This is a genomic window from Synechococcus sp. BIOS-U3-1 (assembly GCF_014279975.1).
Lineage (GTDB): Bacteria > Cyanobacteriota > Cyanobacteriia > PCC-6307 > Cyanobiaceae > Synechococcus_C.
On record NZ_CP047936.1, the window covers coordinates 1 to 113,182 of the forward strand.

At 56.8% G+C, this 113,182-nt stretch carries 104 protein-coding genes and 2 tRNA genes (1 of these 106 cut by a window edge); 51 read left to right on the forward strand and 55 right to left on the reverse strand.

Going from position 1 to position 113,182, the window contains the following annotated elements; genetic code table 11:
- Positions 1 to 173: 173 nt before the first annotated feature.
- The 4 genes from dnaN (at position 174) to purF (ending at position 6,101) form a co-directional block, all read left to right on the forward strand.
- Complete coding sequence (gene dnaN, locus SynBIOSU31_RS00005) at positions 174 to 1,340, forward strand: DNA polymerase III subunit beta (protein WP_186492723.1); 1,167 nt, start codon at positions 174 to 176, stop codon at positions 1,338 to 1,340.
- A 2-nt stretch (positions 1,341 to 1,342) separates the two neighbouring features.
- Positions 1,343 to 2,113 (forward strand): RNA methyltransferase, encoded by a 771-nt coding sequence (locus SynBIOSU31_RS00010; protein WP_186491178.1) that lies wholly within the window; start codon positions 1,343 to 1,345, stop codon positions 2,111 to 2,113.
- Between the two features lie 51 nt (positions 2,114 to 2,164).
- Entirely contained in the window at positions 2,165 to 4,507 is a 2,343-nt protein-coding gene (purL, locus tag SynBIOSU31_RS00015) for a phosphoribosylformylglycinamidine synthase subunit PurL (RefSeq protein ID WP_186492724.1), read from the forward strand.
- Between the two features lie 136 nt (positions 4,508 to 4,643).
- Entirely contained in the window at positions 4,644 to 6,101 is a 1,458-nt protein-coding gene (gene purF / locus SynBIOSU31_RS00020; RefSeq protein ID WP_186491179.1) for an amidophosphoribosyltransferase, read from the forward strand.
- A 30-nt stretch (positions 6,102 to 6,131) separates the two neighbouring features.
- On the opposite strand, the gene SynBIOSU31_RS00025 is transcribed toward purF, so the two are convergent.
- The 3 genes from SynBIOSU31_RS00025 to queG are packed head-to-tail and all read right to left on the reverse strand — an operon-like array spanning position 6,132 to position 10,565.
- Positions 6,132 to 8,633 carry a DNA gyrase/topoisomerase IV subunit A gene (locus SynBIOSU31_RS00025; RefSeq protein WP_186491180.1) on the reverse strand — a complete coding sequence of 834 codons (2,502 nt, stop codon included), beginning with the start codon at positions 8,631 to 8,633 and terminating at the stop codon, positions 6,132 to 6,134.
- Between the two features lie 55 nt (positions 8,634 to 8,688).
- Positions 8,689 to 9,543, reverse strand: a complete 855-nt coding sequence (locus SynBIOSU31_RS00030) for a tetratricopeptide repeat protein (protein ID WP_370593723.1) — start codon at positions 9,541 to 9,543, stop codon at positions 8,689 to 8,691.
- A 59-nt stretch (positions 9,544 to 9,602) separates the two neighbouring features.
- The gene (queG, locus tag SynBIOSU31_RS00035; protein WP_186491184.1) at positions 9,603 to 10,565 is read right to left on the reverse strand and encodes a tRNA epoxyqueuosine(34) reductase QueG; all 963 of its coding nucleotides are present in this window, start codon (positions 10,563 to 10,565) and stop codon (positions 9,603 to 9,605) included.
- Positions 10,566 to 10,606: 41 nt separating this feature from the next.
- Between queG and SynBIOSU31_RS00040 the strand changes: the two genes are divergently transcribed.
- The 7 genes from SynBIOSU31_RS00040 (at position 10,607) to SynBIOSU31_RS00070 (ending at position 17,970) form a co-directional block, all read left to right on the forward strand.
- Positions 10,607 to 11,266: an HpsJ family protein gene (locus SynBIOSU31_RS00040; protein WP_186491186.1), complete on the forward strand. Its 660-nt coding sequence runs from the start codon at positions 10,607 to 10,609 to the stop codon at positions 11,264 to 11,266.
- 49 nt (positions 11,267 to 11,315) lie between these two features.
- The gene (locus tag SynBIOSU31_RS00045; protein ID WP_186492725.1) at positions 11,316 to 12,053 is read left to right on the forward strand and encodes a DUF502 domain-containing protein; all 738 of its coding nucleotides are present in this window, start codon (positions 11,316 to 11,318) and stop codon (positions 12,051 to 12,053) included.
- 28 nt (positions 12,054 to 12,081) lie between these two features.
- Entirely contained in the window at positions 12,082 to 12,708 is a 627-nt protein-coding gene (gene nusB, locus SynBIOSU31_RS00050) for a transcription antitermination factor NusB (protein ID WP_186491188.1), read from the forward strand.
- 17 nt (positions 12,709 to 12,725) lie between these two features.
- The gene (gene ftsY / locus SynBIOSU31_RS00055) at positions 12,726 to 14,345 is read left to right on the forward strand and encodes a signal recognition particle-docking protein FtsY (protein WP_186491190.1); all 1,620 of its coding nucleotides are present in this window, start codon (positions 12,726 to 12,728) and stop codon (positions 14,343 to 14,345) included.
- Positions 14,346 to 14,426: 81 nt separating this feature from the next.
- A complete protein-coding gene (locus SynBIOSU31_RS00060) occupies positions 14,427 to 15,836 on the forward strand; it encodes a PP2C family protein-serine/threonine phosphatase (RefSeq protein ID WP_186491191.1) in 1,410 nt (469 codons plus the stop codon).
- Positions 15,837 to 15,868: 32 nt separating this feature from the next.
- Complete coding sequence (gene argH, locus SynBIOSU31_RS00065; RefSeq protein WP_186491192.1) at positions 15,869 to 17,281, forward strand: argininosuccinate lyase; 1,413 nt, start codon at positions 15,869 to 15,871, stop codon at positions 17,279 to 17,281.
- 119 nt (positions 17,282 to 17,400) lie between these two features.
- Positions 17,401 to 17,970, forward strand: a complete 570-nt coding sequence (locus SynBIOSU31_RS00070) for an RNA recognition motif domain-containing protein (RefSeq protein WP_186491193.1) — start codon at positions 17,401 to 17,403, stop codon at positions 17,968 to 17,970.
- Between the two features lie 24 nt (positions 17,971 to 17,994).
- Here the strand turns inward: SynBIOSU31_RS00070 and dusA are convergent, their stop codons facing one another.
- Positions 17,995 to 18,999 carry a tRNA dihydrouridine(20/20a) synthase DusA gene (dusA, locus tag SynBIOSU31_RS00075; RefSeq protein ID WP_186491194.1) on the reverse strand — a complete coding sequence of 335 codons (1,005 nt, stop codon included), beginning with the start codon at positions 18,997 to 18,999 and terminating at the stop codon, positions 17,995 to 17,997.
- A 111-nt stretch (positions 19,000 to 19,110) separates the two neighbouring features.
- On the opposite strand from dusA, the gene msrB reads away from it, so the two are divergent.
- Both msrB and SynBIOSU31_RS00085 read left to right on the forward strand, forming a co-directional pair.
- Entirely contained in the window at positions 19,111 to 19,578 is a 468-nt protein-coding gene (gene msrB / locus SynBIOSU31_RS00080) for a peptide-methionine (R)-S-oxide reductase MsrB (RefSeq protein WP_186491195.1), read from the forward strand.
- Positions 19,508 to 20,836 carry an NAD(P)/FAD-dependent oxidoreductase gene (locus SynBIOSU31_RS00085; RefSeq protein WP_186491196.1) on the forward strand — a complete coding sequence of 443 codons (1,329 nt, stop codon included), beginning with the start codon at positions 19,508 to 19,510 and terminating at the stop codon, positions 20,834 to 20,836. The genes msrB and SynBIOSU31_RS00085 overlap by 71 nt, the downstream gene beginning before the upstream one ends.
- Here SynBIOSU31_RS00085 and SynBIOSU31_RS00090 read toward each other — a convergent pair.
- The 3 genes from SynBIOSU31_RS00090 to SynBIOSU31_RS00100 are packed head-to-tail and all read right to left on the reverse strand — an operon-like array spanning position 20,811 to position 24,847.
- On the reverse strand, positions 20,811 to 22,088 hold the full coding sequence (locus SynBIOSU31_RS00090; RefSeq protein ID WP_186491197.1) for a type II secretion system F family protein: 1,278 nt from the start codon (positions 22,086 to 22,088) through the stop codon (positions 20,811 to 20,813). The two genes, SynBIOSU31_RS00085 and SynBIOSU31_RS00090, sit on opposite strands and share 26 nt — an antisense overlap.
- A gap of 16 nt (positions 22,089 to 22,104) precedes the next feature.
- A complete protein-coding gene (locus SynBIOSU31_RS00095) occupies positions 22,105 to 23,178 on the reverse strand; it encodes a type IV pilus twitching motility protein PilT (protein ID WP_186491199.1) in 1,074 nt (357 codons plus the stop codon).
- A 10-nt stretch (positions 23,179 to 23,188) separates the two neighbouring features.
- A complete protein-coding gene (locus tag SynBIOSU31_RS00100; RefSeq protein WP_255477284.1) occupies positions 23,189 to 24,847 on the reverse strand; it encodes a GspE/PulE family protein in 1,659 nt (552 codons plus the stop codon).
- Positions 24,848 to 24,942: 95 nt separating this feature from the next.
- Between SynBIOSU31_RS00100 and grpE the strand changes: the two genes are divergently transcribed.
- The 4 genes from grpE to rsgA are packed head-to-tail and all read left to right on the forward strand — an operon-like array spanning position 24,943 to position 27,999.
- Entirely contained in the window at positions 24,943 to 25,680 is a 738-nt protein-coding gene (gene grpE / locus SynBIOSU31_RS00105) for a nucleotide exchange factor GrpE (protein ID WP_186492726.1), read from the forward strand.
- Between the two features lie 42 nt (positions 25,681 to 25,722).
- A complete protein-coding gene (gene dnaJ / locus SynBIOSU31_RS00110) occupies positions 25,723 to 26,853 on the forward strand; it encodes a molecular chaperone DnaJ (protein WP_186491202.1) in 1,131 nt (376 codons plus the stop codon).
- Between the two features lie 2 nt (positions 26,854 to 26,855).
- On the forward strand, positions 26,856 to 27,098 hold the full coding sequence (locus tag SynBIOSU31_RS00115) for a sulfurtransferase TusA family protein (RefSeq protein ID WP_186491207.1): 243 nt from the start codon (positions 26,856 to 26,858) through the stop codon (positions 27,096 to 27,098).
- Between the two features lie 19 nt (positions 27,099 to 27,117).
- Positions 27,118 to 27,999, forward strand: a complete 882-nt coding sequence (rsgA, locus tag SynBIOSU31_RS00120) for a ribosome small subunit-dependent GTPase A (protein ID WP_186491212.1) — start codon at positions 27,118 to 27,120, stop codon at positions 27,997 to 27,999.
- Here rsgA and SynBIOSU31_RS00125 read toward each other — a convergent pair.
- From SynBIOSU31_RS00125 to murC, 3 genes are read right to left on the reverse strand one after another with little or no spacing between them, the layout of a single operon-like run.
- On the reverse strand, positions 27,974 to 28,315 hold the full coding sequence (locus tag SynBIOSU31_RS00125) for a YbaB/EbfC family nucleoid-associated protein (protein WP_066908605.1): 342 nt from the start codon (positions 28,313 to 28,315) through the stop codon (positions 27,974 to 27,976). The genes rsgA and SynBIOSU31_RS00125 overlap by 26 nt on opposite strands.
- A 24-nt stretch (positions 28,316 to 28,339) precedes the next feature.
- The gene (gene murB / locus SynBIOSU31_RS00130; RefSeq protein ID WP_186491214.1) at positions 28,340 to 29,272 is read right to left on the reverse strand and encodes a UDP-N-acetylmuramate dehydrogenase; all 933 of its coding nucleotides are present in this window, start codon (positions 29,270 to 29,272) and stop codon (positions 28,340 to 28,342) included.
- Positions 29,248 to 30,699, reverse strand: coding sequence for a UDP-N-acetylmuramate--L-alanine ligase (gene murC / locus SynBIOSU31_RS00135; RefSeq protein WP_186491215.1), 1,452 nt, complete (start codon positions 30,697 to 30,699; stop codon positions 29,248 to 29,250). The genes murB and murC overlap by 25 nt, the downstream gene beginning before the upstream one ends.
- A 169-nt stretch (positions 30,700 to 30,868) precedes the next feature.
- Between murC and gap the strand changes: the two genes are divergently transcribed.
- Positions 30,869 to 31,894 carry a type I glyceraldehyde-3-phosphate dehydrogenase gene (gene gap, locus SynBIOSU31_RS00140; RefSeq protein ID WP_186491218.1) on the forward strand — a complete coding sequence of 342 codons (1,026 nt, stop codon included), beginning with the start codon at positions 30,869 to 30,871 and terminating at the stop codon, positions 31,892 to 31,894.
- A 63-nt stretch (positions 31,895 to 31,957) separates the two neighbouring features.
- On the opposite strand, the gene thiL is transcribed toward gap, so the two are convergent.
- Positions 31,958 to 32,947 (reverse strand): thiamine-phosphate kinase, encoded by a 990-nt coding sequence (gene thiL, locus SynBIOSU31_RS00145; protein WP_186491220.1) that lies wholly within the window; start codon positions 32,945 to 32,947, stop codon positions 31,958 to 31,960.
- 5 nt (positions 32,948 to 32,952) lie between these two features.
- Positions 32,953 to 34,026, reverse strand: a complete 1,074-nt coding sequence (locus SynBIOSU31_RS00150; RefSeq protein WP_255477462.1) for a peptidylprolyl isomerase — start codon at positions 34,024 to 34,026, stop codon at positions 32,953 to 32,955.
- A 77-nt stretch (positions 34,027 to 34,103) separates the two neighbouring features.
- On the opposite strand from SynBIOSU31_RS00150, the gene efp reads away from it, so the two are divergent.
- Together efp and accB are read left to right on the forward strand one after the other, a co-directional pair.
- Entirely contained in the window at positions 34,104 to 34,667 is a 564-nt protein-coding gene (efp, locus tag SynBIOSU31_RS00155; protein ID WP_186492727.1) for an elongation factor P, read from the forward strand.
- Positions 34,668 to 34,669: 2 nt separating this feature from the next.
- Positions 34,670 to 35,155 (forward strand): acetyl-CoA carboxylase biotin carboxyl carrier protein, encoded by a 486-nt coding sequence (gene accB, locus SynBIOSU31_RS00160; RefSeq protein ID WP_186491221.1) that lies wholly within the window; start codon positions 34,670 to 34,672, stop codon positions 35,153 to 35,155.
- Here accB and pdxA read toward each other — a convergent pair.
- Positions 35,142 to 36,176 (reverse strand): 4-hydroxythreonine-4-phosphate dehydrogenase PdxA, encoded by a 1,035-nt coding sequence (gene pdxA / locus SynBIOSU31_RS00165; protein WP_186491222.1) that lies wholly within the window; start codon positions 36,174 to 36,176, stop codon positions 35,142 to 35,144. The genes accB and pdxA overlap by 14 nt on opposite strands.
- 113 nt (positions 36,177 to 36,289) lie before the next feature.
- Positions 36,290 to 37,216 (reverse strand): SDR family oxidoreductase, encoded by a 927-nt coding sequence (locus SynBIOSU31_RS00170; protein ID WP_186491223.1) that lies wholly within the window; start codon positions 37,214 to 37,216, stop codon positions 36,290 to 36,292.
- Positions 37,217 to 37,246: 30 nt separating this feature from the next.
- On the opposite strand from SynBIOSU31_RS00170, the gene SynBIOSU31_RS14625 reads away from it, so the two are divergent.
- Entirely contained in the window at positions 37,247 to 37,483 is a 237-nt protein-coding gene (locus tag SynBIOSU31_RS14625; RefSeq protein WP_255477285.1) for a serine protease inhibitor, read from the forward strand.
- A gap of 22 nt (positions 37,484 to 37,505) precedes the next feature.
- Here SynBIOSU31_RS14625 and SynBIOSU31_RS00180 read toward each other — a convergent pair whose 3' ends face one another.
- On the reverse strand, positions 37,506 to 37,952 hold the full coding sequence (locus SynBIOSU31_RS00180; protein ID WP_186491226.1) for an HNH endonuclease: 447 nt from the start codon (positions 37,950 to 37,952) through the stop codon (positions 37,506 to 37,508).
- Positions 37,953 to 38,202: 250 nt separating this feature from the next.
- Between SynBIOSU31_RS00180 and SynBIOSU31_RS00185 the strand changes: the two genes are divergently transcribed.
- Positions 38,203 to 39,711, forward strand: coding sequence for a DEAD/DEAH box helicase (locus SynBIOSU31_RS00185; protein WP_186492730.1), 1,509 nt, complete (start codon positions 38,203 to 38,205; stop codon positions 39,709 to 39,711).
- Here the strand turns inward: SynBIOSU31_RS00185 and SynBIOSU31_RS00190 are convergent.
- The 3 genes from SynBIOSU31_RS00190 to SynBIOSU31_RS00200 all read right to left on the reverse strand — a co-directional run bounded on the left by SynBIOSU31_RS00190 (position 39,666) and on the right by SynBIOSU31_RS00200 (position 41,092).
- Positions 39,666 to 40,037 (reverse strand): hypothetical protein, encoded by a 372-nt coding sequence (locus tag SynBIOSU31_RS00190; RefSeq protein ID WP_255477286.1) that lies wholly within the window; start codon positions 40,035 to 40,037, stop codon positions 39,666 to 39,668. The genes SynBIOSU31_RS00185 and SynBIOSU31_RS00190 overlap by 46 nt on opposite strands.
- A gap of 59 nt (positions 40,038 to 40,096) precedes the next feature.
- Positions 40,097 to 40,513 (reverse strand): DUF6554 family protein, encoded by a 417-nt coding sequence (locus SynBIOSU31_RS00195; protein ID WP_186491227.1) that lies wholly within the window; start codon positions 40,511 to 40,513, stop codon positions 40,097 to 40,099.
- Positions 40,514 to 40,576: 63 nt separating this feature from the next.
- The gene (locus SynBIOSU31_RS00200) at positions 40,577 to 41,092 is read right to left on the reverse strand and encodes an AbrB family transcriptional regulator (RefSeq protein ID WP_186492732.1); all 516 of its coding nucleotides are present in this window, start codon (positions 41,090 to 41,092) and stop codon (positions 40,577 to 40,579) included.
- A gap of 117 nt (positions 41,093 to 41,209) precedes the next feature.
- Between SynBIOSU31_RS00200 and SynBIOSU31_RS00205 the strand changes: the two genes are divergently transcribed.
- Positions 41,210 to 41,527, forward strand: a complete 318-nt coding sequence (locus SynBIOSU31_RS00205; RefSeq protein ID WP_255477287.1) for a chemotaxis protein — start codon at positions 41,210 to 41,212, stop codon at positions 41,525 to 41,527.
- A gap of 38 nt (positions 41,528 to 41,565) precedes the next feature.
- The gene (locus tag SynBIOSU31_RS00210) at positions 41,566 to 41,811 is read left to right on the forward strand and encodes a hypothetical protein (protein WP_186493189.1); all 246 of its coding nucleotides are present in this window, start codon (positions 41,566 to 41,568) and stop codon (positions 41,809 to 41,811) included.
- Between the two features lie 419 nt (positions 41,812 to 42,230).
- Here the strand turns inward: SynBIOSU31_RS00210 and SynBIOSU31_RS00215 are convergent.
- Both SynBIOSU31_RS00215 and SynBIOSU31_RS00220 read right to left on the reverse strand, forming a co-directional pair.
- Positions 42,231 to 42,302 (reverse strand) — tRNA-Gly (locus SynBIOSU31_RS00215).
- Positions 42,303 to 42,356: 54 nt separating this feature from the next.
- Entirely contained in the window at positions 42,357 to 43,508 is a 1,152-nt protein-coding gene (locus SynBIOSU31_RS00220) for a pyridoxal-phosphate-dependent aminotransferase family protein (protein WP_186491228.1), read from the reverse strand.
- A gap of 53 nt (positions 43,509 to 43,561) precedes the next feature.
- On the opposite strand from SynBIOSU31_RS00220, the gene cbiD reads away from it, so the two are divergent.
- Positions 43,562 to 44,734, forward strand: coding sequence for a cobalt-precorrin-5B (C(1))-methyltransferase CbiD (gene cbiD, locus SynBIOSU31_RS00225; protein WP_186492733.1), 1,173 nt, complete (start codon positions 43,562 to 43,564; stop codon positions 44,732 to 44,734).
- A 51-nt stretch (positions 44,735 to 44,785) separates the two neighbouring features.
- On the forward strand, positions 44,786 to 46,372 hold the full coding sequence (gene guaA, locus SynBIOSU31_RS00230; RefSeq protein WP_186491229.1) for a glutamine-hydrolyzing GMP synthase: 1,587 nt from the start codon (positions 44,786 to 44,788) through the stop codon (positions 46,370 to 46,372).
- A 53-nt stretch (positions 46,373 to 46,425) separates the two neighbouring features.
- On the opposite strand, the gene SynBIOSU31_RS00235 is transcribed toward guaA, so the two are convergent.
- Complete coding sequence (locus tag SynBIOSU31_RS00235) at positions 46,426 to 46,623, reverse strand: hypothetical protein (RefSeq protein ID WP_186491230.1); 198 nt, start codon at positions 46,621 to 46,623, stop codon at positions 46,426 to 46,428.
- Between the two features lie 158 nt (positions 46,624 to 46,781).
- Between SynBIOSU31_RS00235 and SynBIOSU31_RS00240 the strand changes: the two genes are divergently transcribed.
- Positions 46,782 to 48,092, forward strand: a complete 1,311-nt coding sequence (locus tag SynBIOSU31_RS00240; RefSeq protein ID WP_186491231.1) for a tyrosine-type recombinase/integrase — start codon at positions 46,782 to 46,784, stop codon at positions 48,090 to 48,092.
- 454 nt (positions 48,093 to 48,546) lie between these two features.
- Here SynBIOSU31_RS00240 and SynBIOSU31_RS00245 read toward each other — a convergent pair whose 3' ends face one another.
- From SynBIOSU31_RS00245 to SynBIOSU31_RS00250, 3 genes are all read right to left on the reverse strand, one after another.
- A complete protein-coding gene (locus SynBIOSU31_RS00245) occupies positions 48,547 to 48,753 on the reverse strand; it encodes a hypothetical protein (protein WP_186491232.1) in 207 nt (68 codons plus the stop codon).
- Positions 48,743 to 49,351, reverse strand: coding sequence for a rolling circle replication-associated protein (locus SynBIOSU31_RS14960; protein ID WP_441351415.1), 609 nt, complete (start codon positions 49,349 to 49,351; stop codon positions 48,743 to 48,745). The genes SynBIOSU31_RS00245 and SynBIOSU31_RS14960 overlap by 11 nt, the downstream gene beginning before the upstream one ends.
- 210 nt (positions 49,352 to 49,561) lie before the next feature.
- Positions 49,562 to 50,494 carry a hypothetical protein gene (locus SynBIOSU31_RS00250; protein WP_186491234.1) on the reverse strand — a complete coding sequence of 311 codons (933 nt, stop codon included), beginning with the start codon at positions 50,492 to 50,494 and terminating at the stop codon, positions 49,562 to 49,564.
- 253 nt (positions 50,495 to 50,747) lie between these two features.
- Here SynBIOSU31_RS00250 and SynBIOSU31_RS00255 point away from each other — a divergent pair, with 253 nt between their 5' ends.
- On the forward strand, positions 50,748 to 52,070 hold the full coding sequence (locus SynBIOSU31_RS00255) for an MBL fold metallo-hydrolase (protein ID WP_186491235.1): 1,323 nt from the start codon (positions 50,748 to 50,750) through the stop codon (positions 52,068 to 52,070).
- Between the two features lie 376 nt (positions 52,071 to 52,446).
- On the opposite strand, the gene SynBIOSU31_RS00260 is transcribed toward SynBIOSU31_RS00255, so the two are convergent.
- Positions 52,447 to 53,109, reverse strand: a complete 663-nt coding sequence (locus tag SynBIOSU31_RS00260) for a recombinase family protein (protein WP_186491236.1) — start codon at positions 53,107 to 53,109, stop codon at positions 52,447 to 52,449.
- Between the two features lie 567 nt (positions 53,110 to 53,676).
- On the opposite strand from SynBIOSU31_RS00260, the gene SynBIOSU31_RS00265 reads away from it, so the two are divergent.
- Genes SynBIOSU31_RS00265 through mrdA form a run of 3 tightly spaced genes read left to right on the forward strand, consistent with a single transcriptional unit; the run spans position 53,677 to position 56,498 of the window.
- Positions 53,677 to 54,288: a hypothetical protein gene (locus SynBIOSU31_RS00265; RefSeq protein ID WP_186491237.1), complete on the forward strand. Its 612-nt coding sequence runs from the start codon at positions 53,677 to 53,679 to the stop codon at positions 54,286 to 54,288.
- An 18-nt stretch (positions 54,289 to 54,306) separates the two neighbouring features.
- On the forward strand, positions 54,307 to 54,687 hold the full coding sequence (locus SynBIOSU31_RS00270) for a hypothetical protein (protein WP_186491238.1): 381 nt from the start codon (positions 54,307 to 54,309) through the stop codon (positions 54,685 to 54,687).
- A gap of 5 nt (positions 54,688 to 54,692) precedes the next feature.
- Positions 54,693 to 56,498: a penicillin-binding protein 2 gene (gene mrdA, locus SynBIOSU31_RS00275; RefSeq protein WP_186491239.1), complete on the forward strand. Its 1,806-nt coding sequence runs from the start codon at positions 54,693 to 54,695 to the stop codon at positions 56,496 to 56,498.
- 1 nt (position 56,499) lies between these two features.
- Here the strand turns inward: mrdA and SynBIOSU31_RS00280 are convergent, their stop codons facing one another.
- The 4 genes from SynBIOSU31_RS00280 to SynBIOSU31_RS00295 all read right to left on the reverse strand — a co-directional run bounded on the left by SynBIOSU31_RS00280 (position 56,500) and on the right by SynBIOSU31_RS00295 (position 59,981).
- Positions 56,500 to 57,648, reverse strand: a complete 1,149-nt coding sequence (locus tag SynBIOSU31_RS00280) for a glycosyltransferase family 4 protein (RefSeq protein WP_186491240.1) — start codon at positions 57,646 to 57,648, stop codon at positions 56,500 to 56,502.
- Positions 57,649 to 57,661: 13 nt separating this feature from the next.
- A complete protein-coding gene (locus SynBIOSU31_RS00285; RefSeq protein WP_186492734.1) occupies positions 57,662 to 58,858 on the reverse strand; it encodes an NAD-dependent epimerase/dehydratase family protein in 1,197 nt (398 codons plus the stop codon).
- Between the two features lie 58 nt (positions 58,859 to 58,916).
- Positions 58,917 to 59,084, reverse strand: coding sequence for a photosystem II assembly protein Psb34 (psb34, locus tag SynBIOSU31_RS00290; RefSeq protein WP_186491241.1), 168 nt, complete (start codon positions 59,082 to 59,084; stop codon positions 58,917 to 58,919).
- Positions 59,085 to 59,171: 87 nt separating this feature from the next.
- Positions 59,172 to 59,981, reverse strand: coding sequence for a thiazole synthase (locus SynBIOSU31_RS00295; RefSeq protein ID WP_186491243.1), 810 nt, complete (start codon positions 59,979 to 59,981; stop codon positions 59,172 to 59,174).
- Here SynBIOSU31_RS00295 and SynBIOSU31_RS00300 point away from each other — a divergent pair.
- A complete protein-coding gene (locus SynBIOSU31_RS00300; RefSeq protein WP_370593643.1) occupies positions 59,959 to 60,594 on the forward strand; it encodes a hypothetical protein in 636 nt (211 codons plus the stop codon). The genes SynBIOSU31_RS00295 and SynBIOSU31_RS00300 overlap by 23 nt on opposite strands.
- Here SynBIOSU31_RS00300 and SynBIOSU31_RS00305 read toward each other — a convergent pair.
- The 4 genes from SynBIOSU31_RS00305 to SynBIOSU31_RS14630 all read right to left on the reverse strand — a co-directional run bounded on the left by SynBIOSU31_RS00305 (position 60,562) and on the right by SynBIOSU31_RS14630 (position 62,045).
- Positions 60,562 to 61,152 carry a hypothetical protein gene (locus tag SynBIOSU31_RS00305; protein ID WP_186491247.1) on the reverse strand — a complete coding sequence of 197 codons (591 nt, stop codon included), beginning with the start codon at positions 61,150 to 61,152 and terminating at the stop codon, positions 60,562 to 60,564. The genes SynBIOSU31_RS00300 and SynBIOSU31_RS00305 overlap by 33 nt on opposite strands.
- A gap of 34 nt (positions 61,153 to 61,186) precedes the next feature.
- Positions 61,187 to 61,534 carry a 50S ribosomal protein L20 gene (gene rplT / locus SynBIOSU31_RS00310; protein ID WP_186491248.1) on the reverse strand — a complete coding sequence of 116 codons (348 nt, stop codon included), beginning with the start codon at positions 61,532 to 61,534 and terminating at the stop codon, positions 61,187 to 61,189.
- 69 nt (positions 61,535 to 61,603) lie between these two features.
- Positions 61,604 to 61,801: a 50S ribosomal protein L35 gene (rpmI, locus tag SynBIOSU31_RS00315; RefSeq protein ID WP_066908876.1), complete on the reverse strand. Its 198-nt coding sequence runs from the start codon at positions 61,799 to 61,801 to the stop codon at positions 61,604 to 61,606.
- 85 nt (positions 61,802 to 61,886) lie between these two features.
- A complete protein-coding gene (locus SynBIOSU31_RS14630) occupies positions 61,887 to 62,045 on the reverse strand; it encodes a hypothetical protein (protein WP_255477472.1) in 159 nt (52 codons plus the stop codon).
- Positions 62,046 to 62,051: 6 nt separating this feature from the next.
- Here SynBIOSU31_RS14630 and SynBIOSU31_RS00320 point away from each other — a divergent pair, with 6 nt between their 5' ends.
- Both SynBIOSU31_RS00320 and SynBIOSU31_RS00325 read left to right on the forward strand, forming a co-directional pair.
- On the forward strand, positions 62,052 to 63,500 hold the full coding sequence (locus SynBIOSU31_RS00320; RefSeq protein WP_370593644.1) for a SpoIID/LytB domain-containing protein: 1,449 nt from the start codon (positions 62,052 to 62,054) through the stop codon (positions 63,498 to 63,500).
- Positions 63,501 to 63,531: 31 nt separating this feature from the next.
- On the forward strand, positions 63,532 to 64,872 hold the full coding sequence (locus tag SynBIOSU31_RS00325; protein WP_186491249.1) for a glycosyltransferase: 1,341 nt from the start codon (positions 63,532 to 63,534) through the stop codon (positions 64,870 to 64,872).
- Here the strand turns inward: SynBIOSU31_RS00325 and SynBIOSU31_RS00330 are convergent.
- The 5 genes from SynBIOSU31_RS00330 to tig form a co-directional block, all read right to left on the reverse strand.
- Entirely contained in the window at positions 64,869 to 66,812 is a 1,944-nt protein-coding gene (locus SynBIOSU31_RS00330) for a DNA polymerase III subunit gamma/tau (RefSeq protein WP_186491250.1), read from the reverse strand. The two genes, SynBIOSU31_RS00325 and SynBIOSU31_RS00330, sit on opposite strands and share 4 nt — an antisense overlap.
- 23 nt (positions 66,813 to 66,835) lie before the next feature.
- Positions 66,836 to 67,540 carry a lecithin retinol acyltransferase family protein gene (locus tag SynBIOSU31_RS00335; RefSeq protein ID WP_186491252.1) on the reverse strand — a complete coding sequence of 235 codons (705 nt, stop codon included), beginning with the start codon at positions 67,538 to 67,540 and terminating at the stop codon, positions 66,836 to 66,838.
- A 98-nt stretch (positions 67,541 to 67,638) separates the two neighbouring features.
- Complete coding sequence (gene clpX, locus SynBIOSU31_RS00340) at positions 67,639 to 68,994, reverse strand: ATP-dependent protease ATP-binding subunit ClpX (protein ID WP_186491254.1); 1,356 nt, start codon at positions 68,992 to 68,994, stop codon at positions 67,639 to 67,641.
- Positions 68,995 to 69,082: 88 nt separating this feature from the next.
- The gene (clpP, locus tag SynBIOSU31_RS00345; RefSeq protein ID WP_186492737.1) at positions 69,083 to 69,772 is read right to left on the reverse strand and encodes an ATP-dependent Clp endopeptidase proteolytic subunit ClpP; all 690 of its coding nucleotides are present in this window, start codon (positions 69,770 to 69,772) and stop codon (positions 69,083 to 69,085) included.
- Positions 69,773 to 69,813: 41 nt separating this feature from the next.
- A complete protein-coding gene (gene tig / locus SynBIOSU31_RS00350) occupies positions 69,814 to 71,259 on the reverse strand; it encodes a trigger factor (protein WP_186491255.1) in 1,446 nt (481 codons plus the stop codon).
- Positions 71,260 to 71,425: 166 nt separating this feature from the next.
- Between tig and SynBIOSU31_RS00355 the strand changes: the two genes are divergently transcribed.
- The 3 genes from SynBIOSU31_RS00355 (at position 71,426) to SynBIOSU31_RS00365 (ending at position 75,505) form a co-directional block, all read left to right on the forward strand.
- Positions 71,426 to 72,457 carry an aspartate-semialdehyde dehydrogenase gene (locus SynBIOSU31_RS00355; protein ID WP_186491256.1) on the forward strand — a complete coding sequence of 344 codons (1,032 nt, stop codon included), beginning with the start codon at positions 71,426 to 71,428 and terminating at the stop codon, positions 72,455 to 72,457.
- Positions 72,458 to 72,462: 5 nt separating this feature from the next.
- On the forward strand, positions 72,463 to 73,371 hold the full coding sequence (dapA, locus tag SynBIOSU31_RS00360) for a 4-hydroxy-tetrahydrodipicolinate synthase (protein WP_186491258.1): 909 nt from the start codon (positions 72,463 to 72,465) through the stop codon (positions 73,369 to 73,371).
- Positions 73,372 to 73,438: 67 nt separating this feature from the next.
- Complete coding sequence (locus SynBIOSU31_RS00365) at positions 73,439 to 75,505, forward strand: ribonuclease J (RefSeq protein WP_186491259.1); 2,067 nt, start codon at positions 73,439 to 73,441, stop codon at positions 75,503 to 75,505.
- On the opposite strand, the gene SynBIOSU31_RS00370 is transcribed toward SynBIOSU31_RS00365, so the two are convergent.
- Together SynBIOSU31_RS00370 and tilS are read right to left on the reverse strand one after the other, a co-directional pair.
- The gene (locus tag SynBIOSU31_RS00370; protein ID WP_186491260.1) at positions 75,491 to 76,321 is read right to left on the reverse strand and encodes a hypothetical protein; all 831 of its coding nucleotides are present in this window, start codon (positions 76,319 to 76,321) and stop codon (positions 75,491 to 75,493) included. The genes SynBIOSU31_RS00365 and SynBIOSU31_RS00370 overlap by 15 nt on opposite strands.
- Before the next feature lie 6 nt (positions 76,322 to 76,327).
- Positions 76,328 to 77,347: a tRNA lysidine(34) synthetase TilS gene (gene tilS, locus SynBIOSU31_RS00375; protein ID WP_186491261.1), complete on the reverse strand. Its 1,020-nt coding sequence runs from the start codon at positions 77,345 to 77,347 to the stop codon at positions 76,328 to 76,330.
- 75 nt (positions 77,348 to 77,422) lie between these two features.
- On the opposite strand from tilS, the gene SynBIOSU31_RS00380 reads away from it, so the two are divergent.
- Both SynBIOSU31_RS00380 and uvrB read left to right on the forward strand, forming a co-directional pair.
- Entirely contained in the window at positions 77,423 to 78,196 is a 774-nt protein-coding gene (locus SynBIOSU31_RS00380) for a DUF561 domain-containing protein (protein ID WP_186491262.1), read from the forward strand.
- Positions 78,197 to 78,269: 73 nt separating this feature from the next.
- Positions 78,270 to 80,306 (forward strand): excinuclease ABC subunit UvrB, encoded by a 2,037-nt coding sequence (gene uvrB / locus SynBIOSU31_RS00385; RefSeq protein WP_186491263.1) that lies wholly within the window; start codon positions 78,270 to 78,272, stop codon positions 80,304 to 80,306.
- 15 nt (positions 80,307 to 80,321) lie between these two features.
- On the opposite strand, the gene SynBIOSU31_RS00390 is transcribed toward uvrB, so the two are convergent.
- Positions 80,322 to 82,124 carry an aspartate kinase gene (locus tag SynBIOSU31_RS00390; protein WP_186491264.1) on the reverse strand — a complete coding sequence of 601 codons (1,803 nt, stop codon included), beginning with the start codon at positions 82,122 to 82,124 and terminating at the stop codon, positions 80,322 to 80,324.
- Positions 82,125 to 82,154: 30 nt separating this feature from the next.
- A complete protein-coding gene (gene holA, locus SynBIOSU31_RS00395) occupies positions 82,155 to 83,144 on the reverse strand; it encodes a DNA polymerase III subunit delta (RefSeq protein WP_186491265.1) in 990 nt (329 codons plus the stop codon).
- 69 nt (positions 83,145 to 83,213) lie between these two features.
- Between holA and SynBIOSU31_RS00400 the strand changes: the two genes are divergently transcribed.
- A complete protein-coding gene (locus SynBIOSU31_RS00400; RefSeq protein WP_186492738.1) occupies positions 83,214 to 83,855 on the forward strand; it encodes a precorrin-8X methylmutase in 642 nt (213 codons plus the stop codon).
- 3 nt (positions 83,856 to 83,858) lie between these two features.
- On the opposite strand, the gene SynBIOSU31_RS00405 is transcribed toward SynBIOSU31_RS00400, so the two are convergent.
- Positions 83,859 to 85,592 carry a hypothetical protein gene (locus tag SynBIOSU31_RS00405; RefSeq protein ID WP_186491267.1) on the reverse strand — a complete coding sequence of 578 codons (1,734 nt, stop codon included), beginning with the start codon at positions 85,590 to 85,592 and terminating at the stop codon, positions 83,859 to 83,861.
- Between the two features lie 223 nt (positions 85,593 to 85,815).
- Positions 85,816 to 88,557, reverse strand: coding sequence for a DNA mismatch repair protein MutS (gene mutS, locus SynBIOSU31_RS00410; RefSeq protein WP_186491268.1), 2,742 nt, complete (start codon positions 88,555 to 88,557; stop codon positions 85,816 to 85,818).
- Between the two features lie 134 nt (positions 88,558 to 88,691).
- Here mutS and psbZ point away from each other — a divergent pair, with 134 nt between their 5' ends.
- From psbZ to SynBIOSU31_RS00425, 3 genes are all read left to right on the forward strand, one after another.
- The gene (psbZ, locus tag SynBIOSU31_RS00415; protein WP_011932021.1) at positions 88,692 to 88,880 is read left to right on the forward strand and encodes a photosystem II reaction center protein PsbZ; all 189 of its coding nucleotides are present in this window, start codon (positions 88,692 to 88,694) and stop codon (positions 88,878 to 88,880) included.
- Between the two features lie 77 nt (positions 88,881 to 88,957).
- Positions 88,958 to 89,440, forward strand: a complete 483-nt coding sequence (ribH, locus tag SynBIOSU31_RS00420; RefSeq protein ID WP_186491269.1) for a 6,7-dimethyl-8-ribityllumazine synthase — start codon at positions 88,958 to 88,960, stop codon at positions 89,438 to 89,440.
- A 73-nt stretch (positions 89,441 to 89,513) separates the two neighbouring features.
- Positions 89,514 to 89,585, forward strand: a tRNA-Gly gene (locus tag SynBIOSU31_RS00425).
- A 7-nt stretch (positions 89,586 to 89,592) separates the two neighbouring features.
- On the opposite strand, the gene SynBIOSU31_RS00430 is transcribed toward SynBIOSU31_RS00425, so the two are convergent.
- A complete protein-coding gene (locus SynBIOSU31_RS00430; protein WP_186492739.1) occupies positions 89,593 to 90,048 on the reverse strand; it encodes a GNAT family N-acetyltransferase in 456 nt (151 codons plus the stop codon).
- Positions 90,049 to 90,145: 97 nt separating this feature from the next.
- Between SynBIOSU31_RS00430 and SynBIOSU31_RS00435 the strand changes: the two genes are divergently transcribed.
- The 3 genes from SynBIOSU31_RS00435 to SynBIOSU31_RS00445 are packed head-to-tail and all read left to right on the forward strand — an operon-like array spanning position 90,146 to position 95,599.
- Entirely contained in the window at positions 90,146 to 91,342 is a 1,197-nt protein-coding gene (locus SynBIOSU31_RS00435; protein WP_186491270.1) for a glycosyltransferase family 4 protein, read from the forward strand.
- Positions 91,343 to 91,353: 11 nt separating this feature from the next.
- A complete protein-coding gene (gene secA, locus SynBIOSU31_RS00440; RefSeq protein WP_186491271.1) occupies positions 91,354 to 94,209 on the forward strand; it encodes a preprotein translocase subunit SecA in 2,856 nt (951 codons plus the stop codon).
- 43 nt (positions 94,210 to 94,252) lie between these two features.
- On the forward strand, positions 94,253 to 95,599 hold the full coding sequence (locus SynBIOSU31_RS00445; RefSeq protein WP_186491272.1) for a sugar transferase: 1,347 nt from the start codon (positions 94,253 to 94,255) through the stop codon (positions 95,597 to 95,599).
- Here the strand turns inward: SynBIOSU31_RS00445 and SynBIOSU31_RS00450 are convergent.
- From SynBIOSU31_RS00450 to SynBIOSU31_RS00490, 9 genes are all read right to left on the reverse strand, one after another.
- The gene (locus SynBIOSU31_RS00450) at positions 95,596 to 96,237 is read right to left on the reverse strand and encodes a hypothetical protein (protein WP_186491273.1); all 642 of its coding nucleotides are present in this window, start codon (positions 96,235 to 96,237) and stop codon (positions 95,596 to 95,598) included. The genes SynBIOSU31_RS00445 and SynBIOSU31_RS00450 overlap by 4 nt on opposite strands.
- Before the next feature lie 250 nt (positions 96,238 to 96,487).
- Entirely contained in the window at positions 96,488 to 97,771 is a 1,284-nt protein-coding gene (locus SynBIOSU31_RS00455; protein ID WP_186491274.1) for a beta strand repeat-containing protein, read from the reverse strand.
- 244 nt (positions 97,772 to 98,015) lie between these two features.
- Positions 98,016 to 99,299 (reverse strand): beta strand repeat-containing protein, encoded by a 1,284-nt coding sequence (locus SynBIOSU31_RS00460; RefSeq protein ID WP_186491275.1) that lies wholly within the window; start codon positions 99,297 to 99,299, stop codon positions 98,016 to 98,018.
- A gap of 98 nt (positions 99,300 to 99,397) precedes the next feature.
- Entirely contained in the window at positions 99,398 to 100,348 is a 951-nt protein-coding gene (locus SynBIOSU31_RS00465; protein ID WP_441351416.1) for an HlyD family secretion protein, read from the reverse strand.
- A gap of 286 nt (positions 100,349 to 100,634) precedes the next feature.
- Positions 100,635 to 103,583 (reverse strand): peptidase domain-containing ABC transporter, encoded by a 2,949-nt coding sequence (locus tag SynBIOSU31_RS00470; RefSeq protein ID WP_186491278.1) that lies wholly within the window; start codon positions 103,581 to 103,583, stop codon positions 100,635 to 100,637.
- Between the two features lie 23 nt (positions 103,584 to 103,606).
- Entirely contained in the window at positions 103,607 to 104,317 is a 711-nt protein-coding gene (locus SynBIOSU31_RS00475; RefSeq protein WP_186491280.1) for a peptidylprolyl isomerase, read from the reverse strand.
- Positions 104,318 to 104,336: 19 nt separating this feature from the next.
- Positions 104,337 to 105,701 (reverse strand): ABC transporter ATP-binding protein, encoded by a 1,365-nt coding sequence (locus SynBIOSU31_RS00480; protein ID WP_186491282.1) that lies wholly within the window; start codon positions 105,699 to 105,701, stop codon positions 104,337 to 104,339.
- Positions 105,702 to 105,704: 3 nt separating this feature from the next.
- On the reverse strand, positions 105,705 to 106,526 hold the full coding sequence (locus tag SynBIOSU31_RS00485) for an ABC transporter permease (protein WP_186491284.1): 822 nt from the start codon (positions 106,524 to 106,526) through the stop codon (positions 105,705 to 105,707).
- Positions 106,523 to 107,449: a hypothetical protein gene (locus SynBIOSU31_RS00490; RefSeq protein WP_186491286.1), complete on the reverse strand. Its 927-nt coding sequence runs from the start codon at positions 107,447 to 107,449 to the stop codon at positions 106,523 to 106,525. The genes SynBIOSU31_RS00485 and SynBIOSU31_RS00490 overlap by 4 nt, the downstream gene beginning before the upstream one ends.
- A gap of 95 nt (positions 107,450 to 107,544) precedes the next feature.
- Here SynBIOSU31_RS00490 and rfbA point away from each other — a divergent pair, with 95 nt between their 5' ends.
- The 3 genes from rfbA to rfbD are packed head-to-tail and all read left to right on the forward strand — an operon-like array spanning position 107,545 to position 109,896.
- Positions 107,545 to 108,447, forward strand: a complete 903-nt coding sequence (gene rfbA / locus SynBIOSU31_RS00495) for a glucose-1-phosphate thymidylyltransferase RfbA (protein ID WP_255477288.1) — start codon at positions 107,545 to 107,547, stop codon at positions 108,445 to 108,447.
- Positions 108,437 to 109,033, forward strand: coding sequence for a dTDP-4-dehydrorhamnose 3,5-epimerase (gene rfbC, locus SynBIOSU31_RS00500; protein ID WP_186491288.1), 597 nt, complete (start codon positions 108,437 to 108,439; stop codon positions 109,031 to 109,033). The genes rfbA and rfbC overlap by 11 nt, the downstream gene beginning before the upstream one ends.
- Positions 109,021 to 109,896, forward strand: coding sequence for a dTDP-4-dehydrorhamnose reductase (rfbD, locus tag SynBIOSU31_RS00505; RefSeq protein WP_186491290.1), 876 nt, complete (start codon positions 109,021 to 109,023; stop codon positions 109,894 to 109,896). Before rfbC ends, rfbD begins: the two co-directional genes overlap by 13 nt.
- Before the next feature lie 2 nt (positions 109,897 to 109,898).
- On the opposite strand, the gene SynBIOSU31_RS00510 is transcribed toward rfbD, so the two are convergent.
- Entirely contained in the window at positions 109,899 to 111,149 is a 1,251-nt protein-coding gene (locus SynBIOSU31_RS00510; protein ID WP_186491292.1) for a glycosyltransferase, read from the reverse strand.
- A gap of 100 nt (positions 111,150 to 111,249) precedes the next feature.
- On the opposite strand from SynBIOSU31_RS00510, the gene rfbB reads away from it, so the two are divergent.
- Together rfbB and SynBIOSU31_RS14635 are read left to right on the forward strand one after the other, a co-directional pair.
- Positions 111,250 to 112,365 (forward strand): dTDP-glucose 4,6-dehydratase, encoded by a 1,116-nt coding sequence (gene rfbB / locus SynBIOSU31_RS00515; protein WP_186491293.1) that lies wholly within the window; start codon positions 111,250 to 111,252, stop codon positions 112,363 to 112,365.
- Positions 112,362 to 113,182: the 5' portion of a glycosyltransferase family 2 protein gene (locus SynBIOSU31_RS14635; RefSeq protein ID WP_255477289.1), read on the forward strand. Its footprint extends 442 nt past the window's final position; the window shows 821 of its 1,263 coding nt (coding positions 1–821); it begins with the start codon at positions 112,362 to 112,364; the stop codon falls past the right edge of the window. The genes rfbB and SynBIOSU31_RS14635 overlap by 4 nt, the downstream gene beginning before the upstream one ends.

Below are 113,182 nucleotides of genomic sequence, written 5' to 3' on the forward strand. Positions count from 1 at the left end.
TGATGGTTTTCCACGGTTTCCACAGTCCCTACTACGGCTGTTTTAGTTGTTTCTTCTAAAAGACTTAAACAGCCAGTAAGCAGCAAGAACAGAACGTTCGTTTTGACCATTGCGCTTCGTGCGTCCCTGTGAAACCGTGGGTGACCTCAGGCCTTGCAGCGGACAACGTCGCCATGAAACTGGTTTGTTCCCAAACGGAACTCAACGCTGCGCTGCAACTGGTCAGCAGGGCAGTTGCAGCAAGACCGACCCATCCGGTGCTTGCCAACGTGTTGCTGACCGCGGATGCCGGTACTGATCGATTGAGCCTTACGGGTTTTGACCTCAACCTGGGCATTCAGACGTCTCTCGCAGCGACTGTTGAAACCAGTGGTGCGGTAACGCTGCCGGCGCGCCTTTTTGGTGAGATCGTTTCCCGCCTTTCCAGCGATTCACCCATCACCCTTGTCACAGACGAAGCCGGGGAACAGGTTGAACTCACCAGCCTGAGTGGTAGCTATCAGATGCGAGGCATGCCCGCGGATGATTATCCGGAGCTGCCTTTGGTCGAGAACGGCACAGCGCTCAAACTGGATCCAGCAGCTCTCGTGAAAGCACTGCGCAGCACCTTGTTTGCCAGCAGTTCTGACGAAGCCAAGCAGCTGCTCACCGGGGTGCATCTGCGTTTTGATCGGACCAGCCTTGAGGCTGCTTCCACGGATGGTCATCGTCTGGCGGTGCTCAGCGTCGATGATGCATTGCAGGATCCTCTTGCTCATTCTGATCAGGACGATTCGGAAGAGGCTGGTCTCGCTGTCACCCTGCCGGCCCGCTCCCTGCGTGAAGTTGAACGTCTGATGGCGGGATGGAAAGGAACAGACGCAGTGAGTCTGTTTTGCGAAAGCGGTCAAGTGGTGGTTCTAGCCGCTGATCAGATGGTGACCAGTCGCACGCTCGAGGGCACGTATCCCAATTACCGCCAGCTCATTCCTGAGTCGTTTAATCGCACGCTTGATCTTGATCGTCGGGCCTTTGTGGCTTCACTTGAACGCATCGCTGTCTTGGCAGATCAGCACAACAATGTTGTCCGCATCGGTAGTGATCCTGAAAAGGGTCTGGTTCAGATCAGTGCCGATGCTCAGGATGTTGGCAGCGGCTCCGAGTCGCTACCCGCTCAGATTGAAGGTGACCCCGTTCAGATCGCATTCAACGTGCGTTACGTGCTTGATGGTTTGAAAGCGATGGATTCGGAACGTGTTCGTCTGCAGTGCAATGCCCCGACAACCCCAGCCATCCTTTCACCGTCAGACGATGCATCGGGTCTCACCTATCTGGTGATGCCTGTTCAGATTCGTTCCTGACCTTGACGCTGCCTGATCCACTTCTGCTCAGTGATCTGCTGAGGCACCGTGTGCGTTGTGATCAAGGACTTGATCACGGCATGGGAGTGATGGCCTGGATGCATCCTCCGGTGCATCGCTTGTTGGGTTGGGTCAGTCGTCCTTCCGCTCTGCGTAACTCCCGTACGGTCTGGAGACTTGATCAGTGTCGTGGTTTCGATGATCAGCAGGTGTTTGTGAAGGGGGCTCCGTCAGAGATTGATCAGCTCACCCTTGAGCGGCTTCCCACCTTGCTTGATGCCGATTTGCTCGATGTCGCTGGGGAGCGCCTTGGCCAGGTTGCAGATCTCGCTTTTGTTCCCTCCACCGGCGAGATTCTTCATTACCTGGTGTCTCGCAGTGATCCACGTTTGCCAGGAAGCAGCCGCTGGCGGCTGACCCCTGATCGCATCGTTGATCAGCAGCCAGGCTTGGTTTCCACTGGCCTTCGTGATCTGGATGATCTTCCCGAGGCGCGCGCCAGTGTTCGTCAGGATTTCGTTCGGAGATCTCGTCACTGGAGGGAGCAGTTGCAACACCTCGGTGATCGAGCCGGCGAACGGCTTGAGGGGTGGCTGGAGGAACCTCCCTGGGATGAACAGCGGTCTCGCCGTGATCTAGAGGAGCCTGATGTTCGTCCCCAGGCCATGGATTCAGATCCTCTGGAGGATTGGCAAGACGACGATTGGATCGATCGCGAGCCTGCTATGCAGAATCGTCGGCCTTCCCAACGAGATGGAGATCCGTGGATCTGAGCGGTCACGGTCGGGCTGTCGGCAACACTGGGAGCAGATGACCTGTTGACTGTGGTCCAGTCTTCTTCTGTGGCTGAGACGTTTGATGTCGCGGCCGCCCTCCGCCAGGAAGGGCTCACGCAACAGGATTACGTCGAGATTCAACGTCGGCTTGGGCGAGACCCCAACCGGGCTGAACTCGGCATGTTTGGGGTGATGTGGTCAGAGCACTGCTGTTATCGCAACTCCAGACCCCTGCTTAGTGGTTTTCCAACAGAGGGGCCTCGCATTCTGGTGGGTCCCGGTGAGAACGCCGGTGTGGTGGATCTCGGAGGTGGTCATCGCCTCGCGTTCAAGATCGAGAGCCACAACCATCCTTCGGCAGTGGAACCTTTTCAAGGAGCTGCAACAGGTGTTGGTGGAATCCTTCGGGACATTTTCACCATGGGTGCTCGTCCGATTGCTCTGCTGAATGCCTTGCGTTTCGGTCCCCTGGAAGATCCAGCCAATGTTGGATTGATGCAGGGCGTGGTGGCTGGCATTGCCCATTACGGCAATTGCGTGGGTGTCCCCACCGTGGGCGGTGAAGTGGCATTTGATCCTTCCTACAGCGGAAATCCTCTGGTCAATGCGATGGCCCTCGGTCTGATGGAGACCGATGACATTGTGAAATCCGGTGCTTCGGGCGTTGGTAATCCCGTGATTTACGTGGGCAGCACCACGGGTCGTGATGGCATGGGTGGAGCCAGTTTTGCGAGCGCTGAGCTCAGCTCCGCTTCTCTGGATGATCGTCCTGCTGTGCAGGTCGGAGATCCTTTTTTAGAAAAAGGGTTGATAGAAGCCTGTCTGGAGGCGTTTCAGAGCGGTGATGTGGTCGCTGCTCAAGACATGGGCGCTGCCGGTCTCACTTGCAGCTGTTCGGAGATGGCAGCCAAGGGAGATCTGGGAATTGAGCTTGATCTCGACAAGGTGCCTGCTCGAGAGCTGGGTATGACCGCTTACGAATACCTGTTATCTGAATCACAGGAGCGCATGCTTTTCGTGGTGCGCGCTGGCCGCGAAGAGCCTCTGATGGAGCGTTTCCGGCGCTGGGGTTTGCAGGCGGCTGTAGTGGGTCGAGTCTTGGCTGAACCTGTGGTTCGGGTGCTTCAGGCAGGCCTTGTGGCTGCAGAGGTCCCTTCAAGGGCTTTGGCGGAAGACACGCCGATCAATCACCACGATTTGCTCAGTGAGCCTCCTGCTGAGATTCAGGAGCTGTGGCGGTGGTCGGAGGCGGATCTCTCTTTGCCGAGCCAGGGCCATGACTGGAGTCAGAGTCTTCTGCGCTTGTTGGATGATCCAACGATTGCGAGCAAACGCTGGGTGCATCGCCAGTACGACCAGCAGGTATTGGCAAACACCGTGGTGTCTTCCGGATCCGCAGATGCAGCGGTGATCCGACTTCGGCCTCAGCAGGGTGAAGGATCACTGGATGCCTCCACCAAGGGAGTGGCAGCCACGGTGGATTGTCCCAACCGTTGGGTTGCACTGGATCCTGAACGAGGTGCCCAGGCAGCTGTTGCCGAAGCCGCACGCAATCTGAGCTGCGTTGGCGCTGAACCCCTTGCCGTGACCGACAATCTCAATTTCCCTTCTCCTGAAACCCCCAAGGGTTACTGGCAGCTTGCGAAGGCATGCAGTGGTATTTCGGATGCGTGTAGAGCTCTCAACACCCCCGTGACCGGTGGCAATGTCTCGCTCTACAACGAGATCAAAGCTGATGACGGCAGCCTGCAGCCGATCCATCCCACGCCTGTGATCGGCATGGTTGGTGTTGTCAATGACATCGCGACTGTGATTGGCCTGGGATGGCGACAGGCTCAGGATTCCATCTACCTGATTGGTGTCGGCCCTGATGACGCCAAGGCACTGTCCCTAAGCCTGGCCGGTAGTGCTTATCAACAGCTGACGACAGGGACTCTTGCTGGTCGACCGCCTCTTCCGGATCTTCCGATGGAAGCCAAGGTTGGGTGCCTTGTGCGTGAGGCCATCACTCGCGCTCTGCTGGGCTCAGCCCATGACTGCAGTGATGGCGGTCTCTGCGTGGCTTTGGCGGAATCTTCGATTGCTTCGGGTTTGGGAATCGAGATCGACCTCAGTGTTCAGGGTGTGCGTTTGGATCGCGTTCTCTTTGCTGAAGGTGGGAGTCGGATCGTGGTTTCAGTGAAGGCAGATCGAGTTCGGCAATGGGAAGCGCTATTAGCTGAGCAGGACGATCTGCCAATCATTCGGATTGGTGTTGTGACCGAAAACCCTTACTTAGAGGTTCGTGTTGATCAGAACCCTTGCCTGAATCTGGAAATTGAGCAATGTCGTCATGCTTACAACAGTTCACTACCGCGAAGAATTGATGGTGTCGGGAAGGTTGGTCAATGATCACGTGTCGTTTTGCTAATGTTGAAATGATTTTGTTTTGCGCCTTGTTTATCTTTCGCGATGAACGGATTAATGATTTATCTGTGAAATCATCAATCATATCTGATTCATTTTTTAACTTTAGCGGCTCGTAATTATGTGTGGAATTATTGGAGTCTTTTCTGTTGATTCTGTTAATCAACAGATCTATGACAATCTTTTGCTGCTACAGCATCGCGGACAGGATTCTGCAGGAATCGTCACGATGGACAATTATACATTTCACATCCATAAACAACGTGGGAGGGTTCGTGAGGCATTCCGAACGCGTGATATGCGCAAACTTCACGGAAATGTTGGCATTGGTCATGTTCGCTATGCCACTAGTGGGGCCGCTGCAGCTGAAGATGAAGTCCAGCCTTTTTATGTTAACGCTCCTTATGGAATAACCTTTGTTCATAATGGGAACCTGACCAATACTAGTCAGCTCGAACAGGATCTTTTCAAGATTGATCGACGCCATACCAACTCTTCTAGTGACACGGAGATGTTGGTTAATGTTCTTGCGACTGAGATCCAATCCCACCTCACCGGTCCTGACCTTTCTCCCGATCAATTGTTTGATGCTGTGGCCTCCCTGCATTGCAGGGTTAAGGGTTCATACGCAGCGATTGCTCTGATTTCGGGCCGAGGCCTTCTTGCTTTCCGTGATCCCTTCGGCATTCGGCCGTTGATTCTTGGCCGCAGGACTGCAAAAAATGGAAAGGATGAATGGATTGTTGCGAGTGAATCGCTAGTGATTGAAAATAGTGGCTATGAAATTGTTCGGGATGTTGAACCTGGAGAAGCGATCTTTATCGACTTTGATTTCAATCTTCATCAACGTCAGTGTGCGCGGTCTTCTCAGCTTGTTCCCTGCGCTTTTGAATACGTTTATTTGGCGAGGCCAGATTCTGTTATGAACGGAATCTCTGTTTACGAAACAAGGCTTCGTATGGGTGATCTACTTGCAAAAACAATTATTGACTCATTACCAGCAGGTGATATTGATGTTGTGATGCCAATACCAGATTCAGCTAGACCTTCTGCGATGCAAGTGGCGAAACAACTTGGGATTGAATATCGAGAAGGATTTTATAAGAACCGTTATGTCGGTCGAACTTTCATCATGCCTGGTCAGGCTGAAAGGAAAAAATCAGTGCGCCAAAAACTTAATGCATTAGGCACTGAATTTACTGGCAAAAATGTTCTGATCGTTGATGACTCAATTGTTCGTGGTACGACCTCCAAGGAAATTGTGCAGATGGCGCGTGACGCTGGTGCGAATCAGGTCACATTCACATCGGCTGCACCTCCTGTGCGCTTCCCCAATGTGTATGGGATCAACATGCCCACTAGGGGAGAGCTCTTAGCTCATGGACGGTCGATCGATCAAATCGCAGATGTGCTTGCTGCGGATCATGTTGTTTATCAGAGCGTAGAAAATCTTAAGAAAAGCATCGTTCAAGGAACTGATATTGAGGATCTTGAAATGTCCTGTTTTGATGGTCAATATGTAACTGGAGATATTGATGAAAACTACTTCAAGTGGTTGGAGGGTAATTGTAGCTCTTGAAATAAAGCTCTTGCTTCAGTTTGAATAAATTCAGTTCAGAAGAGGAACAAGTTGAACCAGTGTTTCTTCTGCTTTGAATATGAGCTGTGTGGGTTGATTGCTATCCAAGCTGATTGTTGTGTTGTGGATGCGGGCATGGCGTCCCTTGTTGGTCACCACACCCACCAGATCTGCGCTTTCACAGACTGAGACAAGGTGATCGCTTTGCTTGGCATCGCCGTTCAGGTTTACAGCGATCTCTCCAAGATCTCCACGTTTGCATCGGCGTAGTTCACTGAGGGAAAGGCGAATGAGACCACCGTTGTTGGTTCCGATCAGCACTTCTCCACTGTTGATTGATTTAGAGCAGGTGCTATCGGCGGGTTGGCTGACTGCTCCCACTAGGTTTTCTCCGGGCAGCATGCGCATGGTCATTGGCCCCTGAGCCAATTTGCCCATCAAGGGCAGGCATTGCTCTTCAACTGGCAGGCAAAGAATGCGACCGATGTCACTCACAAGAGCGACCGTTCCACCTTCTTCGCAAATCACTGCTGAAAGCAGTGAGACGCCTTCCTTCAGCTTCAAGATGGTGGCGGCGCGACCCGAAAGCTCCTGAATCTCATCCAATGGAAGTCGTTTGAGGCGTCCGTCCGTGGTCAGCAGACCGAGAGACATGCGGCTGTTGCTGTTTTTGTCATCGACAGCGGGAAGTCGAAGCAGGGTGATGACCTTTTCGCCTTCTAATGCGGTCGGCAGGAAGCGCTCCAACCCGCCAGGTTGCTGGCCAGCAAACTCCCAACGCACCAGTGCGATGCGACCACTGGCGGTGAGTGCCAGCAGTCGTGGTGCAGGGTTGATCGGCAGGATTAGTCGCGCAGGAGAGGGTTCGTCACCCAGACCGACTGCTTCATTCAGATGTAATCGGCCGAGCAGCTGGGGGCTCACCACCTTCACCTGACCGTCGGTTTGGATCAGGATCCGCGATTCAGGTGGTAGAGCATCGAGCGCCTGACGGCGTTGCAGTTCTGCATTGGGTCGCTGGCTTGCAGCTCGTTCTGCCAGCAGGTGATCGCCTCCTTCCACCAGTCGAGTGCGGCGTGGGGTGGCAAAACGTTTTTTCAGTTGGCGGAGTTCCTGAACCAGGGCATCTAGCAGCTGTTCGCGATTGTCCAGCAACAGCCTCAGTCTTTGCCGTTCAGCTCGCAGTTCATCAGCTTCCTGGCGCAGGCTCTGCTGCTCTAGGCCAGTGAGCCGCCGCAATGGCATGGCCAGAACCGCATCAGCCTGCCGCTCGCTCAGATCCAGCTGCACCATCAGGCTCGCTCGGGCTGTTGATGCGTCGCGCGCCTCTTGAATCATGGCGATGACTTTCTGCAGGGAAGCCAGGGCCGTGATCAGACCTTCCACCACCTCGAGCCGGTCTTCCGTTTTGCGCAGGGCATGGCTGGTCCGGCGAATCAGGGTTAGCTCCCGATACTCCAGGAAGGTCTGCAACATTCGACGCAGCGACAGTTGCCGAGGTTGACCGTCAACCAGGGCCAGAAGGATGGCTCCGAAATTGCTCTGCAGAGACGTTCTTCGCTGTAAGTCCTTCAGAACGGTTTCTGTATCGGCGTCTCGCCTCAGTTCCACCACAATCCGCATCCCTTCGCGGTCGCTTTCATCGCGAATGTCGGCAATGCCACCGATCTTTCCGTCGTTGACTTGTTCAGCAAGCTTTTCGATCCAGCCAGCCTTGCTCAATTGATAAGGCAGCTCAGTGACAATCACCGCATTGCGCTTGTGTTTGCCCTTTCCAGGCTGTACCTCTTCGATATGGGTGACGCCCAGCATCGGAATGCTGCCGCGACCGCGGAGATAGGTGTCACGAATTCCGCTGCCCAGCAGCACTTCACCGCCTGTAGGGAAATCTGGCCCTGGGATCAGAGCTAGTAACTTCTCATCGCTTAGATCAGGTTTTCTCACCAGCGCCACCAAGCCATCCACCACTTCACCGAGGTTGTGGGGGGGGATGCTGGTGGCCATGCCGACCGCAATGCCGGCGCAGCCGTTCAGAAGCAGAAACGGCAGCTGTGCTGGCAGAACCGTCGGTTCCTGCTGGGATCCATCGAAGTTGGCAGCGAAATCGACTGTGTCGTCGCCGATCTCATCCAGCAGTGCCTCATGGGCGATCGGTGCCAGCCGCGTTTCGGTGTAACGCATTGCAGCAGGTGGGTCATCGTCCACGGAACCGAAGTTGCCGTGGCCGTCCAGCAGCGGGTGGCGGCTTGAAAAGGTCTGGACTTGCCGAACAAGGGCGTCGTAAACCGCCTGATCGCCGTGAGGGTGGTACTTACCGAGAACGTCTCCAACAACGCGGGCGCATTTGCGATAGGGGCGATCAGGGGTCAGCCCAAGTTCGTGCATCGCGTAGAGGATGCGTCTCTGAACCGGTTTGAGACCGTCGCGGACATCAGGCAAAGCCCGACCCACGATCACGCTCATCGCGTACTCGAGATAGGAGCGCTGCATCTCGTGATGCAGGGCGATCGGTTGAACGCGCTCCTCGGCCATCCGCTCCGGAATCTAGAAAGCAGAAGGCGTTAAGCCTACAGATCTTCCTCCTGAATCACTCAGCTGATTTGGGATCGGCATTGGCTTCAGCACGTTCGACGGTTCCTCTGAGGCTGGGTGTCGTCAGCAGAACGTCAGTCGCCTGGCGAAGTTTCGAGCCCCAGAGTTGATTCTGCTGATGGCCTGGAAGCACATAATTAGGATCTTCAGCGAGCGCTTTGCTAGCCAGTTCAATCGATTCAGCGTCGCCCGGAGTCTGTTGATTGAGTGCAGCGGCCAGAGCCAGCATCGGTTCAGGATTGCGTTTGATCGCCAGCACCGAGCGCCAGCGTTTGATGGCTTCGGCTATGTCGCCCATCTCGAACAGCACAAGAGCCTGGTTATTCAGAGCTTCCCAGAAGCTGGGTTTGATCGTTGTGGCCCGTTCAAAAGCCTTCAAAGCTTTCTTCAGGTCCGACTGCATGACGCGGGCATTGCCGAGATCAAAGTAGGCACCGGCATTTTTAGGGTCCAGTCGCAGGCCCTCATTGAGCAGGGAGATGGCGTCATCTGGACGCTCGTCCCGCAGTGCAATGGACGCTTCTGCAAACCAGAGTCCGGCTTTCCCCGGTTTCAGTGCTTTGGCCTTGGCCAATGATTCAGCGGCCTCTTTGAGCTGATCACTGCGCAACTGGGCTTCGGCCAGAACGGACCACAGTCGTTCGTCATTGGGCTGGAGTCTGACGGCCAGTGCAGCGAGGCTTGCGGCTTCCTCAGGTTGACCCAGGCGCAGCAACTGTGCAGCTGTACGGCCGATGCCGACGCCGGCACCTTCCAGTTCCTGGGCACTGGGTGTATACACATAGGGAGTGAGAGCCCTGACCGGTGCAGCACTGAGAGCACCGATGGTTCCGGTCAGCATCGTGATCATCAGAGCCTGATGCCAGCTCCGTCCTCTACGAGCTTGAACTCCCATCTCTGAACCAAGAATCAGTCCACACTAGGGGGGTTATCAGGTCTCGCTGCAGCGGCATTGCGTCTCCACATCCATGGTTTGATGCGGCGTAGAGCTGATCCCCGCAGCCGCTCATCCCAATCCTGATCCGTCCAGGTCTGGACCTGCTCGGCCTTGAGGTCCAATAGCCAGGATCTTGGTTGCACATCAGGATCATCGCTGGATGGAATCACGCCCTGGTTGAAAGGGCAGACGTCCTGGCAGATGTCACATCCGGCGACCCAGGGGCCCATGGCTTCGGCGATGGCTGCGGGCAGTTCCGGATTGCGGTTTTCCAGGGTGTGAAAAGCGATGCAGCGCCGCGCATCCACTACAAAAGGTTCCGTGATCGCACTGGTTGGGCAGGCGTCGATACAGGCGCGGCATTGCCCGCATCGTGCTTTGGCTGGTTGATCGGCCTGGAGTTGTTCCGTGGTGATGAGATGACCGATCACCATCCATGAGCCCCTTCTGGCGTGGATCACGTTGCTGTGTTTGCCGATCCAGCCAAGCCCTGCCTCTTCCGCCCAGGCTTTGTCGAGAAGTGGTTCAGCATCCACGCAGACGCGCCAGCGACACTGAGGTCGGATTGTTTCCAGCCAGCGGCCGACCCGTCGAAGGCGCTGATTCACGACCCTGTGGTAATCCCTTCCCCAGGCGTAGCGGGCGACCGCCAGACGGTCTGGAGGCCGCTCTGCAGCGACGTGATAATTCAAGCCCACCGCCAGGATGCTTTGAGCTCCTTCCAGCAGGCTTGCTGCTGAAAGGCGACGTGGTGCCGCCATCCATTTCATGTCTGCTTGGTGGCCCGCCTCCAACCAGCGCTGCAATGCAGCAGTCCGCAGTTGTAATCGTTGGCTGCCTGGCAACAAGGCGATGCCAACTGGGTCGAATCCCTCTTCCTTGGCCCGTTGCTTGAGGGCCAGGCTCAGCTCTGCAACGTTGGCTGGAACATTCAAAAATCCGACCTTAAAGTTGGACACCCTTTTGGCATCGTGCCGTGTCAGCTCCCTCCCAAGACTCTTCTTTGCGTGCCGCGCCCTTATTGCGCTGGTTGGGAATCACGTTGGTGCTTCTGCTCGCTTTGCAGATCGGAGTGGTGCTCAGTGCTGCGGATTGGAGCAATGGGGTATTTCAGCAACTCTTGATCGAACGCCTCGTAAGCCAGGCGCCGATGGGTTTCGTCGGTTTGCTGTTGATGCTGATTGGGTCTCGCCTGGATCACCCGCAGCAGCTCCGTACACCGATCCGCTGGGTCGTCTGCATTGTTTCCGCAGTTCTGGCTGTGCTCATGATTGCGGTGATTATCCCCGGAATTTCAGGGAATCAATCCTTGATGGGGGAGGCCGATCAGGCCCTTGAGCAAAGCCGCAATCAGCTGGCGATGGCCGAAAGGGAATCGGCTAAACCGGGAACTGCAAAAGTTTTCGGAGAGCAATTAGCTCAGGCTGGTCGGCTTCCTGCTGATGCCACCGAAGAGGACAAGATCCAGGCAGCTCAGGAGTATTTCGAGAACCAGTTGACCCAGATGCGCGAGCAGATCCAGCAGGCTGAACGCCAACGTGAACTGACGATCAATCAGCGTTTCTTCGGTGGCACCATCAGTGCTGCCGTCCTGGCTGTGGCACTGGTTTTGCTCGCTCTCGGCGCTGTCCTCTAGTCGCTGGTTAAGTTGGTGGGACTCGTTGGCTCCTGGCCCCCGGCGTTCCTTGGTTCAGTCCAATTCAAGACCTGACCTGTCGCTTAGCGCCAGGCTTCAGAATGATCTCAAGAACGATCTAATTGCGGGTCTTCTGGTGGTCATTCCGCTTGCCACCACCATCTGGCTTTCCACGGTTGTCAGCAAATTTGTGCTGGCGTTCGTTACATCGATTCCGAAACAGTTCAATCCATTCATCAACCTCAATCCCCTGCTTCAGGATTTGATCAATCTGGCGCTCGGGCTGACGGTTCCCTTAATGGGAATTCTCTTGATCGGTTTGATGGCGCGAAACATCGTTGGTCGATGGCTGTTGGAATTCGGTGAGGGAACTCTGCAGCGCATTCCTCTAGCCGGTTCTGTTTACAAAACGCTCAAACAGCTGCTGGAAACGTTTCTTCGCGATAACTCCCGCCGTTTTCGACGCGTTGTGCTGGTGGAGTACCCGCGCGAGGGTCTTTACAGCGTCGGTTTTGTGACCGGCCAAGTTGGGCCGTCTCTTCAGTCAGATCTCGGTCAGAACCTTTTGAGTGTGTTTATCCCTACGGCACCCAACCCCACCACAGGTTGGTACACCCTTGTTCCAGAGGGCTCCGTTAAAGAACTCGATATTTCTGTTGAGGATGCGTTCCGAACCATCATCTCCGCCGGCATTGTGAATCCGGACGAACGCGAAGCTCCGGTAAATCGCAGTTTTTCCAGTCTGATCGCTCAGCTCAGAGCATCTGTGGCACCCTCATCGTCATGAGTCGTTCGCTCGATACATCCCGCCGCTTATGCAAACCCGAACTCTCTCCCGTGAGCTTGCACTGTTTGTGCTCGGTCAGTGCGCTGAACGAGAGCGTTCCTCAGCGGCCCAGGACAATCTTGAGACACTGCTTCAGAAAGCGCTCGATAGCCTGATGCAGCACTGGCGCGAGGTCCTTGACCATTGCGCTGGTGATCTGGACAAGGCTCAGCAGTCTCTGCTCGATAGCGAGTTGCAGGACGGTAATGCCTCCACCGATATGGCCTCTGTTCGGACCCATCTGCGGGACACGCTCACTGGGGCTGAACAGGTGCTCAATGGTCTCTCGGCCAGTCTCGAATTGCCTCGTCTTCTGGCGCTTGCTGATCAGGAACAGGTTCGTCAGGAAGCCATGCGTCGAATCCAGTTGGTTCTGAAGTCTCGTCAGGACATCGACGCTCAACTGGATGGCGTTATGGAAGGTTGGAGACTCAGCCGGCTGCCTCGCATTGATCGCGACATCCTGCGCTTGGCAGTGGTCGATCTGCGTTCCATGAACACCCCAGCTTCCGTGGCCTGCAGTGAAGCTGTTGAGTTGGCTAACCGCTACAGCGATGAACAGGGTCGTCGCATGATCAATGGAGTTCTGCGGCGTCTTCAGAACGCCACCTCTTAGGCGCTGCTTTTATTCGAATGGTTTACGACTGGTTCAATCGAAGCCCGGAGTCTCCCCAGCCTTCCGAGCCGTCACCGAAGCCTGAGCAGGCTGTTGATCCTGCAATCGCCCCGGACAGCTCCGGGGAGATCGCATCGATCGAAGAATCCGTGCAGGAGTCATCGGAGCAGTCCGCCGAGGCTTCCGCTGAGGATGACCCGCTCGAGTGGGCACGGCAGGCCTATGCGCGACTGAAAGCGCAAAAGGAGCTTGACAAGACCACGCAGTCAGCAGCGCCGGAATCGTCGATTAGTGCTGAGCCGGTTGCAGTGGCTTCCGAGCCACCTGCGCCCGAATCTGCGGTTCCAGCTCCGCAACCCGACTCACAACAGACCTCTGCATCCCAACAGCCTTCTGCATCCCAACAGCCTTCTGCATCTCAACAGCCTTCTGCATCTCAACAGCCTTCTGCATCTCAACAGCCTTCTGCACCTGGACTGTCCCTGCTGGAGCAGGCTGCGGCGCAGCGCCAGGAACGACAGCAGCAGCTGGAGCAGGTTTCACCCCCTGTTGCTGCTGAGTCAGTAACGGCGACGCCAGTCCGGCCTCAGGAGACGGCTGATCAGTCTGACGAGCCAAGTCTTGGCGAGTTCGATGAAACCTTCACCTGGTCAGCAGAGGTCCTTGCCGCCCAGGGTCTTCGGGCTGATCAGATCACCCTTGAAGAGATCGATTGGCTCGGCCGTCTGCGTCAGGGGCTTGAAAAGACCCGTCAAGGCTTTGTCACAGGTCTGCTGGAAAACCTCGGCGATGACCCACTGACCCCGGAGGTGCTTGACGACCTCGAGTCGCTGCTTCTGAGGGCAGATGCAGGAGTTCAGGCCACAGACCAAGTGCTCGATGCTTTGCGAACGCGCATGAATGAACAGGTTGTGGATCCCACCGAGGGCATCCGCTTCCTCAAGGAACAGTTGCGTGATCTGCTCGACAAGCCCACGCGTGACAGCGGTGTGAAGTTGCTTGCTCCTCAGCGTGATCAGCTCAATGTCTGGCTGATGGTCGGTGTGAACGGCGTCGGCAAGACCACAACCCTTGGCAAACTCGCGAATCTCGCGGTTCGAAGTGGTTATTCGGCGCTGATCGCCGCAGCCGACACCTTCAGGGCCGCGGCCGTTCAGCAGGTGCAGGTCTGGGGAGACCGCAGTGATGTGGCGGTGATTTCGAACCCTTCATCGAATGCTGACCCAGCGGCAGTGGTCTTCGATGCCATCGGAGCAGCCCGAGCCAAGGGCACTGATCTTGTGTTGGTTGACACGGCCGGTCGCCTTCAGACGAAGCACAACTTGATGGAGGAATTGGAGAAGATTCGTCGCGTCGTGGATCGTCTGGCTCCTGAAGCTCATGTGGAATCCCTGCTCGTTCTCGATGCCAGTCAGGGTCAGAATGGCCTCAAGCAGGCGATGGCCTTTGCCAAAACTGTTGGACTCACCGGTGTGGTGATCACCAAGCTCGATGGAACGGCCCGAGGTGGAGTGGCTCTGGCTGTGGCCTCCGAGGCCGGGCTGCCGATCCGCTTTATCGGTGCCGGTGAGGGAATCCGGGATCTGCGGCCGTTCAACAGTTTCGAGTTTGTTGAAGCACTGCTGGCTGGTCGCTGAAGGTTGTCCTCAAGGCGGATCTGAAGCAATCAGCTTTCTCCGTTCAGAGTTGCTACCTTGCGGTTCCTGCCAGGGGCTGCCGTGAGCAGCAATTCATCACGGCGCCATCCGGCCTCTTCGCTTCGCTCAGGGCCTTCGTCCCTGACGGCGACAACGTCGCTGCGACAGTTGCTCGACAGTCTTTCCAAGGAACAGCGTGCCAATCAGGAGCTGCTGGTTTCGATCGGTTTTGCGCTGCGCAGTTTCACCAACCTCAATCGTTTCCTTGAGCTTGTGCCGGTTGTGGCTTCTCGTCTGGTGGGAGTCGATGGGGCACTGCTCATCCCTTTTCAGGCTGACGGACGTCTGTGGACAGATCAGTTGCAGCTGCTGTCGGTTTTGCGTTCGGAGACGTTGTTGCAGGCGGTGATCAACCATGAGCCTGGACGTTCGGCCGGCTTTGGTTCTGATGATGCCCTCGTGCTTGGCCTGGATCGACTGGTGCAAAGTCACCTCGGATCGGCCGGCGTGTTCGCAACCTCTCTGGTGGCCAGAGGTCGTCAGCGCGGACGCCTCTATGTGTTCAACACGACCGGCCCGCTGGTCTGGAGCGATGCCCATCGCCGAAATGTGCAGCTGGTGGCTGATCTCACCGGTGTTGCGATCGAAAACGATCAGATGCTCCAAGAGGCCCGGCTGCATGAGCGCATGGATCGCCAGCTCAGCATCGGTGCCGAGATTCAGGCCCAGTTGCTGCCGGATCATTGTCCGGTGATTGAGGGTGTCGAACTGGCGGCTCGTTGCCGTCCGGCTTTTCAGGTGGGTGGTGACTACTACGACTTCATCCCCACACGTCCAGAGTTGATTGGTCGTCGGCGAGAGCGTGGTCGCTGGTCGCTGGTGATGGGCGATGTGATGGGTAAGGGCGTTCCAGCCGGTCTGCTGATGACCATGCTGCGTGGCATGTTGCGTGCGGAAGTGCTGAGCGGATTACCGCCTGACCGCATCCTTCATGACCTCAACCAGCTCGCGCTTGAGGATCTGTCCCAGTCGCATCGCTTTGTGACGCTGTTTTATTCGGATTTTGATCCGAGAACGCGTCGACTTCGCTTTGCTAATGCTGCGCATAATCCGCCTTTGATCTGGCGGGCTCAGCAACGCTGCATCAGTCGTTTGGATGCACCGGGTTTGTTGATCGGTCTGCAGCCCGAGGCGGAATATGGAAGTGGTTCCACGGTTCTCGAACCCGGCGACGTGCTGCTGTACTACACCGATGGCGTCACCGAGGCACCGGGGTTGACCGGTGATCGCTTCGATGAGGCGCGCCTGATTCGCAACCTCGAGACCGCCTGTCGTTCGGGTACCGGTTCGCAGGGAATTCTTGATCAGTTGTTCAGTCGTCTTGATCGCTTTGTGGGGGCGGATCGACAGCTCGAAGATGATGCCTCGATGGTGGTTCTCAAGGTTCGGGAGGAGGTGATGTTGCCATCGGTTCCAAGGTCTCCGGCCTGACAAGCTGAATGAATCTGTGTTGAGGGCGGACCATGGCAGGTGGAGTGACGGGCGGAGGCTCCTCCACCTGGAGTGACCGGTTCGAACAGGGACTGCATCCGGCGATTGAACGGTTCAATGCCTCGATCGGCTTCGACATCCATCTCCTTCAGGAGGATCTGGATGGTTCAGTCGCCCATGCCCGCATGTTGGCCGAGTGCGGCGTAATTGCCTCGGTGGAGGCTGATCAGCTCTGCAGCGGTCTGGAACAGATCCGCGCAGAAGCGGCTGCCGGCAGCTTCAATCCCGGCCTTGACGATGAGGATGTGCACTTCGCTGTCGAGCGCAGGTTGATTGCCCTGCTGGGGCCGGTGGGAAAAAAGTTGCACACCGGACGCAGTCGCAATGATCAGGTGGGCACCGATCTGCGTCTGTGGCTTCGTCGTCGAATTGATGAGCTTGACCCGCAGGTGCGGATGTTTCAGACCGCTCTGCTGCGTCAGGCGCTTGATCACCGCAACACGCTGATTCCCGGTTACACCCACTTACAGAGGGCGCAGCCCGTTTGTTTGGCACACCACCTGCTCGCTTATGTAGAGATGCTCGAGCGGGATCGTCAGCGGTTTCAGGATGTGCGTAAGCGCGTCAACTGCTCACCGCTGGGTGCCGCAGCACTGGCTGGAACGCCCGTGCCGATTGATCGGCGCAGCACCGCTGCAGCCCTGGGATTCGAAGATATTTATGCCAACAGCCTTGATGCTGTGAGTGATCGCGATTTCGCTGTGGAGTTTTCAGCTGCTGCATCGTTGTTGATGGTGCACCTCAGCCGTCTTGCTGAGGAGGTGATCTTCTGGGCTTCAGAGGAATGTGGATTTGTGCGCCTGAGTGATCGTTGCGCCACTGGCAGCAGCTTGATGCCGCAAAAGAAGAATCCTGATGTTCCTGAACTGGTCCGTGGCAAATGCGGTCGGGTCTTCGGTCATCTGCAGGGGCTGCTCACCATGATCAAGGGGCTGCCGCTGGCGTACAACAAGGATTTTCAGGAAGACAAGGAAGCGCTGTTTGATGTGGTGAACACCAGTGTCCAGTGCATCGAGGCGATGACGATTCTGATCGAGGAAGGGCTGAGCTTTCGTCCTGATCGTCTGGAAGCTGCTGTCGGTTCAGATTTCTCCAATGCCACCGATGTGGCCGACTATCTGGTGGCCCGACAGGTCCCTTTCCGCGAGGCATATCAGATTGTTGGTTCTGTGGTGAAGCAGTGTCTGAGCGATGGACTATTGCTGCGTGATCTGAGCCTTGAACGTTGGCAGCAGTTTCATCCCTCGATTGACGCCGACCTGTTTGATGCTCTCGCGCCCCGACAGGTTGTTGCCGCTCGCATTAGCGAGGGCGGTACTGGGTTTGAGCGGGTCGAGGAGCAGTTGGCGCTCTGGAGCGACCGGCTCGAATTAACGAATCACTGATCATTTCGCGAGACCGGGTCTACGCTGAATGAGCCAGAGGTTATTGATCCTTTCTTGGATCCTGAACCGATGGCTTGTCTGATCCGATTGGGTCCTTTCTCTTCAGGTCCAGCAGTCAAGTGAGCATTTTTGTCGGCAATCTGCCCTTCCGCGCTGAGCAGGAAGACGTGATCGAACTGTTTGCCGCTCATGGAGAGGTCACGAACTGTGCCCTTCCTCTTGAGCGTGACACCGGTCGCAAGCGTGGTTTCGCCTTCGTGGAGATGGTCGATGAAGCGGCGGAGGCCGCGGCGATCGAAGCTCTCCAGGGAGCTGAGCTAATGGGTCGTCCCCTGCGCATCAACAAGGCTGAGCCCCGCGGCAGTGCACCTCGCCGTGGTGGTGGTGGTGGCAACTACGGCGGCGGTGGTGGCGATCGTCGCTCCGGTGCCCGTGGCTGGGAAGATCGCAGCTATGGAGGGGGTTCCTCAGCCGGCGGTTCTTCAGGCGGCGGTTACAGCGGTGGTGGAGCTGCTGCTGGCGGTGGCGACCAGTCAGGTTCTCCTTACGGTGGCGGTATTGAAGACGGTCGCCGCAGTCGTCGTCGTGGTGGTGCTTCCCAGACCGATGGTGGTGGCAGCGGCTACGGCGGTGGCGGCGGTGATGGCGGTGGAGATGACTACGGCGGTTATGGCGGAGCCGAAGGCTGAGCACTGAGTTGTTCAGTTCGCCTTTTAAAGCCCGGCATCTTTGAGTTGCTGGGCCGACCCTTCCAGAACGTTGAGGTCTGCCCCTTTGAGCTGGGCTTGATGACCTAGATCTCGCCGCCAGTGGCGGGCACCTGGCACTCCTTCCACCAGTTGTACAAGGTGGCGGCAGAGATCCCACAAACGTCCACCCCGTTTCAGGTGGCGTTCGGCATGGGGCATCAGGCCTGTGATCACGTCCGAAGCTTTCACAATCCTTGGAGCTTCGCCATAGATCAGAGCATCCATCGGTGCCCAGCGCAGAGGATGTGCGTAGGCAGCCCGGCCAACCATCGCGCCATCGCAGTGAATCAGTGCGGATAGGCATTGCTCCGGGGTGTCGAGTCCTCCGTTCAGCTCGATCATGAGTTCAGGCCTTCGTTGTTTGAGCGCGATTACCCGCTCGTGCTGCAACGGAGGGATCGTTCGATTCTGTTTGGGATCGAGGCCATCCAGCCAGGCTTTGCGTGCATGCACGCTGAAGCGGGTGGCGCCAGCCGCCGCAACCTGATCTACAAAAGCAGTCAGCAGGGTGTCGCTATCGAGATCATCAATTCCAACCCTGTGTTTCACCGTCACCGGCAGCGCACTGGCGGCCACCATCGCTTCCACGCAGCGGGCGACGCGTTCGGGTTCTGCCATCAGGCAGGCTCCAAAATTGCCGGCCTGAACTCGAGGACTTGGGCAGCCCACATTGAGGTTGATTTCGTCATAGCCCCAGTCCGCTGCCATACGCGAGGCCTCTGCGAGCAGTTGTGGCTGATCACCGCCCACTTGCAGTGCGATCGGATGCTCTTCCACATCGAAGTCGAGTAGGCGTTCTCTTCGCTTGGTGTAGTGAAGCGCCTGGGCTACCACCATTTCGCTATACAGCAGTGCATGACAGCTGATCTGGCGCATTAGCTGGCGGAAATGCCGGTCTGTGCAGTCCAGCATTGGAGCGATGCTGAAGCGCCAGCAAGGTTCCCGATCGGTTTTGGTGAGGGAATCCATCCCTCCATGCTGCCTGGTTCCTGGTTCCGAGTTGTCTAGAACAGATCAATCAATGACGCGACATCGGTGATACCCTCCACCCTCGAAAAGTGGCTCTTGAGCAGGCGCTCCATGCTGTTCGCCACGGTTTCAGGGCTAGTTGGTGTTTTCCTGGCTCCGAAGAAGGTGTCCGCTGCTTCCGATGCATCGGATGCGCAGTGGGATCTCTCCGATCAGGAATGGAAGAAACGGTTATCTACAGATTCGTATCAGGTGCTGCGAAGGGAAGGCACTGAGCCGCCATTCACCAGTGAGCTCAACAGTGAGAAGAGATCCGGTACTTATCACTGTGCAGGTTGCGATCTGTCGCTGTTCTCATCCCAGGCCAAGTTCGACAGTGGCACGGGTTGGCCAAGCTTCTGGCAGCCCCTCCCAGGTGCCATCGACACGAAAGTAGATTTCAAGCTGATTGTTCCTCGCACGGAATACCACTGCAGCCGCTGCGGCGGCCACCAGGGTCATGTGTTCAATGACGGTCCCAGGCCCACCGGCAAGCGCTACTGCAATAACGGCGTCGCTCTGCGCTTCCAGCCCGCTTGATCTGATTGTGATCGGTGGTGGTCCTGCCGGTTACATGGCAGCGATCACCGCCGCTGAGCAAGGTGTGCGTGAGGTTGTGGTTTTGGAGGCCACGCCAGAGCCACTGCAGAAGGTGCGCATCAGTGGTGGTGGTCGCTGCAATGTCACGCATGCTTGCTGGGATCCGGCGGAGCTTTCCACTCATTACCCCCGAGGCAGTCGGCCGTTGCGGGGCCCATTCAGTCGCTTTGCCTGTGGTGATGCAATCGCCTGGTTTGATGAGCGTGGCCTCACCCTTGTTGAGGAACCAGACGGACGCATGTTTCCGCAGCAGAACCGCTCGGAGGCGGTGATTCACTGCTTGCAGAAGGCTGCGACTGGGGTGGGGGTACAGCTGCGGACGAAGGTGATGGTGCAGCAGGTTGCGGCACAGAGGGATGGTGGTTTTGTGGTTGATGGGCGTGGGCTTGAGCAGCCTTTGAAGGCTCGCAACCTGATGCTGGCAACCGGTGGCCATCCCAGTGGTCGAAAACTTGCGGAGTCCCTCGGTCATCAAGTGGTGCCGCCTGTTCCCTCTTTGTTCAGCCTGTCGCTGGGCACCAAAGCACTTGCTGCTTGCAGCGGCATTGCCATTGATGACGTGAGCCTCGATCTCAAGCTCGGGGATCAGCGCTTTCGGCAAACCGGCCGGGTCTTGATTACCCACCGCGGACTCAGTGGTCCTGCAACGCTGCGACTCTCCGCTTTTGCTGCGCGAGCGCTTTATCAAAGTCACTACAAGGGCGAGCTGAAAGTGGACTGGAGTTCTGGCCTGGGTCGCCAGGGTGTGGAGCAGAGGCTGCATCAGTGGCGGTTGGACAAAGCTCGACGCACCTTGATTTCGGCCAAACCGTTTGAGCACTTGCCGCGTCGTTTGTGGCAGGCCTTTCTGTCAGAGATTGCAGTCGATGGCGACCGCCGTTGGGCGGATCTGCCGTTGAAGGCTGAGCGTCAGCTGGTCGAAATTCTCTGCGCTCAGCGTCTGCCGATTCAGGGCCGGGGCCCATTTGGAGAGGAGTTCGTTACTGCTGGTGGAGTGGCCCTGGGCGAGGTGAACCTGGCCACGATGGAAAGTCGTCGCTGTCCTGGGCTCTATGTCGCTGGGGAACTCTTGGATGTAGATGGCGTCACCGGTGGGTTCAACTTCCAGGCTTGCTGGAGTGGAGGCTGGCTTGCTGGCCAGGCCATCGCCGCCGCTGAACCCCAGCTGGCTGTTACTGAATCTGATCAAACACAGTGAACATCGGCAGATACATCGCCAGCAGGATCGAGCCAACAATGCCACCCACAACCACGATCATCGCGGGTTCCAGCATGGAGGTGAGTGCCTTCACGGACGCTGCCACCTCGTCTTCATAGAAGTCAGCCACCTTGCTAAGCATCTGGTCCATTTCCCCAGTTTCCTCGCCGATCGAGAGCATGCTCAGGGCCATGTCGGGCAACACTTTCTGTCGCGTCAACGCCGTACTCAGTAGCACTCCTTCCTGAACCAACGCTCTCGAATCGAGGATCGCGTCGGAAATGATCGAATTGCCTGCTGTTTCACTGGAGATCTCCAGTGACATCAGGATCGGTACGCCTGCTCGGCTCAGAGAGCTGAAGATCCTGCAGAACTGTGCTGTTGCAGTTTTCATGATCAGGTCCCCGAACAGGGGCAGCTTCAGGATCAATCGGTCGACCACACGTCTGCCGTTATGGGTCGTGTAGTAGCGGCTAAACAGCCATGCAGCCATCAGAAGACCTCCGGCAAACACCAGAGCTGCGGAAGAGCGCAGCAGTTCGCTCAGGTCCACCATCAGCTGGGTGAACAGTGGCAGTTCCGCGCCAAGATCCTCGAAGATCCCAGCGAACGTGGGAATGAGGAAGATGGTCATCCCCAGAAATACCAGGATTGCGATCACCAGCACCGCTACTGGATAGCCCAGGGCACCCTTGATCTGATTCTGCAGACGAGCATTGTCTTCCAGCAGCTTGGCGAGTCTTTTCAGCGATTCATCCAGTACTCCACCTGCTTCACCGGCTTCCACCATGGCTACGGTGAGCTGGTCAAACACTTTGGGCCACTGACGCATCGCAGTACCCATGGCAGTGCCCTGGTTCACTTGCATGCCCACCGCGGTCAGCGCTTGTTTGAACATCGGCAGCTTCTGCTGGGTGGTCATCAGATCGAGGCTGCGCACGATGGGCACCCCTGCATTCACGAGCGCCGCAAGCTTGCTGGCCCATACGGCTTTCTCTTTCACGCCTGGAGGTTTCTGAAAGGCCCCCCCTAAATCCATGGACAGCCAGCTTCCATTGGAAGCTCCATCTGTTTTGCCTTTCGTTTCAGGCTGGCTGCCTCTTGCGCTGCTGGTTTCGCTGGCACGCAGTTCAGTGGCCTTGATACCTCGTCGTCGTAACTGACGCTTGGCTGTTGCGAGATCGATGGCTCTGATCTTCATCGAGCGCTCCTGCCCTGTGGCGGAGGTGTAGGTGGCGGTGAAGGTGGCCATGGTGTTGCTCTGTCGGTCAGCTGCTCACAAGTCGTTCCAGCTCTGAGGGCTTGCTGGCCTTGGCCAGTGCTTCCTGCAGGTTGATATCGCCGTGAGTCACCAGATTGGCCAGAGCCTTTTCCAGGGTCTGCATCCCCAGTGCGCCTCCGGTCTGAATCTGTGAATACAGCTGAGCGGTCTTGCCCTCGCGGATCAGGTTGGCGATGGCAGGGGTGTTGATCATGATTTCCTGAGCCATCACTCGGCCGAACTGACCTGGAGACGGGTTGTTGCGTTGGCAAAGCGTCTGTGAAAACACTGCCAACAAGCTCCCTGACAGTTGCACACGGATCTGGGTCTGCTGGCCAGGCGGGAACACATCAACCATCCGATCAACCGTTTGGGCTGCGGAACTCGTGTGCAGAGTGCCGAAGACGAGGTGACCTGTCTCCGCGGCGCTGATGGCCAGCTGAATGGTTTCCAAGTCCCGCATCTCCCCAACCAGGATCACGTCTGGGTCTTCCCGCAGTGCTGCTCTGAGTGCATTCCCAAAGCTGCGGGTGTCCTCGTTGAGCTGACGCTGGTGAACCAGGCTTTGGTCGCTTTTGTAGACGAATTCGATCGGGTCCTCGATCGTGAGGATGTGCTCGGCTCGGCTGTGATTGATGTGATCCAGCAACGCGGCCAGGGTGGTGGTCTTGCCCGAGCCGGTGGGTCCAGTCACCAGCACTAGGCCCCGAGGTCGTTTGCTGGTTTCCACCACCACTGCAGGCAGGTTCAGCAATTCGATGCTTGGGATCGTGCTGCCCAGTGCCCTTAAGCAGGCCGCATAGCTCCCCTTCTGGCGATAAACGTTCACCCGGAAACGGGCCACTCCTTTGAGGCCGTAAGCGCAGTCGAGTTCCCACGTCTGCTCAAGGGTCTTGCGTTGGCTGTTGTTGAGCATCGAGAAGATCAGCCGGTTGCAGCTGTCCTCCAGCAGGGCTTCATCACGCATCGGCCGTAGTTTGCCGCTGAAACGTCCGTAGGGGGGTTGGCCGCTGGCGAGATGCAGGTCACTGCCACCGTTGTCCACCAGCTCCTGCATCAGGTCCTCGATCATCAGCTCCATCGCTTCGTCCTCATTGGCGCGGTGTCAGGCAGTAGGGACATTCCAGCCAACCTTCCTGGAGTCCGCCACCACATCCATGACAGGTCAGGGTGCTGAGGGCGCGGGCACGGCGTTCCGATTCAAGTCCGGCGTCTGTGAGAACCATTCGGCCCACTTCCTCCAGGGTTGTATGTCCTTCCCGTACTAGCTCCAGGCTGTAGCCCAGCAGGGTCTTCATCCCTCCCTCCAGAGCCAGCTGGCGCACCATGTCCGTCGTGGCGCCTTTGGCCACGGCGGCCGCCAGAGCCTCATTCATGCGCAGCACTTCATAGACCCCCACGCGGCCCTTGTAACCGCTGCCCTGACAGTGGGGACAAGGATTGACCTGGCCTTCGTGATGGTTGGCTTTCACAAAGCTCACGTTGGCTTCGTTGCTCGCCATCAGGCCGAAGCGACCCAACTCTTCGGGATCGGGGCGGTAGGCGATCTGGCAGTGGTGACAGACCCTTCGCAGAAGACGTTGCGAGACGATCCCGATCAATGAGGCACTGACCATGAAAGGTTCCACGCCCATCTCATCCAGTCGGGCAATCGCACTGGGGGCGTCATTGCAGTGCAGGGTCGTCAACACCAGGTGGCCTGTGAGCGCAGCTTCGATGGCCGTTTTCGCTGTTTCCAGATCGCGCGTTTCCCCCACCAGCAGTACATCCGGGTCCTGGCGCATGAAGGCTCTCAGTGCCTGACTGAAATCAAATCCCTTCTCCCGGTTCACCTGGCATTGGGTAATGCCGGGCAAGGTGTATTCGATGGGGTCCTCCACGGTGGAAATGTTGATGCCTGGTTCATTGCGTTCCGCCAGCAGGGAGTACAGCGTTGTGGATTTACCGGATCCAGTCGGCCCTGTGACCAGGATCATTCCGAAGGGTTTTGAGCCGAGGGCGCGGACCAGCTCCAGCGTTCGAGGATTGGAAATCAGCTTGTCGAGTCCCAGCTGGGTGGCAGAGCTGTCGAGTAGCCGCAGCACGATCTTTTCGCCGAAGCGGCTCGGCAGACTGTTGACACGGAAATCCACCGTGCGGTTCTGGAAACGGCGCCGGATACGTCCATCCTGAGCAACGCGGCGTTCGGCAATGTCCAGCTCCGCCATGATTTTGAACCGTGAAGTCACGGCGGGAATCAGTCGGCTGGGCAGGGGTTCGATGTGGCTCTGAAGCACACCGTCTTGACGGAAGCGCAGCTGAAGTCCGGCCTGCTGTGGTTCCACATGGATGTCGCTGGCCCCAAGCTCTAGAGCCTGCATTAGGATCCGGTCCACCAGATTGATCACTGGCGACTGGTCTGCATCGCTGAGGCTGGATTCGAGATCTTCAGGACCTGCGCTTTGTGCTGATGCCTCGTCGGGATCCTGAACCAGAACCGCTTCCACCGAAAAGTCCTGTAGGTAGGAGGTCGCTTTCTCTCCCAGGATGTCAGTCGTTGTAGTGGTGGTCTGAGGTGTGGGTGAGGCGTCCTCGGATGGCCTGTTCAGCAGTGCGTTAAGGCGCTCGGCAAGGGCAGCGTGACGTGCAGGTTCAAAACCCATCGCTTCCAGCTCCTGGAGCAATGAGGGTTCATCGGCGCTGACGAGCTTGCCTGGGATGGTCCGCTGCAACAGAAGTTCCAGTTCCAGATGACGGCGGTCGTCGCTCACGGATCCAATTCGCAGAAAGGTGCGGGCTTCCCCCGCTTGTGGGAGGACTGCCTCACCTATCAACATGTCTAGACGTGAATTCGCAACCGGTCAGCATGAGTGGCGATGCTTCCACCCCAGCGCAGGATCCGTCATCGGCTGGTTCCGACGGCCAGCAACCTGTCGTGACTCCAAACGAAACTCTGGACACGACGCCAGTCGTGGACGAGGCACCGTCCGCTGAAGGCGCTGCCGAATCGGAGTCAGATTCCCAGTCCGTCGATAACGAGGCCCGTCTTGAGCAGCTCGAGAAGGAGCATTCCGCGCTCAGAGAGGAGCATGAAGTGTTGCGCGGTCAGTACGTGCGCATCGCCGCGGATTTCGACAACTTCCGCAAGCGTCAGAGTCGCGACCAGGATGACCTCAAATTGCAGCTCATCTGCAGCACCCTGAGTGAAATCCTTCCAGTTGTTGATAATTTCGAGCGTGCTCGTCAGCAGCTCGATCCTCAGACGGAAGAAGCCCAGGGACTTCACCGCAGCTATCAGGGGCTCTACAAACAGCTGGTTGAGGTGCTCAAACAGCTGGGTGTTGCTCCGATGAGAGTGGTTGGCCAGGAGTTTGATCCAACCCTGCACGAAGCGGTGCTGCGTGAGCCCAGTGAAGAGCATCCAGAAGACGTGGTGATTGAGGAGCTGCAGCGCGGCTATCACCTCGACGGTCGCGTGCTGCGTCACGCCATGGTCAAGGTGTCGATGGGGCCTGGTCCGCAACAGGCTGCCGGCAGCGAGACGTCCACCTCTGATGCTGAGGTCGCATCTGAAGAGGAGGCTTCGGGTGATGCCAGCAGTTGATCAGACCCCTGCTTTTACTGTGACCTTCGGAACGTCCAGCTGATGGCCGATTATTACGAGCTGCTCGGTGTCAGCAGGGATGCTGATGCCGACACCCTCAAACGGGCCTATCGGCGACTGGCTCGCCAGTACCACCCCGATATCAACAAAGACGCCGGAGCAGAGGACCGCTTCAAGGAAATCGGTCGCGCCTACGAGGTTCTCAGCGATCCTCAGACCCGTGGTCGTTACGACCAATTCGGTGAGGCAGGGCTCGGTGGCGCTGCTGGTATGCCCGACATGGGCGACATGGGTGGCTTCGCCGATATTTTCGAAACTTTCTTCAGCGGGTTCGGGGGGGCCGCAGGTGGTGGACGTCAGCAACGCCGTCGTGGTCCTCAGCAGGGAGATGATCTGCGGTATGACCTCACGATCGATTTCGAGCAGGGGGTGTTCGGACAGGAGCGGGAGATTCGAGTCCCTCACTTGGAAACATGCACCACCTGCAGCGGCAGTGGTGCCAAGAGTGGCAGTGGACCCACCACCTGCTCCACTTGTGGAGGTGTTGGCCAGGTGCGCCGGGCAACCAGGACCCCTTTCGGCAGTTTCACCCAAGTGGCGGAATGTCCCACTTGCAACGGCAATGGTCAGGTGATTGCTGATCCCTGCAATGCCTGTGGCGGTCAGGGTGTGACTCAGGTGCGCAAGAAGCTGCGGATCAATATTCCTGCCGGTGTTGACACCGGGACTCGTCTCAGGGTGACCGGTGAGGGCAATGCTGGCTTACGCGGTGGTCCTTCTGGCGACTTGTATGTGTTCCTGACCGTTAAACCGCACCCCTCTTTGCAGAGGGATGGATTGACGGTCCATTCCGAGGTCAAGGTGAGCTATCTCCAGGCGATTCTCGGTGACACGATTGAAGTGGACACTGTCGACGGCCCGACCAGTCTTGAGATTCCTGCAGGAACTCAACCCAATGCCGTTCTCACCTTGGACAACAAGGGCATTCCCAAGCTGGGTAATCCTGTGGCCCGCGGCAATCAACGCATCACTGTCAATGTGAAACTCCCCACTCGTCTCAACAATGAGGAGAAGGGACTGCTCGAAGAGCTTGCCGGTCATCACTCCGCCAGGGGGGAGCAGCACCATCACCACAAGAGCGGCCTATTTGCGCGATTGTTCGGACAGCGCTGACCATGACGGAACGTCTCCCCGATCGTCAGCTCGATCTCTGTGGGACGCCCTGTCCGCTCAATTTCATTCGCTGTCGGCTCACTCTTGAGAGCATGAGTTCCGGTCAATGCCTTCAGGTGGACCTTGATCCCGGCGAGCCAGAAGAGATGGTGGTTCCTGGATTGCGTCGTGATGGCCATCAGGTCCATGTGGAATATCTCTCGGATGCCCAGGTGCGGCTGAAGGTGATCTGTGCCGGTCATTAGCCATGAATTGCATTCGGGCATGGTCGTTGCTCTGCAGGCCAATTACCTCGAGGTGGAGCTTGAGGCCCCGCCTCTCGATGTTCCTTCCCGACTTCTCTGCACGCGTCGCACCCGACTGACCCATCGCGGTGCGGCGGTCCATGTAGGTGATCGTGTTCGGGTGGAAGCTATTGATTGTGATCACGCCAGGGCCGTTGTTGCTGATGTGGAACCTCGGAGCAGTTTTCTGGTTCGTCCTCCGGTTGCCAACGCCTCCTGCATCTTGGTGGCGGTCGCCGTTGAGCAACCTTCTTTTGATGCCGATCAGGTCAGCAGGTTCCTGCTCACGGCTGAGAAGACCGGATTGCAAGTTTTGCTCGTGCTGACTAAGTGCGATCTGCTGGATGCCGATGCTCTCTCACAACTGCGGACACGTCTGCGGGGATGGGGGTATGAACCGATGCTTGTTTCCACCCGTTCTGGAATGGGGCTTGAGGAACTGCGCGCGCAATTGGCAACCGTTCCGATCTCGGTGCTTTGCGGCCCCTCGGGGGTGGGCAAGACTTCGTTGCTGAATGCTCTCCTGCCAGGACTGGCGTTACGGGTGGGTGCGGTGTCAGGTCGCCTGCAAAGGGGGCGCCACACCACCCGTCATGTGGAACTGCATGCGTTCTCCCCTGGCTCCAGGGTTGCTGATACTCCAGGGTTCAACCGTCCAGAATTGCCGGATGATGTCTCCAATCTGGAAGTGCTGTTTCCAGAGTTGCGTGTCCAGCTTGACCAACATCCTTGCCGTTTCCGTGACTGCCTGCACCGGGATGAACCGGGCTGTGGTGTGACACGTGACTGGGAGCGTTATCCCCTGTACCGCAAAGCTGTAGAGGAGCTCCTTGAGATCAGCCGCCCATTCCGGGCAGGTTGAGATCGAGACCGCCGGTGAGCTCCTGCATCCGCTCCTTCATGGTTCCAGTGGAACGTTCATAGGCCGACTGAAGCGCGGCGAGTGTGGCGGCTTCAGCGGCTTCCTGCCCTTCACTCAGCAGACTGGGATCCAATTTCACACGTAGGGGCTGCTGGTTGCCGGAGAGCCAGATGCAGGCTCGTCCGTCTTCGCTGCTGCCTTCAATCTCCATGGCATCGAGCTCTTCTTGCAACTTCTGAGCGTCTTGCTGGATCTGCTGTGCCTTGCGGAAGGCTTCGGTGAGCTGTCCAAAATTGGGAAGTCCGAACCCGGCCATGGCATCGCTGAAGGAACCGAAAGATTAGGCCGCCATCTCGAATCCCAGTCGTTTGACTTCAGGCTGCAGCTGTATGCCGTGGGCATCGGCCACTTCCTGTTGCACCAAGCCAATCAGATGACGGATATCTGCAGCGCAGGCTCCTCCCGTGTTCACAATGAAATTGGCGTGCAGTTCAGAGACTTGCGCTCCACCGACACGGCGGCCTTTCAGGCCAAGGCCTTCGATCAAACGTCCGGCCTTTGCCGGTTCTGGATTACGGAAGACGCTGCCGCAGCTCGGTTGCTTGTAAGGCTGGGTGCTGGTGCGATGGTTGAGATTTCCGCTGGTGCGCTGTTGCAGTTCGGCCGGATCATGACCTGCTTCAAGTTGAAATTCGGCGGCCACCACCAGGAACGGTTGGGTCTGCAGAGCACTGTGGCGGTAAGCGAAATCGAGTGATTCCCGCTCAAGCCTCCGGATCCTGAAATCATCACCTTCCAGAGGAACCACATCCACGCTGATTAATCGCTCAGCCGTACAGCCACCCTGAGCACCGGCATTCATCACAGCGGCTCCGCCGACAGTGCCAGGGATGCCCACGGCCCACTCCAGCCCTTGCAATCCTTTTCTCGCGGCACGCCTGGCCAGAGTTGGGATCGGTTCACCAGAACTTGCCCGCACTTTGCCGGTCTGAGCATTCAGATCAAGTCCCTGCAGCCGTCGCAGGCAGAGGGTGAGTCCTGGAAGACCTGCATCAGCAATCAGCAGATTGGAGCCTGCACCGATCACACGGACGGGTAACCCCTCATTTATTGCCCAATCGAGCAGGGTCGGAATCTGCTGGGCTTGATTCGGTTCGGCCAGCCATTGCGCTGGTCCTCCCACTCGCCAGGTTGTGTAGTGGGCCAGGGAAACCTGCTCCTGCAGGATTCCCTGATCCTTCAGGTCTTTCAAGCTGTCAGTGTCGACTGACATGACGTCTGCTCCTGCAATGCGTTCGGTGACAGCCGTGACCAGAGACTGTTCACATCACCGGCTCCCATCGCCAGTACGAGGTCATCGGCACAGCTGTGCTCTCGAACCAGATCAGCTAATTCGTCCATGGTGTTTGCCACCAGAACGGTCTGATCGGCACTGTGTTGCTGAATGCAGGATGCCAGGGCTTCGCTGCTGACTCCGGGGATGGGAGCTTCACCGGCTGAGAACACCGGAGCCAGAACAACGATGTCGACGTTGGAGAGCGCCATCGCGAACTCGTTCTGAAATTCCTGAGTGCGGCTGTATCGATGGGGTTGAAACACCGCTAGAAGCCGTTTCGGACTACGCGGCAGCGGGCTTCGTCCACTGGACACCATGAGAGCTGCCATCGCCAGGGTTGCAGCCACTTCACTGGGGTGATGGGCGTAGTCGTCCACCACCAGACGTCCCTGCCAGTCGCCGCGATAGTCGAAGCGGCGACCGGGACTCTTCAGTTCATGGAGATGGTTGACCAGACGCTCGAGAGGAATTCCCTCCAAACGGCAAGCAGCAAGAGCTCCCAGGGCATTGCTCAGGTTGTGCAGCCCTGGAAGCGGCAGCGTGATTCGACCGACGTACTCAGCTTGTTCATAGAGATCTGCAACGGTGTGATCGCCTTCGAGGGCGACTGGAAGAGCGGCGAAATCAACGTTGTCGCTGCGTTGCACTGACCACCAAGCATCAGCTTGGAAGTGTTCACTCAGGATCGGGTCATCTTGGTTGGCAAGCAGTCGACCACAACCGGCCGCGAAGCGCCGCATGGTAGTGATCAGATCATCTAGATCCCTGTAGTGATCGGTGTGATCCAGTTCCAGATTGGTAATCACGCCCAGGGTTGCGTTGAATTTCACCAGCGAGCCGTCGGATTCATCGGCTTCTGCCACGAGTAGACGGCCTGAACCCGCATGTCCATTGCTTCCATAGCAAGGAACGATGCCACCGATGACAGCGGTGGGATCTTCACCAGCGCTGTGAAGAAGTGATGTGACCACTGTGCTCGTGGTGGTTTTGCCGTGACTGCCCGCTACCGCGATTGAAGGCTGTTGATCGATCAGGGCAGCGAGCAGATCGGAGCGGTGCCAGACAGTCAGTTGTAATTGCCGGGCTGCGGCCAATTCAGGATTGTTGTCCGGGATAGCGCTGCTGATCACAACCAACGGCGTTGCTAAACCCCGTCGTTTCAATTCATCGAAATTATCTGCCGTCTGCGAGGCGAAAGCCACCATCCCAAGCGACTGCAGGGCTTCCATTGCGGGAGACATCCTGCGGTCGGAGCCACTCACCCTGTGACCGCGGCTGAGCAGAATTCTCGCTAGTGCGGACATGCCGATTCCGCCTGCACCGATGAAGTGCACCGAGGAAGGGCTGTCAAGCGATCTGCTCAAGAACAAATGCCATGGACGCGCACCTTAAATCAGCTTTTCTTGCTGACCACCAATTGGCGCAGACTGTCTTGTTAGGCCCCTCAAATTCGGGAGGGGAACCCATTTCATTCAAAACTAGCGATTTCTGTATGATCAGCGGCCATTCCCTGCGGATTGTCCGCTCCTGAATATGACTCTGCGCGTTGCGATCAATGGATTCGGCCGAATCGGTCGCAATGTGATGCGGGGATGGATCAGCCGTGGCGCTGACACCGACATCGAGATTGTGGGTGTGAATGCCACCTCGGACCCCAAGACCAGTGCTCACCTGCTGACCTACGACTCAATCTTGGGCAAGCTGGATCCCAGCGTAAAGATCGAAACCACTGACGACTCGATGATCGTCAATGGCAAGCAGGTGAAGTTCTTCTCCGACCGCAACCCCCTCAATTGCCCTTGGAAGGATTGGGGGGTGGATCTGGTTCTTGAGTCGACCGGTGTGTTCAACACCGACGAGAAGGCCAGCATGCACATTCAGGCCGGCGCCAAGAAGGTGATTCTCACCGCTCCCGGCAAAGGGCCCAAGGTCGGCACATTCGTGGTTGGTGTGAATGAGGACCAATACCGTCATGAAGATTTCGACATCCTCAGCAACGCCAGCTGCACCACCAATTGCCTCGCCCCCTTGGTGAAAGTGATCGATCAGTCGATCGGCATCAATCGTGGCCTGATGACCACGATTCACAGCTACACAGGCGACCAGCGGATTCTCGATAACAACCATCGCGATCTACGTCGTGCCCGTGCCGCTGCTGTGAACATGGTTCCCACCTCCACCGGTGCAGCCCAAGCTGTGGCTCTCGTTTACCCCGCTGTGAAAGGCAAGTTCACGGGTATCGCTATGCGCGTTCCCACTCCGAACGTCTCTGCTGTTGACCTGGTGTTCGAGTCCACCCGTGCCTCGTCCGTCGATGAGATCAAGTCGATCCTCAAGGCTGCTGCTGATGGCCCCATGAGCAAGATCATCAAGTACGGCGATCTGCCCTTGGTGTCTAGTGACTACGCCGGCACCAATCAGTCGACCATTTTTGACGCCGATCTGACCCTGGCCATGGGTGACAACTTCTTCAAGATCGTCGCTTGGTACGACAACGAGTGGGGCTACAGCCAAAGGGTTGTGGACCTCGCCGAGGTGGTGGCCAGGAACTGGAAGTGATCAGGATTTGATTTGATGTTCAGTCCCTCCCATCGGGAGGGATTTTTTTTGGTCACACATCCTTCAGGCAGAGTCGAAGTGATCAAATCCTGCAGCGGTAACAGGACGTCTGGTGTCACTCCACACGATCTGATTGCTCTCGGAGGTCACGCAGCCGATCCGCCGGCTTGCCGGTTGATGTTCAAGCCAGCGTTGGGCCCAGACGGCTGGGAGACTCAGCACCAGTTCAAAATCCTCTCCACCGTTGAGGCACCATTGGTCCCAGAGGTCGCCAGAAGGCCAACTCTCTGCCCGCGGGAGCCAGTCACGGTTCAGTTGAGCTCCGCATTGACTGCTGTTGCAAAGAGCCTGTACCGCCGCCAGAAGGCCGTCGCTGCTGTCGGTGCCGGCCGCTCTCCAGGGCAAGTGCTCTGGTTTGTGCTCGAGCAGCGTGGTCAAGGCATCCAGCCGGGGGCTGGGGCGGCGATGGTGACTGATGGCCTGGTGTTGAAGGGCGTCCGTCAGTGCTCTGTTGCCATCCAGAATCGGATCACCTTGAAGCAGTGCTAGCCCTAAACGGCTCAGGCCATGGGCTCCGCTGGTGACGAGCCAGTCGCCTGGATAGGCATCTGCGCGGTGTAGGCGTAAAGGCCCTAATCGGCCGAGTGCCGTGACCGAGATCAGTCTTTGCCTGCCTGAGGAGCAGTCCCCTCCCAGCAGGATGCCTCCATAGCAGTTGAGAGCTTCGCTGATCCCGCGGTACAGATCCTCTACCCAGTTCCATGGGGTGCTTCCTGGTGCCACCAGAGCCACCGTGATCCCATCCACAGCAACGGCGCCGCTGGCTGCCAGATCGGACAGGTTGGTTGCCACTGCGCGCCAGCCCACATCCGCTGGGCTTGTGGTGAGGTCACTGAAGTGAATGTCATCCACCAGGACATCTGTGTTCACAAGCAGCTGCCGGGGGTCGGGGACCAGGGTGGACGTGTCATCAGCCAGCTGACCCGGTGGAGCAAAGCAGGCCAGCCGCCTGAGCAGCTCCGCTTCACCCAGCTCCGCCAGTGTGACCGTCACGGAGCTCAGGCGTGCTGCTGCAGTCGATCTGCACCGTCGACCACTTTGATCCGTTTGATTTCATCGTTGACGCCCAGTTCTTCGAGCACATCGAATCCGTCCACGACATAACCGAAGGCTGCATTGCGCCCATCCACCAGATTCAAACCTGCTGGTGTCAACTCTGCCTCGTACAGAAACAGAAAGAACTGAGACGAGCCGTCATCGAGGGCCTGATCGGAGTGTGCCCAACCCAGTGTTCCCAGGGTGGAGAAGGGAAGCACAGGAGTGGCTTTGAACAGACCGACGTCTTCGAAGGTTTGGTTATAAATGGTTTCCGGTTCATCGGGAACACGGATTTCCAGGGGCACGTGGCGTTCCTGCTTGGTTTTTGGATCTAAGTAACCGATATCAGGTCCTTTGGGATCGCCGCTCTGCAGGATGTAGAAATCTTCTGCACGGTTAAAGGGCAGACCGTCATAGAAGCCCTTCAGGCTGAGATCAATGAATGCACCGGCAGTGAGAGGTGCGTTGTAACCATCCACCACAGCGGTGAGATCGCCCTCAGTGGTTTCGATCACCACGGTGGCTCGACCTGCCAGCCGCGGCAGGTCGTCGAATTCCGAAGGGATGTCGGGCAGTCGGTCATCAATCAGCAGTGCTTCCAGATCACCGATCTGGCTAAGGGTCTGGCGGCGTGACTGAATAAATCCCGCTTTGTCTTTCTCTTCAATGCGCTCCTGCAGGATGTTCAGGTCATTGGCCACCGAATCAAGGATCTGCTCAGCCCTTGATTGATCGTCGCTTGGCATCGCTGCGACGATTGCGCTTTTCTTGTCACTCAGCAGCGACTGAGTGCGCTTAAGGCCACGTCCGAGAGCACTCCAGCGCTTGGCGCGCAGGTCATCACTTGTGTATTCGAGCAGGTGCTGAAGATCGCGAAGATCTTCCTGATTCATGGGCAGGGAATCACGCAGGATCGCCGCCGGATCCTGTACGGCGTTCCCCTGGGGGAGTGCCGCCCAGACCGGTGGTGTCCAGGCCAAGCCAACCATCACAAGCAGGCTGATAAGCCATGCGCTCAGGCGCTGAAATCCCAACCGAATCGCCAACGAGAACCCCAGGTGCTGAAAGGACTTTGGCACAGCCGTATGATCCCCTGAACCGTTCGGCGGGAATGATCTCCAGCAACGACTTTCGCACCGGTACCACGATTGAGCTCGACGGTGCCGTTTGGCGCGTGGTCGAGTTCTTGCACGTGAAGCCTGGCAAAGGCTCGGCTTTCGTTCGCACCAAGCTCAAGGCTGTCCAAAGCGGCAGCGTTGTGGACAAAACCTTCCGCGCCGGAGAGATGCTCCCCCAGGCTTTGCTGGAGAAAACCACTCTTCAGCACACCTATATGGAAGGTGAGGACTTTGTCTTCATGGATATGTCGAGCTATGAGGAAACCCGCCTCACCGCTCAGCAGATCGGAGACAGCCGCAAATATCTCAAGGAGGGTATGGAGGTGAGTGTTGTCTCGTGGAACGAGAAGCCCCTCGAAGTTGAACTGCCCAACTCCGTTGTGTTGGAGATCACTCAGACCGATCCCGGCGTGAAAGGTGACACGGCCACTGGTGGAACCAAGCCTGCGATTCTGGAAACGGGAGCGCAGGTGATGGTTCCTCTGTTCCTCTCGATTGGCGAGAAGATCAAGGTGGATACGCGCAATGATTCCTACTTGGGTCGGGAGAACAGCTGATCATGCAACTCGATCACGATCAGCTTCATAAGCTTTTAAACGCCCTGGGTGAGAGTGATATCCAGGAGTTCCGGCTTGAAGGCGACGACTTCCGTCTTGAGGTCCGTCGCAACCTGCCGGTTACAGCTGTTGCTGCTCCGGTGCCCCCTGTTGCCCAGGTTGGAATCCCGGTTCCTGTCGTTGATGTCCCTGCTCAAGGTGAAACAGTCCCAGCGGCTCCACCGCCTGCGGCAGGTTCGCGTTCTGATCTGGTCGATGTCACCGCACCGATGGTCGGCACCTTCTACACCGCCCCTGCCCCAGGCGACCCTCCTTTCGTCGAGATCGGCAACCGGATCAATGCTGGTCAGACGATCTGCATTCTTGAAGCGATGAAGCTCATGAACGAGCTGGAAGCAGAGGTTGCAGGTGAAGTGGTGGAAATCCTTGTGGATAACGGCACCCCAGTGGAATTTGGTCAAGTGCTGATGCGCGTCAAGCCCGGCTGAGTTCCCAGGCCGCCTGGATGGCGGCCAGCATGCTGGCCCCCCTTGCCACTCCTTGACCGGCGATGTCGAAGCCAGTGCCGTGGTCGGGGGAGGTGCGCAGAAAAGACAAGCCCAGGGTTGTGTTCACGGCCTGATCGAAGGCCAGCAACTTCACAGGAATCAGGCCCTGATCGTGATAGAGGGCCAGGATTCCATCCGGTCCGACCTGACGAGCATTGTTGCTCCAGGCTTCAGCTGCACTCAACCAGCAGGTGTCTGGAGGGAGGGGGCCTCTCAGTTTCACGCAAGGATGGTCGCTCGCCCATCGCTCCAGTAGCGGCTTCAACCACTGCTGCTCCTCTCCTCCCAGCTGCCCCTGCTCTCCGGCATGCGGGTTGAGGCCCGCCACAAGCAATTGAGGAGAGGAATTGAAGCGCAGGCAGAACCCTGCTAGTTCATCAAGCTTGCGTTCAACCAGATCCGTGCTGAGAACGTCTGGAACCTGTCCAAGCGGGATGTGTGTGGTGGCTAGCAAAGTATTGAGCCTCCATCCAGTTGCTGGGGAGACAGCCGTGAACAGCATCGAGGCAGTCTTGCGTCCATCCAGCTCTGCCAGACGTTCGGTTTGACCGGGATAGCGATGTCCCGCTTGATGCCAGGCATGTTTCGCGATCGGTGCGGTCACCAGTGCCCGTGCTTGTTGCTGTTTCACCAGCTCAACAGCCCTGCTCAGCCAGCGGAAACCGGCTTCACCGCTTCTTGCTCCTGAGTTACCGGGCTCGAGAGGCCCTCCAGGTACTGGTAGATCCTCAATCGTCAGTGCATCCGGATCCACGAAGGGATCCTTTGAATGCAGTCTCAGGTGTTGAGCAGTCTTTTGCAGGCTGGCCCTGCAGCCGACAAGCAGAGGAATCTGCATGTCGGCTGGGCGCCTGGGATCAGCCAGGGCCTTCAGTGTGACTTCCATACCGATCCCAGCAGGATCACCGAGTGCGATCACAAGGCGTTGTTTCGCGTCAGGGCATTCGATGGATGAGGTCATGCTGCGTTGGCTGGTGATCGGCCTATTGCTCGATGGACTGGGGATGGCGCTTCGGGAGGCCTGAGCGTCATGGGTCCTGATCAGTCCTTCAAGTTTGATTCAGATTCCTCTGCTCAGTTCGGAGCACTCCGAGTCGGACTTCCCTTGAGGCTTTCCGTTTCCAGACAGTGGGCGAGCCCACTGCGGAAGTTGGGATGCACCATGGTGTAGCCAAGCGTCTTGCAGAGAAGATCGTTGCTCACTCTGCGGTTTTCGGCCCAGAAGCTACGGGCCATGGCGCTCATATCAGCTTCAGCATCCGCGTAATTGCGAGTCTTCGGCAGGTCGCAGTCCAATAGGTCTGCGGCATGACGCTGCATCACATGACTCGGAGCAGGCTCATGATCACAGAGGTTGACGACTGGAGGGTGCTGCCCTGCAGCAGAGCAGTGCATCAGGTGCAGGCAGGCCGCGGCGATGTCGTCGACGTGGACCCTGCAGAACACCTGGCCCGGCTTGTGTACGGGCTTCAAGGTGCCGGCCTTGATGGCGGCGAGAGGCGAGCGACCCGGACCGTAGATCCCTGGTAGCCGCAGAATCTGCACCGGCAGACCGCTGTTGAGCCACTCCTGTTCGCAGATCAGACGTCTGCGGCTGCGATCCTGGCTGGGTTGTGGTGAATCCGCCTCGCTCACCCAAGCCCCTCCAGTGTCGCCGTAGACGCCAGTGGTGGAGAGATAGCCGGCCCAGCGAAGCGGTAGTTGACTGAGCTGAGCCCCCAGTGTCCGCAATACGGGGTCGTTCTGATCAGGCCCTGGGGGAATGGTGCTTAGCAGATGGGTCACGCCATTGAGCTCTGCGTCCGTTGGCAGCACGTTTTGGGCAGTGTCAAAGCGCAGGGCTCTGCTCTCGGGATCGGGGTTTCTGCGAGTGGTGAGCACTCGGATATTCAGGGCCTCAGCCAGTGCAGCGACCCGACGTCCACTGAAGCCAGCTCCAAGGATGCACAGCGTGGATCCAGCGGGCAGTGATCTGCAACGGTTGACAAGTGTTTCTGGCATGAGTACAAACGTATTAGTGGCATTGCAGCCTTGACCAGTTCCTGTCTTCCCCTGATGTCCTCTCGGGTGTCCATGCTGCCTCGAAGTGCTGGGAATCGCAGCATCGATACCTCGATTGGCGAGAGCATTGCTCTGCGTCGCTTGGCGGCGACCCTGTTTGCCTCGGTGTTGGTGAGTGCGGCTTTTGTGCTCGCACCCGAGCAGCCTGAGCAGCAAGCCTCAATCTGTCAGCAGCATCATTCAGCAGAGGCTTGCAGGGTCTGGTGATCAGGGATGGCGTTGCATTGTTTCAGGCAGCCTCGAGGCCCCAATCTTGATGTCTCTGGCGATTGTGGGATCCATCCGGCGCGATTGATGCATCGGTGATCTGATTGAGTTCAGTTTGATTGAGTTCAGGTTGTGCCCATTGCAGAAGTCGCAGGGCAAGGCGCAAGTCACCATCCATCCAGGCACGGATCGCCATGGCTCGGCGCGGATCGTAAAAGCGTTGACGTCGATACCAATCAAAAACATCGGAATCGGATTTGTGCCCATTGCAAGAGAGGCAGGCAGGAACGCAATTTTCAGTAATGCTTAAACCGCCCTTCGCTCTTGGAAGAATATGGTCAATCGATTCAGATTGTTTTCCGCAGTAGATACAGCTTTTACCGGTATAAGTATGTAGCGATTGTCGCCATCTTCGGACTCGCAGTTTCGGGCATAAATCTTCAAGGAAAACTGCGTCCCTGTTATGCATCCGAGTAATTCGGTTGAAATAATTCTGGCGCTTTCGCTGGGTTCGTCAATGTGTTCTTCGCTGCATTTTTGGCATTTTTTCAAGTGTGATATTTGAGTTTCAAACCCCTTGTGGTAATCAGCAGAAGCAATAGAATTTCGTTTGCTGATTTGTCGTTACGGCTTCATCAACGTCCTGCTGCAGCCTCGGGCTGACCCCTTCAGGACTTGTGAGGGTCACCTATCCCTTTGATGCCGTCACCCATGCGCAGATGGGCCGGATTAGGCCTCGGGGACTCTGGAAAGGATCGCAGCATGGTTGGGAGTTTCCATTGGCCGCAGCCGAGTGCCTGCTCGACCGTTTGGGCTCACGTTTTCAGGTTGAAGAGGAACTCTTGCGTTGGCTGGACTGGCACCGTCATCCACTGCCACCACTTCCACATCACCGTGAGTTGATGGCCCGTGCCGACCTGGATCAGCCTCTTGCTGATGGGCGTACACCGCTTCCTCATCAACGGTCGGGTGCTCGCTGGTTGCTGGCACGTCGTGGAGCGTTGCTCGCTGATGAGATGGGGCTGGGAAAGACGCTCACGTCCCTGCTGGCGGCACGGGCATTGCTGCGTGTTGTGCCCCTGCGACTGATGGTGATCGCTCCTGTGGGACTGCACTCACACTGGCAGCGCGAAGTGGAGTCTCTCAATCTCGAGTGCACACTCCACAGCTGGGCCCGTTTGCCGGGCGACCTTCCCGAAGCAGGAACACTTCTGGTGGTTGATGAAGCCCATTACGCCCAGTCACTTCACGCACAGAGGACCCAGGCCCTGTTGCGCTTGGCCCGCCATCCCCGGCTGCGGGCTGTGTGGATGCTCACGGGCACACCAATCCGCAATGGTCGACCGATTCAGTTTTTCCCGCTGCTAGCGGCCATGGATCATCCACTCGCTCGCGATCAGCGTTCATTTGAGGAGATCTTCTGCCAGGGTCACTGGACTGAGCAGGGTGGTCGGCGCCGCTGGCGTGCCGATGGTGCCAGTCGTCTGGAGGAGTTGCGGCGTCTCACCCGACCATTGGTTCTGCATCGGCGCAAGCAGCAGGTGCTCGATCTGCCCGCCAAGCAGCGTTGCTTTCATGGCGTTTCACTGGCTGCTGATCAGTCCATTGGATTCGATCACCGCCTGCATCTTGTGGTGGAGGACTATCGCCGGCGGGTGCAGCTCGGTGAAGTGCGTTCGGATGCTGAAGCACTGGCCGTGCTCACCTCCCTGCGCATGATTGCGGCCGAATTCAAGCTTCCGGCGACTCAGACGCTGGTGGAGCGGTTACGTGCTGATGGTGAGGCCATCGTGCTATTCAGCTCCTTCGTATCACCGCTGCAGCTCCTGCAGGAGCGCCTGGGTGGTGAATTGCTAACCGGTCGGCAAAAACCGGAGCAGCGACAAGCTGCAGTGGATCATTTTCAGGCTGGTGGAACGGATTTGCTCCTAGCGACCTATGGCTGTGGAGGTTTGGGATTCACACTGCATCGTGCACGTCAGGTCGTGCTTCTGGAGCGGCCATGGACCCCAGGCGATGTTGATCAGGCGGAGGATCGTTGTCACCGCATCGGTATGGATGGTGGGCTGACCAGCCATTGGCTTCAGCTTGGCCTGGCCGATCAGCTCGTGGATGGTCTTGTGGCCAGCAAGGCTGACAAGATCGAGTTGCTGCTGGGCCCACGTCGTATCAGCGTGGATCGTCAGCCGTTGCCTGCCATGGTGGCTCGTTGCTTGCAGGACTGCTGACGGACGTTCAGCTCGTGCTCGAGCAGAGGATCTCTTGAACCGTTCTTGCCTTGGAGCAGGGAGGCCGCCTGGCTCACATCAGCGCAGGCTTCCGCGTCGCGCCCCATGAGTGTGTGGATCAGAGACCTGTCGGTCAGGGGCACTGGATTGTCAGGGTGACTCACCACCACCGCATTGCAATGCTCCAAGGCTCTGTCCAGCCGCTGCAGATTGAGATCTTCAAGACAGCTGGATGCTTTCACTAATGAATCCGGTAAGGCAGCTTGTGGACTCTCAGCGTTCTTGCAGGCTTGGATCGTGAGCAGCAGACCACTGATCAGGAGCACCGACTGCGGCCATGTGGACCGCCAAATGACTCGCAGAGGCCTATGCAACGACAACGGTTTCAGTAGCTGTATCGATCATCAGCATCCCAGTCTGCTGAAGACTCACTATTGGAGCTGTTGTTCGTGATTGAGCTCGTATTGGCGGCGCTTGAGGACTTCTTGGAAGTTTTGCCTCCGAACAGATCCCCGAGATAACGACCGCAATCCGGATAGCTGCCTGGTTCATCCACCACCGTTTCGGTGATCATCACGGCGGCATGCTCCGGGGATGTCTTGAACACTCCACTGCTCTGACGCTTGATCAGGGCATAGGAGGCTTCGAAGCTCACTGAGTGATCATTGCCGTTGCTGCGCATGTAGCAATAAACCTGAGCGCCTTTTTCTGACCCAGCGCTTTCAGCCCCAACAGGTGCAGCTGTGAGCAACATCCCCGTAAGAGGCAGCAGGACGGCGAGACGGGTGCGGAGGCTGGCCATTGATGGACAGAGAAGGCGATATGCGTCAACGTATCGGCTCGCGTTTGGCTGTCCAGAGGGGAATCAAGAATTACCCAGTCCAAGAGGTGTGAGCAGTTTCACCACCAGTGGAAGGACCAGAAGCACGGTGATCAGGCGCACAGCATGCAGTGCGGCAACAGCGGCCCCAACGCCGTAATCCTCTCCGACCAGGCTCATGCCGCTGATTCCGCCGGGCGCTGCTCCCAGCAAGGTGATCAACGGATCGACCCCAAACAGACGACTTGTCCAGAGGCCAACCACCAGACCTGTCATCACCAGCGTGAGAGTAATCAGCACCGCAGGCTTCCAGAGATGTTGCAGTTGCTCGAGAGAGGTTCGCGTCAGTCCGGTGCCGATCACAGTTCCGATTCCGATTTGAAGAGCGGTGCGTGTACCAGGCGGCCATTCGGCAACCTCAATGCGCCCGCTCATGCTCACGATCGCAGCACCGATCAGTGCTCCCGCAAGCGGTGCTGCTGGAATCCCTGTTCTCATTGCGAGTAGTCCCATACCAGTTCCGGCCAGGGCATACACCAGCAGGGTCATCAAAGAAGGCATGGCACCCGCAGGCAGCAGATCTCTCAGTTTGAAGCCAGAGCGGGATCGCCATGCGCAGAGCTCTTGAGAGTTGCTCACCCATGTGTTGTCATCAGGCCAGCACTCGCCTGTCTTCGGATGACTCAGTCCGTGTCCTTCCGCATCACTCGTACGGCGGAAGATGTCGCCCAGATGCTCAATGCCCTGTCGCAGCGTCTTGTCAAGCTTGAACAGCGTCTGGAGAGTCTGGAGCTGCAGATGCGTCAGCAGCGCAGTGGGGCTGAGAGCATGCCTGATGAAGAACGCCAGCGTCTGGATGATGTGGACCAACTGCTGCTCGATTGCCAGGAGTTGCTGAACAGCACTGAGTTGTGTTCGGATGCGGTATCAGATCCCGTAGGCATATCAGCTCAATCTTCACTGACTGAGTCTGACCACGAAGCTGCAGCTGCATAACGCTGGTCAGAAGTGGCAAAATGAAAAGAAAGCGGCCCATGGCACCCACCACTTTCTCAACTTCTGGTCCACGCAAAAGCGGTAAAAGCCGTTGTTCCCTTGTGCCGGGTTCATCGGGGTTGTCTTCGGTCCATTCCAGCGGTTTCTTCGAGGGTGGTCATCAGCTTGAAAAGCTTGAATTCGCCTTGGCTGTAGCAATTACCCGAGGAGATCGATCCAGATCTGATCAGTTGCGTGGTCAGATCGCAGACCTGGGTGGCAATATCGAGGAACCAGGCACCTGAGCTGAGAATTCTTCTTTAGGAATGGAACGATGCTGAGACGTGAGAAGCATGAGCTCAAGTATTTGGAATCAGCTCCTTTAGTGAATTGATATTTTCCGCGATCGTTTGATATTATCTATGCAATTATTGCACTGTCGCTTTGACGGCGTTGTTGAAATCTGCTGTACCTCTTCAATCCGTGGAGCCTGACCGAGAGCAATTGCTCATTCGCGCCCGTGAATGGTTTAATCAAGCGCGCGCGCAGGCAAGCGAAGGAAATACCGCTGAATCAGCTCAATTGATCTTGAAAGCTCTCAATCAGGAACGTCGAGCTGGGAGTGTTGGACCACAGGTTGTGCAACTCATTAAACCCAGGGCTTCAACATCCAACTGGGGTAATCGAAGTTAAATAAATATTGATCTTTTGTTCTAAAGTTTAAAGCGGGTGACCGGATTTGAACCGGCGACGTTCAGCTTGGGAAGCTGACATTCTACCACTGAATTACACCCGCAACCTTATTAATCTAGCTCACATTGGAGATATTTTCAATAATGATTTTGATGTCTCACTGAATCAGGACTTCTGAGGCTGCGCTCAATCCTGCACCCATGGATCCTTTGTGCAGGCCAAGCGATTGCAGAACGGATTCGATTGCTGCCACTGCCATCAGGACGTCTCTGTCACAGACAAATCCAAGATGTCCGATGCGGAACACCTTGCCCTTGAGATGATCCTGACCGCCGGCCAGCAGGATGTCGTAGCGCTCTTTGACAGCCTTGCGCAGCTGTTCGGCGTCGATTCCATCCGGTGCCACAGCCGTGATGGCAGGACTTCCATGCCCTTCCGCCGCGAACAGCTGCAGACCGATGGCCTTCATGGCTGCATGGGAAGCTGCGCGATGCCTGGAATGGCGAGTAAATATTGCCTCCAGGCCTTCGGCTTGCATCATCTCCAGCGCTGCTTCGAGAGCGAAGTAGAGATTCACCGCTGGTGTGAAGGGGTTGCTGTTTTTGGCGGCTGTTTTCCGGTAGGGCCCAAGGTCCAGATAGAACTTCGGAAGATCGGAACCTTCATAGGCCTTCCAGGCTCGTTCGCTCATGGCAACGAAGCTCAGGCCGGGAGGCATCATGTAGCCCTTCTGGGAGCCAGAGGCGACAACATCCAAGCCCCAGGCATCCATCGGCACGTTGGCGGCTCCAAGACTTGTGACGCAGTCAGCAATGGTGAGTGCTGTGCCATGACTTTTCACATGACCACTGATGCTCTCAAGGTCATTGATCACGCCGGTTGAGGTTTCGGAGTGAGTGAGGATCACCGCCTTGATCGCTTTGGCTGTGTCGGCTTCGAGTGCGCTGCGAAATGCGTCTGGATCGAGGGGCTGACCCCACTCAGCCGTGATCACTTGGACATCTAAGCCGTAGGCCTTGGCCACTTTCACCCAGCGTTCGCCGAACTTGCCGTTGTCACCACAGAGCACCTTGTCTCCACGGCTGAGTGTGTTGATGATGCCCGCTTCCATGGCGGCGGTTCCGCTACCGGTGATGACGAGCACATCGTTGCTGGTTTGATGCAGCCAGCGCAGCTGCGCATTGGTGCGTTCCACCACGGCCTGGAATTCGCCGCTGCGATGGCCGATTGGGTGGCGGCCCATGGCCTTGAGCACTGTTTCGGGCACCGGGGTGGGTCCCGGGATCATCAGGGTGAGCTTGTCCTGCACGGGCTCAAGGGGTGCCAATCGTTCATCCTAAAAAATGATCCGCAGGGCTTCCCATCGCTACAACGTCTGCCTTTTCAGGAACCGGGCTGACACTGCCTGTCTGGGTGGCGGCTGCGGCGCGGGCTGCGGCCCTTGTTCTGGGTGGATCTGCAGCGCCCTCGAGCGTTGACCTCAGAATTCCTTCTGAACAAGGGCTTCGTCGTGTGGAGGTGCATACGGCATCGCTGCTAGATGGTGGTCAAAAGGCCCTGGCGATCAGCATCTGCGATCCCGGAGCTGGATTGGATCTCACCCGTGGCCTGGAGATCTGGGTGCTTGTGTGCCGTAGCTCCTCCGGGGAGGGATTGCAGATCCACGCCGGCGAGGGTGTCGGCCGGCTGGAGGACGACGGTTCACTGTGTATTTCAGGTTTTGCCCGTGAGTTGCTCGAGCTCAATCTCAGCGATCTGTTGCCGGTTTTGGGCGGCCTGGACGTTGAGGTGGTGTTACCCCGCGGACGCGAGTTGGCACTGCGCACCAGCAATTCCGCTTTCGGTGTGGTTGAGGGTCTTGCGTTGATTGGCACCCAGGCGGAGGTGCAGACCAGTGCCTCTCCTGATCAGCTGCAGTTGGCTCGTGACCGGTTGCGCGAGCTCACTGCGCAGACCGGCTTCGCCGGTCGGTTGACGCTTGTCATTGGTGAAAACGGCTTGGATCTGGCTGATCAGCTGGGACTGTCTGATCAGCAGCCGCTGCTGAAGTCAGGAAACTGGATCGGACCCCTGTTGGTGGCTGCTGCCGAATCCGGAGTAAGGCAGCTGCTTGTGTTTGGGTATCACGGAAAACTGATCAAATTGGCGGGAGGGATCTTCCACACCCATCACCACCTTGCTGATGCACGTCTGGAAGTGTTGGCTGCTCTGGCCGTGCAGCAGGGCCTCAGTCTGGAATCCATTCGCGCCCTGCTTCAAACCGCCTCGATTGAACAGGCCTGGTGTTGGCTGCAAGCCCATGATCTGGAGCAGGCCATGGGTCTCTGGATGGCTGTGGCGGAGGCAGTTGAAGGCAGGAGTGAGGCGTATCTGAAGCGCTATGGCTGTACCGGTATGCGAGTTGGGGCAGCCCTGTTCAACAGGGACCGCCAGCTTCGCTGGACAGGTCCTGAAGGACGAAAGATGCTTCGGTATTGCAGCGTTCAACTGCATCCTGTGGCTTCTGATTCAGATCAAGGCCCTTCTCTACGCTGATCCATTGGCGGCCGATTTCCGCGGCCTACCGTTCCACGGCTTTCGTGCGAGATGTCCCAGGTTCCGATTGAAGGTCAGCGTCAGCCGGCCATCGTCATTCTTGATTTCGGCTCCCAGTACTCCGAACTGATTGCTCGTCGGGTGCGCGAGACCGAGGTGTTCTCCGTGGTGCTGGGCTACAGCACCTCTGTTGAAGAGCTACGCAAATTGGCGCCCAAGGGGATCATCCTCAGCGGCGGTCCAAGTTCGGTGTACGCCGATGGCGCGCCTCTCTGCGATCCACAGATCTGGTCGATGGGGATTCCGGTTCTTGGCGTCTGTTACGGCATGCAGCTGATGGTGCAGCAGCTGGGCGGACGTGTTGTGGCAGCGACCGGTAAAGCCGAGTACGGCAAAGCACCGCTCGAGGTGGACGACCCCACGGACTTGCTCACCAATGTGGACAACGGCTCCACGATGTGGATGAGTCATGGGGATTCCGTTGAGGCCCTGCCGGAGGGCTTCGTGCGTCTTGCTCATACGGCCAATACCCCTGAGGCGGCCGTCGCTCACCATCAGCGCCAGTTGTATGGGGTGCAGTTCCATCCCGAGGTGGTGCATTCCACCTGCGGTATGGCGATGATCCGCAATTTCGTCTATCACATTTGTGGCTGCGAGCCTGACTGGACGACAGCAACATTCATTGAGGAAGCCGTCAAGCAGATTCGCGATCAGGTGGGCGAGAAGAGGGTGTTGCTGGCTCTCTCAGGTGGCGTGGATTCCTCAACCCTGGCCTTTCTGCTTAAGAAGGCCATTGGTGATCAGCTCACCTGCATGTTCATTGATCAGGGCTTCATGCGGAAGGGCGAGCCTGAATTCCTGATGGACTTCTTCGACCGCAAGTTCAACATTCACGTTGAGTACATCAAGGCCCGGCAACGATTCCTGACCAAGCTCAAGGACGTCACGGATCCCGAGCAGAAGCGCAAGATCATCGGTACCGAATTCATTCGTGTGTTTGAAGAGGAGAGCAATCGCCTCGGTCCTTTTGATTACCTGGCCCAGGGCACGCTGTATCCCGATGTGATCGAGAGTGCCGGAACGAATGTCGATCCCAAGACCGGTGAGCGGGTGGCTGTGAAGATCAAGAGCCACCACAACGTGGGTGGTCTTCCCAAGGATCTTCAGTTTAAGTTGGTGGAACCGCTGCGCAAGTTGTTCAAAGACGAAGTGCGCAAAGTCGGTCGCTCGCTCGGACTGCCTGAGGAGATTGTGCGTCGTCATCCCTTCCCGGGTCCGGGTCTGGCGATTCGCATCCTTGGTGAAGTCACAGCGGAGAAACTTGATTGCCTGCGTGATGCTGACCTGATCGTGCGTGAAGAGGTGAAGGAGGCCGGTCTGTATCACGACATCTGGCAGGCCTTCGCGGTTCTGTTGCCTGTGCGGTCGGTTGGGGTCATGGGTGACAAGCGCACCTATGCCTGGCCGATTGTGCTCCGCTGCGTGTCCAGTGAAGACGGCATGACCGCTGACTGGTCGCGATTGCCTTACGACCTGATGGAGACGATTTCCAATCGCATTGTGAATGAGGTGAAAGGTGTGAATCGTGTGGTTTTAGACATCACCAGCAAACCGCCTGGCACGATTGAGTGGGAATAATTCTGGGGTACAAACCTCAGTCCCACACTCAAAAATGGCGTTTCACGTGAGTTTCACGTAGGGTTCTTCTGTAGGCGTGACAGGGCATCTCGCTTGCTCTGTTTCACGTCGGTTTCACGTGTCACCTTGTCACCTTCTCCATAGAGAAGTCGTACGGCAATAGCTTTCTCTACGAATGCTCCCTCAACGCCAGAAGCAGAAGAACGCTTTTCGGGTGCTGTGAGCAGCAGGAACCAGTTCGTCTGTCCCACGTGCGGGAAGGTTCCAGATCGGGTTCTTACTGAGGACGGACGCCCACATCAGTACTCGTTGAAGGTGCTACCACGGCACAAGCAGGAGTGCTGTGCGAAGTAGGGGGGATAACAACAAGCAGTCATACGCCCTGTACGAAGAGTTGAAGCACTTACGGGTGGCACCAGAAGCGGGCACCCCGTACATCTACAAGCGTCTGGATACTCAGGTTCATCTGCCCGTTGAAGAACGTGCGTGGCAGATACGTGTCCCAGTACCAAGCACCAAAGGCGTCAGGAAGTCCTTGAAGGTGACTGAGAAGGCGGATGCCATCTCCAAAGCAGAGGAGATGGTGCTGGAACTGAGGGTTCAGTTGAAGCAGGGCGTTGGTGTGATGCCTACTCCCGTTGAAAGCGTGGTGGAGAAGTTCCTTGAAACCAAACGTGCTCTGGTGCGTGACGCTTGGGAAAGCAAGGAAGACAGGGGACGCAAAAGCATCACAGAGGAGAGGTATGGACTGATTGCTGGAAAACTCAGGAACTACCTCACACCCTTTTTGGGAGCGAAGACGGATGCTCGCAACATCCCCTATCGCACTTGGAATGACTGGCAGGCGTGGAGGATAAAGAACAACACCAGAGCGCCTAAGCGCCCAAAGGCAATCACCATCCAAAACGAGATGGGAATGATTAGGGAGTGCTGGAAATGGGCGATGGAGAACGGGTACGTGCCGTTCTCACCCAAACTGCCGTTCCAGAACGAGAACCTCATTACCGACGACAAGGTGAAGAGGGAAACGTGGGAGGCACACGAATGGAGTTCCTTCGCTCGTTTGGTTCGGGAATGGTTGAACGCTCAGTACGAAGGAACAGAGGAACACCTGTGGGACTGCTGGATTTCGTACCAGATGCTTTTCTTCCTTGCGAACTGCGGGATGCGTGTTGGGGAACTGGTGAAGGTGAAGCGTAAGGACGTTCAGTTCTATCAACTTCAAGAACGTGCTGACGAATGGATGAACGGGAAAATCTGCTGCTTAGTCCAAGTCCATCCATCAACCAAGACAGGTGCTCGTGAAGTGAATGCGATGGGTGGTGATTTTGCCAAGAGGGCGTGGGAGAAGTCCAAGTACAAGGAAAAAGATGATTTCTTGTTCTGTCATTTGGATGGAACTCCCTTCACTACAAGTCAGTTCATGAAAAAGTTTGAAAAGATGACTGCTTTTACGAATGAGGATGAACGATGGGGCAAGCACTTCGTTCCTTATTCGCTTAGACACCTGTACGCAACGACACGACTTCAACACGGCACATCACGTACCGCTCTTTGTGAAAATATGGGTGTGACAGAAACCTACCTCAGGAAACATTATTCCAAGTACCTAACCCGACTTGCTACTGCTGATTTGATGAAGATGGATAAGGATATTGGTTTGGGTGGCAAAATCATTTCACGTGGGAATGACTTCGCTATTCCTGAGGTGACGGAGTGACATAAAAAAAGAGGGCAGGGGAAACTAATGAAAATCCCTGCCCTCTCTCTAAAACTCCTGCTGTGGTGGTGGTGAGTGTTGTACCTCTACTCCTTGCGCCATCGTTTTTGCTCTCGGTTCTGGTAGTAAAACCGAAGTGCTTCCTCCAAGACGAGTTCCTTTTTGTTGCGGAACTTGCTGCTGTCCTTGCGAAGGATAGTTTGTAGCATCCCGCTTACTTCGTCTCCTAACTTTGCGCTTACGTACATCATCACGAAACTGCTTGAAGGTTTTCTTTTCTTCCATACTGCTCCCTAATCTTATTCTTGAACCAAGCAGAGCGAGAGAGGTAATCCTTCTTCCTACCTTCATCAAGCAGGTTTAGAAGTTCAACCTCGTCTCTGCCAAATGAAAGACAGATTGTAGTGTTGCTTCTCATAATAGTATTACTCCTTATTTGGGTGACAAGGTGACATCATTCTATACCGAATAGTTTATTCATATTGGAGAAAAACTCTCGCTCTTCTTCCTTCAATAGTTCCTTCTTGTAGTATCCTATCTGTTCTTTTATGTATGTGATACATTCATAATCTTCGGGTTCTGTTTCGTCAAGTTCAAGCAACTTGTCGTAGAAGAAGTTTAGTTTCTCTTGTATGGTTTCCTTCTTGTTTTTATCTCCCATTTGTTAGTTCTCCTAAATCGCTGTTTTCGTAATCAAGGTGCTGCCACTTGTCAAAATCTACGGATGATAATGACTTATTGACGTAGTGTAATCGGTACTTGATGTTTCCTATGCTTCTCCAATCAACACTTTGCTTTCCATAACCAAGTTTGCGGATATAGCGTTGGAGATGATTAGTAAGTGCTTCTGTCATTACATCGTCCATAGAGAAATCTCTGGCAACGATGTCAAACAGAGTACGTTTGTTGATTGTAATCTTTCTGTTGTTCTTACTCAACCAACTTAGTCCATCCATGCCTTCCATAAAGATATGAAGATGTAGTGCTCCTGAGGAATGAGGTTCAGTAAAAAACCATAATCTAATCCTGTTATTCGGTTTTCTATTGGGATAGAAGAAATCAAGAATAACCTTCTTGATGTGTTGATTATCAAGGTACTGGTTCAGTACGTTTCTTTGTTGATAGGTGAATGACAGAGTTAGGAAGTACCTGAACTTTATGTTTAGAGTTTCAATCTTCCTCTCCAACCATTCTTCTGTTATTACTCTCTTAGAGTTTCTACTCTCGTACAAGTGACGAGGTGACAAATCAGTTGCCATAACTTACATTTCATTTGAACTTGTATGTCTGCTTCCGTTACATACATTTTATATATGTAAGTTATTGTCTATACAGATGTTTTTGTTAGTATTCTGTAACAAAACCCGATAATATGCTGCCTTACTCAACAACGAAGGAGGTTTGTCACGTTGTCACTTCAAAGAGATAAACAACGCAACTATATTTTTTAGTACCTTTGTTATTGTTCGCTAAATGAAACCAATCTGTTTCAGCAGAGTGTTGTTCCATACTGCCAACTCCCTTCTTTCTGCCACAACGCTTTCCAGTCGTCGTTTCAGGTTGAAGCGTTGTGCTCTGTCTTCTGTCTTGTCCATCAGGTAGTTCAGTTTCGCTACGTACGCCTGTCCGTGCTTCTCCCAGAACTCCTTCTTCCCTCCATCAGCGTTGATGAGGAACCCCGTGAAGGAGCGAAGAGGTGTCTCGTGTAGTTCTCCAATCGTTTTCAGGTTGAACTGCTTCTTCACCTCCTCTGGCATCCCCTTGAACCATTTGGATGTCAGTTCTCGTTCCAGTACCCCTCGCCAGAACACCTCTCGTTCTGCTCGCTCCTGCTGCTTCAACGTTCTGGTGCCATCTGTGTTGGCAACCCTCAGCACCACCCCGTATTCCTCACACGCCCTCCTGAGCGCCTCTTGAAGCGATTGGAGTTGCTCTGCCCCTAATGCCACCTCCTCTGGGCGATACACGCCGTAGAGGTGCTCCTGCTTCGTTCCCCAACGTCCTTTCTCTCCGTCTGCTGCTGCCAGAGCAGGGAACCTCACCTGCTTCGTGTAGTCCTTTGCCGTACGTACGGACATAGAAGGTGTGATGGCACCGCTACGTGCTCCTGTCACCAGTTCCTCTGCCGATAGAGAGCAGAGAACGTGAATGGTGGAGTACGAGGCAGGTAGTTGCTTCACGACATCTCTACGTTCCTTCTCTTGGAGGGACAGAAGTGTTTTCCCAACCACCTTCAACTTGGAAAACACCTTGTCTCCTATGCCCGTCTGCTCTGCGTAGAGACGAAATGTTGATGTATCCAGTCGGTTAGATGCTTCGGCAATCCCAAGTGACAGGGTGACAATCTGCTCTGCCGAACCGCTGTAAGGGTTCTCAGCGACAAAGCGTTGGAACGTTTCCATCGCAGCAACGATGTCTGTCACACTGTCACCCCTGCTCCCGACACACCATACACTCGCGTAGAGAAATCGTAGAGAAGAAGTTCCGTGAGGTGGTGTCCCTTTTTACGACACAGCGTAGAGAAATCGTAGGATAATACAGGGGTAATCAGGCGAGGGGAAACCTGATGCTTCTAACAAGTTGTTTAACGGTGCCTCTCAACGACCGAAATCAGTCGGTAGATGATTACAGTAAAGTTACATTTAATTTTGAGAAATGTTTAGGGTCGAATATAAATATTCTGCCTGCATCAAGATCGTCACTGATGACGTAAGAATTCTTTGCGATCCTTGGTTTGGAGGCGGTGCATATTCTGGGACTTGGCATCAATTCCCACCCGTAAAAAACAAGATGGGATTAATAGGCGACTTCGACGTAATTTATATCAGTCACATTCATCCGGATCATTATTGTAGCGAAACCATTGCGGAATTATTATCCCATTATGGAAACAAAAATATTTTGGTGGTGGATTGGGGAGAGCATCCAAATTACCTCGCCAAAAAAATTGCGTCGGACGGATTTGGAGATAATCTAACAATCTCAAATGAAGTAACTTTTGGCGATACATCTGTTAAGATTTTACCAAACAGAACCGGTTCTGCTTCGGATATTGATAGCGCATTGATTGTTTCCTCTAAGAAATCAAAAAAAGCAGTCCTAAATGTAAATGATTGCATTTACAACGACTCTTTTTATGGAAAAATCAATGACGTTAAGATTCAAGATGGTCTTGAGTTCACATTGTTTTGCTTGGGTTACACAGGCGCTGGACCTTACCCGCAAACCTATTACTCTCCAATCCTTGATGAGAGGAAAATGCTTGACTTGGCGAATAAGAAAAAACAGCAATTTTTTGATAGGTATCTCAAAGCAATATCCAAAATTGAAAGCGTAAAGAGACTCCCCTTCGCTGGGAAATACGTCTTAAAAGGCGATCTTGCCATTCTTAATCAATATCGCGGTGTGGCAGATGCTCTTGAAGTCAAGCAAATTGACAAAGATGCCATAGTTCTTGATGACGGAGGGGATTCATATTTTGATCTTGAAAGCATCAAGTGTTCCTCTGAAAGACAAGACAGATATCCCCCAGTCAATTCCCTTCCTTCGGACAATGATTACGATTGGCGTACCAATGTAGGATTTACTCCGAATCCTACGCTTTTAAAGCGTCTTCTTTATAAGAGTGTCTCCAACGCCCACCCGCGCTCGGAATGCGACCAAGATTATTTATGGTCTATATACGCTTATGATTCGCCCTCTTTTATTGTTGACTTGTGGTCGCATCAAGAACCTTGGCGACTTATTGAACCGCTGATAACCTTTAACTGCAACAAGAATTCAGATGCTCGAGTGATAGCAACCGAACCTGCGTGTCATTCTCATTTATTCATAGAAAGCAAAGCACTGTTTGCAGTTCTTACTGGCGTCTCGCATTGGAATAACTATGAGGTTGGTTCAGTCTTTCAAGTGAGAAGAGTGCCCGATATCTATGTGGGCGAGATGCAGAGATATCTGAATTTTCTCAGCGTTATCTAATGATTAAAGTTTAAGGCAGGTTTTCAGAGACTGAGTTAGTCCATTGTAGTTGTGCGCTTAATTTCTTTTTCTTTTCGTCTGGTAATCGACGCAGTTAGTGGATTGTAATTGTATTGCTGTGCCTGAACGAATATGTTTGACGTGTTTCCTTTGGTCGCACCTGTGCTCGTAAGTGATGCGAATAAATGGTGATCTTGTAGTCATTATTTAAGGTGGTGATTGATTGTGGTTTCGTCGTTTTGCTTCGTGAGTCTTCTTGTTTAAGCGATTTGCACGTTGTTCGGCAGTTCTGTAAGCATTCGGTTCGTGATGTTGTTCTTGGAACCTGTACCAATCGCCAAACTGATTTTGCCATTCAATAATCACCTTAGTCATTTCAGGAAACCTCCAAAGTAGTAAGCATTCTTGAAACCAGAGATGGATGAAAACTCCCTCCACGACTGGTTTTCATCCCACTTGCGTTCAATACTTCGCAGATGTTCCTAAGCGTTGCTCCTTGCTTTCTTAGAGGCAGGATGACGCCAGAGAACTGCTGCGCTTCTCTACGTGCTTTTGCCTGACGTGCTTTCGCCAGAGCATCAAGGTGCTGCTTTGGCGCACCAAGTTTGGTTCCTCTCTCCTTCGCTGCTCGTAGTGCTGACTTCGTTCTCTGGGAGATGAAATCCCGTTCTTGCTCTGCCAAGCAGGCATAGATGTGGAGTTGAAACTTGTCTGCGTGAGGCATCTGGGCGACTTTGAAGTCCAGCGCCCTGTCCTCCATCAGCGAAGCGATGAAGGAGACACGACGGGACAACCTATCCAGTTTGGAAACGACGAGAACTGCCTTCTCTCGCTTCGCCAAAGCGATGGCAGCGTTCAACAGGGGACGTTCGTTGTCCTTGCCTGAATGAACCTCCACAAAACGCTCCACAACGCCGTAGGGAGTTTCTGCGTAGTTCTCCAAGAAGAGTTGGATGTCCCGCTCTTGCGCCTCTAAACCCAATCCGCTCTTGCCCTGTTCTGCCGAACTGACACGTAGATAGAGCACGTACTTCCGCATAAACCTTTCTGTCCTGCTTTGAAACGCTCGTTTGACGCAGAACAAGCGCGACTTATCTACGTAGAAAAGTTTGTAACAAGATGGCAAGCGCGCACTCACTACGACTTCTCTACGGAGAGATGCCTAGAGTAAATGGAGGAAGGGCGGTATCTGAGGGATGCTTTCTCTACAAGGTTTCGTAGCAAACACCTTTCGCCCAAACACGTTTCTATGAAAGGGTTTCACTTGGTAAAATTGTCGCTGAAACCGCTTGGCAGGACTAAAACCTTGTTGAGTACCTGTATTGAGTGGGAATAATTCAGGATTGAAAGATAGAACTCGCTGGCTAATGAGACATAGTTGTTTTAAATGACTGGCCAAATCTCTTTAACTTTTCGAGAGCAGTGGCTCACTTCTGAGTCAGACATTGCGTTGATTTGATTCTTTTTAGCATTGGTTTTGTGAAAAGAACCAACGCTTTTCTGATGCCATTTCAAGTTGGACGTCGACACGAGTCTCAATCAGTCCCTTCAGGGGGCTGGTAGGCCGCTCCCGACACCGATATCCTTGGTTCCCGGCTTCAAGGATGTGACCGCTGCCCAACAGCAGGACCAGCAACTGCAGCGACGTCTCCAGCAAGACAGTATTCAGCTTGCTGGCAAGACCATTTATATCAATCCTTTTCTCTACTGGCGACGCTTCGACAGCAACACGGATCGCTGGCTGCGAGAGCCCGGACAGCTCAATGAGGATCAGATCCAGCAGAACCGCGGTCGTTTCTACCCAGAGCTGGAGTGGGCTCTGCTGGAACCCACTGATCAGGAGATCAAGGATGGTGCTGTGGAAATGTTCCTCAAAAGCCTGGAACTGATTGGGACGTTCCATCCCGACCTCACGTCGGGCCAGCTGCTTGAGGTTGAGCGCAAGATGGCGATCACTAAAAAGCGTTCCTTCGAGCGTTGGGTCGAGAAGTCGTATCGAAGGCGGACTCGGCTTCAAACCCGGGAGAAGCGGCGGTTCGCTCGTGATCGTTTCTTGCGGGGTTGGTCCGAGTGGATCTCCTTGGACACAACGCAGCATGCATTGGTACCCATCGTGGCTCTTGTCGTGTTGTCCGGTGTGGTCGGCTGGTCATTGGGATCATCCCGTTCAGCCTGTCCGACACTTGTTCTGCCTTCGGAGCAGACTGGACTTCGTTGAATCATTAGGCCCGCCTCTATGGCCGACAGCCAACCACTCGATTCACTGCGCTTGGCGCTGATGCAGGAGGTTTTGCCGATGGGTCTGGCGTTTGTTGATCGCGTCCGCACTGATGGACCTGCCAAGGCGGTGGAGTCCGTCGCCAGCGGGGATGATCCGCTTGGCGATCTGCGACAGCAGGGTGAAGCCGCGGCACGGGAGGTTCGTGAACGCTTGGATCAGATCAGTCCAGGGCTGGGAAATCCCGTGATGTCTGTGCAGGTCGAGGTAGATGAGCCTCTGGAGGATCCAGGCAGGCTGGATTCTGATCATGGTGACTCGTCTCAGTTGCAGGAGGTCTTGGCACGGATTGATGGGCGTCTGCAGCGGTTGGATGCGCTGATGAACAAGGCGAGTTGACTGGGATGGCCGGTTCTGGTTCCTCGCAACGGGATGGTCAGCGTCAGAGCGGTTTGCGTCAGCAGCCACTGGTGCTTCTGGGGTTCGTGCTGCTGGTGAGTGCGGCGATGGTCTCCCGCCTGGTTTGGCTTCAGGTACTGGAAGGGTCCCGCTACCGCGAACTGGCTGACGAGAATCGCATTCGCCTTGTCCCTCGTTCACCAACACGTGGACGGCTGCTGGATCGCAAAGGTCGTGTGCTGGCATCCAGCAAATTGACCTATTCCCTCTATGTCGAGCCTCGATTGGTGGATGAGGCCAGTTGGCCCGATCTGCGCGATCGTTTGGCTCGCTTGCTCAGCCTTGATGCGGCTGTGCTTGATCAGCGCCGCGGCAGCGGACAGGCGCGGGATGGTTACCGCATCAATCTGGCCACTGATCTGAAGCCGGAACAGGTTCTACGTTTTCGTGAGCAGTCGCAGGGATTGAAGGGGGCCCAGGTTGATGTGGACATCCTGCGCTTCTATCCCCACGGAACCCTGGCGGCCCATGCCTTGGGTTACACCCAGCCCATCACGGAGGAGGAATACAAGACCCTTGCTGAAAAGGGGTACAAAATCCGAGATCGCATTGGGCGCATTGGTGTCGAGGCCGCCTATGAAGCCCATCTTCGCGGCGCCTGGGGTGGGCAGATGCTGGAGGTGAATGCCATGGGCGAGGTGCAGCGTCATCTCGGGGATCGGCCTTCGGTTGCCGGAAAGGACCTCAAGCTCACTCTTGATTTGGATCTGCAGAAGGCTGCTGAGCAGGCTCTGGCTGACAAGCCTGGGGGCGCGATCGTTGCGATGGATCCCCGTAATGGTGCCCTTCTTGCTCTGGCCAGCAAGCCCACGTTCGATCCCAATTTCTTCTCCAAGCTCGTCACGACTCAGAAGGAGTACGACGCACTGTTTTCCAATCCGAAAAAGCCATTGCTCAGCCGGTCCATGAATGCCTATGACCCCGGCAGCACTTGGAAGGCCGTCACGGCGATGGCTGGCATGGAGTCCGGGAAGTTTCCTGCTGATACGCAACTCAACACCACCGCCTGCATCACTTACGGAAGTCATTGCTTCCCTGATCACAACGGTGCCGGCTTCGGTCGTATCGGCTATGCCGATGCGTTGCGTTTTTCCAGCAACACCTTCTTCTATCAAGTGGGTGTTGGCTCGGGATCGCTTGCGTTGAAAAAGGCGGCAGATGCGCTCGGTTTTCAGCAGAAGACCGGCATCGAGATCGGCTGGGAGGAAAGTGTGGGCCTGGTGGGCGACGAAGACTGGGCAGCGGCGGGTCGTGGCTGGGCCGACCCCGGAACGACCCCTTGGATTCCGGAGGACATGGCCAGTGCCTCCATCGGGCAGTCGGTGGTGCAGATCACTCCCCTTCAGTTGGCCAGGGCCTATTCGGTGTTCGCTAACGGAGGCTGGCTGGTCACGCCTCATCTCGCTGATCAGGGGCTGGACTGGACGGATCCTGCCCGTCGCACCAAGGTCGACATCAAACCATCTACGCTCAACAAGATCCGGGAGGGTCTGCGCAAGGTGGTATCTGATGGCACCGGTTATGGGTTGAACGGTCCTGGCATTCCAGCAGCTGGAGGCAAAACGGGCACGGCTGAAGACAGCACCGGCGGACCGGACCACGCCTGGTTTGCAACGTATGCGCCCTATCCAGAAGGGAAGATCGTGATCGTGGCGTTTGCCCAGAACACACCAGGTGGAGGGTCAGTGCACGCCCTGCCGATGGCCAAAAAAGTGATGGAGGTCTGGAACCGTCAGCGGGGCAAGCAATGATTTAAGCGGCAGTGCTCAGTTGCTGCTTCTGGAGAACGTTGCGGTAGTAACCGCGAAGCTGTTCAGTCGCGCCTGCCCAGCCCCAGCGTTCCGCTTCGTCCCTGGCGGCTCTGCGCAGTGACTGGCGTTCGATGTCATTGCCGAGCAGGCGACGCGTGGCTGTGATCAGGCTGGCAGCGCCTCCATCGTTGCCGTCGGGTTCATACAAACAGCCATTTACTCCGTCAGTGATGATGTCGGGAATGCCACCGCGGTTGGCTCCAACTACGGGGCAACCGGCTGCCATCGCTTCCAGCAGAACTAGTCCGAGAGTTTCCGTGCTGGAGGGGAAGAGGAAGGCATCACCGCTTGCATAGGCGCTTGCCAGTTCTTCACCGGCTAGATAGCCCACAAATGTGGTGGCCGTTCCTTCGAAATGCTTTTCCAGCTGCTGGCGGTGGGGACCGTCGCCGACCAGCGCCAGACGAGCATCGGGAAGGGCTTCAAGCACAGGCTTGATCCGCTCGATCTGCTTCTCGGCGGAGAGTCGGCCTACATAAAGCAGCAGAGCACCGCGGTCGTCTTGGTCGCCCATCAGGCGTTGGCGCATTACGTTGCTGCGCAGCTCAGGACGGAACAGCTCGGTGTCCACCCCTCGCTGCCAAAGATCCGTGTGCTGAATGCCCTTCTCACTCAGCTCCTGAACCATGGCGGTGGAGGTGCAAAGATTCAAAAGAGCCTGGTTGTGAGCGGCTTTTAGGAGTTCCCACAGCAGTGGCTCCAGCATGCCCATGCCGTAGTGCTCGAGGTACTTGGGCAGATGGGTGTGATAGCTGGCAACCAGCGGGATTGATTTGGTCTTGGCAAGCCAGATGCCCCCAAGCCCCAACACCGCGGGATTCACAACGTGAATGAGGTCCGGCTGGAAGCTGTCGATCGCTTCGGATACGGCCGGACGCGGCAGAGCCAGCTTCAGCTCTGGATAGAGCGGCAGAGGCATCGCGGGCACACCGATCAGGCGGGCTCCCATGTACTCCTCAGGACAGCCTTCTGGGCAGAACACCATCACCTCATCGCCAGCATCCACCAGATGCTTCACCGTTTTGGTGAGCCGGGTGACGATGCCGTCGACCTTGGGCAGGAAGGTTTCGGTGAAGAAGGCGATTTTCAAGGGAAGGGCCTGATCAGGAGGCGGAGCTGATGGCGGTTGCCTGGGTTTTAGTCCAGGCAGAGGTACAGAGGATGCGGTTGCGATCGCAGCGATCGGCGTAGCGGGTGGCGATTTCCACCACTTCCTTCAACAGACCGTCATCGAGTGTGGTGGGGTTGAGCCCCAGCTCAATGAAACATCGGTTGTCGACGATTAGATCGTTTTCAACGGCTTCGTTGCGGGGGTTGGGCAGGTTGTTCACCTTGGCCCCAGTGATGGCTGCAACTTTTTTGGCCAGTTCACCCACCTGATGGCTTTCGGTCATCTGGTTAAAGATCTTGACCCGTTCGCCTTGTTCTGGGGGGTTGTCCAGAGCCAACTGGACGCAGCGCACGGAGTCGCGGATGTGAATGAAGGCGCGGGTCTGGCCTCCTGTGCCATGCACGGTGAGTGGATAGCCAATGGCCGCCTGCATCAGAAAGCGATTGAGCACCGTTCCGTAGTCGCCGTCGTAATCAAAGCGGTTGGTCAGCCGTGGGTCGCGATCCGTCGCTTCAGTGTTCGTGCCCCAGACGATGCCCTGATGCAGGTCTGTGATGCGCACCTTGTCGTTCTTGTTGTAGTAAAGGAAGAGAAGCTGATCCAGCGTCTTGGTCATGTGATAGACGCTGCCAGGGCTGGCTGGGTGGAGGATCTCTTCTTCGAAGCGACTGCCATCGGGCTGGGGCACCTCCACTTTCAAGTAGCCCTCAGGGATCGTGGCGCCTCTGTGGGAGCCGTATCCGTAGACGCCCATTGTGCCCAGATGGACCACATGAATGTCCTGGCCGGATTCCACGATGGCGGCTAGCAGGTTGTGGGTGCCGTTGACGTTGTTGTCGACGGTGTAGCGCTTGGTCGCGCTGCTTTTCATCGAATAGGGAGCTGCGCGCTGCTCGGCGAAGTGCACCACCGCTTCTGGCTTGTCCTGGTTGAGCAGATCCACCAGGCGCTCGTACTCGTGAGCGATATCCATGTGCACGAAGCGCATGGGCTTGCCGCCTATCTCTTCCCAGGCTTTCAGGCGATCACCGATGTTTGCGATCGGTGTGAGCGATTCAACCTCCAGGTCGATGTCGATCTTGCGGCGGCTCAGGTTGTCCACAATCACAACGTCGTGGCCCTGATCCGCCAGATTCACGGCGCAGGGCCAGCCGCAGAAGCCGTCACCACCGAGAACAAGAACTTTCACCCCAAACTCCTGCTGAAGCGTGCGAGCCGCCAATGAGGTGCAAGCTACTACAGGGTTTTCAGCTGATCGCCACGGTCAGGGCCATCAGTGCCACCACCAGCACTGAGCCGCTGATGATCAAGGCTCTGGAGGCACTGCTGCGGCTGGTGTCCTTGGCCATGACCTCCATTCGGGGCTCCTTGGCGAAGGCATTCAGACGTCCACCGTCTTCGGTTGTGACCTGCATGGGTCCGTTGTGACTGGACGGACCTTATGAGTGCAATTGCTTAACGACATCCTTTATGTCGCTTGCTTCATGTCACTTCACCAGTCTTTACCTGACCAGGCCTGTGGTCGGAGAGCTGGCACTGGCTTGTTCGCGTTTGGGCAGTCGCCCAGAAAGGTAAGCAGTGCGGCCTGCTTGAACGGCCTGACCCATCGCTTCAGCCATCGCCGCAGGGTCACCTGCTAGGGCGATGGCGCTGTTCACCAAAACGGCATCGGCGCCCATTTCCAGGGCGGCGGCGGCTTCACTGGGCACTCCGATTCCCGCATCCACCACCACTGGAACACCGGCGTTCTCGATGATCAGCGCGATGTTTGATGCGTTGCGCAGCCCCTGTCCCGATCCGATCGGTGAACCAAGAGGCATCACTGTTGCGCAGCCCACCTCTTCAAGTCGTTGGGCGAGCAACGGATCGGCATTGATGTAGGGCAGCACCGTGAATCCCTCCTTCACAAGCTGTTCAGCAGCCTCAAGCGTTCCAAAGGGATCAGGCAAAAGGTGACGACTGTCGGGAATCACCTCCAGCTTGACGAACGTGTTGTCTTCCTGGCCTGCCAGTTTGGCCAGCTCACGTCCCAGCCTGGCCACACGCACGGCTTCCTCAGCATTGGCACAGCCAGCGGTGTTGGGCAGCATCCAGATGCGTTTCCAGTCGATCGCTTCCATGAGTCCGGCATGTCCAGCTGCCACGGTTTGAACCCGTCTGACGGCCACGGTCACCATGTCGCAATCGGAGCGAACGAGGCTTTGTTGCATCGCATCCAGATCCGGATATTTGCCCGTGCCGGTCAACAGCCTGCTGTTGAACTGCCGACCACCGATCAGAAGTGGGTCAGTGCTGGACGGGGTCGAAGCCATTAGAGGAGCTGCGGACTGGTGGGGAACCGGATCGGAAGTCGAACAGGCCACGGTTGAGGGACCTAGCCTGCGGCCATCATCCGTTCTCGTCATGCCCATCACTATGGACATGAACGCGCCGATCGAGATCCCGGCGACGTTCGAACCGTCCTTACCTCTGGATGCCTCTGCATTGCAGGAGCCCCTTGAGCTTGAAGGTTCGGTTCAGCGTTTTGATCCGGTCGCTAGAGCCGCCAATATCGCAACGTCGATGCCAAGAGAGTGGTGCGGCAGTTACCTGTCGTTCTCGAGCGGCAACAGCGTGGATGTGAAACTCACATTTGCGAGTGTTCTGCCCATCGGCCAGATGGTTGATTTGAGGGGAGACATGCAGATCGGCGAGATCAGTACGCCGGTGCAGGGCAATCTCAATGCCTCATCGGATCAGGTGGATTTGTTGCCGCTCGCCAGTCAGCTCACAGACGACCTCGAGGCGGGTGGCAGCTACCTCGCTCTTCAAGGCATGACGCTTTCGAGTTGGCAGGCTCCACGAATTACCAATCGCGGTGGCAGCCTCAGTCTTGCTCCAAGCTGCCCTGGTTCAGAAGCCCCTGCTGTCAGGGCTCTCTGGTGAGTCTTGCTTTGATTCGATGAATGAACTGGTCTTTCGACTCCCTGTCGCTCTCTCCAAACGTTTGAGTCGGTTTTTTGCCGTTTTGTTTGACGGCTCAAGAGCCAGCACTTTGCGGTAAAGGTCTGCGGCCTCTTCTCTATTCAGCAGTCGCTCCTGAGCAAAGGCCAGATTGTTGAGGGCCACTGGATAGTCCTGTTTCGCTTGCAACGCAAATTTGTAGTGACGCACAGCGCCAGAAAAATCTTTCTGAGCAGCAAGAGAAAATCCAAGTGCGTTCTGGATCAGAGCTCGTGCTTCCTGAGGTTCATTGTTCAGGCGTTTCACGGCCTGACGCAGTGTTGCTGTGGCTTTGGGGTAAAGACGTTTGCGTAATTGGACGCTGGCGAGCTCATACAGGTCGCCAGCATCTTTGGAAGACCCAGCTTCAGATTGCTCAAGACGGATGAGCTCTGATTCATCACGACGAACACGCAGAAGCTGCCGACCTGCAATGACGGCAGCAATAGCGAGCAAGCCGATCAGTCCAAGCAGGTAGGTCTGCGGCAGGAATGAAGTCATGAAGGCTGGTTGAGCTCCCGTGAAGGGACGCTATTCAACCCTGAGTTGCGTTTACAACACTGGCGAAGCTGGAGGGGTCCACCACAGCCATTTGTGCCAGCATTTTGCGGTTCAGGCGCACATCAGCCTTCTTGAGACCACCGATCAAACGGCTGTAGCTCACACCGTTTAAGCGAGCAGCAGCGTTGATTCTGGCAATCCACAGACGGCGGAAATCGCGCTTGCGCCGGCGCCGGTCGCGGTAGGCATTACACAGAGCCTTCATCACTCGCTGATTGGCGGTGCGGAAGAGGGTTCCGTTGCTGCCTTGGAAGCCGCGAGCCAGGCGGAGAATCTTGTTGCGACGCTTACGGGCGACGTTGCCTCTTTTAACGCGTGCCATGGGTCTTGAAAAAGGGAATTAAGGACGATGTGATCAGATCCGTCGCTGCTTCGGAAAGCAAGCTGCGGATTAGGCGTAGGGCATCATCAGGGCCACACGCTCTTCGTCGGTGCGGTCAACGACAGCTTTCGTTTTCAGGTGACGCTTCAATTTTGGACTTTTGTGATCCAGGAGGTGATTGTGGAACGCGCGACGACGCAGGAATTTGCCGGTGCCTGTTGCTTTGAACCGCTTGGCGGCTGCTTTGCGGGTCTTGAGCTTGGGCATTTCTCTGGCGGCGCATGGCACAAGCGACAAACATAGAACCTCAACCTCCCTTCAGCCAAACGTTTTTTCAAGGTTCATGCTCAGATCAACTGTCGAGCTCGTTGCGATGCCCCGTTCCGCTCCAGTTGCAGTCTTCAGGATTCTCCCCTGGATCTGTCTTCCGGTCATGGCGTCCTTGGGGTGTCAGGCCAGGGTTATCGAGCCGCCTTCGTCCCAGGCTGAGGCTGTTGCGGTTCCAACGCATCGAAGCGTGCCATTGCCGCCCTCGGCCAGGAATTCCATTCTCTGGGTGTCACTGGATGATCATCTCGGGGCAGGAACTCGATCCGATCGTTCGGCTGCTCCATTGACCTTGATCAGCGCGGGAGTTGCTCCTCTGCAACTGCGGGATCGTGCTGGAAAGCTTGTGTTGTCGGCTGACCGGCTGCACTTCAGCTGGCGAAGGGTTGCTCTTCCGGAAGCTCTCGACGTGGCCCGACGGGTTGCGGGACCCTTCGCGAGCTTCGAGTCTGCCGATCAAATCGCTCAGCGATGGCGTGCTCAGGGAGTGAAGGCGCAGGTCGCCCATCCGGGTGAATGGGAGGTTTGGGCCCCCGCTAATGCGCTGGATCTTTCTGAGGTGCGTTTGCGTGATGTCAGTGAGCGCATCAGCAGTGTTGTGATGCCTGTGCTCGAGGGCCCCTCGGGTGGTTACACCCTGCAGGGGCCCTTGCAGGTGCAGGCTTCCGATGGCCTGCGTTGGAACGGTGGTGTTCTGCGCGGACCGTTTCGTCTTCAGGCGGACGCCTACGGCACCTGGACGTTGCTGGAGAAGCTTCCGCTGGAGCGTTATCTCGAGGGAGTGGTGCCTCATGAGATTGGAGCTGGATCCCCAGCGGCGGCTTTGCAGGCCCAGGCCGTGCTTGCCCGCACCTGGGCTTTGGCCAACAGCCATCGCTTTGCTTTGGATGGATATCACCTCTGCAGTGATACCCAATGCCAGGTGTACAGCGATCCACGGCTGGCTAGCTCCAGTGTGCGACAGGCGATCCGTGCCACGTCCGGTGAGGTTTTGTTGTGGAATGACCAGCCGATTCATGCCGTCTATCACGCGACCAATGGCGGAGTCAGTGCGCACGCTGAGGAGGCCTGGGACATGGAGCCACTTCCCTACGTGAGGGTGCAGGCGGATGGTGTGGCCGCCTGGGGTCAGTCGATCTCTTTACCTCTGCGTCGTGACCAGGATGTGCAGTCTCTGCTGAACAACGGCGGTGGTGCCTATGGAGCAGGTCATCCCCGTTTTCGCTGGAGTCGTGTTTACACCGCAGGACAGTTGGTCCAGGCACTTGCCGCTGCCGGTCAAGGCGATGCTGCCCCGACATCGATGAGCGTGCAGAAGCGCGGACCTAGCGGACGGGCTCTCGCCCTTGAGATTGACCGGGATCGTGGAGCGGCACCTGTGATGTTGAAGCTGGATGCCATCCGGCGCACCCTTCGCCGATTGCCCAGCACGTTGTTCGTTGTTGAAGCTGAAGGTTCAGGCGTCTGGCGCTTCCAAGGCGGAGGGTTTGGCCATGGAGTGGGGCTGTCCCAGGCCGGTGCGATCGATCTGGCCGATCGCGGTTGGAGTGCTCAGCGGATCCTTCAGCACTATTACCCCGGAACCCAGTTGGGGCCATTCATGGTGCCTGCCGAGTCCGCTCCTGCTGAGGCCCCCTAAAGTCCTTGTGTTTCGTCGTGGTGGGAGGGCTGTGGCCGCAGGGACTGGAGATCACCGACGCGGCAAGACGGTCTTCTTCCTGGCGGCCTGTGGCTGGGCCGGCGCAGCGCCCCATTGGCTAGATCCATCCAGAAGCCTGATCCCCGCCATCACGTTGGCGATGCTGCTCGGCGGATATGCCCTGCGAACCTTGATGCGAGGTCCTGATCAGCAGAACAACAGCAGCGATCAGGATGATTCCCTGCCCACGTCAGCAGAGTTGCTCCCCACAGTGGATGTGGTGGTTGCTGCCCGTGATGAGGAAGCAGTGGTCACTCGCCTGGTGGAACGCCTCAGTGCGTTGCGCTACCCCGATGGTCGTCTGACCTTGTGTGTGGTGGATGACGGCAGCGAAGACCACACTCCCGACCGTCTCGCAGAGCTTCAGGTCCGCTTCCCTGCCTTACGGGTCATCAGCCGGCCTCGTAACGCCGGCGGAGGAAAGTCGGGTGCTCTCAACGCTGCTTTGGCTCAGACCCAAGGTGAATGGCTTCTGATTCTTGATGCGGATGCACAGCTGAGTTCGGATCAGCTGGAACGGTTGATGCCCTTCGCAACCAACGGTGATTGGTCAGCTGTTCAGATGCGCAAAGCGGTCACCAATGCCAGCAGTAATTGGTTGACGCGTGCTCAGGCCATGGAGATGGCCTTTGATGCCCAGCTTCAGGGTGGACGGCTTGCCAGTGGTGGAGTGGCCGAATTGCGAGGAAATGGTGAGCTCTTGCGCCGGGATCTGCTGGAGGCCTGCGGTGGTTTCAACGAGGACACCGTTACCGACGATCTGGATCTGAGTTTTCGCTTGATGCTGCAGGGAGCTCGGATTGGCATCCTTTGGGATCCACCCGTGCAGGAAGAGGCTGTTGAGTCGCTTCCTGCACTCTGGAAGCAGCGTCAGCGTTGGGCCGAGGGAGGCCTGCAACGTTTTCTCGACTATTGGCCGGGATTGATTTCTTCACGTCTGACCTCTGCCCAGCGCAGGGATGTGGCCTGTTTCTTTCTGCTTCAGTACGCCCTTCCCGTGGTCTCCTGGGCGGATCTGCTTACGAGTGTGATCAGCCGCACCACGCCGGCTTACTGGCCTTTGTCGATCGTTGCCTTCAGTGTCTCCGGGGTTGCCTACTGGCGAGGCTGTAGACGCCCTAGCGAAGGGCCCGCTTTGCCCTCGCCCGGTTTGTTCAATCTTCTGCTTGGCATCGCTTATCTCAGTCACTGGTTCCTCGTGATCCCCTGGGTCAGCCTGCGCATGGCGTTTCTTCCCAAACGATTGGTCTGGGCCAAGACTGCTCACAGCGGTCAAGAGGAGACGCTTCAGGCTTCAAAACCTGGGGTCTAGTTGTTGAGGTCCACGTCCAGGACCTGGCCGTTGAAGAAGTCAGCGAAGCGCTTCACCTTTTCATCCATGGCTGAAGGTTCAGGGCGGACTGGTGGGGCTGTGGTTGGTTGAGCTGAGACAGCAGCAGGGGCTGTTTGGACGAGTGGTGCCTGGCCGGTAGACATCGAGGTAACTGCAGCTGCAGGCGGGGGCTGGGCGGCAGCAGTTGCTGATGTGGTTTCTGCAGATGCTGCATTGTTCGGAACCACAGCGGCCGACTGAGGGGGGGAAGGCAGCTGAACGCCGTTGCTGGGAGCAGGCGCCGGTGGGGGTGCGGGCGGGTTCGGCATGGCTGCCATCGGTGCTGCGCCTCCATGGTTTTCGAGCACCAGCTGACGGTTGCCTCCCATGGCACTTGCAATCGCTTTTTCAAGCAGGGTTGCGCGGCTTTGCACCATGCCCATCCAGTTCCCGGAGACCTGCACGACGGCGCGGTGGTTGTCGATTCGCACCAGCCGGGCCTGCTGCGACAACAGCATGCGCGTGGAGGGAAGCTCCAGACTCGCCAGGATTTGTTGCCAGAGCTCTCCAAGGTCTTCGCTTGGGGCGGGAGTGGTTGCAGCTTCTTTTGCTGGGGGCTCGCTTGCTGAAGCTGCCTCTGAAGCTGGCGTATGGCTAACGGATGTGTCGGGAAGACTCACCGCTGGCACTGCTGGCAGAGCATCGGCTGTTGCTTCAAAAGCTCTTGAAGCAACAGCTGGTACCGGGGCAGGGGCTGGTGTTGGAACAGCTGCTGGGGCCACAGGAGCTGCAGAGCTCAATCGAACTGGTGCCGTTGAGGAGGTCGCTGCGGCTGTCGTGGCGGCTGGTTCGGCTAACAAACCGAGCAGCAGCACCTCCAGCCATAGGCGAGGTTGCACGCTCTGACGCAGCTGTTGTTCAGCGCCTCGCAGCTGGGCCTGCCACTGCAGTAATCGTGTCCGCCCAATGGATTTGGCTAGGCCGGGCAGCTGATCGCGGAATTGTGGAGAGACACCAGCGAGTTCAGGCCGATCTGGAGCAGCTGCCATCAGCACGAGATCCCGCAGGATCCCTGCCATCCCCTGCAGTACCGATCCGGCATCTCGGCCGCGGTCCAGCAGTTGCCGGCTGGCTTCCAGCAGCGTCACGGGCTCACTGGTGCTCATGGCCTTCACCAGCTCAAGTAGCTCCTGCTCAGGAACCGCTCCCAACAAATCCCACACCGCTGCGGCTTCGATCGGCCCAGGCAGCAAACTGAGCTGATCTAGCAAGCTCTCTGCATCACGCAGGCCGCCCTGGGCTCGTTGGGCCACCACATGCAGAGCCTCCGGTTGGATTGGAATCGATTCCTCTGAAGCGATCCATTGGAGGTGCTGCTCGAGTGCATCCAGGGGGATGCGCCGAAAGTCAAATCGCTGGCAGCGGCTGAGGATGGTGGGCAGAACCCTCTGTGGGTCGGTTGTGGCCAGCACGAATACCACCTGTGGTGGTGGCTCCTCCAGTGTTTTGAGAAGAGCATTGAAGGCGGCGGTGGAGAGCATGTGGCATTCGTCGACCACATAAACCTTCCAGCGCGCCTGCACCGGCGCGAATCTTGAGCGCTCGATCAGATCGCGGATGTTGTCGACGCCGGTGTTGGAGGCGGCATCAATCTCGATGACATCCAGTGCTGTTCCGGTGGCGATCGAGTTGCACAGTTCGCAGTTGCCACAGGGTTCAGGCGTCGGGCCGTCGTTGCTGAGACAGTTGAGTGAACGGGCCAGGATGCGAGCGCTGGAGGTCTTACCCGTCCCGCGAGGTCCGCTGAAGAGGTAGGCAGGTGCAATGCGTCCGGTGCGCAGGGCATGCCCAAGGGTGGCCGCAATCGCTTCCTGGCCCACCAGCTGATCAAGCCGTTGGGGCCGGTACTTGTGATGCAGTGGCTGGTACGGCTGGCTCATGCACTGCCGGCAGGATTCTGAGGCTACCGAGGTTCAGGTCTTGAGACTGTGTTTTCTCCCTGAGAGGTTTCATCCAACAGTGAATGGAGCTTCTCTTCCATGTCTTCAACGGCTGCCAGTTCATCGGCGATGCTCCTGCCGGTGAGCAACACTTGCTGACTGCGTCGATCACCCCGTCTATCAGCACCCTGGCCAGGCATGTCTTGCATCCAGGTCTCCGCCTGTTCCAGGGTGCTGTCCAGTTTCTGCATCAGTCGTACGCGCAGTTTCTGAAGTTGGTCCAGAGCTCGCCGGGCACGTTGACGTGACTGTTCATCGATGACTCCCTTGCGTAGCAACACACCCAGGCCGGTGAGCAGCGCCGCAGGCATCAGCTGGCCAAATGCCAGTGCACCGAGGCTGCCTGTATGGAGCCAGTCCTCCACCTGCCCGCTCCTGTGGCGGCCTGTTTTGCACCAGTTGGCGAAGTGCTCGCAGTTGTTGAACAGCAGGTTGTAGTTCTGTTCGCCGATCCTGTTCATTGCCCTTCTCAGGGTCACCCCAGCTGGTGATGCCTGTTTATGGCTGACCAAGCTCACCTCCTGCCCCCGGCTGAACTCTTCGAGCGAGCTGCGCAGGATTTCCCGACCCTCCAGGTAATGGGCGACCGTGCCATCGCCTAGATCGATCCCGTGGTGCAGGAACAAACCGTGCTGACGAGGAACCCTCAGATGGTCGGCGGTGGCCATGGCCTTGATCAAGGGACCGCTTGAGTCTCTCGCGAACTTCCTGATCAGACCCTCTCAGAGACTGGGGGTCTTCCGAACCGATGATTTGTTAGTTCAGTTCAGGCTGATTCTTGCTGGCGATCCTTGCCCGGCAGAGACACCACCTTGCCGCCTGTGTGCTCATCCACCATGGCGCGAGTGATCGTGAAGTCCGGAACGTTTTTGCTTGAGGGGAGCTCGTACATGAGATCGAGCATCAGCTCTTCGACAATGCCGCGCAAGGCTCTGGCACCGGTCTTGCGTCGATGGGCCTCCTGGGCAATGGCTTCGATCGCCCCTGCTTCGAAGTCAAGTTTCACGTTGTCCATGCTCAATAGCGTTCGGAACTGCTTGACCAAGGCATCCCTTGGTTCGGTGAGGATGGACTCAAGGGCATGCTCGTCGAGTGGATCGAGGACAGCGCTCACGGGCATGCGACCGATGAACTCGGGGATCAGTCCGTACTTGACCAGGTCATCCGGTTCGAGGTGACGCAGGACTTGTGATGCCTGAAGATCGCGTGTGGCCTTGCCGCGACCGCGGCCGTCGCTGGGCACGAAGCCAATGGCGTTACGACCCATGCGTTTCTGCACCACATCATCCAATCCCACGAATGCACCGGCACAGATGAACAGGATCTGGCTGGTGTCGATCTGGATGCAGTCCTGGTAGGGATGTTTGCGGCCCCCCTGAGGTGGAACATTGGCCACGGTGCCTTCCAGCATCTTGAGCAGTGCCTGCTGTACCCCTTCACCGGAGACATCCCTGGTGATCGATGGGTTTTCGCTCTTGCGGGCGATCTTGTCGATTTCATCGATGTAGATGATCCCCCGCTGGGCGAGATCCACATCCATGTCGGCCTTCTGCAGCAGCCTCAGCAGAATGTTCTCCACGTCCTCGCCGACATAGCCCGCTTCCGTGAGGGTGGTGGCGTCAGCGACGGCGAAGGGCACATCCAGCATCTCCGCGAGAGTTTGAGCGAGCAGCGTCTTGCCACAGCCTGTGGGGCCGATCAGAAGAATGTTGGATTTGTGCAGTCGGGTGGCGGTCTGTTCGGTCTCACCTTTGCCGTCGCCCTGCCAGGCCAGGCGCTTGTAATGGTTGTAAACCGCTACCGACATCACTTTCTTAGCGGCTTCCTGTCCCACAACCTGCTGGTCAAGGAACCCCTTGATCTCTTGTGGTTTAGGGATAGAGGCAAGGGTCGGAGCTGGCTTCGTGGTCTTGCGGGTCTGGGTTGCGCCGCTCTTACGTGTCGGCTCACCGCCTTGGCGTGCGCCGCCCTGGGCATCGATGAGTTCCTCATCCAAGATCTCGTTGCAGAGATCAATGCACTCATCACAGATGTAGACACCGGGGCCGGCAATCAGCTTGCGCACTTGCTCCTGGGACTTTCCGCAGAAGGAGCACTTCAGATGGGCGTCGAACTTGGCCATCGGGCGCTTCGCAGGTCAGTCGGAACACAGAGCAAGATCGGGACGATCTCAACCCAGGTACTGAGGATCGCGAGAGAACGGGCTGGTGTCAGCCCTCCGTAACGATTTCTCCGTCTCCGAAACTGTCCACAACCCGATCGATCAAGCCGTAATCAACAGCTTCAGCGGGAGACATGAAGTTGTCCCGATCCGTGTCTTCGGCGATTTTGTCCAGTGGTTGGCCCGTGTGATCAGCCATTAGACCGTTGAGCGTTTGCTTGAGGAACAGGATTTCCTTGGCCTGAATTTCAATGTCAACAGCTTGTCCTTGGGCACCACCAAGCGGCTGGTGGATCATGATCCGTGCATTAGGAAGAGCCAAACGCTTGCCCTTGGCGCCTCCTGAAAGAAGGAAGGCTCCCATTGACGCTGCAAGGCCGTAGCAGATGGTGACGATGTCGGGCGCCACCTGCTGCATGGTGTCGTAGATCGCCAGACCGGCAGTCACTGAACCGCCCGGGGAATTGATGTAGATCTGAATATCTTTTTCGGGATCCTCTGCTTCGAGGAACAGCAGCTGAGCTACGAGAGCATCGGCGACTTGGTCATCAATACCGGTACCGAGAAAAATGATTCGCTCGCGCAACAATCTCGAATAGATATCGAATGCGCGGTCTCCTCGACCGGACTGTTCGACCACCGTCGGAAGCACCCCAGGTGCGGCCTGAGGATGCTGCGAGACAGGCTGAATTCCCCGCCAACGGTTCTGAATCGGATGGTGACTGAGGTCGTCGATCACTCGGCGGCTGGCAGGCTTTGCATGCAATCTATGGCTGCGGATCAGGCTTCGGCGCCATCACCGTCGTTCTTGGTGCTTTTCGGCTTGGTTGTTTTTTTCTTGTCGGTGGTTTTGCCGCTCTTGGCCGCGGCCTGCTTGACGGCTCCTGTGTCGTCTTTCCCAGAGTCTTCAGGAGCCTTGTCAGTCACGGTGCTGTTCTCTTCCAGCCAACCCAGGAGCTTGTCCTGAAGGAGATCGTCCAGCACGGCCTGACGAAGACGCTCGGGGTCAATGTCGCGCTCGCCTGCAAGTTGTTGCTTCACCTCCTCGAGCTTGGCGTCAATGTCGCTGTCCTCGACAGTGAGCTTTTCACTCTCTGCCAGAGCTGTTAGAGCGAGGCTTCGGCGCAGGCGCTCCTCGGCTTCAGGGCGTGAGGAGTCCATCAGGTTGCGGACCAGTTCGGGAGTGAACAGAGATTTCACATCCATCCCCTGCTGAGCAAATTGTCCAGCGGTCTGTTCCACAAGATTGCGAACCTCCTGCTGGATCAGGCTTTCGGGCAGCTCAACCTCCAGCTGTTCCACCAGTGCCCCCAGCAGGGCGTCGTGCCGGTTGCTGCGTGCGCGGCGCTCGGCGTCATCCTTGAGGCGTTGTTCAAGGTCGTTGCGCAGATCGGCCAGGGACTCCTGTTCGCTGGCCTGCTTCGCGAATTCATCATTCAGTTCAGGCAACTCACGGGTCTTGAGGTCTTTCAGTTCGATCTCAAAGCTGGCCTTACGGCCGCGTGCATCCTCTTTGGGATAGTCCTCGGGAAATGTGCAGTCCACGGTCTTGCTGTCGCCGACCGCCATGCCCACCACGCCTTCAATGAAGCCCGGAATCATGCGGCCATGCTCGAGATCCACATCCATGGAATCGGCGCTGCCGCCCTCTATCTCACTGCCGTCATCGCTGTAGATGCCCTTGAATCCCACAACAGCGATATCTCCCTTCTCCGCCTTGCGTCCTTCCACAGGAACCACGGTGGCCAGCTGACGGCGTGAGTCCTCGAGCATTTCGTCGACGCGGGCCGGGTCGTAGCTGACGTTCTCAGCCTCGGCCTTCAGACCCTTCGTGCTCTTCAGCTTCGGTGTCGGAGCCACATCGGTTTCCAGCGTCACCGTGAGGCCTTCGCCCGGTTTGAAGCTCTCCAGCAGTTCATCGAAGCCGCCGCTCAGTTCAGGCTGGCCGAGAGCTTCGATCGTTTCCTGCTCGACGGCATCGCGCCAAACGCTGTCAACCAGCGTTTCCAGCGCTGTGGCGCGGATCCTTAGAGCGCCCAGCTGTTGCACCAGAACGGTGCGGGGAATCTTGCCTTTGCGGAATCCCGGCAGATTGACACTGCGACTCAGCCGCTTGATCGCTTCCTCGTAACTGGCCTCACAGCGTTCCGCAGGAACAGCGACCTCCACAGCCACTCGGCTGCCGGGACGGGAGGAGGTGGAAACCTTCAGGCTGGCGGCACTCATCGGCTGGGTCGCAGGTACAAGCAGCCCAACACATTAATTAAGTGCCTGACCATCACCCCCGCGTAAGCTGGTTTGTAGGAAAAGCCACACCCTGGCTTCAAGTGTTCAGGGTCGTTGCAGCCGGTGGTTGCACCACCTGTCCATCTGTATCTATGTCCCCGTCCGTTTGACCCCCGTTCACTCGTTACCGAATCGACCTCTGACGGTGGCCGTCCTCGGTGCCAGTGGTGCGGTGGGGCAGGAATTGCTTCAGCTGCTTGAGGAACGCAATTTTCCTGTAAGAGAGCTACGTCTGCTGGCCTCTGCCCGTTCCGCTGGGCAGGTTTGTGAATGGAACGGACAGACGATCACGGTGGAGGAAGTCTGCGAGTCTTCCTTTCAGGGCGTCGACCTGGTGCTGGCATCCGCTGGCGGTTCGGTGTCGCGGCAGTGGCGTGAAGCGATTGTTTCCGCTGGTGCTGTGATGGTGGATAACTCCAGTGCCTTCCGCATGGAAGAAGGCGTTCCCCTGGTGGTTCCTGAGGTCAATCCGCAGGCTGCTGCTGAGCACAACGGTGTGATCGCCAATCCCAACTGCACCACGATCCTGCTCACGCTGGCTCTGGCGCCACTTGCTGCGAAGCGTCCGATGCAACGGGTGGTGGTCAGCACCTATCAGTCAGCGAGTGGTGCCGGGGCCCGGGCCATGGAGGAACTTAAGGATCTCTCACGTGTGGTGCTCGAAGGCGGCACGCCCAACAGTGAGGTTCTCCCCCATTCGCTGGCCTTCAACCTTTTTCTGCACAACTCACCGTTGCAGTCCAACAGTTACTGCGAAGAGGAAATGAAGATGGTTCATGAAACACGCAAAATCATGGCTTTGCCGCAGCTTCGCTTCACAGCGACGTGTGTACGGGTGCCCGTCCTGCGCGCCCATTCAGAAGCGGTCAATGTGGAATTCACCGAGCCTTTTCCAGTGAAGGAAGCCCGCGAGCTGCTGGCATTTGCCCCGGGGGTGGAATTGCTTGAGGACCCTGCAAGCAATCGCTTTCCCATGCCGACGGACGTGACCGGTCGTGATCCGGTGGTTGTGGGGAGGATCCGACAGGACATCAGCGCAGAGAACGCACTTGAGTTCTGGCTTTGTGGAGATCAGATCCGCAAAGGTGCGGCTCTCAATGCCATCCAGATCGCTGAACTGCTGTTGCCCGCCGCCTGAACGCTATGAGCACCGCTGCAGAACTGTCTCCCACTCCTTTCGGCCGTTTGGTAACGGCCATGGTCACCCCGTTCGATACCGAGGGCGGAGTGGATCTGGCGCTTGCCGGTCGTTTGGCACGTCACCTGGTAGATGAGGGATCGGAAGGCCTCGTGGTGTGCGGCACTACGGGAGAATCACCCACCCTCAGTTGGAGCGAGCAACTGAAGATGTTCGAGGCAGTGCGGCAGGCTGTAGGCCCTGGCGTGCACGTGCTGGCGGGAACTGGCAGTAACTGCACGCGCGAGGCAGTAGAGGCCACCCGCGAGGCAGCAGCAGCTGGCGCTGATGGTGCTCTTGTGGTGGTGCCGTACTACAACAAACCCCCGCAGGACGGGATGGAAGCCCATTTCCGCGCCATTGCGGAGGCTGCGTCTGACCTGCCTCTGATGATCTACAACATTCCCGGCAGGACAGGTTGCAGCATGCAGCCAGCCGCAGTTGCCAGGTTGATGAATTGCGCCAACGTAGTGAGCTTCAAGGCCGCTAGTGGAACCACGGAAGAAGTCTCCCAATTACGACAGGCCTGCGGTCATCGTCTGGCGATCTACAGCGGTGATGACGCCCTCACACTGCCCATGCTCTCGGTGGGAGCCGTGGGCGTTGTGAGCGTGGCCAGCCATGTGGTGGGACGCCGACTACGCAACATGATCGAGGCTTATCTGGCTGGTCAAAACGCTGTCGCTCTCTCACAGCATGAGCAGTTATTGCCTCTGTTTAAAGCCCTGTTTGCGACCACCAATCCCATTCCGGTTAAGGCTGCTCTTGAGTTGAGCGGCTGGCCGGTGGGTGCTCCCCGACTTCCCCTCATTCCGCTGGAGCCCGCCATGCGCGCTGCCCTCTCCGAAGCCCTTGATGCCCTGCGTCAAACCTGACGCCAAGGCTGCTGACAGCGCTGATGTGCGCCTCACTGATTGATTTTTTTCATACGCAAGCGATCCCATGACCGTCACAACTGCCCAGACCAAGCAACCCACTCTGAGAGTGATCCCTCTTGGAGGACTGCATGAAATCGGTAAGAACACCTGCGTGTTCGAATACGGCGATGACCTGATGCTGGTTGATGCCGGTCTGGCTTTCCCCAGTGATGGCATGCATGGCGTGAACGTGGTGCTGCCCGATACCAGCTTTCTGCGCGAGAACCAGAACCGCATTCGCGGCATGATCGTTACCCATGGTCATGAAGACCACATCGGTGGCATCGCCCACCATCTCAAGCACTTCAACATCCCGGTGATCTACGGGCCTCGTCTGGCTCTTTCGATGCTCACCGGAAAGATGGATGAGGCGGGCGTTGCCGATCGCACCACTCTGCAGACCGTCGGTCCTCGCGATGTGGTGAAGCTGGGTCAGCACTTCTCAGTGGAGTTCATCCGCAACACCCACTCGATGGCGGACAGCTTTTCGCTGGCCATCTCCACTCCGGTGGGAACAATCATCTTCACAGGCGACTTCAAGTTCGATCACACCCCTGTTGACGGTGAGCACTTCGATCTGGCTCGCTTGGCTCACCACGGCGACAAGGGAGTTCTCTGCTTGTTCAGCGATTCCACTAATGCCGAGGTGCCAGGTTTCTGCCCTCCTGAGCGGTCTGTGTTCTCCAACCTTGACCGTCACATCGCCGAGTCCGAGGGGCGTGTGATCGTCACCACCTTTGCCAGTTCAATCCATCGTGTGTCGATGATTCTTGAGCTCGCCCTCAAGAACGGACGCAAAGTTGGCTTGCTGGGTCGATCCATGCTCAACGTGATCGCCAAGGCCCGTGAGCTGGGCTACATGCGTGCTCCTGATGAGCTGTTTGTGCCGATCAAGCAGATCAACAATGTCTCCGATCGCGAGACCCTGCTGCTGATGACCGGCAGCCAGGGTGAGCCTCTTGCAGCGCTGAGCCGTATCTCCCGTGGTGAACACCCGCAGGTGAGAGTCAAGAGCTCCGACACGATCATTTTCTCTGCGAGCCCGATTCCCGGAAACACCATCTCCGTGGTGAACACGATCGACCGGCTGATGATGCTGGGCGCCAAGGTGGTGTACGGCAAGGGTGAAGGCATTCACGTCTCTGGCCACGGCTTCCAGGAAGACCAGAAGCTGATGCTGGCGCTCACTCGTCCGAAGTTTTTCGTGCCCGTTCACGGTGAGCACCGCATGTTGGTGCGTCATGCCAGGACAGGGCACTCCATGGGCGTTCCAGAGGACAACACCCTGATCATTGATAACGGTGATGTTGTTGAGCTCACCGCAGACTCAATCACCAAGTCGGACCCAGTGAAGGCAGGTATCGAGCTGCTTGATCAGTCGCGCAACGGCATTGTTGATGCCCGCGTGCTCAAGGAGCGTCAGCAACTGGCGGTAGATGGCATCGTCACAATCCTGGCTGCGATCAGCACCGATGGGGCTATGGCGGCTCCGCCTCGTGTGAATCTTCGCGGTGTCGTCACGACGGCCGATGCCCGCAAGATGTCGCTGTGGACTGAACGTGAAATCAAGTGGGTGCTTGAGAATCGCTGGAAGCAGCTCACCCGCAACACCGGTGGCGCGGCTCCGGAGGTCGACTGGATGGGTGTGCAGCGGGAGGTGGAGGTCGGTCTCAGCCGCCGAATGCGCCGTGAACTTCAGGTGGAGCCCTTGATCCTCTGTCTGGTGCAGCCCGCCCCGGCAGGAACACCGGTTTACAAAGGTCGTGCGGACTCCGAACCCGATGACCGTCCAGCTCCCCGTGGACGAGGGGGTCGCCAGGTGGGTGGCAATGGAGCTGGTCGGCATGGAGGAGGCCGTGACGGTGGTGGTCGAGACCGCAGCCGGGAAGCCACTCCAGCGAGGGTGATCACCACAACCCGTTCAGCTGCTGTTGAGGCCAAGTCGGCTCCAGTCAAGGAACCTGTCGCCGCAGCTTCTAAAGCCCCCGCACCCGCACCCGCCAAAGAGCCTGCGCCCGCCGCTGCAGCACCATCAGTTGATCAGGACATGCCCGCGGGCCGCACCCGGCGCCGCCGTTCAGCTGCGGCGTAAGGCCGCTAGTAGCCATGACCATTTGCCGGTCGCTGAGAAGTTGCCGGCATCAACTTTGGTTGAAGTCTCTGATTGATCGGGCAGCTTGACGCGCAGCCTGCCCGCTTCCAGACGTTGTTTTAGTGCTTGTTGGATCATTCGATCCTCTTGGCATTCGGCCTGGGGGAGCTCCATGGGATGAATCTCCTGCGGATCCATCTCCAGCAGTTGGGATTCATCGCTACGGATGGCCAGCACCGCAACAGCGACAGAGTCCTCGACAATGGTTTCTTCCGCCTCTGTTTTGCCGAAAGCCTTGTCCTGGATGGCTGAAGTTGTGGTGACTGATTGCTTGGACGGCGACTCCATCAGCCAGGGGGTTGCTGCTGCTGCCGCTGATGGTGGTGGTGAAGCAGTCTCTGGCTGATCCGCTTGAATCGAGTCGGGAGATTGCTTCAGAAAGGGATCACGAATTAGGCCTGAAGACTCATCGACCGGCAAGGGCTCAGCGTTGATTTCAATGGTCTGGCCTTGCATGGATCGCTCAAGCCCTTGCTCAGCCAAGTCCTGCAATGTGTCCTGGGGGTTGCTGGCCAGGACCAGCTCGTAATAGCTGCGCGCTTCACCCGTTTCGTTGAGGCCATACAGGTGAATGTGGCCAGCGAGTAAAGCCACGAAGGCACGCCAGGCCAGTGCTGCGTCTTGCTCACTCTTACTTGCTGGAAGCGGCTCCAAGTGATCGAGCAGAGTCAGAACAAGGCTGCGCGCCGCCTGGAAGTCGCCTGCGGCATAGGCCTGTTCAGCGGCGAGATAGTTGTTCTGGAAGTCGCCGTTCAAGTGGGTTCAGCTCCTGTCTTCCAGTTGTACCCAGTCTCGGCACCAGCGGAGTCGCTTCTGACCCGCCAGATGACGCTCACCAGGCGGTTGGCTTGGACCGATGGCAGTGCTCAGTTCCTCCAGCTGCCGGGCTGAGAGTGCTGGCATGCCCTGGGCCTGCAGCCATCCATGCAAGAGCAGTCGTCTTGCTGAACCGGGGAGTTGGAGCAGTGGAGATCGTTTCAAGGCGCCATCTGGTCGTTTCAGGTTCTCCAGACTCAGAGTTACCAATGCGCTCTGGGTGTCCTGCACCTGGGACACTCGCTCGCTCAGCTCAGCCATGCGCCTGCTGCAGCCGGGGTGCAGTGCCTCCAGTACCGGTAGAACCTCCTGACGGATGCGGTTGCGATCGAAACGTGAATCGCTGTTGCTCGGGTCTGTCCAGATCGGCAGTTGCAGGTCCTGGCAGATGGCGGCGGTGTCGTCATGGCTGAAGTGCAGCAGTGGACGCACGAGGCGAATGTCATTCATTGCCTCGGCATTCAGGGGGCGCTGCCAACGCAGGTTGCCCAGCCCGGCCAGGTCCGTTCCTCGGCTGAGTTGCAACAGCAGCGATTCGGCTCGGTCGCTGGCGGTGTGTCCGGTCACGACCGTGTGGCAAGGGTTGGTAGTGCTGTTGAGGTTGAGCTGCTCACAGGCCTGTTGGAGCTCGGCGTAACGCCACGCACGGGCTTTGGCTTCGCTGCTGGTGGTGCTGAATGTGCTGGTGCTGATCAGCAGCGGCAGCTGTTGTGTCTGGCACCAGCTGGCCAAATCGCTGGCAATGCGTGCAGACCCTTCATGCCAGCCATGGTCTCCATGCCAAAGCTGCAGGGTCCAGTGATGTCGAGAGGACAGATCTCTCAGCAGCCCCAGCAGAGCCATCGAGTCCTGACCGCCGGAAATGGCCAGCAGAAGTGTTGCCCCCTTGGGCAGCAGCTGGGGAGTCAGCAGAAGTCGGCGGTGAAGTCTGTCGTGCCAGTTCAGCCAAGGCTCGTTGGCTGTCATTGCTCTGAGTAAATGTTGCTTCGATCCTGCCCGTTCGTGTGGTGGGAGAATGTAATCATCTGATGTCAGAGCTTGATGTCCCGCCTTTCTCTGCTGCCTGCTGCTCTCCGCCGCAGCCTGGAACAGCGTTCCTCGCTGAAGGTGATCGCTGGTCTGATGAACTTCAATGCAGACTCGGTCGCTCGCGTGTCCCGCGCCGCTGGATTGGGTGGTGCTGATCTGATTGATGTGGCCTGTGATGCCGAACTGGTGAAATTGGCGGTTGAGGCCTCCGGTGGCCTGCCGGTCTGCGTGTCGTCTGTTGAGCCCGAGCAGTTTCCGGCCGCTGTAGCGGCAGGAGCCGCAATGGTGGAGATCGGTAATTTTGATGCTTTTTATCCCCAGGGCCGCGTCTTCGGAGCTGAAGAGGTCCTAGACCTCACCCGCCGCACTCGCGCCTTGCTGCCTGAGGTTGTGCTGAGCGTCACCGTTCCGCACGTGTTGCCGATGGATCAGCAGGAACAGCTGGCGGTGGATCTGGTGGTGGCGGGTGCCGATCTGATCCAGACTGAGGGTGGCACTAGTGCCAAACCCTTCAGCGCCGGCAGCCTTGGCCTGATTGAAAAGGCTGCTCCCACTTTGGCCGCGGCTCACAGCATCAGCGCTGCTCTGCAGCACGCCGGTGAGACGGCACCGGTGCTGTGTGCATCTGGTCTTTCGGCTGTCACGGTGCCGATGGCGATCGCAGCTGGTGCTGCGGGTGTGGGCGTTGGCTCCGCGGTGAACCGCCTCGATGATGAGTTGGCCATGGTCGCTGTGGTGCGCGGATTGCGTGAAGCCATCGGCAGTGAGGTCACCAGCCGGGTCTGATCGCTGCGGACACGCGCGCCCTAATGGGCCCCGTAACGTGGGTGCCCCGTTCAGGGTTCAAAGCGCGAGGACCATGCCTGCCTACGACCTGACTGCGCCCTACACCCCCAAAGGTGATCAGCCGACGGCGATCACCCAATTGGTGGAGGGGGTGAATGGTGGCAGTCGATATCAGACCCTTCTGGGTGCGACCGGTACGGGTAAGACCTTCACGATGGCCAATGTCATCGCTGAGACGGGTCGTCCTGCTCTGGTATTGGCTCACAACAAGACCCTGGCGGCACAGCTTTGCAATGAGCTGAGGGAATTCTTTCCCAACAACGCTGTGGAGTATTTCATCTCCTATTACGACTATTACCAGCCGGAAGCGTATGTACCGGTCAGTGATACTTATATCGCCAAAACAGCATCGATCAATGAAGAGATCGACATGCTGCGTCACTCGGCCACGCGATCTTTATTTGAACGCCGCGATGTGATTGTGGTGGCTTCAATCAGTTGTATTTACGGCCTAGGGATTCCCAGCGAATACCTCAAAGCATCCGTGCAGTTTCGGGTGGGTGAGTCTCTCGATCTACGTGGCTCTTTGCGCGAGTTGGTGAATAACCAGTACAGCCGCAATGACATGGATATCACTCGCGGTCGCTTTCGCGTGAAGGGAGATGTGCTGGAAATCGGTCCTGCTTATGAAGACCGTCTGGTGCGGGTGGAGCTGTTTGGTGACGAGGTGGAAGCGATCCGCTATGTCGACCCCACCACTGGCGAAATCCTGCAGAGTCTCGAAACCATCAACATCTATCCGGCTAAGCACTTCGTGACGCCGAAGGATCGTTTGGACTCGGCCATCAAAGATATTCGGTTCGAGCTCAAGGAACGACTGGAGTTTCTGCAGACCGAAGGCAAGTTGTTGGAAGCTCAGCGCCTGGAGCAACGCACCACCTATGACCTGGAGATGCTGCAGCAGGTGGGCTACTGCAATGGTGTTGAGAACTACGCCCGTCACCTGGCCGGACGTGAACCGGGTTCAGCCCCGGAATGCCTAATCGATTACTTTCCCGACGATTGGCTGTTGATCGTGGATGAAAGCCATGTGACCTGTTCACAGCTACAGGCGATGTACAACGGCGATCAGGCCCGCAAGAAGGTGCTGATCGATCACGGTTTTCGTCTGCCCAGCGCAGCCGATAACCGGCCGCTCAAAGGCGAAGAGTTCTGGACGAAGGCTCGTCAGACCGTGTTTGTGAGTGCCACGCCCGGTGATTGGGAAGTGAAAGTGAGTGATGGCCAGGTGGCAGAGCAGGTCATCAGACCCACTGGAGTGCTCGATCCGATTGTGGAAGTGAGGCCGACGACGGGTCAGATCGATGACTTGCTGGGAGAGATCCGAACGCGGGCCGACAAGCAGCAGCGGGTGCTGGTGACCACGCTGACCAAGCGTATGGCCGAAGACCTCACGGATTATTTGGCTGAGAACAAAGTGAGGGTGCGCTATCTGCACTCGGAGATTCATTCGATTGAGCGGATCGAAATCATCCAGGACCTGCGCCTGGGCGAGTACGACGTGCTGGTGGGCGTGAACCTGCTGCGTGAAGGCCTTGATCTTCCCGAGGTGAGCCTGGTGGCGATTCTGGATGCCGACAAAGAAGGCTTTCTGCGAGCGCAGCGTTCGTTGATTCAGACCATGGGTCGTGCAGCCCGCCATGTGGAGGGCGTGGCGTTGCTCTACGCGGACAACATGACCGATTCGATGGCCAAGGCGATCGAGGAAACCGAACGCCGGCGCAAGATCCAGCATGCTCACAACGAAAAGCACGGAATTGTGCCGACGGCAGCGGGTAAAAAAGCCAGCAATTCGATTCTTTCGTTTCTGGAGCTCTCCAGGAAACTCAAGAGCGATGGCCCCGATGCCGACCTGGTGCAAGTGGCCGGTAAAGCTGTGCAGGCCTTAGAGAATGACTCCTATGGCATGGCTCTCGAGGCCTTGCCCGAGCTGATCGACCAGCTTGAAGTCAAGATGAAAGACGCGGCCAAGAAGCTCGATTTCGAGGAAGCCGCGAACCTTCGCGACCGGATTAAGAAGTTGCGGCAGAAGCTGGTGGGTCAGAGCTGAGCTAGAGAGGCACAGTTAGGCCACAACGGGTGACTCGGTTCCCTCGGCTGCATGGCGGGTGCTGCCACCCAGCTTGAAACCGGCATGCACGGCTTGAAGTGCTGCAACACCATCGGCCTCAGCGACCACGCAGCTGGTGCGGATTTCACTGGTGGCGATCATTTCGATATTCACGCCCGCTTCTGCCAGAAAACGGAACATGCGACCTGCGGTGCCCGCCGTGGCAGGCATGCCAGCGCCGACGGCACTGACCCTGGCAATGGCTGGACCGTCTTCCAGCAGGGCTCCAGGCCACTGGGCCAGCAGAGCACGCAGGGCGCGATCCGCAGCACTGCGGTCGTCGCGTTTGAGGGTGAAACTGATATCGCGGCTCCCATCGGCGTGCTGGCGTTCCGACTGGACGATGGCATCGAGGCTGATACCTGCGTCGGCTAGCGCATTGCAGAGGGCTCCAGCGGTTCCGGGTTTGTCGGGAACATGGCGGACGCTCACTTGGGCCTGGTCCCGGTCGAGGGCTACGCCGCGCACTTCTGGCTCCCCTTCGCCGCTTGCGCAGGGATTCAGGCTGATCTGATCGGCCTCCAGTTCGAAGGCCTCCTGGGTGGCGTGAAGGGCTTTGCTGCCAACGTCGGCGTTGATCACACAGCTGACCTTCACTTCACTGGTTGCGATCACACGCAGATTGATGCCCACTCGGGAGAGGGTCTGAAACAAACCGGCGGCAATGCCGGGACGGCCCATGATGCCGGCGCCGCCGATGCTCAGCTTGCTCATCCCGGACTGAGCGACCAGCTCACCGCCCAGCTTCTGGATCAGGGATTCACAGATACTGCGAGCCCTCTCCAGGTCAGTTTCAGCCACGGTGAAGGTGATGTCGTTGCTGTTGCCTTCGTGGGTGGCCTGGATGATTAGGTCCACATTCACGCCACCCTCAGACAGGCTTTCGAACAGCTGGGCGGCAACGCCGGGCTGATCGGACACATGGGAGAGAGCCAGCACGGCCTGATGTTCCACCAGTTCGGCGCCATCCACCGGCCTCCCGAGTTCCAGACCTTCGCGGCCAATGGGCCGCGAGTTGCGGCTGGTGAGCGTTGTGCCTGGTTCATCACTCCAGCTGGAGCGCACCACCATCGTGACGCCGTAATTGCGCGCGATCTCTACGGCGCGGGGGTGCAGAACGGCAGCGCCGAGGCTGGCCAGTTCGAGCATTTCGTCGCAGCTCACTCGAGGCATCAGCTGGGCGTCTTCCACCTTGCGTGGATCGGTGGTGAGCACCCCAGGTACATCGGTGTAAATCTCACAAGCAGAGGCACCAAGGGCTGCCGCTAGGGCAACGGCTGAGGTGTCGGAGCCTCCGCGCCCCAGGGTCGTGATTTCAGCGGTGCCGCCGCTGCTCTGGCTCGTGCCCTGAAAACCGGCCACCACCACGACGCGGCCCTCGGCCAGCTGGCTGCGTAGACGATCGGTGCGCACGTCGAGGATGCGTGCCTTGCCATGGGCGGATTCGGTCACGATGCCCACCTGGGGGCCAGTCATGGAGATGGCCGGGATGCCCAGCTCATGCAGCGCCATGGAGAGCAGCGCAATCGACACCTGTTCACCGGTGGCCAGCAGCATGTCCATCTCACGCTGCGGTGGATTGCTGCTGATGGCGTTGGCCTTGGCGGTGAGTTCATCGGTGGTGTGGCCCATGGCCGAGACCACGATCACCAGATCGTGACCTTCCTCCTTGCAGTTGGCGATACGCCTTGCCACGGCCTGGATGCGCTCCACGCTGCCGACGGAGGTCCCGCCGAACTTCTGCACCAGCAGGGCCATCCATGCCGCCTCATTTCGCAGGCGATTGTCTCACTGTGCTGCTCCCAGCAGTCCATCACGAAAAGCATCCCCGGGCTGGGTGCCGCGTTTGAGGGCTGCTTCTACATCCAGCAGACGGCCCAGCAAATTGAGGCAGCGCTGGGGTGAATGCCCTTGCAGCTGTTTGCGCATCACGTAGATCCGCTTGGGGTTGCCGATTCCCGCTGCCTTGGCGATGACCCCCACGTCCCGTTCTCCCTGTTGTTCCAGCAGCATTACCCAGAGCCAACCCCTGATCTGACCGGTGAGCGTGGCCACGATGCGCAGAGCCGGTTCGCCTGCTTCGTTGAGGGCATCCAGCAAGGCAATCGCCTGGCCTGGATCGCCTGCCAGCAGGGCGTCCCCCACTTGTAGAGCGTTGGTGCTGAGCCCCTCGATCAGGCTGTCAACGGAGCTGGCACTGATGCGTGCCTCGCCGCTACTTTCAGCATGGAGAGCCAGCTTCTGTAGCTCCATGGTCAGCCTTGCGCTGTCGTTGCCGATGGCCTCGATCAAGGCATCCACCGCATCAGGCTCCAGCCTCAGATTCAGCTCCTCAGCGGTGCGCTCCACCAGCTGGCGCTGGCCTGCACCGTCCCAGATCGCCGGCAGCTTGAAGCTGCGCTCACCGGCTTCTCCCGCCTTGATGCGTTTCATCAGAGCTTTGGTGGTGCGCAACCGACCGTCGGGTTTGGAGGGATGGCATAGCAGCAGCTGGGTGCTTTCAGGGATGCCATCCAGAGAGGCTTCGAAGCGATCGGCCAGTTCGCTGGGGCAGGCGTTGCAGAAGGGAGACCGCTGCAGCAGCACCACCCTGGAACCTGCACCGAAGGGTGGTGTGCGTGCTTCTTCCAGGGCCTGCCTGGCCTGTCCCGTCTCGCTGCCATCCAGCCGACTCACGTTGACGCTCGCCCAGCTCGGATCCACTGCCTTCTTGATCAAGGCCTGAATCGCCCGTTCCAGCGCGGCGGAATCATCGCCCCAGAACAACTGGATCGGCATCGAGGCGTGTCGTCGGACAATGTCGAAGTCTGCCCTGACTGGCAGTCCCCGTCAGAGGAATGTGCTGCTATGGCCGACCATCCGATTTTTACGGAAAGCATCCGTCGAATTCGGGCTTTGCTGGGGGAGACGGGACTCGATCCTTTGCAGCAGCAGGTGTTGGAGCGTCTGGTGCACAGCAGCGGAGATCCAGGCCTACAGCCGCTGCTCCGGTTCAGCGAGGGGGCCTGCGAGCAGGGCCTTGCAGCCCTGCAAGGCGGGGCATCGATTCTCACGGACACGGCCATGGCCGCGGCTGCAGTGAGGCCGATGGCCAAGCGCACACTGGGCACGTCCGTGCGCTGCCTGCTCGACTGGGCACCTGCGCTCTCACCGCCAGGTTCCACCCGATCGGCAGCGGCGATGAAGCAGGCCTGGCCTGAGCTCACGCAGGCGGCCAGCGCGAAGGGTCAGCCCATGCCGGTGCTGCTGGTGGGCAGTGCTCCCACCGCACTGGAACAGCTCCTGGATCAAGTGCAGGAGGGTGCAGCTGCACCCTCCCTGGTGATCGGTATGCCGGTGGGTTTTGTGGGTGTGCCGGAAAGCAAACGGCGCCTGGCAATCACGGCATTGGCTCAGATCCGGCTTGAGGGCACCCGCGGTGGTGCCGGTTTGGTGGCGGCAGCAGTGAATGCCTTGTTCAGAGCCTCCGCTGCTTTTGCTGCTGAATGAGCTTCAGGTGAACAAGTCCTGATTGTTCCAATACGTGGAGATGGACGTGTTTTTCAACACGGTGAGAGCCCCGGAGTTGTGAATCATATGGAGGTCATTCCCGTTCATTTCAACGCGGTAGGTGCCTGGCAATGGGACAACTTTGTCGCCTTGGTAGGGATTGAAGTCTGTGACGGTCACTGTGCCGTAATGAGAGTGAAAGGTGTCGGCCCCCTTCCCGCCGGTGTAAATGTCGTTTCCATTGTGGCCGTTAATAATTTCATCTTCGTCGGACCCACCAAGCCGCTCGTCTGTCCAGGGGTTCGCGACAGATTGCGAGATCCAATCAAGCGGTAGGAATTGTTGCTCATAAATTTGCACACGTGCTTTTTCTGGTGTGGTCTTCGAGCCTTCGCTAATTTTGTCCGCTACGCCGTTTAGGAAAGTAATCCAATCGTTGTAATCAAGAACTGAAAGACCGTCGAAACTTCCCCCATTGCTATTCACAACACTGTTATTAGTGTATTGCCCCATAAGGCTTTTGGGTTTTTTTGCGTTGTCTCCGTTAGTGCTGGAGAGATACTCAATCGAATAGGTGGGGATGCTTGCTTGTGGTGAGTCGTCTCCAAACCGATTTGTTGGATCTAAGCTACTCACTGGCCCGTAATACCCAGAGGACAAGGTTGCTGGTCTGTTCTTTCCGGTATTCACATACGTCTGATTATCAAACATCTCAACGATCGCCTCAGGATGATCTTTGTAAAAGCTGTAGACCGTGTCTACGGCTTGTGGGCTCAGGACCTCCTTTCCGTCATTATCTAGTACCCACCAATTGTAATTATTGCTGCCTCCACTAATCGGCAAGTGTGCCTCGGGACCGCCCTTTAGAACATTTGAGATGGTTGGGAGATTTAGCCATTTGCCGGGTACATTTTTATCATTTGCGTAAGGTGAGACTGCATGTATCCCCCCCGATGGGAATTTTCCAGGTTCATATTGATTTTCTCCAATCCAGTAATTTTCGCTGTAAGAATCAATTGTGCCGCCGCTTTGTTTTGCCCAGGCCGCTACCTGGTATTTAATCCATCCCCACTGATAATGGCCTTGAAAGTCATTGTTGCTCGCTTGTTCATCGGTAAAAGTCACCGATTTAGGCATATTTTGGTTCCAAATCCACTTCGCGTAGCCAATGCCGAGAGGGTCTCCATTCTTTCCTCCGTAGGGGACGTCATTTGGGATATCTCCAGCCCCTTCGCCATCGAATTGCATGTGAGTAAATTGTGCACCACCCGCCTTGGCTGAGCTCGTATTGATTTCCTTAATCAGTTTGAAGGCTTGAGCCAGATTGTCCATTGGAAATCCAGGTTCGCCATTGCCGATTTTGTTATTGCCCTTGAAGTTATTTTGATCGTACAGATTCCATACGTATTTGGTTTTTGCACCGTCGATAAATGCCCCTGCTTCAACATCCTGAGGAAGCCGATTGAGAAAGTGAGTAACAATCCATGGAGTGCCATCGGCCCCGGGCGCGTTAGGGTCGAGATAGTTGTACATGCTTTTTTTCTTATTTGAACCTTCTTTTCCGTAATAATCACCTAATAAAAAGAAGGCAGTTTTAACTCGGCTATTCGTGACAAATTCAATGAGCTGGTCGCAGTATTGCTTGAACGTTTCTTCAGTGAACTGTTCCGTCATTTTATTGAAGGGGACCCCGTTGTGAGAGAGGATCAGCTCAGGTTTTAAGGATGAAATAGTCATTAGCGCTTGTTTTATTTTCTACACAAATAGCAATTAAATAAAAATCTTGCCTGGATGTAATATTTCGATGCATTTTTTGGGTAGCGTAAATACGCACTTTTCAAGTCTTTGATTCCAAAGCGCCGCCTTGCAGGGAACCGATCGAAAGCTTTCTTCGGTTTGTTGATTTGAATTTGAAAGGCTTTGGAACTTCTTATTTGCACATCGCGAAACAATTTTGTGTTCAGGCCGCCAGCTGAGCGAGCACCTGCCGGGCACGTTGCACAACGCGGGAGGGCACCCCGGCCAGGCGCGCGGCTTCGATGCCATAACTGCGGCTGGCACCACCGATCTGCACCTGATGCAAGAACACGAGATCCTCGCCGGTTTCCTCCACCATCACCTGGAAATTGGCCACGTTGGGCCGCTCTTCCGCCAGGTTGTTGAGCTCGTGATAGTGAGTGGCGAACACCGTGCGCGCCCTGAGATCGCCGGCCAGATGTTCGCTGACAGCCCAGGCGATCGAGAGGCCATCGAAGGTGGCTGTGCCCCGCCCGATTTCATCCAAGAGCACCAGGGAGCGTTCGCTGGCGTGGTGCAGGATGTTGGCGGTTTCGGCCATTTCCACCATGAAGGTGGACTGGCCTGCGGCGAGATCATCCACGGCGCCCACCCGCGTGAAGATGCGATCGGCTAGGCCGATCTGAGCAGAGGATGCCGGCACCCAGCTGCCGATTTGGGCCAACAGCTGGATCAGACCGATCTGCCGCAAATAACAGCTTTTGCCGCTGGCATTGGGACCCGTCAGCACGATCAGGTCGGTGTCAGCTCCCAAGGCAAGGTCATTTGGGGTGAAGGGGTCTTCCACAAGCAACTGTTCCACCACTGGGTGGCGGCCAGCTGTGATCGTGAGCTCGCGATCGTCGCTCAGTTGCGGAGCACACCAACCGGATGTGGCTGCTGTGTCAGCCAGGGCGGTGAGTGCGTCCAACCCCGCCGTGGCGCGGGCAGCTTCGCGGATTGGCGTTGCCATGCTGCCCACCTGGTCGCGCAGCTTGCAGAACAGCTCGTATTCGCGCTGAAAGGCCCGTGCCCGCAGCTGGAAGATGCGGCCTTCGCGCTCCTTTAATTCGGGAGTGATGAAGCGTTCTTCATTGGCAAGGGTCTGGCGGCGGATCCAGTGGTCCGGCACGGAGGATGCCTTCGCTTTGCTGACCGCCAGGAAATATCCAAAGGTGCGGTGGTACTGCAAACGCAGGTTGCTGATGCCACTGAGCTCTCGCTCCAATCGTTCCTGCTCAGCCAGCCAGGCGTCCTGGTCATCGAGCTGATTGCGCAGGCCATCCAGAACTGGATCCACACCGTCATGGATGAGCCCGCCTTCACTGAGCGAGAGCGGCGGAGCATCCACCAAGCCATGGCGAACGGCGGCGGCCAGTTCAGCGAGCGCTGGATTGGGTGGCAGCAGCGCCTCCAGCACCTGTGGCCATGTGTCCAGGCTTCCTTCCAGGCGACTGGCCAGTCGGGGCAGGCGTTCCAGCCCATCGGCGATGGCCACCAGGTCGCGGGCGCTGGCATGACCGGCACCGGCCCGACCCGCCAGCCGTTCCAGATCACCCATCGGCCGCAGTAGTCGCCGCAGGGCTTGGCGCAGGGGCCTCCGGCTCACCAGCAGGCTCACCACGCTTTGTCGCTCCTGGATGGCGTTGAGGTCCATCAGCGGCGCTTCCAGCCAGCGGCGCAGGCAGCGCCCACCCATGGCGGTGAGGGTCTGGTCGATGGCCCACAGCAGTGAGCCCTGGAGTTGTCCGTCGCGTTGGGTGGCCGTCAGTTCGAGATTGCGGCGGGTCTGGGCATCGAGCACCAGGGCATCGCCGGCCTGCACGATCTTCGGCACATCCAGGGGCACCCGCGTCGCCTCTTCGAGCGGCTGCGTGTCATTGACGTACTGCAGCAGCCCACCAAAGGCCCTCAGGGCCAGGGGTAGTTCCTGCAGGCCAAGGCCATCCAGACCAGCCAGTCGATAGTGCGTGATCAGGGTCTGCTCGGCCTGGGGTTGGCTAAAGGGTGTGAGCGCCATCGGGCTGAGCATCAGCCGTTCAGGACACCAGGCAGGTCGCTGCGTGTTGGCGTCGTCGCTGGCTGCCCAGAGCAATTCCGAGGCCTCCAGCTGTGCCAGGTGTTGGTGCAGGGCATCGCTGCCGCTGCGTTCCATCACCTGAACGTCGCCAGTGCTCACATCGGCGCTGGCTAGGCCCCAGCGCAAGGGTTGCTTGCTGTTGGCAGGTTCCACCACCACCGCGGCCAGCCAGTTGTTGCGGCGGGCAGCGAGCATGCCTTCCTCCAGCACCGTGCCAGGGGTGAGCACCCTGGTGATTCCTCGTTTGAGCAGGGCTCCCTTGGCCGGGGTGGTCTCCAGCTGGTCGCACAGCGCCACGGAGTAACCGCGGCGAATCAGTTCAGCGCAGTAGCGCTCGGCGGCGTGATGTGGAATACCCGCCATGGGCACGCGACCGATCGCCTTGCCCCCTTCCTTGCCGGTGAGGGTGAATTCCAGTACCCGCGAGAGCTCGACGGCATCCTCGAAGAAACACTCGAAGAAATCACCGAGTCGGTAAAGCAGCACGCGCTCTGGGTGCTCCGCCTTGAGCTCCACGTAGTGACGCAACATTGGCGTCAGCAGGGTCTGATCCACCTGGCTGTGGTGGGCCCAGGGAGGGGTGTCGCTGTCCTCGTTGTCTGAGCTAGTCAGCTCGTCGGCTTGGCTGGAGGCTTGGTCAGGATCACTGTTGTTGTCCTGTCGCTGCCTGGGGCGGGCAGAGGCATCAGCGCTGAGGCTGGCGTCAGTGAGCTCAGCCAGTGCATCCGCGGCTAAGGCGTCAGAAGCCCTGGCGGATGTGGCCGTGGCTTGATCGGTGGGTTCTGGAGCCCCGAATAGATTCCCCTGCAGCGACTGCTCCTCGGGCTGGGGGCAGGTGCGGGGCATGGGACATCCGGAAGTGGCTGGATCGTACCGATGGCGTTCACCACAAGCTGTGAAGCTTGATGCGACGACGACGGAGACGACTCTCCCCCACATGTGAGAATCCCCGTGAACGACCTGGCGTCGACCGATTCACCATGCAGATCCTTAACACCCTCACCGTTCTGGCACTGGTGGTGATGTCCTTTGCGTTGATCGTGGCTGTGCCCGTTCTTTACGCCTCGAATGAAGACAGCGGCCGCTCCAACCGCTTGATTTTGCTGGGTGGCATTGCCTGGGTGGCCTTGGTGCTGGTGAACTGGGGCATGAGCTTCTTCGTGGTCTGAAGCCAGGCCGGAGAGCATCTTTTTTTTCCAGTTCACGCCGGCCGAGTGTGAACATGGACTGAACGGATCAAGGCGTCATGGCCACCTTTGAAGGACGGTTCACCGATGTGCAGGGCTTGCGCATCGCCGTTGTTGTTGCTCGATTCAACGATCTAGTGACGGCCAAGTTGTTGAGCGGTTGCCTGGACTGTCTCGGACGCCATGGGATCGATACCAGTGCCGACAGCACTCAGCTCGATACGGCTTGGGTGCCGGGGTCTTTTGAGTTGCCCCTGGTGGCTCAGCAGCTGGCTCGTAGCGGTCGCTATCAGGTGGTGATCACTCTTGGGGCTGTGATTCGCGGCGACACCCCCCATTTCGATGTAGTGGTGGCTGAGGCCAGCAAGGGGATTGCCAGCGTGTCTCGAGACACAGGTGTGCCTGTGATCTTCGGTGTGCTCACAACCGACACCATGCAACAGGCGCTCGAGCGGGCAGGGATCAAGAGCAATTTGGGATGGAGCTATGCCCTGCAGGCCCTGGAAATGGGTTCCCTTGCGAAGGCATTGCCAGCGGCTTAAACGGTGGATTGACCAACGGCCCCTTCGTGGTGCATGCTGCCCGGGTCACCAGGTGATTTTCACCGGCTGTCCTGCGGATGTAGCTCAGTGGTAGAGCATCTCCTTGCCAAGGAGAGGGTCGAGAGTTCGAATCTCTTCATCCGCTTATCGAATCATTGTTTTCGGATCAGCAGCTGCTGAGAGGGAACAGTGTTGAACCCCGTTTGTTCATAAAACCCGTTGCTGTTGGTGGTCATCAGATACACCCGTTCCACGTCGCGCAGTTTTGGTGAAGCCAGCAGCGCTTCAACAACGCGCCGCCCAAGCCCACGACCCTGAAGGTCGCCAGCTACCACCACATCCCAGAGCACGGCCCTGTAGATCCCATCGCTGCTGGCTCGGCCGAAGCCCACCATGCGCTTGCCGCGCCAGAGGCTGACCACCACCTGGCTGCCTTTGAGCATTTCACGCAGTTGTTGACGGCTGCGCCCCTGGGCCCAGAAGGCGTGTTTATTCAGTAACAGCCGTAGTTTGAGCAGACCGCGCGTCGGGCGTAGGTTTGGCCCCATCCCCATCAGGCGCAGGCCTGGGGCTCCTGGTGCATGTTCAACCAGATGGATGCGGGCCATGGTCATTTGATGCAGGCCTCATCATCCGTCTCCCTGTGTCTTCACTTGCTGTGTGCAACAAAATTCAGGTGTTCCAAGGCTTTGAAGCACCGAGGTCATGACGTCAGTGCCTGGTGAACAGCGGCCTCATCCCATCCAACAGTTGTTGCGCGAGTGGCCACCGGGCTATGGCGGCGTGGAACGGGTGGCTCATGAGTTGGCGATGGTCTGGGGCGGGGCGGTCTGGAGCCTTGATGCGCAGGGCAGCAGCCTGCGCGAACAGGACGCCATCCCTGCCCGTTACCTGCGCAGGCGGCTGGCGCGGACTCCTGCACTGGGGCGTCTGGTCTTACCGCTGCCGTCGGCTGGCTTGTGGTCGTTGTTGCGCTCGCGCCAGCCTCTACATGGCCATCTGCCCTCCATCGGGGTGCTGTTGGTGTTGTTGCTCGCCCGTTTGCTCCGCCCTCAGCGTCGTGTCACGGCCCACTGGCACTTTTTTTTCGAACCGGCTTCAGGATTCAAGGGACGCTTTTTCGGCATCTACCAGTGGTTGGCGCTGAGGGTTGTGTCTTGGCTCTCCGGGGTACTCACCACCTCACCCTCACTGAAAGCGGAATTGGTGCGATGCGGTTGCCGGTCTGAACGGGTTGCGGTGCTGCCCTGCTGCCTCAGCCATGACCAGGAAGCTGCGGCCTTGGTGGCGACGCGTTCATCGCCCCAGACGCAAGCCAACCCTGAATTGCGGGTGCTGTTCATCGGCCGCCTTGGCAGCTACAAACGACTGGATTGGTTGTTGCAGGGCCTGGCGAGTGTTGAGAGCTCCTGGTCGCTAGATGTGGTCGGCGATGGGCCGCGGCGGGCAGACTTTGAGGCGCTTAGTGATCAGCTCACGGCATCGCGCCCCAATGGTGAGGTGCGATTCCATGGCCGCTTATCGGAGGCCGACAAATTGAGCCAGCTGCTGGCGGCGGATCTACTGGTCTTGCCCTCGGAGAGTTCCAATGAGGCGTTCGGCATCGTTCAGCTCGAGGCGATGGCTGCCGGTCTGCCTGCACTGGCCTTTCAGCGTTGGCGATCGGGCATGGGTTGGGTCTGTCAGTTGGCTGATCTCGACTGGTCGCAGACGCCAGAGGATTTGCCGTTGGTGCTTCAGAAGCTTGCTGATGATCCGGTTCTGCTGCGCCATCTCGGCGTGCAGGCACGCGTTCGCTACGAGCAGCTGTTCTGCCGGAACATCTGGCTGAATCAGCTCCAAAGCTGGAGCAACCCCATGACTTGTTCCCAGACCCCGGTAGGCTTTCGGGCTCGAGGGTAGTAGTCAACACCATGCTCAAGCTCCTGCTGGGTGACCCCAATGCCCGCAAGCTGAAGCGTTATCAGCCGATTGTTTCCGATATCAATCTGCTGGAGGAGGAGATTGCTCCGCTCACTGATGACGAACTACGCGCCAAAACGGTTGCGTTTCAAGAGCGTTTGGCTGAGGCGGGAAGCCTTGAGAATCAACGCCCCATCCTTGATGAGATCCTGCCCGAGGCCTTCGCCGTGGTGCGCGAAGCCGCCAAGCGGGTGCTGGGCATGCGCCATTTCGATGTGCAGTTGATTGGTGGGATGGTCCTGCACGAGGGCCAAATCGGTGAGATGAAAACCGGTGAGGGCAAAACGCTGGTGGCCACCTTGCCCAGCTATTTGAACGCTTTAACGGGCCGTGGCGTTCACGTGGTGACCGTGAATGATTATTTGGCCCGTCGCGATGCCGAATGGATGGGCCAGGTGCACCGTTTCCTGGGCCTTTCAGTGGGATTGATTCAGCAGGATATGGCTCCTGCAGAGCGCCGCATTAATTATGGCTGCGATATCACTTATGCCACCAATTCAGAGCTCGGTTTTGATTATCTGCGCGACAACATGGCGGCAGATATCGTTGAAGTTGTTCAACGCCAGTTTCAGTATTGCGTGATCGATGAGGTCGATTCAATTCTGATCGATGAAGCCCGTACGCCTCTGATTATTTCTGGTCAGGTAGAACGTCCACAGGAGAAATATCAGAAGGCTGCCGAGGTGGCGACCACCTTGGAGCGTGCAGCTGAAATGGGCAAAGACGGTATTGATCCAGAGGGCGATTACGAGGTGGATGAGAAGCAGCGCAGCTGCACACTCACCGATGAAGGCTTTGCCAAGGCCGAGCAGATGACGGGCGTGAATGATCTTTACGACCCTCAGGATCCCTGGGCTCACTACATCACCAATGCTCTCAAGGCCAAGGAACTGTTCACCCGTGATGTGAATTACATCGTTCGCGATGGTGAAGCCGTGATCGTGGATGAGTTCACCGGTCGGGTGATGCCCGGTCGCCGTTGGAGTGATGGACAACATCAGGCGATTGAAGCCAAGGAAGAGCTGCAGATCCAGCCTGAAACGCAGACTCTGGCGTCGATCACCTACCAGAATTTCTTCTTGCTCTATCCGCGCCTGGCAGGCATGACCGGTACGGCCAAGACCGAGGAAACCGAATTCGAGAAGACTTACAAGCTGGAAACCACGATCGTGCCCACCAACCGGGTGCGCGCTCGTCAGGACTGGGTGGATCAGGTCTACAAGACAGAAGAAGCCAAGTGGCGTGCGGTCGCCCTGGAGACTGCTGAGGTGCACCAGCAGGGACGGCCGGTGTTGGTGGGGACCACCAGCGTGGAAAAGAGCGAGTTGCTCAGCTCATTGCTGGCTGAACAGAACATCCCCCACAACCTGCTCAACGCCAAGCCGGAAAACGTGGAGCGGGAGGCTGAGATCGTGGCTCAGGCTGGCCGTTCAGGCGCCGTCACCATCGCCACCAACATGGCCGGCCGCGGTACCGACATTATTCTTGGAGGCAACAGTGATTACATGGCCCGCCTGAAGTTGCGGGAGGTGTTGCTGCCCCGTTTAGTTCGTCCGGAAGAGGGACATCGCCCGCCGGTGCCGCTGCAGCGCAGCACGGATGGTGGGGATGGTTTTGCGGCCAAGGCCGCTCCAGCTTCCGGGCCCCATGGCAGTGCACCCAGTGAAGCCAAAGCCATCGGCAGCCTCTATCCCTGTCAGCTCACTGACAGCACGGATCAGGCTCTAGCTGAGCTGGCCAGGGATCTGGTCAAAGAATGGGGCGACCGTGCTCTCACGGTGATCGAACTGGAAGATCGCATCGCGACGGCGGCTGAGAAGGCGCCCACAGACGATGCCCAGATTGCAGCTTTGCGTGCCGCCATCGCCATGGTGAAAGGCGAATACGACGAGGTGGTGAAGCAGGAGGAGGGCCGGGTCAGAGAGACCGGTGGCCTGCATGTGATAGGTACCGAGCGCCACGAGTCGCGCCGAGTGGACAACCAGTTGCGTGGGCGCGCCGGACGTCAGGGCGACCCTGGTTCGACCCGCTTCTTCCTGTCTCTAGGAGACAACCTGCTGCGCATCTTCGGTGGTGAGCGGGTGGCCGGGCTGATGAATGCATTCCGCGTTGAAGAAGACATGCCGATCGAATCCGGCATGCTCACCCGCTCTTTGGAGGGGGCCCAGAAAAAAGTGGAGACCTATTACTACGACATCCGTAAGCAGGTGTTCGAGTACGACGAGGTAATGAACAATCAGCGCAAGGCGGTTTACTCCGAGCGGCGTCGTGTAATCGATGGGCGTGAACTCAAGAAGCAGGTGGTCGGCTACGGCGAGCGCACCATGAACGAGATCGTGGAGGCCTATGTGAATCCAGACCTGCCCCCAGAGGAATGGGATGTGGCTCAGCTGGTGAGCAAGGTTCAGGAGTTTGTGTACCTGCTTGAGGATCTCAAGCCCGAGCAGTTGCAGGGGCTGTCGATGGAGGAGCTCAAAGCCTTCATGCAGGAACAACTGCGCAACGCTTATGACCTCAAGGAGGGGCAGATCGAACAGCAAAGGCCTGGCCTGATGCGCGAAGCCGAGCGTTTCTTCATCCTTCAGCAGATCGATACGCTCTGGCGTGAACATCTGCAAGCCATGGATGGCCTGCGCGAGTCGGTGGGTCTGCGCGGCTACGGACAGAAGGATCCCTTGATCGAATACAAGAACGAGGGCTACGACATGTTCCTGGACATGATGACCAACATGCGGCGCAACGTGATCTACTCGATGTTCATGTTCCAGCCCTCACCGCCTGAAACGCAGCGGAGCACTGTCGCCTGAGGTTTAGCTTGATGCAACGCAAGCCAAAGCCTCGCTGAACGGAATGCCTGATCACCGGTCGCTGTTGTTGCGTGCCTTGCTGTTGGACGGTGTCGGGCAGCTGCTGATCCTTTCTCTGGTTGTTCTGTCCCCAGCCCTGACTGGCTTACCAATAGGTGACGTCGCTCTGGTCAATCAGGGTGGCTGGCTGTTGTTCATGCTGTTGCTGTATCCAGCCCTGGGCTGGTTGTTTGGCAGCTACACGGTGTTGCGCTGGCGTCGCTTGCCAATGGTTGTGCTGCTGCAGCGTTTGTTGCTGACAGCGTTTGTAACCCTGATGGTGGTGGCTATTGCTCGCTGGTTGTTCAACCCAGGTGATGAGTTTTGGCTGGTGCATCGACGGGTTCAGCTGCTTTGGATGGCAGGCGTCAGCGTCTGGGCGTTCTCCGTGAGGCTTGCGCTGCGGCGCGGATTGTTGTCAGCCGAAGCTCGCTTGTTGCTTCTTGCCAAGCCTGAAGAAGTTAACTTGATCATGCGGGCTTGGAAACGGGTTCCAGGGCGCCAAAGGTTGAGATCGATCCAACCTCAGGCCTTGATGGAACTTATCCAGCACTCTCAAGAGCCGCTGCTTGTTTGCATCACACCGGCTTTGCGACAGACCCCTGAGCTGCGTCCGTTGTTGGATCGTTCTGAGGTCAGTGATCCCCGGCAGCTTCGGGTGGTGTCGGTGATCAGCTTGTTTGAACAGCAGCAAGAGCGTTTGCCCTCTGCATTCATTTCTGAAGAGGGTCTGTCTTACGACGACCTCCCTTGGGCTGCCACATTCAGCGTGCAAGCACAGCTCAAACGATTAGCAGATCTATTTGTGGCGGGAGCGTTGTTGTTGATCACCGCGCCGTTTGTGCTGGCGGCAGCCCTTTTGATTTGGCTTGATGATCGCGGCCCGATTGTTTATGCGCAGCAGCGCAGTGGCTGGCTGGGGAGACCATTTTGGGTGCTGAAGCTGCGCACCATGAGGGTGCAGCCCAGCGATGCGCCGGCAATTTGGACCACGCCAGGTGACCAGAGGATTACGGCAGTGGGTGGATTATTGAGGCGGTTTCGAATTGATGAATTACCGCAGCTGCTCAACGTGCTCAAGGGTGAGATGAGCTTGATCGGTCCAAGGCCTGAGCGCCCGGAACTTGAGCAGAACCTTGAGCAGCAAATTCCTCATTATCGAAAACGCCACTGGATGCGACCGGGGTTAAGTGGTTGGGCTCAAGTTTGTGCGCCCTATGCCAGCAGCGTGGAAGACTCTGATTTAAAACTCTCTTATGACCTTTATTACCTGCGACACTTCGGCACTTGGCTGGATCTGGTGATTTTGTTCCGTACGATTAAAACTGTTCTGAAAGCGGGAGGTCGCTAATTCAGCTTATTTAAATTACTGAGCTTTGCTTTAAATCGGGCTAATTGATTGATACTGCTTATGGATCCGTAGATTTTGTTTTCCCAGGATGACCAGGCGGGGTTGTTCTGATGAATTCGCTTTAAATCATTTCTCCCAAAATATTTTTCAATCTTATGGCTATAATTGTTAGTATTAACCGATGGAAATTTAAGAGGTTTGGTCCCTTGGGGCAATAAAGGTAGTACTAAGCGGTTGCTATCTTTTTCTAAATGTTCCAGTCGCACTACGCGACTGCAAGATGTGGCTTTAAAATAGTGAATCCAATAATCTGCAGCGACCCAAGTTCCTCCAAGACGTAGAGAATAGAACAAACCACTTTTTACTGGATCAAATGGAAGGGTTAGACCCATCTTTTTTGTTTTGTGGTGCCAATCGCTTAACAGCCAGCTGGCCAGTTGCCGTGTTGTGATAATGGTTTCTCTGGCTTCTTCATATTGAAGGCTATTCAAGCGATTTTCGATTGACTCGTGCTTTGTATCTGATTGATCTGGATCCACGGTGATAAGAGGAATGTCTAAATCTCTGAACAACCTTGCTGTGCTTGTACCACCGGTTTTTGGCAGGTGCAGCCAGATGAAGCGATCTGAAATCAGCATAAATTTTTCTTGAATTTAGTGAGTTTGCACATCAGATCAGTTGTGTTTCAGCCGTCTTTGAATTGGCTGCAATTTATAATTGTACTAAGACGCGTCATCGGAATGAAAGCCTTAAGCATTGGAACAATATAAAAATAGGATCTATTGCAAAGGCTTATCCTTGATTTCAGAAAGTACATCTATGCTCAAAATATTTTTAGCCAAAAAAAATCCCCTCCTGTTGGAGGGGATAAATATTTAAGAGAGCAGATCAGGCAATGAAATCCAAGATGTTGGATGCAGTGATTGTGCTTGCGTCAGAAATTCCTTTGAGCGTAGTCAAAGTATTGATCACCAAGCCAGCAGAAGCACCAAAGGTCCCATTGTCGGAAACCGTTGTCGTAGAGGCAGCGAGACCAATCGTGGTATCGACGTTGTTGTCGTAGATGACGAAGAAACCGTCATTTTCAGCAACAGCTCCATTAACTGTTAACTCCAGCGATCCACCAGCTTCCAGCGCATCAGCTGCAGTGCCTGCAGTGAATGCAGTGCTGGAGTCCAAGGTCAGGATGTTTCCAGTACCTGTAGTTCCCAAGTTATAGGTACTAGAAACTTTGGTGACTGAGGCTGAATCGCCTGCGGCAATAGAAGTCGTTGACAAACCTGCAGAAATAAGATCTCCTACATCGCCGCTTCCAGTAATAGTTGTCAGATCAGCAAGACTGAAGTTGCCGAATTGGTCTGCTTCGGCGACCGAGAAGTCTTTGATCGTTTTAGCAACGACGTCAGCGGAAGTGACGAGCTCCTTCAGCAAGAAGTCGTCTGTGCCTTCGCCACCTGACATTGAGTCAGTACCAGCACCACCACTGATCACGTCGGCTCCGCCGCCGCCAAGGATGGTGTCGGCGCCAGCGCCACCAGTGAGCTTGTCAGCACCTTTGTCGCCGTACATCCACTGACCAGAACTGCCGCCAGTGACCTTGATTGTGTCAGCTTCAGAACCGCCACGAACCGTGGCAGTCGCACCGGCATTCACATAAATCTTGTCTGCGCCAACTTGACCGTTTATGAAAGCTGCGGCGCCAACGTTGATACCGTCGGAGCTTATACCAAGGGTGTCATTTTCACTGCCACCAACCAGGGTGGATTTAGCTCCAAGTTGTCCACCATCAGAGGAAGTGGCGTAGAAAGAATCCTTTCCTTGGCCACCAGCGTAATAAGAGTCGGTTGATGCGCCAGAGATGACAAACTTATCTGCTCCGCCTTGACCACCAACGGTTATTTTGCTGTCAGTTTGAGCTGAAGTGAAGGTGTCAGCAGCATCGCCGAGTGTGATATTCAGCTTGGACGCAGCACCGGTTGTGATGGTGACGGTGTCAACTCCACCTCCCATGCCAACCGTGCCAGATGTTGCGCTTCCAGACAGAGTCAGATTATCGAGTCCTTCGTAAGAACTGACTGAAAGCTTTTTGGCAGCAGCGCTGGTGATTGAATCAGCGCTGGATGTGCCAGTGAGAGTGACGTTACCCGAAAGGGTTGTAGTTGTGTAAGCCAAGGTCTTCGCAGAAAGAGCTTTTCTTGGACATCCTAAGGGTTATTTTTATATAGAAAGAAAAGTATGTGGTTTTGAACAAACAGACGCGTCATCGGAATGAAAGCCTTAAGCATTGGAACAATATAAAAATAGGATCTATTGCAAAGGCTTATCCTTGATTTCAGAAAGTACATCTATACTCAAAATATTTTTAGCCAAAAAAAATCCCCTCCTGTTGGAGGGGATAAATATTTAAGAGAGCAGATCAGGCAATGAAATCCAAGATGTTGGATGCAGTGATTGTGCTTGCGTCAGAAATTCCTTTGAGCGTAGTCAAAGTATTGACCACCAAGCCAGTAGAAGCACCAAAGGTCCCATTGTCGGAAACCGTTGTCGTAGAGGCAGCGAGACCAATCGTGGTATCGACGTTGTTGTCGTAGATGACGAAGAAACCGTCATTTTCAGCAACAGCTCCATTAACTGTTAACTCCAGCGATCCACCAGCTTCCAGCGCATCAGCTGCAGTGGCTGCAGTGAATGCAGTGCTGGAGTCCAAGGTCAGGATGTTTCCAGTACCTGTAGTTCCCAAGTTATAGGCACTAGAAACTTTGGTGACTGAGGCTGAATCGCCTGCGGCAATAGAAGTCGTTGACAAACCTGCAGAAATAAGATCTCCTACATCGCCGCTTCCAGTAATAGTTGTCAGATCAGCAAGACTGAAGTTGCCGAATTGGTCTGCTTCGGCGACCGAGAAGTCTTTGATCGTTTTAGCAACGACGTCAGCGGAAGTGACGAGCTCCTTCAGCAAGAAGTCGTCTGTGCCTTCGCCACCTGACATTGAGTCAGTACCAGCACCACCACTGATCACGTCGGCTCCGCCGCCGCCAAGGATGGTGTCGGCGCCAGCGCCACCAGTGAGCTTGTCAGCACCTTTGTCGCCGTACATCCACTGACCAGAACTGCCGCCAGTGACCTTGATTGTGTCAGCTTCAGAACCGCCACGAACCGTGGCAGTCGCACCGGCATTCACATAAATCTTGTCTGCGCCAACTTGACCGTTTATGAAAGCTGCGGCGCCAACGTTGATACCGTCGGAGCTTATACCAAGGGTGTCATTTTCACTGCCACCAACCAGGGTGGATTTAGCTCCGAGTTGTCCACCATCAGAGGAAGTGGCGTAGAAAGAATCCTTTCCTTGGCCACCAGCGTAATAAGAGTCGGTTGATGCGCCAGAGATGACAAACTTATCTGCTCCGCCTTGACCACCAACGGTTATTTTGCTGTCAGTTTGAGCTGAAGTGAAGGTGTCAGCGGCATCGCCGAGAGTGATATTCAGCTTGGACGCAGCACCGGTTGTGATGGTGACGGTGTCAACTCCACCTCCCATGCCAACTGTGCCAGATGTTGCGCTTCCAGACAGAGTCAGATTATCGAGTCCTTCGTAAGAACTGACTGAAAGCTTTTTGGCAGCAGCGCTGGTGATTGAATCAGCGCTGGATGTGCCAGTGAGAGTGACGTTACCCGAAAGGGTTGTAGTTGTGTATGCCAAGGCCTTTCAAAGATAAGGGCTACCGGAAGATTTTATTTGCAAAAGCATTGTGTTGCAACTGATTTGGACACTTGGCCGAGTGTCTTGTCGCGAATCTCTCATAACTGTCGCAGTGAATCAACTTTATCTTGAAATGTGCCTAGAAGAAGCTGTAAATAACTGACCTTACGCAGTTTGATGTTGGAAGTGAGGCTCATGCCTACTTGAAGCGGCAGTTGTTCTCCGCCCTTAAGCTTTAGCTGTTGGCGATCAAGTTTGATGGTTGCCGGGTAGCGGTATTCAGGTCGATTGTCTTGTTGGCTGGGGGGTAGTGCGTCTGATCCGATGCTTTTCACTTCACCTTCAAGAACCCCGAAATCAGTTGCAGGAAAGGAGTCGATACTCATATCTGCATCCATACCCGGCTTGACGAAGCCGATCTGGCTGCTGGGGATTTCAACCCGTGCTTCCAGGGTGTCGTAAGGAACGATTTTCATCACGGTTTCTGTGCCCTGGGCCACATAGCCTTCACCCCTTGGTTTGAGATCAAATACGATTCCATCGACTGGTGATCTTAAGAGCTGGTAGCGAAGATTCACTGATGCTTCAGTGATCCGAGCCTGTAACTCTTGGAGCTCAGCCTTGAGTTGCTGGATTTGTTGACCCAACGATGCCTTCTGACGAAGTCTCTCCACTCGTGTTTGTCTCAGTCTTCCATCTGTTTCAGCAACCTTATTGAGTTGTTCAAGGTATTGGAGTTCGGCCGTCGCGCCTTGTTCTTTGAGCATTCCATAGCGACTCAACACTTCTTTCATCAGTTCGAGATTGCGCGTGAGCGTCCTGATTTCCTCGTCGTTTAGCAAGAGGGATTGCTTGAGTTCTGTTTGCTTGAGGTAAAGCTGGTTGGTCTTTAGTTTTTGGCTTTCCTTTAATGAATCAAGTTGTTGCTGGGTGGTTTCGGCGTCCAGTTTCATCACGACTTGACCTTTCTTGACCTCATCGCCGTCTTTGACCAGGATCTTTGAGGCGATTCCACCCACTGGCATCTGAATCTCCTGAACCGAACCCAAGGGCTCCAGCTTTCCGCTCACCGTGACCACTTCATCAGTTTTTGCAAGCGCTAGCCAACCCACAGCGAATGCGGCAGTTCCAACTAAGCCCCAGGTTGTCGCCCGCATCCAACGAGGCGACTGCTGAATCGCTTCTCCTTCGGTATCGCGTTCTTTAAAAAACCCCTCCACAGCATCCTGGGCCGATTTGATCGGGTTAAGGGATTGATTGGATTTGATCTTTTTTTGATCGGCCTCAGGGTTCTTTGGGGTTGGTTTACCGATTTGATTTTGAGATTTAATCATTTCAACCTGCCTCCTGCTGGCGCAACAGCGCGTAGTAACGCCCTTTGAGTGCCATCAGTTCATCGTGAGTGCCCTCTTCAACGATCGCGCCTTGGTGCATCATCACGATTTTGTCAGCGTTGCGAACGGTAGACAGGCGGTGGGTCACGAAAAAGACCGAGCACCCCTGAAGCGACTCACGCAAGTTCTGGCAGACCCTACGTTCGGTGTCGTAGTCGAGGGCACTGGTGGCCTCATCCATCACCAGCAACTTCGGATTGGCCAGCAGAGTTCGAGCAATCGCCAACCGTTGACGCTGTCCTCCAGAGATACTGGCTCCTCGCTCTCCCAGTTCGGTGCTGTAGCCCGATGACAGCTCCATGATGAATTCATGGGCGCAAGCAATCTGAGCAGCCTTGGCAATGTCTTCGCCGCTGGCATTGGGATCAGTGAGTGCAATGTTGGCGCTGACGCTGCCAGAGAACAGCAGCGGATCCTGAGGCACGATGCCGATCTGCCTGCGCAGGGAATACAGCTCCACTTTGTCGATGTCGTATCCGTCGATAAGAATCCGGCCTTCTTCCGGCGAATAAAGGCGAGGCAGCAGTTTCATCAATGTGCTTTTACCGCTACCGCTCTGGCCCACCACACCAACAAATGTTCCCGTAGGGATGTCGAGATTGATGTTTTTGAGCACTTGAGGTTTGCCAGCGCCGAAACGGAATTGAAGATCTTCAAATGTCACCCTTCCACTGATCGGAGGCAGTGGGATCTTGCCTTGATCGAGTTCGGTGGATTCAACAGGAGTGTCCACAATGTCGGCGAGGCGTTCAAAGCTCACGCGTAGCTCCTGAATGCGCTGCCAGATCGTTGAAAGGCGCAGCAATGGCTGGGTTACGTAACCACTGATGATTCGGAACGCGATCAGCTGACCCAGCGTCAGTTGACCATCTAAAACAAGGCTGGCTCCCACCCAGAGCACCATCAATTGAGACAGCTTCTGAAGCACCTGGCCGGTTTGGCTCAGGGCCGTGCCTGTGATGGTTTTTTCGTAGGTGCGATCGATGTACTTCGAATAGCGCTCTTGCCACTTCCAGCGGCTCACCATTTCCACGTTCTGGGCTTTCACGGTTTGGATGCCGGTGAGCACTTCTACGAGGTGAGATTGAGTTCGAGCGTTTTCCTCAGCCGATTGGCGGAACTGCCTGCGGAACAGGGGAGCACCAATCAATGTGATGGCGACTTGTATCGGCACCACAATCAGCGCGATCAAGGTGAGCACCCAGCTGTAGAGGGCCATCACGGCGATGTAGATCACCGAGAAAGCCGCATCAATAACGGTTGTGAGTGCTTCACCAGTGAGGAAGTTGCGAATTTTCTCCAGCTCAGCAATTCGAGTTCCCAATTCACCCACCGGGCGGCGATCGAAATAACCCACCGGCAGGCGCAATAGATGGTCGATCACCTCGGCACCGAGGCGCATGTCGATCCGGTTGGTGGTGTCCGCAAACATGAAGGTGCGCAGGCTGCCCAGCAGGCCTTCAAAAATGGTTACTGCCACCAGAGCGATCCCCAGAACCTGCAGGGTGTCGAGGCTGCGCTGGGCAATCACTTTGTCGATGATCACCTGGATCAGTAGGGGATTCGCCAGAGTGAACAACTGGACCACAAAGGATGAACCCAGCACCAGCAAAAGGGTGGAGCGGTAGCGCTGAATGGCTGGCAAGAACCAGCCGAAGTTGAACTTGGCGTTGGGTGTGGCGCTGGTGCGATCCACCAGGATCACTTCGAAGCCTTCAGGAGCAGCTTCAGCTACCACTTCAGGGCTGAGTTCCAGCCAGCCGAGGCGGGGGTGAGCCATCAGCAGACCGTTGGCATCGCTGCGCACCACAACGCCGAAGCCATCACTCCAGTTGATCAAGCAGGGCACATTCATGCGGGTGCACAGTGACGCCGGCACTTTCGCGCCAGAGGCGTGTAGCCCCATTCCCGCCACGAGTTGGCCCATCATCGGCAAACTCGGTTGTTTGCCTCTTCGGAGTGATTCGCGAATGGTTTTTTCCAACGCGTCGCGCCGGAACGGCAGGGCCATGATCTGTGCGAGCATTCGAAAACAGGCCATGCTTTCTCGCAATGGTCCTTCGCCTCGAATCAAAGAAACGGAGTCGCGAGGATCTTTGCCGCTGAGATCCAGGCTGGATCGAGCTTGCAATTGAGCGAGCGGGTTGTCTTCGACCTCCTTGCTGGCCGTGTCCTCGGGTTCGGAAGAGTTGTCCTCGCTGCGGCCGGCCAAAATCTGATCCACTATTAGCCGAGGCAGCGTCAGCAGTCGCAGGTTGAACTGGCCCTGACTGATCGGAAGTTCGTTTTGAGGATCAAGGCTGCTGTTCAGCTCTGCCGCTGTATTGGCACTACCTACAAACAGCTGATCATCAGGATCTAGGCTGTTGAGCGCCTCGTTTGAGCCGGCTAAGGCCCGAGCTTTCGGTAGAACGTGCCGAAGAATATCAAGGAGTCCGTAAGGCGAGCGTTCACTTTGATCGACCAACGTTTCAACCAGCTTGGCCAGCTCAGCTGGGAAGACGGTGGTGTCGCACCAAGTGCGGAAGCTGGCGTTGTTGCTGTAAATCTCTGCAATCAGCTCATCGGGCAAGGCCAATGCTTCTAGGGCTGTTGAAGCGCTCACTTCTTCGCAGCCCTCAGCCCGCAAGAGGGAGGGCAGACCCACAAGGTTGCCCGGTCCAAGTAGCGCCAGGGTGTTGAGCTGGCCGTTGTGCTGACCCAGCAAGCGAGCTTTACCGTTCAGAATCAGCAGCACGCGGTCTGAAACGATGCCATTGCTACTGAGGGCGTGGCCGATCCCGAATCGCACAACGCTGCCTTTTTCGCTGAGGCGCTCGATCGTTGCTTCAGAGCATCCCTCAAACGCAGGAATTTGCTGAAGAGCGTTGGTGATTGCGGAAACGGTCATGCAGCTGCGTTTCCGCTAGCCAATCAAAGTCGAGCCAGCATACAGAGAACTTCTTCATTGATCCACTCCTGGAACAATTCCATGGTCATCTGTTGTGCCGTTGCTTCGTCGAAGCGGGCTGCCTCATAGCGCTCCAGCCGTGCCACTAACCACCACTGCTCGATGTTGAAAGGTTCCAGCAGCTGGCCTGGTTGGCTTGTCCGCAGCCGTTCACTGAGAGCAGGATGCGACTGTCGCATCGGTACCGGCCCCACAATCCCCTTGGTTTTGGCTTCTGGACCCTGGCTGTGCTCAGCAGCTAAGTCAGCGAAGTTGGCTTCTGATCCTGCGATGCGTAGATAGAGCTCCCGTGCCAGGAAACCGTCGTTGACGCGCAGAAGGCTGTACACCACGCGATCCAGCTGCTCTTTGCGGGCCAGAAAGCGTGCTTCGGCTTTGTGCTGAAAGTGCTCCTGGCTGTAACGGCGCACGCGCTCGGGCAACTCCAGTTGCCAATGCAGATCATCGGCTGATAAGCCTCGCGTTTTCAGGTGTTGGATTAGTTCAACGTCATTATTGATGGCCTGCTTGCTGAGATAACCGCTCCAGAGCTGTTCGCATTCGTCCGGCGACAAAGCAATCGATTCCACCGCCGTCGCGGTCACGTCGGCGCGGATCAGAGCTCCCAGGAGGTTGTGCCGACGCAAAAGAGCCGTCGCATCCGTGGAAAGATCGTGAATGGAGGGCTCGCTCATCCGGCTGGAAATCCGATCATTAATCTATGGCGCGGTTTTGCTCGCTCAATGCTGTGTGGATCAACTCTGGTGTGTTGCTGGTCAGATCCACCAGTCCGAATCCGAAGCTGGTGTTGCGTGGCAGCAAAATTCGTACAGCGCATCCATCCACGATGCGATGCAAATATATTTTTTCCGGGCAGTTCCACGCTCCAGCATTGAGGAAATACAGCCCAGGTTGCAGGCAACCATCGAATTTGAAGCGACAGGAAAAGCTCGCACCAGCGCTTAGCGGGGGAAGGCTCTTGCCCAGTTCAGGGAAGCGCTGGCCAGTGATCAACTGTCCGGATTTGTCGGTGATGCTGCAGGCCAGCTCCACATTCTCCACCGCTTCATCAGCGCGGTAGCTGAGGGCCACGCAGAACCCCTCTCCCTGGTGCAGCACGTTGCAGCGTTTGCCCTCGTGATCGAGGACCTGCATGGCCTCGATCCGAAGCCCCCTGCTGGGATAGGCCATCCTGCTTTCCGGCTTCAAGTTCGGGTCGTAGCCGCTGCCGTCTGCATCCAGCTTTGCCCCAGGCTTTGCTTCACGGGCGGGGTCAGGACGATCTTCGTTGGCTTCGAGTTGTTTGAAAAGGGCTTCTGCCTGAGTACGCCAGCCTTCTTCGCTGCTGTTGTTGAGGCGTTGATAAATCGTGGTGATGCTTTTGGGGCGACCGATGAACTCCAGTTGCCCGCGGTTGAGCAGCATGGCCTGGTCACAGTGCTGCAGGATCTGTCCGCAGTTGTGGGTCACCAGCAGGATGGAGGTTCCTTTGGCTTTGAGTGCTTGAAGATGCTTGAAGCATTTGCGTTGGAAGAATTCATCGCCAACGGCCAGTGCTTCATCCACCACGAGCACGTCGGGCTCAATGTTGGCCTGAACCGCAAACGCCAGCCGCAGGGCCATGCCGCTGGAGTAAGTCTTCACGGGCTGGTTCACGAAGTCGCCGATGTCGGCGAAGGCGAGAATCGAATCCAGATTCGAGTCGGTCTCCTCCTTGCTGAGACCCAGCAGAGCAGCATTTAAATAGACGTTTTCCAGTCCGGTGAACTCGGGATTGAAACCGCTGCCCAGTTCCAGCAACGCCGCCACACGCCCTTCGATCGTCACCGAGCCGCTGGTGGGGGTGAGCGTTCCGCAGAGCAGTTGCAGCAGGGTGCTCTTGCCGGATCCGTTACGGCCCACCATGCCCATGGTCTGGCCTGCTTCCAGCTCAAAGCTCACATCGTTGAGTGCCCAGAAGGGTTCATAAAATGTGCGTGTTCCTCTCCACAGCCCTTGTGCCAGGCGGGCTCTTGGTGAAGAGAACACCCGATAGCACTTGCTGAGCTTGTCAGCCTGAATCGTGATTGGGTCAGCCATGGTTCACATCACATCAGCGAAACCACGCCGTGCTTTCTGAAACATCCTGAAGCAGAGTTCACACATCACAACGCTGATCGGCAAGCCCAGGCAGAGATAAAGCGCGGATGGACCCTGCCCGCTGACCAGCACAGCACGGGTCTGTTCGATTACGAGAACCAGCGGATTGAGGCTCAACACCGGTTGCCAGCGCTCCGGTAGTGCTGACACTGGATAAAAGATGGCGCTTAAAAACATCAACACGCTCAGGCCCACATTCACCAGCTGAGGCAAGTCGCGCAGATAGACCCCAAGTGCTGACAGCAACCAGCACAAGGCCAAGCACCCCAACACCAGTGGCAACCAAACCAGCGGAAGCCAGAAAGCCGTTAAGGGGATCGATCCCTGCACAATCAGTTCGAACAGACCGAGCACCACCAGGCTCGTGCAGGCATGGAACGCAGCTGCACCCACAGCAACGGCACTCAGCAGCTCAAGGGGAAAGATCACTTTTTTGACGTAGCTCGGCTGGCTCAACACCAGAGTGGGCGCCCTGCTGATGCATTCGGCAAACAGGCTGTACACAATCAGCCCGGCGAACAGGTTGATGGCGAAACCGATCGGACCTGCTTCTTGGAGGTCGGGCCAGCGTGCTTTGAACACCGTGGAGAACACAAAGGTGTAGACCGCCAACATCAGCAGCGGGTTAAGCAGGGTCCAGCTCCAACCCAGCAGTGATCCTCTATAGCGAGACGCGATTTCACGCTCGGTCAGCCTCCAGAGAATGCTGGGGTTGCGGGTCAGGGCGGCGTAGGCCTGCAGCGATCGCTGGATTGAGAAGCTCATGATTCCTTCAGCTCTTGGTCAGCTGTCTGCTGTTGGGCGACAGGCAGGTCTTGGTGGGACCAAGAGTTCAGATAGCTGCGGAAGTTGGGATGGCCGTGTTCGAGCTGCAGAAACTTCCAATGCTCCAAACTTGGCTTCATGACTGGATAGCGGTGCAGCACCGTCAGGGTGGCCGCGGTCTCCAGTGGCCCCACAAACCCTTCCCGAGGCAACTCCTTTTGGCTGAGTTCTTCGGCCTGCTGAGCACTCACCACGAAACAGCCGGAATGGGGGTTGCTGGTGAGATCAAAGTGCACTTCTTCTTGCCCGCGATAGAGGCCTTGGGCGGCATCGCGCTGGGGTTGCATGAAACGCCCGATGAACTGTGGTGAGAGGGGGCCGTCCACCAGCAACTGGTTGATCGCTCCCTGATGTACTGGTTCGTAGCGATGGGGCATCAGGCAGAAACGGTGTTCGGTTTTGTCCAAAAACCAGCGCTGTTTGTCGAAGAAGGCGGGATCGTGGATCACCAGATCGTCTTCCAGATACATCATCAGGTCGGCATCGGAAGCATTGTTGATCAGGTGATCCCGACAGGCCAGCGGCAGCTGACGGGGATCATCAGTTTGCAGCTCAACTCTTTGAATCCGCTGTCCAAAAAGATCGAGCACATTATTCAGCTGGTGCTCACCGTCGCTGCAGACGCTGATGTTGAGTTCGAGCGATGGTTGGTTGGCTGGAAAGTGGTCAATGCGTTTGTGCTGAATGTTGAGCACGGTCATCTCCGCTTGACGCTGCAGGCCCAGAAGGCCATGCAGGCAGCGACTCAGAGCCAGTGAGCGTTGAAACTGCGAGCCGACTCGCAGTGATCCGTAGCCATCGGGATTGGCTGAAGCATCCTTCTCTTCCCTGGCGTAATGCGGAATGCAAACGTGAACGCGCATGAATCTTGCGTAAGGCAGAACTCGCGTTCCTCTTGGTCAGATTACCCGTGGCGTCTGGGCTGGGGCATTTGTAGTCCCATGCGAGCATCAGCCCAGTGCCGATCAGATGTGTGCAGCAGCGCAAGGGAATCATTCTCGCAGGTGGCAGCGGAACTCGCCTGCACCCCATCACGCTGGCGGTGAGTAAGCAGCTGCTGCCGGTTTTTGACAAACCGATGATCTACTACCCGCTCAGCACCTTGATGCTGGCGGGGATTCGCGAGGTGCTGATCATCACCACACCCCATGACCGCGATGCGTTTGAGCGACTCCTGGGGAATGGTCACTCCTGGGGAATGGAGATCATCTACGCCGTTCAGCCCAGCCCCGATGGCCTTGCCCAAGCGTTTCTGATCGGAGCAGAGTTTCTGGCCGGTGCTCCTGCAGCCCTGGTATTGGGCGACAACCTGTTCCATGGCGGTGAGCTGATACCTCAGTTTTTGCAAAGCGGCCAGTCCAACCAAGGAGCCACGGTTTTTGCCTATCCAGTGCGTGATCCCGAGCGCTACGGCGTGGTGGAATTCGCCTCCGATGGCCGAGTGATCAGTATTGAAGAGAAGCCAGAGCGCCCGAAGTCGCGCTACGCCGTTACCGGTCTTTATTTCTATGACGACTCCGTGGTTGAGCGTGCCCGGGAGGTGAAGCCGTCGGCTCGCGGCGAACTGGAGATCACGGATCTCAACCGTCAGTACCTGGAGGAAGGGGAGTTGCAGGTGCAGCTGATGGGTCGCGGCATGGCATGGCTGGATACGGGGACTTGTGATTCCTTGCAGGAGGCTGGCAGTTACATCCGCACTCTTGAGCATCGCCAGAGTCTCAAGGTGGGTTGCCCTGAAGAGGTGGCCTGGAGGCAGGGCTGGATCAGCGACGAACAGCTGCACAAGCTCGCAACACCGCTGCGCAAGAGTGGCTATGGCGATTACCTGCTCCAACTGATGGAGTACCCAGATGCAGGCTGAACGGCTCACCACCTCTTTCGGGTCGACCCTCAACGGACCGTTGTTGATCACTCCGCGGGTGTTTGGAGATGACCGTGGGTTTTTCTTTGAGAGTTGGAATCAGGCGGCCTTTGCAAAAGCCCTGGAGGCGGATAGCCAGCCGGTGCCTGCGTTTGTTCAGGACAACCATTCTCGCTCCAGCGTTGGCGTTCTGCGCGGCCTGCATTACCAGTTGCCGCCCCATCCCCAGGGCAAGCTTGTCCGCTGCGCGCTGGGCGAAATCTTTGATGTGGCAGTTGATCTGCGCCGCAGTTCGGCAACGTTCGGTCAGTGGGTGGGCGCTCGCCTGACGGCCGCCAACCATCAGCAGCTGTGGGTGCCAGCAGGGTTCGGCCATGGCTTCCTCACCCTCAGTAATCATGCTGAGGTGCTTTACAAGACCACAGATTTTTGGAGCCGGGAGTGTGAGCAGGCGGTGCGTTGGGATGATCCCGATCTGGCCATTGCTTGGCCTGCTTTTGAGGGTGCTGTTGCGGCCAGCTCCCCATTGCTGTCTGAGAAAGATGCGGAAGCACCCTTGTTGAAGGATCAGCCATGCGTGTTCTGATCACCGGTGCGGCTGGCCAGCTGGGCCAGGAACTGCAGCACACTTGCCCAGCGCCCGTGGAGTTGCTGGCCTTTGGCCGCGAGCAGCTTGATCTGGCTGATCCCGCTGCTTGTCGTGCGGCTGTAGAGAAGTATCAGCCGGATTGGCTGATCAATGCTGGGGCTTACACAGCAGTGGATCGCGCCGAAACTGAGCCGGAGCTGGCCGAGCTTGTGAATGCCCAAGCGCCTGGAGCCTTTGCTGCTGCGCTGCAGCAGACCGGCGGCTGCTTGCTGCAGGTGAGCACCGATTTTGTCTTCAATGGAGAGCAGGGTCATCCTTATCGGCTTGATCAGCCATGCGACCCCATTGGGGTGTATGGCCGCACCAAGGCGGCTGGCGAGCAGGCCGCTGTTGAGGGGTTAGCTCCAGAGCGATTGGCGATCCTGCGCACCAGCTGGGTGTATGGCCCCGTCGGGCGAAATTTTTTGCTCACGATTCTGCGGTTGCATGCGATCAAGGCCGAAGCCGGTGATCCCCTGCGGGTCGTGGCGGATCAGGTGGGCTGCCCCACCAGCACAACCACCCTTGCCCAGGCCTGCTGGTCGATGATTGAACACGCTGCCCATGGCATGCATCACTGCAGTGACTCTGGAGCTGCCAGTTGGTACGACTTTGCAGTGGCCATCGGTGAACTTGGCGTTGCCGCAGGTCGGCTGAGCTCGGCTGCTTGTGTTGAGCCGATTACCACTGCTGAGTACCCCACACCTGCTCAACGGCCGGGCTACTCGCTGCTGGATTGCAGTGCTACACGATCGTTGCTGGGTTTACCAGCCAGCCATTGGCGGGCTGCACTGGCCGAGGTGATGGCCCGCATCCCCTGAATTCAGTGGCCAAGTGCCCTTGATGCCACGAGATCGATCAGGTTGAGCTGGCGCGGCAGACAGCGTTCCAGGCTGTAGTGCTCAATGGCATCGAGATGAGCCTGATGACCCAGTTTTTTAGCGAGGCTGCGATCTCTCAGCAGCCGGTCGACCTGCTCAGCAATCGCTTGTGGATTGAAAAAGTCCACCAGCAGACCGTTGTGCTCGTGATCAAGCACCTCCATCACCGGTTCTGTTGCTGAGCCCACGATGGCGCAGCCGCTGCTCATCGCTTCCAGCAAACTCCAGCTCAGCACGAACGGATACGTGAGATACACGTGGGCCTTGCTCAGTTGCAGCAAGGTGAGAAAGGGTTCGTAGTTGATGCGGCCCACGAAGTGCACCCGTGAGGGGTCGTATTCACCTTCGATTTCTGCGAGAAAGCGGTCGCACCATTCGCCGTCCTCGCAAGCTTTTCCGTAGCTGACGCCTTTTCGCTCACCAACCACCACAATCTGGGCGTCAGGTTGCAGTTCCTGAATCTTGGGGATGGCCCGAATGAAGGAGTGACAACCGCGGTAGGGCTCGATATGGCGGTTCACAAATGTGACCAGTTTGTCAGCGTTGGTCAGAGTGAGTTTGTCGTTAATTTCAAGCGATAATGTGCTGGGTTTTTTGGCGGGTCGGGCCTCATTAGAAATACCATCGTGAATCACTGAAAAGCGATGGTGAAAACGCGCTGGATAGGAGCTTTTTTGGAACGCTGTTGGTGTAATGTTCCAAGTGGCATGATCAAGATTCAGTAACGTATTGGCATTCTTCATATGAATCCGCCCTGAATTATTCCAGTCGTTGTCGTCGGGCTGCAACTCTGGGTCAAACGCACAATCAAATCCGTTCACGTTGTAGCAAAACTCTTGATACATTAAGAGTGGAACGCCGGGCCAAATGTAGGGAAGGAATAGCAATTCTCCCCAGCCAGGATGACCACAGATGATGTCTGGTTTGAACCCCTTTCGCTTGAGTTCGGCGCACAGTTCTGCGCAAGCTTCGGCCCGGATGGCTTTAGTTTCTGTATCAAGGACTAATGGGTGAATGTCTGCACCATTTCCGCGCTTGGGTTGATAAATGTAATGGTGATAACCCTTCACTTTGGCAATACTGCTTTCATTCATGCTGACTGAAACAACGGTATTGCCGCTTTGCCTTAAAAGTTGATAGCAGATGTGCACATACTGGCCGGGAAAGTTCTGATGAACGAAGAGGATATTCATGCCTGTCTCAGTCGGATAAAGATGATGTTGTCAGTTGCCCGAAGCCTGAAGGGTCCTGGTTCTGACTCTGGATTAATGTCAAACAGATTAATTTTCGATCATGACTGAGATTCTGTTGCCCCCTGGCACACGCGTGCTGGTGACAGGTGGTGCGGGATTCATCGGCAGCTGCGTAGTCAGGCGTTTGCTCAGCTGGCCTGGGGTTGCGGTGATCACGCTCGACAAGATCGGTTACGCGAGTGATCTCACCAGTATTGATCGGGTGGTGGAAGGTCTTGGCTCTTCGGAGGCCAAAAGGCATCAGTTGTTGAAAATTGATCTAGCCGACGCCGCTGCAACGGATCAGGCCATTCGGCAAGCGGACCCCGATCTGGTGATGCACTTGGCGGCTGAAAGCCATGTGGATCGTTCAATCGATGGCCCTGGTGCCTTCATTGAGAGCAACGTCACCGGCACCTTCAATCTGCTCCAGGCTGTTCGTCGCCATTGGCAGGAGCTGCCCAAAGAGCGCCAGAAGTGTTTTCGTTTTCATCACATCAGCACCGATGAGGTGTTCGGTTCCCTCGGCGATTCAGGCCGTTTTTCCGAAACCACCGCCTACGACCCCCGCAGTCCCTATTCCGCCAGCAAGGCGGCAAGCGATCACCTGGTCAGCGCCTGGCATCACACCTTCGGCTTGCCTGTTGTGCTCACCAATTGCTCGAACAACTACGGGCCCTGGCAGTTTCCGGAAAAACTGATCCCAGTGGTGATTCTCAAGGCGGTGGCCGGTGAACCCATCCCCCTCTATGGCGACGGCGCCAACGTGCGCGATTGGTTGTATGTGGAAGACCATGTGGAGGCCCTATTGCTTGCCGCCACCCGTGGCCGCCTGGGAGAGAGCTACTGCGTGGGTGGTGCCGGTGATCATGGCTCGGCCAGTGAGCGCACCAATCGCGACGTGGTGGAAACGATCTGCTCCCTGATGGATCAGCTGCGGCCTGATGGTGCGCCCCATGCCCGCCTGATTACACGTGTGGGCGATCGCCCCGGTCACGACAGGCGCTATGCCATTGACGCCTCCAAGATCTCCAGAGACTTGGGCTGGCAGCCTCGCCATAGTTTTGAGCAGGGCCTTGAAGCCACCGTGCGCTGGTATCTCGATCACCTGTTCTGGTGTGACAAGGTGCGTGAGCGGGCCGGCTACGGCGGTGAGCGCATCGGTACCCAGGGATGAACCGGTCTTGGTCACTGATCTGGCTCAGTGTTGGGCTGGATTTGTTCGGGGTTTTCTTGAGTGCCCTGTTAGCAGCGGCTCTGCGCGGTCACAATCCTGCGCTGGTGTTGCAGGGGGATGGTCTTGTGTTTGGGCTTGGCTTTCTGCTGCTGGCATGGTTTTTAGGGGGGTATTCCTTCCTGCGCTGGCCATGGATGCCCTACCGGCAGCTGTTACAGCGCTGGCTTGTGGTGGTGGGCAGTGCCCTTGCCTTGGCTGTGCTTGTGGGTTGGCTGTTGAATGCTGCGCCTGCGGCGGTGTGGTTTCAGCGCAGCACGCTGCTCATCCTTGGCTTGATTCTGGTGGCCTGGGGATCTTTGACGCGGTTTTGGCTGCATCCCTTGGCGAGGCAACAGGCATCTGGAAGGTTGACTCGCTCATCGGTGTTTCGGCGTCGATCTTCTTTGGAGATTGCCCAAGACGAGACGGCTGACCCGCCAAGGCGGCAACTGTTGCTGCTGTTTGTGGCGTATCACCCTTCGCCATTGGAGGTGAAGCAGCTGCAGGCCTGCCTGAACGAGCTGTCGCCGCAGGTGGGCTACGCAGTGGTGGTGAATGACCACCATCCAGGTGAGCCGGTGGATCAACTGCAGGCCGGAGCTGATTGTTTTCTCACCAATCGCGATAACCCTGGCTATGGGCGGGCTGTGAATCGCTTGGTGGTGCGGCTCGGCCAGCTCGCCCCGTACATCGGGGTTCTCAATACGGATCTCTCCTGGCAGGCGGGCACCTTTGAGCTGCTTGTTGGCTGGTTGCAGCAGCACCCGCAGGTGAGCCT

Coding starts and splice junctions, on each gene's coding strand:
- dnaN (WP_186492723.1), top strand. CDS start 174: ATGAAACTGGTTTGTTCCCAAACGGAACTCAACGCTGCGCTGCAACTG.
- purF (WP_186491179.1), top strand. CDS start 4,644: ATGTGTGGAATTATTGGAGTCTTTTCTGTTGATTCTGTTAATCAACAG.
- SynBIOSU31_RS00025 (WP_186491180.1), bottom strand. CDS start 8,633: ATGGCCGAGGAGCGCGTTCAACCGATCGCCCTGCATCACGAGATGCAG.
- SynBIOSU31_RS00030 (WP_370593723.1), bottom strand. CDS start 9,543: ATGATCACGATGCTGACCGGAACCATCGGTGCTCTCAGTGCTGCACCG.
- nusB (WP_186491188.1), top strand. CDS start 12,082: ATGCAAACCCGAACTCTCTCCCGTGAGCTTGCACTGTTTGTGCTCGGT.
- ftsY (WP_186491190.1), top strand. CDS start 12,726: ATGGTTTACGACTGGTTCAATCGAAGCCCGGAGTCTCCCCAGCCTTCC.
- argH (WP_186491192.1), top strand. CDS start 15,869: ATGGCAGGTGGAGTGACGGGCGGAGGCTCCTCCACCTGGAGTGACCGG.
- dusA (WP_186491194.1), bottom strand. CDS start 18,999: ATGGATTCCCTCACCAAAACCGATCGGGAACCTTGCTGGCGCTTCAGC.
- msrB (WP_186491195.1), top strand. CDS start 19,111: ATGCTGTTCGCCACGGTTTCAGGGCTAGTTGGTGTTTTCCTGGCTCCG.
- SynBIOSU31_RS00085 (WP_186491196.1), top strand. CDS start 19,508: ATGACGGTCCCAGGCCCACCGGCAAGCGCTACTGCAATAACGGCGTCG.
- SynBIOSU31_RS00090 (WP_186491197.1), bottom strand. CDS start 22,088: ATGGCCACCTTCACCGCCACCTACACCTCCGCCACAGGGCAGGAGCGC.
- SynBIOSU31_RS00095 (WP_186491199.1), bottom strand. CDS start 23,178: ATGGAGCTGATGATCGAGGACCTGATGCAGGAGCTGGTGGACAACGGT.
- grpE (WP_186492726.1), top strand. CDS start 24,943: ATGAGTGGCGATGCTTCCACCCCAGCGCAGGATCCGTCATCGGCTGGT.
- dnaJ (WP_186491202.1), top strand. CDS start 25,723: ATGGCCGATTATTACGAGCTGCTCGGTGTCAGCAGGGATGCTGATGCC.
- SynBIOSU31_RS00115 (WP_186491207.1), top strand. CDS start 26,856: ATGACGGAACGTCTCCCCGATCGTCAGCTCGATCTCTGTGGGACGCCC.
- rsgA (WP_186491212.1), top strand. CDS start 27,118: ATGGTCGTTGCTCTGCAGGCCAATTACCTCGAGGTGGAGCTTGAGGCC.
- SynBIOSU31_RS00125 (WP_066908605.1), bottom strand. CDS start 28,315: ATGGCCGGGTTCGGACTTCCCAATTTTGGACAGCTCACCGAAGCCTTC.
- murB (WP_186491214.1), bottom strand. CDS start 29,272: ATGTCAGTCGACACTGACAGCTTGAAAGACCTGAAGGATCAGGGAATC.
- gap (WP_186491218.1), top strand. CDS start 30,869: ATGACTCTGCGCGTTGCGATCAATGGATTCGGCCGAATCGGTCGCAAT.
- efp (WP_186492727.1), top strand. CDS start 34,104: ATGATCTCCAGCAACGACTTTCGCACCGGTACCACGATTGAGCTCGAC.
- accB (WP_186491221.1), top strand. CDS start 34,670: ATGCAACTCGATCACGATCAGCTTCATAAGCTTTTAAACGCCCTGGGT.
- pdxA (WP_186491222.1), bottom strand. CDS start 36,176: ATGACCTCATCCATCGAATGCCCTGACGCGAAACAACGCCTTGTGATC.
- SynBIOSU31_RS00170 (WP_186491223.1), bottom strand. CDS start 37,216: ATGCCAGAAACACTTGTCAACCGTTGCAGATCACTGCCCGCTGGATCC.
- SynBIOSU31_RS00180 (WP_186491226.1), bottom strand. CDS start 37,952: ATGCATAACAGGGACGCAGTTTTCCTTGAAGATTTATGCCCGAAACTG.
- SynBIOSU31_RS00185 (WP_186492730.1), top strand. CDS start 38,203: ATGGGCCGGATTAGGCCTCGGGGACTCTGGAAAGGATCGCAGCATGGT.
- SynBIOSU31_RS00195 (WP_186491227.1), bottom strand. CDS start 40,513: ATGGCCAGCCTCCGCACCCGTCTCGCCGTCCTGCTGCCTCTTACGGGG.
- SynBIOSU31_RS00200 (WP_186492732.1), bottom strand. CDS start 41,092: ATGCCTTCTTTGATGACCCTGCTGGTGTATGCCCTGGCCGGAACTGGT.
- SynBIOSU31_RS00205 (WP_255477287.1), top strand. CDS start 41,210: ATGACTCAGTCCGTGTCCTTCCGCATCACTCGTACGGCGGAAGATGTC.
- SynBIOSU31_RS00210 (WP_186493189.1), top strand. CDS start 41,566: ATGGCACCCACCACTTTCTCAACTTCTGGTCCACGCAAAAGCGGTAAA.
- guaA (WP_186491229.1), top strand. CDS start 44,786: ATGTCCCAGGTTCCGATTGAAGGTCAGCGTCAGCCGGCCATCGTCATT.
- SynBIOSU31_RS00245 (WP_186491232.1), bottom strand. CDS start 48,753: ATGGGAGATAAAAACAAGAAGGAAACCATACAAGAGAAACTAAACTTC.
- SynBIOSU31_RS14960 (WP_441351415.1), bottom strand. CDS start 49,351: ATGGCAACTGATTTGTCACCTCGTCACTTGTACGAGAGTAGAAACTCT.
- SynBIOSU31_RS00250 (WP_186491234.1), bottom strand. CDS start 50,494: ATGGAAACGTTCCAACGCTTTGTCGCTGAGAACCCTTACAGCGGTTCG.
- SynBIOSU31_RS00255 (WP_186491235.1), top strand. CDS start 50,748: ATGTTTAGGGTCGAATATAAATATTCTGCCTGCATCAAGATCGTCACT.
- SynBIOSU31_RS00260 (WP_186491236.1), bottom strand. CDS start 53,109: ATGCGGAAGTACGTGCTCTATCTACGTGTCAGTTCGGCAGAACAGGGC.
- SynBIOSU31_RS00270 (WP_186491238.1), top strand. CDS start 54,307: ATGGCCGACAGCCAACCACTCGATTCACTGCGCTTGGCGCTGATGCAG.
- mrdA (WP_186491239.1), top strand. CDS start 54,693: ATGGCCGGTTCTGGTTCCTCGCAACGGGATGGTCAGCGTCAGAGCGGT.
- psb34 (WP_186491241.1), bottom strand. CDS start 59,084: ATGCAGGTCACAACCGAAGACGGTGGACGTCTGAATGCCTTCGCCAAG.
- SynBIOSU31_RS00295 (WP_186491243.1), bottom strand. CDS start 59,981: ATGGCTTCGACCCCGTCCAGCACTGACCCACTTCTGATCGGTGGTCGG.
- SynBIOSU31_RS00305 (WP_186491247.1), bottom strand. CDS start 61,152: ATGACTTCATTCCTGCCGCAGACCTACCTGCTTGGACTGATCGGCTTG.
- rplT (WP_186491248.1), bottom strand. CDS start 61,534: ATGGCACGCGTTAAAAGAGGCAACGTCGCCCGTAAGCGTCGCAACAAG.
- rpmI (WP_066908876.1), bottom strand. CDS start 61,801: ATGCCCAAGCTCAAGACCCGCAAAGCAGCCGCCAAGCGGTTCAAAGCA.
- SynBIOSU31_RS14630 (WP_255477472.1), bottom strand. CDS start 62,045: ATGCGTTGGAACCGCAACAGCCTCAGCCTGGGACGAAGGCGGCTCGAT.
- SynBIOSU31_RS00330 (WP_186491250.1), bottom strand. CDS start 66,812: ATGAGCCAGCCGTACCAGCCACTGCATCACAAGTACCGGCCCCAACGG.
- SynBIOSU31_RS00335 (WP_186491252.1), bottom strand. CDS start 67,540: ATGGCCACCGCCGACCATCTGAGGGTTCCTCGTCAGCACGGTTTGTTC.
- clpX (WP_186491254.1), bottom strand. CDS start 68,994: ATGGCCAAGTTCGACGCCCATCTGAAGTGCTCCTTCTGCGGAAAGTCC.
- tig (WP_186491255.1), bottom strand. CDS start 71,259: ATGAGTGCCGCCAGCCTGAAGGTTTCCACCTCCTCCCGTCCCGGCAGC.
- dapA (WP_186491258.1), top strand. CDS start 72,463: ATGAGCACCGCTGCAGAACTGTCTCCCACTCCTTTCGGCCGTTTGGTA.
- SynBIOSU31_RS00365 (WP_186491259.1), top strand. CDS start 73,439: ATGACCGTCACAACTGCCCAGACCAAGCAACCCACTCTGAGAGTGATC.
- tilS (WP_186491261.1), bottom strand. CDS start 77,347: ATGACAGCCAACGAGCCTTGGCTGAACTGGCACGACAGACTTCACCGC.
- SynBIOSU31_RS00380 (WP_186491262.1), top strand. CDS start 77,423: ATGTCCCGCCTTTCTCTGCTGCCTGCTGCTCTCCGCCGCAGCCTGGAA.
- uvrB (WP_186491263.1), top strand. CDS start 78,270: ATGCCTGCCTACGACCTGACTGCGCCCTACACCCCCAAAGGTGATCAG.
- SynBIOSU31_RS00390 (WP_186491264.1), bottom strand. CDS start 82,124: ATGGCCCTGCTGGTGCAGAAGTTCGGCGGGACCTCCGTCGGCAGCGTG.
- holA (WP_186491265.1), bottom strand. CDS start 83,144: ATGCCGATCCAGTTGTTCTGGGGCGATGATTCCGCCGCGCTGGAACGG.
- SynBIOSU31_RS00400 (WP_186492738.1), top strand. CDS start 83,214: ATGGCCGACCATCCGATTTTTACGGAAAGCATCCGTCGAATTCGGGCT.
- SynBIOSU31_RS00405 (WP_186491267.1), bottom strand. CDS start 85,592: ATGACTATTTCATCCTTAAAACCTGAGCTGATCCTCTCTCACAACGGG.
- mutS (WP_186491268.1), bottom strand. CDS start 88,557: ATGCCCCGCACCTGCCCCCAGCCCGAGGAGCAGTCGCTGCAGGGGAAT.
- psbZ (WP_011932021.1), top strand. CDS start 88,692: ATGCAGATCCTTAACACCCTCACCGTTCTGGCACTGGTGGTGATGTCC.
- ribH (WP_186491269.1), top strand. CDS start 88,958: ATGGCCACCTTTGAAGGACGGTTCACCGATGTGCAGGGCTTGCGCATC.
- SynBIOSU31_RS00430 (WP_186492739.1), bottom strand. CDS start 90,048: ATGGCCCGCATCCATCTGGTTGAACATGCACCAGGAGCCCCAGGCCTG.
- SynBIOSU31_RS00435 (WP_186491270.1), top strand. CDS start 90,146: ATGACGTCAGTGCCTGGTGAACAGCGGCCTCATCCCATCCAACAGTTG.
- secA (WP_186491271.1), top strand. CDS start 91,354: ATGCTCAAGCTCCTGCTGGGTGACCCCAATGCCCGCAAGCTGAAGCGT.
- SynBIOSU31_RS00445 (WP_186491272.1), top strand. CDS start 94,253: ATGCCTGATCACCGGTCGCTGTTGTTGCGTGCCTTGCTGTTGGACGGT.
- SynBIOSU31_RS00450 (WP_186491273.1), bottom strand. CDS start 96,237: ATGCTGATTTCAGATCGCTTCATCTGGCTGCACCTGCCAAAAACCGGT.
- SynBIOSU31_RS00470 (WP_186491278.1), bottom strand. CDS start 103,583: ATGACCGTTTCCGCAATCACCAACGCTCTTCAGCAAATTCCTGCGTTT.
- SynBIOSU31_RS00475 (WP_186491280.1), bottom strand. CDS start 104,317: ATGAGCGAGCCCTCCATTCACGATCTTTCCACGGATGCGACGGCTCTT.
- SynBIOSU31_RS00480 (WP_186491282.1), bottom strand. CDS start 105,701: ATGGCTGACCCAATCACGATTCAGGCTGACAAGCTCAGCAAGTGCTAT.
- SynBIOSU31_RS00485 (WP_186491284.1), bottom strand. CDS start 106,526: ATGAGCTTCTCAATCCAGCGATCGCTGCAGGCCTACGCCGCCCTGACC.
- SynBIOSU31_RS00490 (WP_186491286.1), bottom strand. CDS start 107,449: ATGCGCGTTCACGTTTGCATTCCGCATTACGCCAGGGAAGAGAAGGAT.
- rfbC (WP_186491288.1), top strand. CDS start 108,437: ATGCAGGCTGAACGGCTCACCACCTCTTTCGGGTCGACCCTCAACGGA.
- rfbD (WP_186491290.1), top strand. CDS start 109,021: ATGCGTGTTCTGATCACCGGTGCGGCTGGCCAGCTGGGCCAGGAACTG.
- SynBIOSU31_RS00510 (WP_186491292.1), bottom strand. CDS start 111,149: ATGAATATCCTCTTCGTTCATCAGAACTTTCCCGGCCAGTATGTGCAC.
- rfbB (WP_186491293.1), top strand. CDS start 111,250: ATGACTGAGATTCTGTTGCCCCCTGGCACACGCGTGCTGGTGACAGGT.